The organism is Aquipseudomonas alcaligenes NBRC 14159, from assembly GCF_000467105.1.
Lineage (GTDB): Bacteria > Pseudomonadota > Gammaproteobacteria > Pseudomonadales > Pseudomonadaceae > Aquipseudomonas > Aquipseudomonas alcaligenes.
The window spans coordinates 57,672-170,324 of the sequence record NZ_BATI01000006.1; the positions used below are offsets into that span (position 1 = coordinate 57,672).

Sequence of the window (112,653 nt, forward strand, 5' to 3'; positions counted from 1 at the left end):
GCCGCTGGGGCGGCGCTATCGCCTCAACAGCTACGGCATCTGGGGCTTCGCCCTGCTCGCCAGCCCGACCTTCCGCGAAGCCGCCAACCTCGGCCTGCGCTACCTGGACCTGACGTACGCCTTCCACGACATGCAGCTGGAGGAGACCGGCGAGGAGGTACATCTGCTGCTCGAGGCGCAGAACCTCCCCGAGGACCTGCGCAGCTTCCTCCTGGAACGCGATCTCGCCGGCATGCTGCAGGTGCTGCGCGAGCTGTTCCACCAGGACCTGCCGATCCTGCGGGTGGAACTGAGCCTGGCCGAGCCGGACGACCCGCGTCCCTTCGTCGAGGAGATCGGCCTGATGCCGCTGTTCGCCCAGGCGCGCAGCCGCTTCGTCTTCCCCCGCCAGTTGCTCGACCTGCCGCTGGCCGGCGCCCACCCGCAAGCGGCGCAACTGTGCGAGGAACAGTGTCAGCGCCTGCTGGCCAAGCGCAGCCAGCATGACGGCCTGGCCGGGCGCATCCGCGCCCAGCTGCTGGCGTGCCCAGGGCGCCTGCCCGACATGGAGCAGGTGGCCAGCCGTCTGGGCATGAGTTCACGCACCTTGCGCCGGCGCCTGGACGAGGAAGGCAGTCACTTCCGCCAGTTGCTGGACGAAGTGCGCCAGGCCCTGGCCGAGGAACTGCTGGCCACCGGCGGCCTGACCCTGGAAGAGATTGCCGAGCGCCTCGGCTATGGCGAGGTATCCAACTTCATCCACGCCTTCAAGCGCTGGAAAGGCGTGGCGCCGCGGCGTTTCCAGCGCGGCGCCTGAGCCCTACTGGCCGTTGCCGACGGCGCTGCCGCCGACCGCCCCGGTGGTGTTGTGCAGCAGGCTCTGGGTGGCGACCTGCAGGAAGGCTTCCAGGCGCTTCTGCAGCCCGGGCTGTTCGGCATCGCCCTGCAGCACCTCGACACGACGCTCCTGCAGCTGATAGCGATAGAGTTTGGCCGGCAGGCCCTTGGGCTGCACCAGCACCCGCTCGCCACTGACGATGGCCACCGTCTGGTCGCTACCCGACGGCTTGATCACGCCGATCCCGGCATCACCCTCGGGCAGCGTCAGCAGGTCGCGGCCCCAGCACTGCTGGCGACTGCTGCCCCCCAGGCGACCCATGATGGTGGGCACCACATCGATCTGCGTGCCCACCGTGTCCCGACGCTCGCCGAACTTCTCGCGCACGCCCGGGCCGATCAGCAGCAGCGGCACGTTGAAGCGGAACAGGTCCATCTCGGTGAGCTGCTCCGGGCTGCCGAAGCCGTGGTCGCCGACGATCACGAACAGGGTGTCCTTGTAGTACGGCGACTTTTTCGCTTTCTCGAAGAACTGCCCCAGCGCCCAGTCCGAGTATCGCATGGCGGTCAGGTGCTGGTTGTTGGAGCCGCGGTCGGTCACCGGCGCCACCGGCAGCTGCTCCGGCAGCGCATAGGGAGTGTGGTTGGAGAGGCTCTGCAGCAGCGCGTAGAACGGCTTGCTCGGGTCCTTCTTGGCCAGCTCCACGGCGGCGCGGTCGAACATGTCCTGGTCGGATACACCCCAGGTCGGATCGATGAACACCGGGTCGACGAAATCCTCGCGGCCGATGAAGTTGCGCATGCCCTGGTTGCTGAAGAACCCGGACTGGTTGTCCCACTGGAAATTGCCGTTGTACACGTACAAATCGTCGTAGCCGCGCGCGCTGAGCTGCTGCGGCAGGCCGGAGAACTGGTGGCTGCCCTCGGGCATGCGCATCAGGTACTCGAAACTCGGCAGGTTGGGGAAGCAGGCCATGGTGGCGAACATGCCCTGGTGGGTATGGGTGCCATTGGAGAAGAAACGGGTGAACAGCAGCCCTTCCCGGCTCAGACGGTCGAAGTTGGGGGTGATGTCGGCATCGCTGCCCAGTGCCCCGACCCACCGGCCGGCAAAGCTCTCCATCAGGATCACCACCACATGCTTGACCGGCAGCGTGCCCTCGGCCGGCGGCGTGGTGTCGCGGCGGATCGCCGCGCTGTCGGCGTCGACCAGCACATCGTGCTCGCCGAGCAGCATCTGGCGCACCGTGGCCAGGGCTTCGGCCTCGGGCAGCGTCGCCTTCCAGGCGTTGTCGCGGTGGTCGGAGAAGCTGTTTTCGGCGGCATCCACCAAGGTCAGGATGCCGTTCAGGCCCAGGTGGTTGGCGAAAATCGAATCGGTGGTATAGGCATCGCCCCAGCGCAGCGGCGGGCCCTGCTTGAGGGTGCCGCGGGCGGCGATCACCGCCAGCAGCAGGCACAGGAAGAACACGCCGAAACGCAGGTACCAGGCCAGCGCCGGACGCACCTGGCGCGGCCGGGTGATGTGCTCGATCCAGTGCAGCAGGATGGCCATCGCCACGGTACCCAGGGCCCAGGCCAGCAGGTAGCGCGCCACCGGGAAGCCGTTCCAGAGCATGCTGGAGACCGTGCCCAGGTCTTCTTCCAGATACTGGAATACCAGGCTGTTGAGGCGCTGGTGAAACTCGCGGTAGAAGTCCATCTCGGTGATACCGAGCAGCAGGCTGAGGCTGGCGACGCCGCTCAACCACAGCACATGCGCGCGCCGCGCGGCCATCGCGCGCAGGCTGAGAATCGACAGCAGCAGCGGCGCCACGGCATACACCACCACGCGCAGGTCGAAGCGCGCACCGTTGGCGAAGGCTTCGAGCAGATCGCCGGTGGAGGTCTCGCCGATCAACTCGGCGTTGTGGTGCAGCAACGCCATACGCAGGGCGGCGAACATCAGCATCAGCAGCAAGGCGCTGGCGGCAGTAAAGGCAAGATGGCTACGCAGGTTGGGGCGCAGGGCGTCCATTGAAGGCATGACGAATGGAGTCCGGTCTGTAGGGGCGAAGGATTCTCTGCGGCGACAGGTGAAAATTCCGTCGAAGCGGCAAACAGACCCGCCCGGCGTAAACAGGTTCAGTTGCCACCTCGCGGCGCCAGCGGGCGACTGTTATTCTGCCAGTGACCACTGACTGGTAAGGGGGCTGGGATGCTGGACTATGTCGCACTGGGAATACTGATATTCGCTGCAGTCGTGCTGTTCTACGGGGTGATCGCGATCCACGACATCCCCTACGAGATCGCGGTACACCGCAAGCATCCGCAGCAGGATGCCATTCACGTGGCCGGCTGGATCAGCTTGTTCACCCTGCACGCCATCTGGCCGTTCCTGTGGATCTGGGCGACCCTGTACCGCGAGGATCGCGGCTGGGGCTTCTCCAGTCCGTCGACGGCGTCGGCGGACGACACACGCTTGCAGGCGTTGGAACAGCAGGTCGGTGAGCTACAGGCGCGCCTGGCCAGCCTGGAAACAGCAGCCCCGACAGCGCCCGCAGCGGCGCCTGTCGCCCCCGAATTGCCGCGGCAGGAGGGCTAAGCCATGGATCTGTTGCTCATCCTCACCTACACCGCCATCTGCGTCGCCGTCTTCAAGATCTTCCGTATCCCGCTGAACAAGTGGACGGTGCCTACCGCCGCGCTTGGCGGTGTCGTGCTGATCGGCGCGCTGATCTTCCTGATGAACTACAACCACCCCTACTCCGAGGTGTCGCGCAGCTACTTCGTCAGCACGCCGATAGTGCCGGCGGTCAGCGGCATGGTCATCGAGGTACCGGTCAAGGGCCATCAGATGCTGGACAAGGGTGACATCCTGTTCCGCATGGACCCGACGCCGTTCGAAAGTCGCGTCAAGTCGCTCAAGGCCCAGCTGGTCTCGGCCCGCGCCGACCAGGCACGCGCCATCGAGCTGGCCCGGCGCAACGTGGGCAACCGCCGCGACGTCGACCTCACCACCGCGCGGGTCGAAGACCTGCAGGCGCAGCTGATCGGCGCCCAGTACGAGCTGGACAGCACGGTAGTGCGCGCCCCCTCGCGCGGCTACGTGACCCAGGTGTCGCTGCGTCCCGGCATTCGCGCGGCCAAGATGCCGCTGCGCCCGGCCATGATCTTCATCCCGCAGGAAGACTATGCCTATGTGGCGTGGATGCGGCAGAACAGCCAGCTGCGCCTGAGCATGGGCGACGAGGCGGAGATCGCCTTCGACGGCATCCCCGGCGAAGTGTTCGAGGCCAAGGTGAAGATGGTCCTGCCGGTGATTGCCGAGGGCCAGGTACAGCCGGGCGGCAACCTGATCGGCTTTACCGGCTCGCCGCCGCCCGGACGGGTGCCGGTGGTGCTGGAGGTCACCGACCCCGAGTTCGCGCAGTACCGTGACCTCATGCCCGGCGGTGCCTATGGCCAGGCCGCGCTGTACTCGGAGCACCTGCACCACGTCGCCATCATGCGCAAGATCCTCCTGCGCATGGCGTCCTGGATGAACTACATCTTCCCCTTCCACTGATCGAGGCAGGCGACATGGCCAAGAGCAAAGCCAAGGAACAGAGCGCAGAGCGCCTGGCACGCAAGGACTACGAGCAGGAACTCAAACGCCTGCACGTCGAGCTGGTAAAGCTGCAGCAGTGGGTGGTGGCCAAGGGCCTGAAGGTCTGCGTGGTGTTCGAGGGTCGCGATGGCGCCGGCAAGGGCGGCACCATCAAGGCCCTTACCGAACGGGTCAGCCCACGGGTGTTCCGCGTGGTGGCGCTGCCGGCGCCGACCGAGCGGGAAAAGAGCCAGATGTACGCCCAGCGTTACCTGCAGCACATGCCGGCGGCTGGCGAAGTAGTGATCTTCGATCGCAGCTGGTACAACCGCGCCGGCGTCGAGCGGGTGATGGGCTTCTGCAGCGACGAGCAGGCCCACAAGTTCCTCAGCGTGGTGCCGTTGTTCGAAAAGATGATCGTTGAGTCCGGCATCATCCTCATCAAATACTGGCTGGAAGTCAGCGCCGAGGAGCAGCAGCGGCGCCTGGAAGAGCGCATCCGCGACGGCCGCAAGATCTGGAAGCTGTCGCCGATGGACCTCAAGTCCTTCAGCCGCTGGGACGACTACACCCGCGCCCGCGACGAGATGTTCGCCGCCTCCGACTCCTCCTGGGCGCCCTGGTACATGGCCCGTTCCGAGGACAAACGGCGGGTACGGCTGAACATCATCAGCCACCTGCTGGAGCAGGTCCCCTACGAGGACATCACCCAGGAACAGAAGATCGAACTGCCCAAGCGCGGCAAGATCGGCCGCTACAAGAGCCCGCCCTACCCCTTCCGCATGGTGGACGAGCGTTTCTGAACCGAGCGCAGGAGGCGCGATGAAACTGGTCGACTCGCTGATTGCCTCGCTGTTCGAGCTGCAGATCAACCTGCTGCATGCGCGACTGCGGCTGGAAGCCAACACCGACGACGAGGCCCTGCACGACCTGCGCATCGCCCTGCAACGCCTGCGCAGCCTGCTGGCGCCTTTGCGGCGAGTCGCCGACCTGCCACCGCTGTATACCGCAGCCGCCGCACTTGGCGCCCTGACCGCGCCCGTGCGCGACCTGGAGGTGCTGGCGACGGAACTCGACAACAACGGTTACACCGAGCTTGCCAGCAGACGCCGCGCCCAGCTGGCCGAGCGCTATGCGGCGATTCTTGACAGCCGTGAACTGGAGCGCCTGCAGGCCTTCCTCGACATCTGGCCTGGCGAACTGCGCGATGCGCAGCGTGCAGGCGAGTTGCACCGCCTCGACAGCCTGATCGAACGTCGCCTGCACAAGCAGCTGACGCGGCTGCTGCAAGCACTCGCCACGCCCGGCTACGACCGCCACCGCCTGCGCCTGCTGGTCAAGCGCGTGCGCTATGCCGGCGAAGCCTATCCGCAGCTGATCGGCCTGCCCAGACGCAGCCTCGGCGCACTCAAGACCACCCAGTCGGCGCTGGGCGACTGGCACGACCACTTCCAGTGGTGCCTGCGCGTCGACCAGGAGAGCGATCTGCAGCCACTGCGCACGCTGTGGCAAACGCGGATGGACGACGCCCTGGTGCAGGCGGAAAAACAGCTGCAACGCCTCGCCAGGCATCTGCACAAACAGATCAGGCGGGATAAACATCCGGACGCGCACTAGCTGGCCTATGCTTGGCGAAGCGCGGCAACTGCCGCGCTTTCCACTTCGCCAGGAGGAGCACCATGCGTGTCCGTCCAAACCTCCCACTGTGGCCCCTGCTGATCGCCCTGCTGGCTACCTTCAGCTCTTCCGTCTGGGCTACAGAGCGCGACGTCCAAGGTGGATCGGAACAGGTGTTCCGCGCTGAAGAACTGGACCAGATGCTTGCGCCCCTGGCGCTCTACCCCGACACTCTGCTGGCTCAAGTGCTGATGGCTTCCACCTACCCGGGTGACGTGGCCGACGCGGCATCGTGGTCCATGGAACACCCGGACGCCAGCGGCGACGATGCGGTGCGTCAGGTCTCAGAGCAACCTTGGGACCCCAGCGTGCAGTCGCTGGTAGCGTTCCCTGCCGTGTTGGCCACTCTGGGCCAGGACCCTGCCTGGGTTCAGCGCGTAGGCGACGCCTTCCTGGCCCAGCCGGATGCGGTAATGGACTCGGTGCAGCGCCTGCGCCATCAGGCCAGGGAAGCCGGCAATCTGGAATCCAATGACAAGCAGAAAGTCAGCGAATCACCTGCAGAGACTACTCAGGTCAGTACCTCCAGCGGCCAGCAGACCATCATCATCGAGCCTGCCGACCCTCAGGTGGTCTACGTCCCCAGCTACAACCCGACAGTGGTCTACGGCACCTGGCCGTATCCAAGCTACCCGCCGGTTTATTACCCCCCACCTCCCGGCTACTACTTCGGTGGGGCGCTGATGGCCGGCCTGGGCTTCGCCGCCGGCGTGGCAATCATCGATTCATTGTGGGGAGACTGCGACTGGGGCCACGGCGACATCGACATCGACGTGGACCGCTACAACAACATCAACAGCAACCGACAACTCAACGTCAACCAGAACAACTGGCAGCATAACGCCAGCAACCGCGACGGCGTACCCTATCGTGACCGAGCAAGCCGCGAACAGTATGGCCAGCGCCTGGCCAATGGCGAACAGCGCGAGGCGCTGCGTGGCCGCGACACGGCGCGGGTCGCCGATCGTGAACGCGCGCGCGAGAGCCTGGCGCAACGTGGCTTCGAGAGCCCGGCCAGCAGCAACCGCCAGGCCCGCGAGCGAGCCCAAAGCGCAGACAGTGCAATGCGTGCCCCGTCCCAGGCACGCCAGCAGGCTCAGCCGCGCGATCGGGCTCGCAGCAACCCGCAGGCGCGCCAACAGGCACGCCAGCAGTACTCCTCACGTTCCCAGGCTACGCGCGACAACGCCTTCGCCGGCGCCCGGGCGCCCAGCCAGGAACGCGCCTACCAGCAACGTGGCCAGGTCAGTCGCGCTTCCGCCAGTCGCCCACAGTCAGCACGCGCCAGCGGCCGGTCCGTGAACCGCCCGGCCATGTCCTCTTCCCGTGGTGGCGCCCGCCGGCGCTGACAAGGAGCCCTGCCATGAATGCTGCCCTTCGCACCATGCTGGTCGCCCTGCTGGCCCTATCTACCCAGAACGTGCAGGCGCAGCAGGCCTTCCCCACTCCGGATGAGGCTGCCAAGGCCTTCGTTGCGGCCCTCGGCACCGAGCGGGCCGATGCCGAGCGATTGGCTGCATTACTGGGCCAGGACTGGCGTAGCTACATCCCGCAGCAGGGCGGGGAACGCGAGGATGTCGAGGCCTTCCTCGCCCTGTACCGGGAGAGACATGAGATCCGCCCCGAAGCACGGCACCGCTCGCGCCTGGTGGTGGGTAACATTGGTTGGGAGCTGCCGCTGCCCCTGGTGCGGGGCAGGCATGGCTGGTTCTTCGATACCCGAGCCGGTGGCGAGACCATCCGGCTACGCCGCATCGGCCGCAACGAACTGGCCACCCTGCAGGCCGTGCGCGCCTACCACGACGCCCAGATGGATTACGCCGAAGTCGATCGTGATGGCGATGGCGTGCTGGAGTACGCGCGGAAATTCACCAGCAGCGACGGCCAGCATGACGGCCTCTACTGGGCGGAAGAGGCAGGCGAAGACGAGAGCCCGCTGGGTCCGCTGTTCGGCGATGAGCTGCCGGATGGTGACTGGCACGGTTACCGTTACCGCATCCTCGATGCCCAAGGCCCCTCGGCACCCGGCGGCGCTTACAGCTATGTGCTTGGCGAGAACATGAGCCGGGGTTTCGCCCTGATCGCCTGGCCAGTCGACTACGGCGACACTGGCGTGATGAGTTTCATGATCAGTCACGAGGGCGCGGTGTTCGAGAAGGACCTCGGTCCGGAAGGCGAACGCCAGGCGCTGACCATGACCCGCTTCGATCCGGACAGCAGCTGGCAGGAAGCGACCGAGGAGTAGGCTTCGCCGCCCGAGCAAGGCGGCTTTCCTGCCTTTATGGGCGATGAATCGGCCGGATCACACGCCTGGTCGCCAAATCATCGCCGCCACTCTTTGGGCTGGGTATTCTGCGCATCAGGCCAAATGCCATCACGCATTGAGCTCAAGGCGCAGCGCACTGTCGCCGATATCCTCGGCAACCCATAAGAACGGAGCCCACTCCCATGCAACAAGGGCAGTTAGCCACCCTCATGCCGCAGAGCGAGCAGAGCCATAGCGATCAGTCGCTCGGCCGCATGCTTTCCTTCTTCTGTCTGTGCGGCACGGTCATCGGCCTGTACAGCGGTATCAAATGGGGCCGCCTGGGCAACGATGCGCTGATGCAGGGCTCGTTCCTGCTGATCATCGGCATGCCGTTGGTCATGCTGACCGTGCGCCAGGCCTGGCTGCCGGCGCGTGGCGTGGCCAACCTGGCCATGGCACTGATCAGCAGCTACGCCATGATCCTGATCTACCAGCTGGGTGGCGTGCATTCGGCCCACATCTTCTGGCCCCTGGTGGTGATCGGTTTCGGCTACCTGCTGCTGGGCGGCCGCAGCGCCGCGTTCTGGGCCGTGATCCAGCTGCTCTTCGTGTTCTGGCTGATCCGCCTGGACCGGGCTGGCGCCAGCTTGCCGCAGTTCGAGCTGAGCCCGCGCGACGCCATGCTCAACGAATATTCCGGATACCTGCTGCCGGTGCTGACCATGTGGCTGGCCCAGTGGTACAGCGCACGGGTGCGCCAGCAGGCACTGAGCGATGCCCGGCAACATCTGGACGAGGCCGAGCGTGTCGGCAAGGCGGCCACCGCCGGCAGCCAGCAGCTGGCCGTGCTGCTCGACGAGGTGCGCCACAGTGCCAGCGACCTGCGCCAGCTGTCGCAACAGCTGTACCGCACGCTGGACAGCATGCGCCAGCGCTGCCAGAGCATCGACGGCGATGTCCAGCAGCAGGCCGACGCCATGCATCAGCTCGACCTGGCCGTGCACGAGGTGCTCGACAACCTCTCGCAGAGCACCGCACACATGCGCCAGCTCAGCCAGGACACCCAGCACAGCAGCGGTCAGGTCACCGCCTGCGCTTCGCGCATGCAGCAGGCCCAGGACAGCATGCAGGCGATCCAGGCGAGCAACCAGCGTATTGCCGAATCCATGCAGATGATCAGCGCCATCGCCCAGCAGACCAACCTGCTGGCGCTCAACGCGGCCATCGAGGCGGCACGGGCCGGCGAACATGGGCGCGGCTTCGCCGTGGTCGCCGACGAGGTGCGCAGCCTGTCGCAGCGCAGCAACCAGACCGCCGACACGGTACAGAGCGTGCTGGTGCAGTCCGCGCAGATCGTCGGCACCGGTGTCGAGCAAGTGAGCGATGTCGGCACGGCGCTGGCGGAAAATGCCACCCTGACCGCCAACCTCTCCGGCGCCATCCTCGACCATAGCCAGTCGCTGGACCAGGCCCAGCACCAGCTGACCCGCGTGCGCGACCACAGCACCGCGCAGCGCGAGGCCAGCCAACGCCAGCGCGAAGCCAGCGCCGAGCTGCTCAACGCCCAGGAGTCGCTGGTCGCCCTGGGCGAACGCCTGGAGCAGCTGTCGCAGCAACTGCACCAACGGGTCGAGCAGCGCTGAAGCTCAGGCGCCTGCTGCCGGCACTGATCGCGCTGCTGCTCGCCGGCGCGACCGCCACAGCGCTGCAGATCGCCGCTTATGCGCCGGCGCCTTCGCCGGCACATGTCGACGCGGCCATCGTACTGGGCGCCGCCGTCTGGCAGGAGCAGCCCTCGCCGGTATTCGCGGAGCGCCTGAATCACGCCATCCGGCTGCTGCAGCAACAGCGCGTGGACTACCTGATCCTGACCGGCGGCCGTGGCGAAGGCGACACCCAGGCAGAAGCCGAAGTCGCGCGCCAATACGCTCTGCAGGCGGGCGTACCAGGCGAGCGGATACTCACCGAGTCGGTATCGACCATCACCGCGGAGAATCTGTCCGAAGCCTGCGGACTGATGCGCCAACATGGCCTGCAAAGCGCGTTCATCGTCAGCGATCCGCTGCATATGCAGCGCGCCATGCTGCTGGCACGCGACATCGGCATCCGCGCCCATGCGGCGCCCACGCCGACCAGCCGCTATCGAAGCTGGAAGAGCAAGGGCCCCTCCCTGGCCTACGAAACCTTCTTCTATCTGTCTTACCTGGCGACTCGAAGCCTGGGCCTCAGGCCGCAGTGTGCCGCCGGCTAGCGATTCAGATAACGCCGCCGCAGCTCATCGCCATGCTTCTCGCGCTGCTCGCCCAACGCCCGCCAGAAGCGCTCGGCGACATCGCCGTGGGCGGCATAGAACGGGTGGGAGAACGGCAGGTGCCATTCAGTCTCGAGCAAGGGCGTGGGCAGCAGCACCAGCTGCTCCTGCAGCTGCAACTGATCGAGCAGGTCCAGGGCGATTTCGCGCTCCAGCACATAGCCGTCCAGGCGCCCTGCAGCAACCATCCCGAGCGCCTTGGGCGGCGCCATCGACTCGCTGGCAAGCACGCCGAGTGCCTGCAGGCGCTGACTGACCACGTAGCCCAGCGGCGCACCGACCCCATGTCGTACACCGGAAAAGCGCTGGCCGTCCCAGCTCAGGCGCCCACCGGCGCGCCCGATCACCACGTATTGCACTGGCCACAGGGCACGCGCCGGGTCGACAGCCGTGCCAAGCCGGGGATCGCGCCCCGGAAAACGTCCCCAGGCATCGCGGTCGGGCTGCCAGACGGCGATGAAGATGCCGTCCGTGCTGCCCTGGCGCATTTCGTGGATGCAGCGCTTCCAGGGTTGCTGATGCAGCTGCAGGCGCACCTGCGCCTGCTGCGCGGCGGCCTCCAGCAGCTCGATGATCAGCCCCGCACCGCGCTTGTCCGCCGGCGCGCTGGTGTAGGGGACAAGGGCGGCCGACTCGTAGCAGAGGCGGATCGTCGGCCACTGCGCGGCGAACGCCGGTAGCGCCAGCCACATCCCGCCCAATGCCAGAATCAATGCGCGCAGCCCTGACATGCCCAAGCCTCTGTTCGCCCTTCTGTCACAAGCATGGCGGGCCTTCGCGGTGGCGTCCAGAAAGACGAAAGCCGGCTGATGCCGGCTTTCGGGTGACGCGGGGGCCGCGCTTAGTCGTTGCTCGGCTTGTTCACTGCCTGCAGCACGTACTGCGGCAGGGCAAAAGCGCCCTGGTGAATCTCCGGGTTGTAATAACGGGTGACGATGCCGCTGCCGGCAAAGCGCTGGCGCAAGGTTTCCAGCGCCAGCTTGCGGTACTCGGCATCCGTGCTGCCCCAGGCGAAGGTCATGCTGCCGCCGATGTAGGTCGGCACCGCCGCCATGTAGAAGTGCCAGTCGGCGAACAGCCCGTCCATGCGCCCGGCAGTGGTCTGTACTTCGGCCAGCTGCATGAACGGCGTGCCGTTCTGGGTCACCAGGATGCCGCCGTCGTTCAGGCAGCGCCGGCAGGCCTGGTAGAAGTTCTCGGAGAACAGCACCTCGCCCGGGCCGATCGGGTCGGTGGAGTCGGAGATGATCACGTCGAACTTCTCGGTGGTGGTCGCAACGAAGTTCATGCCGTCATCGATCACCAGGTTCAGCCGCGGGTCATCAAAGGCGCCGCAGCTGTGGTTGGGCAGGAACTCCTTGCACATCTCCACCACGGTGCCGTCGATCTCGACCATGGTGATGCTCTCCACGCTGCGGTGCTTGCGCACCTCGCGCAGCATGCCGCCGTCGCCGCCGCCGATGATCAGCACGCGCTTGGCCGCACCGTGGGCGAGGATCGGCACATGGGTGAGCATCTCGTGGTAGATGAACTCGTCGGCCTCGGTGGTCTGGATCACCCCGTCCAGCGCCATCACCCGGCCCATGCGGGCATTCTCGAAGATCACCAGGTGCTGGTGCTCGGTGCGCACCTCGTGCAGCAGGCGATCCATACGAAAGCGCTGGCCGTAGCCGTCGTAAAGCGTTTCCTGGTAGTCACTCATGGGTAGTCCCCCTCGTCGCTGGTGGATTCGGACGGACCAGCCGCCCATGAAAAGGCGCGCATTGTAAGGACATCTGCCGAGCGGCTCCAGCCGCAGCGACTCAGAACCGGACGTTGCCGCGCGGCCCGGCCAGCGCCCAGATGATCAGCCCCAGCACCGGCAGGAAGACGATCAGCAGCACCCAGAGGATCTTGATCCCGGTCTCCGCACCGCTCTTGATCACGTTGATGATCGCCCAGATGTCCAGGACCAGAATGGCCAGACTAAGCAAACCGCTGAGGGTAGTACCCATGACGACACTCCTGTGTGAATGGACCTCGTCACTTTAGGATACCGATCGCGCCACAGCGTTCCATGCGCCGCCGAAACAGACGTAAAAACGGCAACATGCGACATATTTCTATGTTTTCACGACAGCATGTGACTCCAAGGTCAGGTTCCGCCATCAATTGTTCACAGGCCGCGGCAATACGTGCTTTCGCTGGCCAGATCGCACACTGGGCATCCTTGGAGAACAGACCCATGAACACCTCGCTCCGCGTCAACGAAGCTCTGCTCATCGCCGGCCGCGCCTTCCAGCCATTCCAGTGCGTGGCCTGGCAACCCCAGGACGGCACCGGCGTGATCACCCTGGCGGTGATCGACCGTACCAACCGCCGCCTCGGCCAGGCCCAGCTGGACAGCCGCACCTACGCCGATCCGGCGCAGCTGGCCGACGCCCTGACCCAGTCGCGCGAACAGCTCAGCCGTGACGGCTACGCCCTCGACCCGTGGAGCATGCCCGAGTAACACACACGCAAGTCCCCGGCCTGCCGCCACCCCGCGAAGCCCCCTCTGCCGCCAGGCGAGGGGGCTTCGCATTTTCCGGGCAGCGTCTGTCCATATCTGTGGGGTGATTGTCATTGTCGCCAACAGGCGATCCGCGCAGACTGCCTCCAGCTTCTGGAGGGAATCCCCATGCGCACCATTGCCAGCCTGATCTACCCGGACGTGATGAGCCTCGACGTCACCGGCCCGCTGCAGGTATTCGCCTCGGCCAACGTCGAGCTGCGCCGCCAGGGCCAGGCCGAAGCCTACCGCCTGCGCGTGCTGGGCGAGCAGGCGGGGCCGGTTGCGACCTCGGCCGGCTTCCAGCTAGTAGCCGAGCAGGCCTGGCGCGACTGCGCAGCGGCCGAGCTGGACACCCTGCTGGTGCCCGGCGGCCTGGGCGAGACGGCGCAGTGCGCCAACCAGCCGCTGCTGGCCTGGCTGCGCGCTGCCGAGCCGCAGGTCCGTCGCCTCGGCTCGGTGTGCTCCGGGGCACTGATCCTGGCGGCCGCCGGTCTGCTCGACGGGCGCCGCGCGACCACCCACTGGGCCGACGCGGCGGCACTGCGCCAGCATGCGGCTATCGAGGTCGATGGCGACCGCCTGCATACCTACGACCCCAGCGGCCGCGACGGTGACGCCCATGTGTTCACCTCGGCCGGGGTGACTGCCGGTATCGACCTGGCACTGGCCCTGGTCGAAGCCGATCTCGGCCGTCCGCTGGCCCTGGCAGTGGCCCGGCGCCTGGTGATGTTCCTAAGGCGCCCCGGTGGCCAGGCGCAGTTCAGCGCCCTGCTCGCCCCTGATGCCAGCCGCACGCCGCGCCTGCTCGGCCTGCTCGAGTGGATGGCACAGAACCTCGCCGCCGACCTGTCGCTGGAAGCCCTGGCGCAGCGCGCCCACCTGTCCAGCCGCAGCCTGTCGCGGCTGTTCGTGCAGGAACTGGGCATGGGCCCGGGACGCTATGTCGAACAGCTGCGCCTGGAAGCGGCACGCGGCCTGCTGCAGGACAGCGGCGCCTCGATCGGCACCGTGGCGCGGCTGACCGGCTTCCGCCACCCGGAAAACCTGCGCCGCACCTTTCACAAACACCTGTCGGTAAGTCCCCAGGACTACGCCGAACGCTTCGCCTGACACCCCAGGAGCCCCCCATGCTCGAACTACGCCCCGGCTGCGAATGCTGCGACCATGACCTGCCTGCAGACTCGCTGGACGCCCGCATCTGCTCCTTCGAATGCACCTTCTGCCGCGACTGCGCCGAGCAGCGCCTGCACAACCGCTGCCCGAACTGCGGCGGCGAGCTGGTGCGGCGGCCGATTCGCCCGGCTGACCGGCTGGCCCGCTTTCCCGCCGCCACCGCGCGCACCCACCACCCCGCCGGCTGCCCGGCAACAGAGGAATGATCATGCTCGAACTCCTGCGCAAACTGCGCGGCGACGCCGCCGCCCTGCCACCCCGCGCCAGCGGGCGGCAGATCGCCCTGGCCTGGCTCGGCGGCGCGCTGGCCATCGCCTGCGTTGCCAGCACCGCCGACTGGCTGTCGCTGAGCCTGCTGCTGGGCTCCTTCGGCGCCTCCTGCGTGCTGGTGTTCGGCTTTCCCGACCTGCCCTTCTCGCAACCGCGCAACCTGGTCGGCGGGCACGTCCTCAGCTCCCTGGTCGGCCTGATCCTGTTGCACGGCTGCGGCCCACAATGGTGGGCCCTGGCGCTGGCGGTCGGCACCGCGATTGCGCTGATGATGGCGACGCGCACCGTGCACCCGCCTGCCGGCTCCAATCCGGTGATCATCTTCCTCGCCCAGCCCGGCTGGGACTTCCTGCTGTTCCCCACCCTCACCGGGGCCCTGCTGCTGATGCTGGTGGCGCTGGTCTACAACAACGCCACGCGCGCCGTGCGCTACCCCAGGTACTGGTGATCACCATGCTGCTCCTGCGCAACCCCACCCTGCTGCGTCTGTTCCTCGCCCAGGCCCTGTTCTGGAGCTGCGCGATGATAGGCATCACCCTGACCTCGCTGGTCGGCCTGCAGCTGGCGCCGCTCAACGGCCTGGCCACCCTGCCGCTGGCGTTGCTGGTGCTGGGCTACCTGCTAGCGACCCAGCCACTGTCAGCCTTCATGCAGCGCCGCGGGCGCCGCGCCGGGCTGGTGCTGGGCGCCAGTGCCGGCATCCTCGGCGGCCTGCTCAGTGCGCTTGGCGTGTGGCTGGCGGATTTCTGGCTGTTCTGCCTGGGCGCCCTGCCCATCGGCGTGTACCAGGCCTCCGCCATGTACTACCGCTTCGCCGCCCTGGAGGCCGTGGACGCCGCGCACCAGGGTCGCGCCACCGCCTGGGTCATCGGCGGCGGCCTGTGCGCCGCGCTGCTGGCGCCCAGCCTCACGCTGTGGGCGCGCGATGCGCTAGAGCAGCCCTTCGTCGGCGCCTACCTGCTGGTCGCGCTGCTCGCCGCGCTGGCCATCCCTTTGCTCGCCGGGTTGCGCCAGGGCGCCCTGCCGCCGGCCACGAGCGGCGCGCTGGCGGCCATGCGCATGCTGCTGGCGCGGTCGACAGTGCGTGCGGCCATGGCCATCACGGCGATCGGCCACGGGCTGATGATTCTGGTAATGAACGCCACGCCGCTGGCCATGAGCTTCTGCGGCCTGCCGCTGGCGGCCGGCGCCGAGGTGATCCGCTGGCACATGGTCGGCATGTTCCTGCCGGCCTTCGTCGCCGGCCCGCTGGTCGACCGTCTGGGCTGCCAGCGCGTGGCCCTGCTGGGCATCGGCCTGCTGGCGGCGAGCGTCGCCATCGCCCTGAGCGGCGAGCTACAGCCCCACTTCCTGGCGTCGTCACTGCTGCTGGGGATGGGCTGGAACCTGATGCTGGTAGCCGGCACCACCCTGCTCGGCCAGGGCCACAGCGCGGCGGAGCGCGGCCAGGCGCAGGGCCTGATGGAGCTGGGCAACGGCACGGTGGCGGCGCTCGCCTCGTTTGCCTCCGGCGCGCTGCTCAGCGGCCTGGGCTGGAGCCCGCTGAACCTGGCGGCGCTGGGACTGCTGGCGCTGGCCCTGCTGTTGGTCGTCAGCGGCCCAAGGCAGGCGACGACGGCCTAGCCGCCGTGCACGCTAACCTGATTGCGCCCGCCATGCTTGGACTGGTAAAGGGCGCGATCGGCCCAGTCGATCAGTTGCTGGTGGTCCTGCGTGCGCTGGCCGAGGTCGGCCACGCCGAGGCTGATGGTGAAACGGATCTCCTGCCCCTCGTAGTCCACCACCAGTGCCTCCACCAGCTGGCGCAGGCGCTCGGCGAACAGCCGGGCGCCGATCTTGTCGACATCCGGCAGCAACACCACGAACTCCTCGCCACCATAGCGCCCGGCGATGTCGCTCTCGCGGATCACCTCGCGCACCACCTCGGCCACCAGCTGGATCACCTTGTCACCGGCCGGGTGGCCGTAGGTGTCGTTGATGCGCTTGAAGTGGTCGATGTCGAAGATCACCAGCGAAGCCATGCTGCCGTAACGGCAGTGGCGCGAGTACTCGCGGCGCAGCTCCTCCTCCCAATGGCCGCGATTGTTCAGGCCGGTGAGACGGTCGGTGCGCGACAGGTGCTTGAGCTGCTGGTTGGCCGACTGCAGCTGGTGCTTGTTGACCGCCACGCTGGTGACGTCGTAGATGATCAGGCAGACATGCTCGATGCGGCTGTTGGTGGCCAGCAGCGGCAGGATGGTGGTGTTCTGGTACATGAAGTCTTCCTGCCCGGTAATGGGCTGGTAGTTCTTGAAACGTACCAGGTAGGGGCGCTGCTCCCAGATGGTGAAGGCCGGCGTGCCGAGGGTCGCGACGCTGTCCACCTTGTGGCGGAACCAGTCTTCCTCGACCTCGGGGAACAGCTCGAAGAAGGATTTCTGCAGCACGTCCTCCGGCGGACGCCCGGAGCGGTTCTCCATGAAGCCGTTCCAAACCTCCACACGGAACTGGCGGTCCAGCACCACCACGCCGACGTCGATGCTCTGCACGATCGTCAGCAACCAGTGGAACTCATTGAGGTCGGCGGTTTCGGCCATGGGTCAACCCATCATGTAGGCGAGTTTCTTGGTCAGCAGCGGTACCGAGTCCTCGGTGAACAGCAGCATCAGGTCGAAGTGGATATTGTGCCCCTCGATGCTGTAGCTGAACTCCACCGCCAGGGTCTTGCGCCAGCGCTGCTGGTTGAGCCGGATCAGCTCGTCGATCGACGAGTGCTGGCCGAGGACCTGCGGGTGGCCCTGGGAAAACTTGATGTTGATCTGCTCGGCGATGCCGCTCAGGCAGGCGCCGATCACCACGCTGGACATGTCCAGCAGCATTTCCATGGCGGAGTTCTCGCTGGCACTGCGGCGCAGCAGCTTGGCCATGTCGGTCACTTCCGAGTCATGGAAGATCAGCAGCGCCTCGCCGGCGATGCCGCCGCCGATATAGCCCTGGCAGATGGCGGTGAGGCGATCGTCGCTCTGCGCATCGGCCAGCGCCATGTGCAGCTCGCTCACTTCGAGGATATTGACGTTGGGTACCGGCAGCTCGACGAACACCCCCAGCACCCGCGCCAGCAGCGCGGCGGCGCGCCCCATGGCAACGTTGATGACTTCACGGAAGGCATCGCGGAAATTGACCTTGGGCTCGACCAGCAGCACTGGCGGCGCGCCCGCCTCGCCGCTGTACAGGCCCAGGCGCTGCAGGGTCTCGCGCATCAGCGTGGCATCGGCCGGTTTCTTCAGGAAGGCCAGCGCACCCAGCTCGGTGACGCGCCTGACAGCCTCGTCCTGCACATCGCCGGAGACCACGATGACCTTGCACGCCAGGCCTTCTTCGCGCAGCCCGGCGAGCACGCCGTAGCCGTCCAGCTGTGGCATCGTCAGGTCGAGCAGGAGCAGCTCGATGCCGCCCTGGCGGATGCGCTGCAGCGCCTCCACGCCGTTGGTGGCCTGGCTGACCTCGACCGGCCACTCCGGCGGCAAGGCACGCAACAGCTGCTTGCGCGCCATCGCGGAGTCGTCACAGACCAGCAGGGAAGTGGTTGCCATCGGCAGAAGCCTCGAACACGGGGCAGGTGAAGGGTAGCGGCTCTCTTCTTGTTAGCACTCCCGCCGCGCGGAGTCACGCCGCCGCGGCAAAGGGCGCCACAAGGAAACATGTTTGCCGGCGGTTTGCCATATCACTATGCCATCACCCTCTTCATTTGCGACATCGCGCACGCTTGACCTGAAGCCTTTCCCTCTGCAGGGCCGCCGAAGCGGCTGCAAGCATGACGGCTGCCCGACCGTCCGGGCTTTTGATCGAGGAGCCAGAGATGACCATCATCGTCACCGGCAGGAAGCTGGACCAGAGCGTCGCCGAAGATGCCTTTCGCGATGCCTGCCAGTACCTGCGCCAGTCCCGCTTCGCCGCCTTCCTGCTCAACGAGCTGATGACCGTGCCGCAGCTGCTGCACATCGAGGTCACGGCCAGCCCCCTGAGCCGCAACAAGGATGCCTGGCGCCGGCCGAAGAACAGCGAGCCGCACAGCGCCGGTCGCCTGCTGTGGAACCTTTCCAGCGGCTACTTCGCCGGCGAGCACGGCAACACCCGCCCCGGCCTCGGCGAGCTGGAGCGCCACCAGGCCCGAGCTCATGGCGACCAGCTCAGCCACATCAGCCCGGCCCTGGTGCTGATGCACGAGCTGGGCAAGGCCTACCAGTACCTCATCGAGAAGGCAGGCTTTCAGCGCTATCTGAGCCGCGACATGCGCGCGCAGATCCACAACCTGAACCTCCACGCCATCGACAACGCCGTGGCCCTGCAACTGTGGGACAAGGCCTACCCGGAAAACCACCGCCGCCTCGTGCTGCCCTGAGACAAGGAGTCCACCATGCTTATCCGTACCCTCTGCTGTGCCCTCGCCCTGCACGTCGGCAGCGCCCATGCCCTGCAGACCGATACCCTGCCCGCCACCCGCCTGGCTGAGCTTTCCAGCGAGCTGGCCAGCGCCGCCGGCAGCAGCCAGTGGCAGCAGTTGTGGAAGCGCACCCGCGATGCCGGGCACTTCCAGTCCAGCGGCGAACAGGCACGCTTCATCCTGCCGATGACTGTGATTCCCGAACTGGTGCGCGACACCCTGGCCAAGGCCGATAGCACTACGCCGCAGAAGTCCACCCTGGTGCTGTACCGGCGCGATTTCGCGCCGCGCGTGACCGGGGTCGAGGCCCTGCAGGACGTCACCGCCATCTGCCTGCAGGTGGACTGGCGCAGCGTGCCCGACAACCCGCAGCCGGAGCAGCTGATCGGCGCCAACCTGCTGCTCACCTACCCCTGCCACTGAAGACACGGGGCGCGGTTTCGCCGCGCCCCGCGCTTTGCCTCAAAGCAGCGTGCCCAGCAATGCGGCCTCCTGACGCCTGCGGGTGGCGTAGCGATCACCGAAGTTCTGCAGGTTGGCGCAGGCCGCGGCCCAGTCGTGAGCCACCACCTGCTTCCAGAAGTTCGGCGTGCGCGACGCCAGATCACCGTACTGGAAGGCCACCGATGCGATCACCGTCTGCGCCGCCGTCGGCAAGGCGCCGAAGTCGCCGCCGCTGGCCTTGGTGTAGGCGGCAGCCAGGCGTTCGATGAAGGGCCGCTTGAAGGCTTCGTCGATCGCCTCGGCCTCGGCCGCGCTGACCGTCAGCGGCTGCTGCGCCAGCCTGGCCGCCGCCTGCTGGCCGGTCAGGCCGAGGTAGGGGCTGAGGCGCTGCACCAAGCCAGCGTCCAACCCGAGCGATTGCAGGTCCTGCAGATGACGCTGGCCCAGGTCGAAACCGATGGCGATGGTCACCCCGCTGCGGCTGTTGGCGGCATCCGGCACATAGCCGCGGGTGGCGGGCCCACCCTCCAGGCGAGCGATGAAAGTGAAGTCGATGGTGTAACGGGACATGGCAGTTCTCCTTGAATGAAGGGGCAACCAGTCCAACACCCACGCAGGAGTACACATCAGCTTGAACAATTTCCTGACCAATCAGGGGGGATATTTCCCCATTAACCCGCAGGCCAGAGCGTCCCTAGCATCCTTGCGAGTCCACAAGACCAACAAGGAGCAAGACCATGGACGAGCATGACCTCAAGCAGGTCGATGTCAGACAACTGCCCCACTCGCTGCAAGAACTGATCGAATGCGTCGGTCTGGAAAATGCCTACCGGCTGACCAGCTGCTTCGGCGGACGTCCGAAGTACATTCCCAAGTTCCCTTCCCGATCCTCCCTCACCCTGATCCTTCCCCCGGAAGCCCTCTGCGCCCTGATCGAGCGCTACGCCGGCCTGTCCATCGAGATTCCCAAGGTGGACCACTTCCTGCGCCAGATCCGCAACCAGCAGATCTTCCAGGAAAGCTGTGACGGCCTCTCACGCAGTGCCCTGGCCGACAAGTACGGCCTCAGCCTGCGCCAGATCGGCAACATCCGCCGCCAGGAACACGCAACTCACAGGTAACCAGTTCCCGCTGAATCCAGGGCGCCCGCAGTCATAGCCTGGAATTGCGCAAATTCGCGCAACTTATAAGGAGATTGACACATGTCACAGATAGATACCGGCCTGATCGGCTCCGTTATCAATGCCCTGCCTCTCGACCGGATGATCTCCGGGCCGCTGCAGGCGATGATCGCCGCCCAGGTCCAGGCCAGTAAGGCCTACGCCGACTTCCTGCTGACCGTATGTATCCAGGACGGCAAAGCGGTATCCGTGCAGTTCGACTATGACGAGACGTTGGTCGACGAGAACGGCGTGTACCAGGGCACGGTGACCAAGAAGATGCGCATTCCGCTGCTGGCGGCCATCAGTCACCCGAACATCACCGTCGAAGAAGGCACCATCGACTTCGAGCTGACCATCAACCAGATGGCCGAGGACACCAGCGAAACCGCCGCCGAAGGCAGCTTCGAAGCCAAGCTCGGCTGGGGCCCCTTCAGCCTCACCGTCAAAGGCTCGGTCAGCCACAAGTCGACCCAGACCCGCAAGACCGACACCCGGGCGCGCTATGCGATCCACACCAAGATCGCGCGCCAGGATCCGCCGGAAGCCCTGATGCGGGTCATCGACTTCCTCACCGACGCGGCAACCAAGCCGGTGATGCTGCCCAATGCGCAGGCTGCCAACAAGGATGCCCTGCCCACCGACGCCGTACTGCCCGATCCGTCCAAGCCTCAGGCGGACCCTCAGAAGAAAGGCGGCTAAGCCCCGCAACCGACCCCGCCGCCAGGCGGGGTCACCCTTCCCCCACACGCAAGGAGCCCCATAATGGCGCTGTTTTCCAAGAAGGAACCGATGACTGCCAGCGACCTCAGCCACATCACCCGTGGCTTGCACCAGGCGGCGGCCGCCACCCACCAGGTAATCGCCCAGCAGTACATCAAGCTGTTCGACCAGTTCTTCGACTACGACCCCAACGACCTCGGCACGCCGATGAAGGCCAAGATGGTCGAAGTAGCCCTGGACGAAGGACACACCCTCAATATTCCGCTGATCACCCTGGTAGCGCCGCGCGGACTGGCACTGGCCGCGATGAAGGTCGATCTGTCGGTGAAGATGCAGGGCACCGAGCTGGAGAAGGCGCGCGACAATCTGCAGAACGGCGAACTGGCCAGCGAGCGCTTCTTCGTTACCTTCGGCCAGGACAAGCGCAAGGACCAGCAGCGCGATCCGGACGAAATCGCCATCAGCATGGTGTTCAAGGCCTGCGAGCCGCCGGAAGCGGTCAACCGCCTGCTCGAGGAGTACACCAACCTGATCAGCCCGATCCGCGCCCAGCCGCCTGCCAGCGCCCCGCAGCCCGGCGCGAGCGAAGGCGAGGCGACTTCCGGTTGAGATGTTCGCCCTGCTCGCCGGCCTGCTCTACGGCCTGACGGCAGCAGCCTGGCTGCTGTTCTGGCACCGGGCCATGGCCGCGCCGGTGCTGCTGCGCCGCTATCCGCTGCTACGCGCGCCCTGGTTCGGCGGCACTGTCGTGCAGCTGGCCGCGGCCCTGCTGGCGATTCAGCACGGCGCCGCACCGGGCGGCGAATTCGAAGCGGTACTGTTCGACGTGCTGCACAGCCGTGCCGACCTGGTGCTGTCTGCCTCGGCCAGCATCCTGGTGGTGGCCACGGTGGTCTACGGCGTCAACCAGCAGACGCCACCACGCCCCTTCATGCGCCTGATGTCCTTCGCCCTGGTGGCGCTGCTCGGCTTCATGCTGCCGGTGATCTGGATACCCCCGCAGCATGAGGAATGGATGCAGCTGCTGCGCCACGTACAGACCGCCTCGTTCAACTGGGGCCTGTTTCTGATGTGTGCCGGCCTGCTGATCCTGCTGGAGGACCTGATCCAGCAAAGCGCCGCGGACGACTAGCCGCGGCGCCGCTTGCTCCGTCAGTCAGAGCCCAGAGTCATGTTGCGATCGCCGCTGCTGGCAGTGATGCGCCAGCGCTGACCAAGGGCATAGAACACCCCGAGGCCGCCGAAGAAGGCCATGAACACCCCGCCGGCCAGCAACACCCAGAGCTCCTTGGTCTCGCCGGGATCGGCGGCGGCCTCGTGGATCATCCACAGCCCCATCGCCGACAGGCACAGGCCGACGCCCACGCCCAGCAGAGTGCGCAGGCGGGTGGCGGAATGGCCATGGTGCCTGTGGATCAGCTCCACCAGCTGTTCCAGGTCATGACGACCGACCCCAACCTCGGCGTCATCCTCGATTTCCACGCCGCCGTAGATCAGGTGCAGGCGCACGGCCTGGTCCAGCCAGCCGGAGTCGCTGGTATGCACAATGATGGTCTTGCTCATGCTCAAGCTCCTTGCAGGATTGGAGCACCAGCCTTGCCCGCCTGGGGCACGCGCAGCAGCGGGAGTGATTTCCCCGGCAACGAAAAAGGCGCCCGCAGGCGCCTTTCTTGGTATCCGGGAGCGCTTAGTAGTAAGCGTTCTCGCGGTTGCTGTGGTCGGTCACGTCACGCACGCCCTTGAGCTCGGGGATACGCTCCAGCAGGGTCTTCTCGATACCCTCCTTGAGCGTGTAGTCGGCCTGACCGCAGCCCTGGCAGCCACCGCCAAAACGCAGCACGGCGATGCCTTCCTCGACCACGTCGACCAGGGTCACCTGGCCGCCATGGCTGGCCAGGCCCGGGTTGATCTCGGTCTGCAGGTAGTAGTTGATACGCTCGGTGATCGGGCTATCCTCGTTGACCATCGGCACCTTGGCGTTCGGCGCCTTGATGGTCAGCTGGCCGCCCATGCGGTCGGTGGCATAGTCGACCACGGCATCTTCCAGGAACGGTTCGCTGACGGCGTCGATCCAGGCGGTGAAGTCCTTCAGCGCCAGGGCGGTGTCCTCGGGTTTCTGCTCGCCCGGCTTGCAGTAGGCAATGCAGGTTTCCGCGTAGGGCGTGCCGGGCTGGGTGATGAAGACGCGGATGCCGATGCCGGTGGTGTTCTGCTTCTTCAGCAGATCGGCCAGATAATCGTGGGCGGCTTCGGTAATGGTGATGGCGCTCATGGCAACTCCTCGCAAACGTGGCGCCAGTGTACGCCAATAGCCGCCACCGGATAAAGTCCTAGTGTTTTAGTAGGAATAATTCCCAGCGCCGAGTCCGCTAGAATGGGCGCTCGATCACCCAGAGTTTGCCGCACCATGACCGACTGGATCACCGCCCTGCCCAAGGCCGAGCTGCACCTGCACCTGGAGGGCTCGCTGGAGCCGGAACTGCTGTTCGCGCTAGCCGAGCGCAACCGCATCGCCCTGCCCTGGGCCGATGTGGAAGCCCTGCGCAGCGCCTACGCCTTCAACAACCTGCAGGAATTCCTCGACCTCTACTATCAGGGCGCCAATGTCCTGCGCACCGAGCAGGACTTCTACGACCTGACCTGGGCCTACCTGCTCAAGTGCCAGGAACAGGGCGTCATCCACACCGAGCCGTTCTTCGACCCGCAGACTCACACCGACCGCGGCATTCCCTTCGAGGTGGTGCTGCGCGGCATCCAGCAGGCGCTGGTCGATGGCGAGAAGCAGCTCGGCATCAGTCATGGCCTGATTCTCAGCTTCCTCCGTCACCTGCCCGAGGAAGCAGCCTTCAAGACCCTGGAGCAGGCCATGCCGTTCCGCGACGCCTTCGTCGCCGTCGGCCTGGACAGCTCGGAGATGGGCTTCCCGCCGCGCCTGTTCGAGCGCGTATTCGCCAAGGCCCGCAGCGAAGGCTTGCACGCGGTAGCGCATGCCGGCGAGGAAGGCCCGCCCGAGTACATCTGGGAGGCGCTGGACCTGCTCAAGATCGAGCGCATCGACCACGGCGTGCGCGCCATCGAGGACGAGCGCCTGATGCAGCGCATCATCGACGAGCAGATCCCGCTGACCGTCTGCCCGCTATCCAACATCAAGCTCTGCGTGTTCGACCACATGCGTCAACACAACATCCTGACCATGCTCGAACGTGGCGTGAAAGTGACGGTGAACTCGGACGACCCGGCCTACTTCGGCGGCTATGTCGGCGAGAACTTCGCCGCCCTGGAGCGCGACCTGGGCATGACCCGCGAGCAGGCCGCCCGTCTGGCCAGCAACAGCCTCGAGGCAAGACTGGTAAAGTAGCGCGCTTTTTTTCGCCCACCCAGTCAAGAACCGGAGTTGTAGATGTCCCGTTTCGCCCTCGGCCTGAGCCTGGCCGCCACCCTCGCAAGCGGCCAAGCACTGGCCGCCGACCTGCTGCAATGGCAGGACAACAGCCTGACCTACCTCAACGGCATCGACTTCAAGGTCGACCCGCCCAAGCAGCAGACCGTCACCTTCGAGCACGCCAGCGGCTGGAGCTTCGGCGACCTGTTCGTCTTCGTCGATGGCATCAAGTACAACACCGAGGCCACCAACGGCGCCGGTGACGGCCACACCTTCTACGGTGAGATCAGCCCGCGTCTGTCGCTGGGCAAGATCAGCGGTGCCGACCTGTCGTTCGGCCCGGTCAAGGATGTGCTGCTGGCCGCCACCTACGAGTTCGGCGAGGACGATGTCGACTCCTACCTGCTCGGCCCGGCCGTCGACCTGAACATCCCAGGCTTCGACTACTTCCAGCTCAACACCTACCTGCGCACCACCGACGGCCGCCGCGACGGTGACAACGTCTGGCAGATCACCCCGGTGTGGAGCTACACCATCCCGGTCGGCGACTCGGACCTGGTGATCGACGGCTTCATGGACTGGGTGGTGGACAACGACGACAGCTACCACGCCAACCTGCACTTCAACCCGCAGATCAAGTACGACCTGGCCAAGGCCATGGGCTGGGGCAAGCGCTTCTATGTGGGCGTCGAGTACGACTACTGGAGCGACAAGTACGGCATCGACGACAACGGCTTCGTCGGCTCGGAAATCCTTGGCGGCACCGACCAGAGCGCCATCAGCCTGCTGGCCAAGGCGCATTTCTAAGCGCTACCGCTGCACAAGAAAGCCCGCCATACGGCGGGCTTTTTCATGGGCGCTCGGTACAGGGGGCAACCCGCGAGAGCCGCAGCGCGGGTTGCACCCGCCCTAGGTGGTGCACCTCAGAGGTTCTGGTAGCGGTTCATGTCCAGCACGCCCGCCTCCACCGGTTCGGTCTCCTGGATATAGGCCGACAGGTCATGGAAGTAGTGCCAGAACTGCGGATGGCTGCGGCGGATGCCCCAGCGCGCCACCACCTTGTCGAAGGCAGCCGGGTCGCGGGCCTGCTCCAGCTGCGAGACGAACTCCGGCACCTCGCCAGCCCTGAGGCTGAACATGAAGTTCGGATAGCTGGTCAGCACGCCCGGGTATACCGTCAGGGTGTCCAGCCCGGGCTGATAGCGCAGCGACTCGCCGGCCATGAAGGCCACGTTGCTGTGCGCGCGGTTGCGCAGCAGGCTGTAGACCTCGCGCTGGCCGTCGGCACGCTCGACACGCAGCAGTGTCGCCTCGGGCAACTGGTCGATCACCTTGAGCCCACCGGCCGGGCGCCCGGTCAGGCGGCTCAGCGCCTGCTCGGCATCCTCCAGATCGGCTGGCAAGCCGGTTCTGTGGCACTCGGCGCCGGTGCAGCGGTTGATCGGGTCGGGGCGAGCATTGAGCGTGTCGTAACGCTCCAGCAGCGAGCGGGCGAACGCGCCCTTGGCCCCCAGCTCCGGCAGCTGCATGGCGCTCGGCGTGTCGACATCGGCCTCGGTGTAGTCCAGCCACATCTTCAGCTTGCCGCTGTTCTGGTACCAGTCATCCAGGTAGGCCTGGCGCGACTGCGGCGGCAACAGACGGAGGAAGTTCAGCTCGGCGCCGTTGCGGATCAGGTCGAAGTACAGCCGCGTCTGCGCCTGGTGGGCGACATTGCCGAATACGTCGAAGTTGACCACCAGCTGGTAGTAGGTGCGCTCGAACAGCGGGTAGTCCAACAGCCACAGGGTCTGCGGGATCTCGCCGATCAGGCCCTTGCGCACCATGGCGCTGTCGTGATGGCGGTAGATCGACAGCAGCGCATTGTCGTTGCCGGCCCACAGGTGCGACCAGCTGGGCGGCGTCGCTTCGGCATAGGTGTCGCGGCGCAGCTCCTCATACTGGTTGCGCTTGTCCCGGTAGGCCTTCCACAGCCCCAGCAGGTCGCCGATCTCGTCGAACTGCCCGGGCATGGCCAGCAGCGGCGTAGCCTCGGCGCGGTAGCCGGCATCGGTGATGTAGAGGTCGTGGTGCGGGTCCTGGAACACCGCCCAGAAGTTGTCGCGGATCACGTCGGTGGCGATCTGCCCGCGGCACACCGGCCCGCGGATAAAGGTGCGCACGAAGTACTCAGCGTTATCCAGCATGAACTGGTAGCGCGCCTCGGCAGGAATCGCCTGGAAGGTCTCGAAGGGGTTGGCGCGCCGCTGCGCGCCGTAGCCGGGTACCGCATCCACTGTCCAGTCGCTGGCGTAGAACAGCTCGCGCACCCGCTCCAGCTTCTTCGCGCTGAGCGGATAGGTGATATGGGTCTTGTGCACGATGACGCCCTGGATCGGCCACAGCCGGTAGTACACCTCGGTGCCCGGGTCGTCATTGGGGCGGCGCGTGGCAATCGGGTCGATCGGCTGGCCGCTGGGCGTGCGTGAGCGCACCAGTTGGAAGAAATGCCCCGGCTCGCCACCCTCGAAGTACAGGTGGGCGAGGAACAGGTGCTCGAACAGCCAGCGATTGACCAGGCTCTCGCGCGCGCCGGGAGCATTGAGGAAGCGCTCCCACTCGGCGATCTGCTTCTGCTCCATGACAGAGGCCTGCAGCGTCTGCTGCTCTACCGGGGCACCCTGCTCCACCCAGCGCTGCAGGGTGTTGTATTCGGCGTCACTGAGGCCGGTGACGGCAAAGGGCATGCCGGCGTGGGCGAACTTCTTCGCGTAGGCCTCGAACTCGCCCGGCAGTGGGCACTGGTTGTCGCGGCCGATGGAGATATCCAGGTCCGCCGGCAGCTTGGCATTCGGCACCGGTGGATTATTGCGCCCCAGCTCCAGCATGCGCGCGATCAGCGCCGCCTGGCCGGCCTGCGGATTCAACACCGAATGAAAGCCCTTGGCGCGCCACGCCGCCTCGCCATGCGCGTCGAGGTACAGGCGTGTGGTGGCCTGAGCCTTGGTGCGCACGCCGTCGTATACCGGAAGCCTGCTGGCACCGCGCTGCACGCCTTCACCGCTGCCCAGGTTGAGCTGGCAAGGCGAGTCGTAGCAGGCGTGGCAGGCCACGCATTTGTGGGTAAGGATCGGCTGCACATCACGGTTGTAGGAGACTGGCTCGGCAGCGAACACAGGCGCGCACAGCAGCGCCAGTGGCGCGAGAAAACGACGGAGCATGGGCAAAATCCTTATGCGGCGATCCGGCATTGTACGACCGGCACGACGAAACGGCCCAACATGAGCCATTTTCATGCAGATCGCACCAGCGCCTGAGAGCCATGCAGCTTTGCTATCATCCACGGCCTTTCTACACGCTCACCCCAGGTAGTCCCTATGTCCGACCGCAGCGCCCGCCTCCAGGCCCTTCAGCAAGCCCTGAAAGAACGCATTCTGATCCTCGACGGCGGCATGGGCACCATGATCCAGAGCTACAAGCTGGAAGAGGCCGACTACCGTGGCGCGCGCTTCGCCGACTGGCCGAGCGACGTCAAAGGCAACAACGATCTGCTGCTGCTGAGCAAGCCGCAGGTCATCGCCGAGATCGAGAAGGCCTACCTGGATGCCGGCGCCGACATCCTGGAAACCAACACCTTCAACGCCACCCGCGTGTCCCAGGCCGACTACGGCATGGAGGCGCTGGCCTACGAGATGAACGTCGAGGGCGCCCGCGTCGCCCGCCAGGTGGCCGACGCCAAGACCCTGGAAACCCCGGACCGTCCGCGCTTCGTCGCCGGCGTCCTCGGTCCCACGAGTCGCACCTGCTCGATCTCCCCCGACGTCAACGATCCTGGCTACCGCAACGTCACCTTCGACGAGCTGGTGGAGAACTACACCGAGGCCACCCGTGGCCTGATCGAAGGTGGCGCCGACCTGATCCTGATCGAGACCATCTTCGACACCCTGAACGCCAAGGCGGCCATCTTCGCCGTGCAGCAGGTGTTCGAGGAGGACGGCGTCGAGCTGCCGATCATGATCTCCGGCACCATCACCGACGCCTCCGGCCGTACCCTGTCCGGGCAGACCACCGAGGCCTTCTGGAACTCGGTGGCGCACGCCAAGCCGATCTCCGTGGGCCTCAACTGCGCCCTCGGCGCCAAGGAACTGCGCCCGTACCTGGCCGAACTCGCGGCCAAGGCCGGTACCCATGTGTCCGCCCACCCCAACGCCGGCCTGCCCAACGCCTTCGGCGAATACGACGAAACCCCGGCGCAGATGGCCGAGGTGGTCGAGGAGTTCGCCGCATCGGGCCTGCTCAACATCATCGGCGGCTGCTGCGGCACCACCCCACCGCATATCCAGGCGATCGCCGAGGCCGTGGCCAAGTACCCGCCGCGCGTGATCCCGGACATCCCCAAGGCCTGCCGCCTGTCCGGCCTGGAGCCCTTCACCATCGACCGCAAGTCGCTGTTCGTGAACGTCGGCGAGCGCACCAACATCACCGGTTCTGCCAAGTTCGCCCGGCTGATCCGCGAGGAGAACTACACCGAGGCGCTGGAAGTCGCCCTGCAGCAGGTGGAAGCCGGCGCCCAGGTGATCGACATCAACATGGACGAAGGCATGCTCGACTCGCAGGCCGCCATGGTGAAGTTCCTCAACCTGATCGCCTCCGAGCCGGACATCTCGCGCGTGCCGATCATGATCGACTCCTCCAAGTGGGAGGTGATCGAAGCCGGCCTCAAGTGCATCCAGGGCAAGGGCATCGTCAACTCGATCTCCATGAAGGAAGGCGTCGAGCAGTTCAAGCACCACGCCAAGCTGTGCAAGCGCTACGGCGCCGCGGTCGTGGTGATGGCCTTCGACGAGGTCGGCCAGGCTGACACCGCCGCGCGCAAGAAGGAAATCTGCAAGCGCAGCTACGACATCCTGGTCAACGAAGTCGGCTTCCCGCCGGAAGACATCATCTTCGACCCGAACATCTTCGCCGTGGCCACCGGTATCGAGGAGCACAACAACTACGCGGTGGACTTCATCGAGGCCTGCGCCTACATCCGTGACGAGCTGCCCCATGCGCTCAGCTCCGGCGGCGTATCCAACGTGTCCTTCTCGTTCCGTGGCAACAACCCGGTACGCGAGGCGATCCACTCGGTGTTCCTCTTCCACGCCATCCAGAACGGCCTGTCCATGGGCATCGTCAACGCCGGCCAGCTGGAGATCTACGACGAGATTCCCAAGGAGCTGCGCGACAAGGTCGAGGACGTGGTGCTCAACCGCACGCCGGGCGGCACCGATGCCCTGCTGGCCATCGCCGACAACTACCGTGGCGGCGGCGCAGTGAAGGAAGCCGAGGACGAGGAGTGGCGCTCGCTGCCAGTGGCCAAGCGCCTGGAACACGCGCTGGTCAAGGGCATCACCGCCTTTATCGTCGAGGACACCGAGGAGTGCCGCCAGCAGTGCGCGCGCCCCATCGAGGTGATCGAAGGCCCGCTGATGAGCGGCATGAACGTGGTCGGCGACCTGTTCGGCGCCGGCAAGATGTTCCTGCCTCAGGTGGTCAAATCGGCCCGCGTGATGAAGCAGGCCGTGGCACACCTGATCCCCTTCATCGAAGCGGAGAAAGGCGACAAGCCGGAAGCCAAGGGCAAGATCCTCATGGCAACCGTGAAGGGCGACGTGCACGACATCGGCAAGAACATCGTCGGCGTGGTGCTCGGCTGTAACGGCTACGACATAGTCGACCTCGGCGTGATGGTGCCGGCGGAGAAGATCCTCAAGACCGCCATCGAGGAAAAGTGCGACATCATCGGCCTGTCCGGCCTGATCACCCCGTCGCTGGACGAGATGGTCCACGTCGCCAAGGAGATGCAGCGCCAGGGCTTCAAGCTGCCACTGATGATCGGCGGCGCCACCACCTCCAAGGCCCACACTGCGGTGAAGATCGACCCGCAGTACAGCAATGACGCGGTGGTCTACGTCACCGATGCCTCGCGCGCCGTGGGCGTGGCCACCAGCCTGCTGTCCAAGGAACTCAAGGCCGACTTCGTGCAGAAGACCCGCGACGAATACGTGGTCGTGCGCGAGCGCACCGCCGCCCGCGCCTCGCGTACCGAGCGCCTGTCCTATGCCGAAGCCATCGCCAACAAGCCGGCCTTCGCCTGGAGCGGCTATGTCGCGCCCAAGCCGAGCTTCACTGGCGTCAAGGTGCTGGATGACATCGACCTGCGCGAACTGGCCCAGTACATCGACTGGACGCCGTTCTTCATCTCCTGGGACCTGGCCGGCAAATACCCACGCATCCTCACCGACGAGATCGTCGGCGAGGCCGCCACCAGCCTGTTCAACGACGCCCAGGCGATGCTGGAGAAACTGATCAGCGAGAAGCTGATCAAGGCCCGCGCGGTATTCGGCTTCTGGCCGGCCAACCAGGTGCGCCACGACGACATCGAAGTCTACGGCGGCGAGGGCCAGACCCTGGCCACCCTGCACCACCTGCGCCAGCAGGGCATCAAGGCCGACAGCAAGCCTAACCTGTCGCTGGCCGACTTCGTCGCGCCGAAGGAAAGCGGTGTGACCGACTACATGGGCGGCTTTATCACCACCGCCGGCATCGGCGCCGAGGAAGTGGCCAAGGCCTACGAGGCCAAGGGCGACGACTACAGCTCGATCATGGTCAAGGCCCTGGCCGACCGCCTGGCCGAGGCCTGCGCCGAGTGGCTGCACGAGCGCGTGCGCAAGGACTACTGGGGCTACGCCAAGGACGAAACCCTGGACAACGAGGCGCTGATCCGCGAGCAGTACGTCGGCATCCGCCCGGCTCCCGGCTACCCGGCCTGCCCGGACCACACCGAGAAGGGCACCCTGTTCCAGCTGCTCGACCCCGAGGCGGACTACAACAAAGCCGGCAAGAGCGGCGTGTTCCTCACCGAGCACTACGCCATGTTCCCGGCCGCCGCTGTGTCCGGCTGGTACTTCGCCCACCCCGAGGCGCAGTACTTCGCCGTCGGCAAGGTCGACCAGGACCAGGTGCAGTGCTACAGCAAGCGCAAGGGCCAGGAACTGGCCGTGACCGAACGCTGGCTGGCGCCGAATCTGGGTTACGACAGCTGATCCACAAAGAGGCCCGCAAATGCGGGCCTCTTTACTAGAACAGGCAAAAGCGAACACACACCTATGGCTCAAAACCCCTTCTACGTGTACGCACTTAAAGACCCAAGACAGAAACCAGCAAAGCCTTTTTATATTGGAAAAGGTACGGGCAACCGTGCATGGGAACACCAAGCAAAGATTGATGAGTCGGAAAAAGGGTTACTCATTAAAGAGATACTCGAAGCTAGTCACTCTGTTATCCACACCATCATTGCGGACAACCTGACTGAGCAACAGGCCCTCAAGATCGAAGCCGAGTTAATAGCCGCATTCGGCATTCGCTCTCGTGGCGGCATGTTGACTAACCGTATCCAGCCGAATACAGAAAATATCGAACGAAACCTCCGGATCAACGTTCCGGACGGCTGCTATGAAAAAGCACAAATGGCGCTGGAATTGATGAAGTCTGCAGTCATGGAGCTAGCCAAGGCCAACCCCAACGGAATCAGTAACTCGGACGCCGCCAAGTATTTAGGCCTTCAATCCGACTATGGCGGTGGCTCTAAGGACTATCTCAGTTACAGCTTGATCGGCCTACTGATGAAAGAAAGTAGGCTCGTCCGTACAGCAAATCGTAAACACATCGCTGTCGGTGAATAGCCCCCAGAGTAAAAACGTCTAATGACTCCCCTCGAAATCATCGCATCCGCCCTCGGCATCACCTCCGTCTGGCTGACCGTGCGGCAGAACCCGCTGTGCTGGCCCATTGGCCTGCTGATGGTGCTGCTCTACGCCTGGTTCTTCTTCGATGCCCGCCTCTATTCGGCGGTGCTGCTGCACGGTGTATTCGCGGCCATGCAGCTGTACGGCTGGTGGCAGTGGCGCCAGGGCGTGGATGACAGCGGCCGGCGGCCGGTCAGCACGGCCAGCCGCAACGAGGTACTGATCGGCCTGGGCGTCGCCCTGCTGCTCGGCCTGGCGCTGGGCCTGGCCATGGCGCGGCTGACCGAAGCCGTCTATCCCTGGCCGGACGCCCTGCTCACCGCCTTCAGCCTGCTGGCCCAGCTGTGGATGGCGCTCAAGCGCTGGCAGTGCTGGCTGCTGTGGATAGTGGTCGATGTGCTCTATGTCGGCTTCTTCACCCTCCAGGAGTACTGGCTGACCGCCGGATTATACGGTGTGTTCACGACCCTGGCCGTGCTCGGCCTGCGCGAATGGCGCGCCTCGCGGACAGCGCCCGCATGAAGGTGGTGGTACTGACCGGCCCGGAGTCGAGCGGCAAGACCTTTCTTGCCGAGCGCCTGCAGCAGCGCTTCGGCGGACTGGTGGTGGGCGAATACGTGCGCCACTTTATCGACCGGGAGCAAAGGGAAACCTGCCTGGCCGATATTCCCGCCATCGCCCGCGGCCAGCTCGAATGGGAAGACGCCGCTCGCGCACAGGCGCCCGGACTGCTGATCCTCGACACCCACCTGCTCAGCAATATCCTCTGGAGCCAGACGCTGTTCGGCGACTGCCCGGACTGGCTGGAGCCGACACTGCTGGAACGCCACTACGACCTGCACCTGCTGCTGTCGCCAGAAGGCGTCGCATGGCAGGGTGACGGCCAGCGTTGCCAGCCCGACCTGGCCGAGCGCCTGCGCTTTCATCAGGATTGCGCCGACTGGCTGCAGCGCCATGCCCGCCCCTGGGTGGGGATAGACGGCGACTGGGCGCAGCGTGAAATCCATGTCATCGAGCAGGTACGCCGGTTGCTCGGCTGAGCCGCCTGCTGCCGGTCGAGAAGGCGCCTTGCTGCCCTCTCCCGTAAACGGGAGAGGGAGCCAACTGCCCTGGCGCTGCGCTAGCCTACCCAGGCTCGCCACTGGTGGATAATCCGCCCCAATCCCCATGCCCCGCAGGAAGCCCATGTCACCCATCACCTACATCCGCCGCCATCCCTCCGCCGGCCTGCTGTTCGTCCAGTTGCTCGGCGTGCTGCTCTACCCCTGGATGGAAGCCACGCAGATCGGCCGTGCGCTGTTCGGCGCCTTCGGCCTGCTGGTACTGGGCCTGGCCCTGCATGTGGTCAAGCGCAGCCCGGCGCAGACCTGGGTCGCGGGACTGCTCGCCCTGCTGGTGGTGAGCCTGACCCTGCTCGACATGCTGGTCACCAGCCGCCCGCTGGAAGCCCTGATCGCGCTGCTGGAAGCCGCTTTCTACTTCTACGCGACAGCCAGCCTGATCGCCTACATGAGCGCCGATGAACACGCCAGCACCGACGAGCTCTACGCCGTCGGCGCCACCTTCACCGTGCTGGCCTGGGCCTTCGCTCATCTGTTCGTATTCTGCCAGCTGCTGGTACCGGGCAGCTTTGCCGCCGCCATCGAGCCCGAGGCGGCGCGCAGCTGGATGGAGCTGCTGTTCCTCAGCTTCACCACCCTGTCCGGCGTCGGCCTAGGTGACATCATCCCGCTGACGCCGGTGGCCCGCTCGCTGGTGATGATCGAGGAATTCGCCGGGGTGATGTACCTGGCCCTGGTGGTATCGCGGCTGATCGCCATGAGCGTGGCCAGACGCTGAGCGTCTCGTCCCACAAAAAAGCCCGCATCCGCGGGCTTTTCATGCAGGCGCAGCAGGTTACTGCTTGACCTCGAAATCGCGTCCCCACAGGCGGATCGACGTCACGGTCGCGCTCGTCCCCTCGAAGATGAACTTCTGCCGCACACCGGTCTTGGCCGGAACAGTCACATCGTCGGGGTTGAGCAGGCCCGGCAGCGGCGCGCTGGAATAGCCCTCCTGGTCGATGGCCAGCAGTGCACCGGTCTGGCGCAGGTTGATCAGGCGCAGCGGCTTGTCGGTGGTGTTCTTGAACCCGAGCAAGGCGCTGAGGTTGCCATCGTCGACCGTCTCGACCTTGAGCAGCTCGACGCTGACCTGGCCATCGAGCTGTTCCAGATTGGACACCACGATGGAACCATCGGCGCCCTGGGCCTCCACCCGGCCCTCGGTGACACCGTCGGACACGCCGCCCAGCAGGTTCTTGCCGGCGGTAATCGCGGTAGAGACGGCCGCCTTGGCCGAGTCCTTGATGGTGCTTGGCTCGCTGGCGGCGGCTTCGTCGGCCAGGGCGGCCGGCGCGCTCAGTGCGAGGGCCAGGGTAATGGCCAGCGGGGAAATCCTGTTCATGGTCGTACTCCTTGTATGGCGACGGCGAAAGAGCAGCAAAGATAACCGCCCTCCCGGAAAAAGCGAGCCGGCGACCGCGGAACTGCTGGCTGGCTAACGCTTTGCCCGCGTCGGCGCAGGGCATGAAGCGCTGAAAATACCGATACAGACAGTCAGCAAAATGCATAGAGCATTGAGGCATAATGCCAGCACCCCGAATTCCTGTCTGATGGATCAGCCTTGTTTCCTCTTCTCATCCTCGTCGCCCTGCTGCCCAGCCTGCTCCTGCTGGCGTTGCTGCAGCGCCACCGGCGCCTGCTGAAACAGCAGCGGGCACTGCTCGCACAGCTGGAATTTGGCGCTCTGGAAGTGTCGGCCAATGGCCGGGTGCGCTGGCACAACGAACCTGCGCCCGCCCTGCTCGGCCATGCTGCAGACGCACTGCGCGGCGCACGTCTGGCCGACCTGCTGCCCGCCGCAGCCCTGGATGCGCTGACCGAACCGCGTCGCCTGCAGGTGCGCGGCGCCGACGGCCAGGTGCGCCCGCTGCAGATCGGGCGCATCGATGGCACGCGCAGCCTGCTGCTGATCCGCCCGGTGCTGGCCGAGGCCGAACGCTACCAGCGCAGCCAGTACTTCGCGCGCATCGGTACCTGGGACTGGGACATCGACACCAACCGCCTGTACTGGTCCGATGCGATCTACGGCATGTTCGGCTACCGCGTCGGCGAGGTAACGCCCAGCTACGAGCTGTTCTGCCAGAGCGTGCACCCGGATGACCGCGAGCAGGTGCGCAGCGGCGAACTGCGCTGCATCGAGACGGGCGAGAACCACGACGAGGAATACCGGGTGATCTGGCCGGATGGCAGCGTGCACTGGCTGCGCGAGACCGGCAACATCGTCAAGGACGACCACGGCATCGCGGTGAAGATGATGGGCGTGGTCCGCGACATCACCGAGGAGAAGGCCTGGGCCAGCCAGATGCACCGCCTGGCCCATCACGATGCGCTGACCGGCCTGCCCAATCGCCTGGTTTTCGAGGAGCAGCTGGATCGCGCGCTGGAGCGGGCTCGGCGCGCAGGCACGCGCATCGCTCTGGTATTCATCGACCTCAATGGCTTCAAGGCGATCAACGACCGGCTCGGCCATGCCGCCGGCGATCAGGTGCTGCAGCACATGGCCAGGCGCCTGCGCGAGGCCCTGCGCGGCTCGGACAGCGTGGCGCGTCTGGGCGGTGATGAATTCGTCGCGATTCTCGAGAGCCTGTCACTCGAACGCTCGCCGCACGACGAGGCGCGCGCGGTCGCCGGCAAGCTGCTGGCCGCGCTAACACCACCGGTACGGCTGGAGCAAGGCCCGCAACAGGTCGGGGCCAGCCTGGGCATCGCCATGTTCCCCGATCATGCGCAGAGCAAGGACCGCCTGATCCATCTCGCCGACCTGGCGATGTATGAAGCCAAACGCAGCGGCGACAACCAGTATCGCCTGGCCCAGGCGGCCAGCCCGGGCTGAACAGGCAGACGCGCGATCAGATACCGACGCGCTTGCTGCGTACGAACTTGATCGTGTACTCCATCTGCGGCTTGCGCGTCAGGCTGGCGGCACGGCGGGTCACGGTATCCAGGGTGATGTTCCAGAAACCGTCGCTGGGCACCTTGATCCGCGCCGGGAACTTGTCGAAGGCGCCGCCGTGGTAGGTATGCCGACCGCCGTTCTTGAAGCTGCGGAAGTTGGCATCGCTCATCAGGCGGATATTGCACGGCTGCGAGCAGTGGATGACGACCGTATCGCCCTCTTCCAGGTGTTCGCGCTGGTGAATGAACTTCATCGGGGCCTCCGCAAAAAGCGCGCACGATAGCACGTTGCCCGTCACCCGGTCGCCGCGGACCGATGAAGCCGCCGCCAGGCCAAAGGCGGCATGCCGTAAGCTTCGCGGAAAGCCTTGCTGAAGGCCGCCTGGTCGGCGTAACCAAGCACGTCAGCGAGCAGGGTCAGCGGCATGCTGGAAGCCTGCACGTGCCAGCCGGCCAGGTCCATCTTTACCCGATGCACCAGCGGCTTGAAACTGAGCCCCTCGGCCGCCAGCCGACGCTGCAGCGTGCGCGGATGCAGCCCGAGCAGCTCGGCGATGTGCCCCAGCGAATGCTGGCGCATGCCCAGCGTCTGCATGATCAGGCTGCGCACCTGCAGCTCCAGGCTGTCCTGCAGCCCGTCCAGTCGCTCGCGCAGGTAGCCGGCGTCCTCGCCGCCGAGGGCGCACACCGGGCGCCGCAGGATCGCCGCGTCATACACCAGGCCATCGAACTCCTGATCGAAGCGCACCTCGCAGCCCAGGTGCTGGCGGTAGCGCGCCGGCGGCGCCACCGGACTGTGGCTGAACTCCACGCGCAGCGGGCGCAGGTCGGCGCCGCCCATGGCACGCACCAGCCGCGCGCAGGCGGCAATGGCCATCTCGCGGTATTGCTGGGCACCCTCCACGGCAAAGAAGTGCTCGATACGCCTTACCTGCACGCGCCCGTCCAACGGCAGCAGGCGCCAGTGCTCGGCCTTGTTGTGCAGGGCCAGGTAACGCTGGGCGGCGAGAAAGGCTGCCTGCAGATCCGGCTCGCCCGCCAGCAGGCGGCCGAGCAGGCCGAGCATTTCCACGCCCTGGTGGCGCGCCACGCGCAGGCCCAGGTCCGGGCAGTGCAGGCGCACGGCGGCCTCGTGCAGCAGGCGGGTCAGCTGCTCGATGCCAATCAGGCAGTCGCCATCGTCCAGCTCGGCGCGGCTGAGGCCGACGTCGGCGAGCAGCGCATCCAGATCACCGCCCAGGCTCGCCACCTCGGCCGGCAGGCCGGTGAGCGCCGCGCTGCGCACTTCGTAGCGAATGGTCATGTTCAGCCTCCGCCGTTTCCCGTCGACAATGCCGCGACTGTCGTGTCATGACAAGTCAGGCGTCGCCTCGCCGCCTACTCTCGACACACAACAAGAACAATCCGAGGTGATTCATGGCTCAGTACGACCTGATCCTGCAGGGCGGCCGCTATTTCGACGGCAGTTGCACGCCCTCCGCCATCCGCAGCCTGGCCATCAAGGACGGGCGCATTGCCCTGGTCAGCGCCGAGCCGCTCGACCCGGCCCTGGCCGGGCAAGTGATCGAGGTGCAGGGCAAGTGGATCACCCCGGGCTTTCTCGACACCCACACCCACTACGACGCCGAGCTGATCGTCGCGCCCAGCCTCAGCGAGTCGGTGCGCCATGGCGTGACCACGGTACTGGTCGGCAGCTGCTCGCTGAGCATGGTGTGCAGCGCGGCCGAGGATGCTTCCGACATCTTCACCCGGGTGGAAACGGTGCCGCGCGAGAAGGTGTTGCCGATCCTGCGTCAGCACAAGAGCTGGAGCAGCCCCGCGCAATGGCGCGCATTCATCGACCGCCATCCGCTGGGCCCCAACCTGATCAGCTTCCTCGGCCACAGCGACCTGCGCGTGGCGGTAATGGGCCTGCACCGCGCCACCGACCGCCAGGTAAGGCCGAGCGAAGACGAGCTGCAGCGCATGGAAGCGCTGCTGGAGGAGGCGCTGGACTGCGGTTTCCTCGGCCTGTCCACCATGTGCCTGAAGTGGGACAAGATCGACGGCGACCGCGAATGGTCGAAGAGCCTGCCCAGCACCTACGCGCGCTGGCGCGAGGTGCGCCGCCTCAACCGCCTGCTGCGTCGGCGCGGGCGCGTACACCAAGGCGCGCCGAACGCGGCCAATCCGCTGCAGATCACCCAGTACATCGGCGAAGCCATCGGCCTGCTGCGCAAGCCGCTGAAGACCACCCTGATCTCCCTGCTCGACCTCAAGGGCAACCGCAGTCTGGCCTTGCTGGCGCGCTTCTCCGCCTGGCTGACCAACCGCCTGGGCGGCGACTTCCGCTGGCAGTTGCTGCCCACGCCCTTTGCCATCTACGCCGACGGCATGGACATCGTGCTGTTCGAGGAATTCGGCGCCGGCGAAATGGCCCTCGACGTCAAGGACCAGCTCGAGCGCAACCAGCTGCTGCAGGACGAGCAGTACCGCCGTACCTTCCGCCGCTTCTACGCCGACAAGCTGTCGCCACGGGTGTGGCAACGCGACTTCGGCGACGCGGTGATCCTCGGCTGCCCGGACGCCTCGCTGGTCGGCCGCAACTTCGCCGAGGTGGCCCGCGAGCGCGGCCTGCACGTGGTCGACCTGTTCCTCGACATGGTGGTGCAGTACGGCCGCCAGCTGCGCTGGTTCACCGTGATCGGCAACCACCGCCAGGACAAGCTGCGCGAGATGGTGCGTAGCCCGAACACCCTGATCACCTTCTCCGATGCCGGCGCGCATATCCGCAACATGGCCTTCTACAACCTGCCGCTGCGCTTCCTCAAGCTGGTGCAGGACAGCCACGACGAGGGCCGCCCGGTGATGAGCCTGGAGCAGGCCGTGCATCGCCTGACCGGCGAGCAGGCCGACTGGCTGGGCATCGAGGCTGGCTATATCCGCGTCGGAGACCGCGCCGACCTGGTGGTGCTCGACCCTGCCGGCCTGCACCAGAACCTGGAACAGGAACACTGGGACGAAATGCAGGGCTTCGGCATCCCGCGCATGGTCTGCCGCAACCCCGGCTGCGTCAGCCATGTGCTGATCAACGGCAAGCTGGCGGTGGATGACGAGCAGATCACGCCGGAGCTGGGACGGCAGAGCGGCTTCGGCCAGTTTCTCGCGGCCCGCTGAGACGGCTGGGCGGGGCTGTCGGAGGGCTGCTACGCTGCTGGCAACCCCGCCGCCCAGAAGGACCGCCCATGCGCCGCCTGCCCGCCCTGTTCGCCGCCCTGTTCCTGCTTGCCGGCTGTGCCGGCCCCGGCTATTTCGAGGCCATACCGCCCAGCAGCGCGGATCAGGCGGTGCTCTATCTGTACCGCCCGCAAGCCGACAACCCCGGACGCCAGCCGCTGCGCCTGTCCTACCCGGATGTACTGGTCGACGAGCAAAGCGTCGGCACCCTGCCCTTCAACAGCTACCGCCGCATCGAGCTGCCAGCGGGGCGCCACGCCATCCGCATCACCGGCCTGACCCGCCAGGCCAAGTGGGAACCGCGCGACATCAAGCAGAATTTCAGCCTGGCACCGGGCGAGATCAAGTACATGAAGCTCGATGTGCGCTTCAATCTCAGCGAGATGACCCTCGGCAGCCTCGGACCCAGCTACCTGATCCATTTGCGCCCGATGCGCGCCGATGACGCGGTCTACGAGATTCGCGAAACGCAGCCACTGAATCCCTGAAGCAAGGAGCTACCGCATGAACCTGACCCGCGCTTTCACCCTGTCCCTGGCCGCCAGCCTGCTGGTCGGCTGCCAGAGCCATGACGACGAACTGGCCAGCGACTATGACCGCACCGCCGCTTATGTCGAGGGCGTACCGGGCGGCGCGGTGCTGGAAACCGAGACGCTGCTGGCCACTGTCAGCGCCATCGACAGCGCCAAACGCACCTTTACCCTGCGCGACGACCTGGGCAACCAGCGCACGCTGGTCGCCCCCGCACAGATGCACAACTTCGACCAGTTGAAAGTGGGCGACCGGGTCAAGGCCGTAGCCTCCCAGGAACGCATCGTCTACCTGCGCCAGCCAGGCGAGGTGGCCAACGATGGCGCCGCCGGTGTGCTGGCCACCGCGCCGCAGGGAGACAAGCCGGGCCTGCTGGCCGCCGACACCGTGGAGATCACCGCGCTGGTCAAGGGCATGGACACCACCCTGCGCACCGCCACTCTGCTGCTGCCCAACGGCAGCGAACGGGTCATCAAGGTCCGCCCGGACGTGGACATGAAGACCGAATATCTCGGCCGCCAGGTGGTGCTGCGCGTCACCACCGCCGTGGCCGTCAGCGTGCAGCCGCAGTAAGCCGTGCCACCGGAGACGATCAACCTGCTGCAGGCCGTGCCCGACAGGGCGGCGGCGGAACAGTTCGTGCCGCTGCTGCAGCGTGACGGCCTGTTGCTGGAGCAGATCGTCTCGCACGGCCAGGCCAGCCCGGAGGGTTTCTGGTATGACCAGCCACAGCCCGAATGGGTGGCCCTGCTGCGCGGCAGCGCGCGGCTCGAATTCGACGATGGCGAGCGGCCGCTGCTGGCCGGCGACGCTCTGCTGATTCCCGCGCACTGCCGGCACCGGGTCGCCGAATGCTCGCTGGACGCCATCTGGCTGGCCCTGCACTTCGAGGCCTGACGGCCAGCCCTACGCCTCGCTGACGGCCGGTGGTAGCATGCGCGCCCCATGCGTATCTCCGACATTCACCAGCGCCTCGCCGACCTCGGCGCCCTGCCCGCCCACCGCGGCCGGGTGGTGCGCGCCTGGCTGCAGGGCAAGCCGCTGGATGCCGGCACCCGCCGCCAGCACACCGAGCACTTCCTGCCACTGTCCGTGCGCCATGGCCTGCCGCAACTGGCCGAAGAACTCGAAGGTCTGGCCCGGGTGCGCTCCAGCCACCCCGCTGGCGATGGCTCGGCGCGCCTGCTGGTGGACCTGGCCGACGGCCAGATGGTCGAGAGCGTGCTGCTGCCGCGCGACGGCGTCTGCGTCTCCACCCAGGTTGGCTGCGCGGTCGGCTGCCGCTTCTGCATGACCGGCAAGAGCGGCCTGCTGCGCCAGGTTTCGAGCGCCGAGATCGTCGCCCAGGTGGTGCTGGCGCGGCGCCAACGGCCGGTGAAGAAAGTGGTGTTCATGGGCATGGGCGAGCCGGCGCACAACCTCGACAACGTGCTGGAAGCCATCGACGTGCTGGGCACCGACGGCGGCATCGGCCACAAGAACCTGGTGTTCTCCACCGTGGGTGACCCGCGGGTGTTCGAGCGCCTGCCACAGCAACGGGTCAAGCCAGCCCTGGCGCTGTCGCTGCATACCACCAAGGCCGAACTGCGCGAGCACCTGCTGCCCAAGGCGCCGAAGATCGCCCCGGCCGAGCTGATGGAGCTGGGCGAGACCTACGCCCGTGAAGTCGGCTACCCAATCCAGTACCAGTGGACCCTGCTCAAGGGTATCAACGACGGCCAGGACGAGCTGGACGAGATACTTCGCCTGTTCAAGGGCAAGTACGCGGTGCTCAACCTGATCCCCTTCAACAGCCTGGAAGGCGACGACTACCAGCGCCCGGACGGCGAGCGCATCGTGCAGATCGTGCGCTACCTGCACAGCCGCGGCGTGCTGACCAAGGTGCGCAACAGCGCCGGCCAGGATGTCGAGGGCGGCTGCGGCCAGCTGCGCGCGCGCGCCGTGGACATCGTCAACACCAGCCGGCTGCAGCGCTGATGCTGCGCCTGCTCGCGCTCGCCGCCGCCGTCGGGCTGCTCTCGCCCTGGCTGGTGACGCTGCTGGCGGACCACTCGCAACACCTGGCCTGGCTGCTGGACCTGGCCAGCCACTGGCAATGGCTGCACCTGGCCCTGCTGCTGGGCTGCCTGGTGCTGCTGGCACGGCGCCGGCCGCGCTGGCTGCTGCTGGCGCCGCTGCTCGCGCTGCCCTGGTTCAGCGTGGCGCCGATGCTGCCTGCGCAAACCGGCGAGGTGCGCCTGGAACTGCGCCTGGTCAGTGCCAATCTGCAGCAGAGCGACGATGCCGCCGCCCTGCGTGCCTGGCTCGACGCCCAGCCCGCCGACCTGGTGCTGCTGCAGGAAGTCACTCCGAGCCTGGCCCGGCAACTGGCCGGCTGGCAGGACTACCCACACCGCGTGCTCGCCCCGGAGGCTTCGCCGTTCGGCTTGGCCCTGCTGTCACGCCTGCCGCTGGAGGGTGGCCGGGTGCTGCGCGACAGCGACGACATTCCGCGCATCGAGGCGACCCTGCGCCATGCCAGCCAGGCCATCAGCCTGAGCCTGGTGCACCCGATGCCGCCGCTGTCGCCCTACTGGCACCACAAGCGCAACCTCGGCCTGCAGGTCGCCCTGCAGCGCAACGCCGCGCGTGGGCTGCCCGGCCTGCTGGCCGGCGACCTTAACGCCAGCCCCTGGTCGCAGGCCACCCGCGAGCTGCATGCACTGGGCTGGTACCGCGCCAATGATCTGCAGGCCACCTGGCCGGCGCTGGGCCTGGGCTGGCTGGGCATCGCCATCGACCAGGTACTGGTCCATGGCCCCTGGCGCGTGGTCGAGCAAGGTCTGGGGCCGGACCTCGGCGCCGATCACCTGCCGCGCCGCCTGCACCTGCAACTGCTGGAACCACACTGACATGCACAGCCTGGAACAACTGCGCCGCGGCGAGCTGGCCGGCATCCGTCGTCTGGACCTGGCCGCCGACCTCAGCGAGTTTCCCGAGGAGATCTTCGACCTGGCCGACAGCCTGGAGGTACTCAACCTCAGCGGCAACCGTCTGCGCGCCCTGCCCCACAACCTGTCGCGGCTGCACAAGCTAAAAGTGCTGTTCTGCTCGGACAACCCCTTCGAGAACCTGCCGGAAGTGCTCGGCGACTGCGCCCAGCTGGAAATGGTCGGCTTCAAGTCCAACCGCCTGCGCGAGGTGCCAGCCGCCGCGCTGCCAGAGAAGCTGCGCTGGCTGATCCTCACCGATAACCAGATCGAAGCACTGCCGGACGCCCTGGGCGAACGCCCGCGCCTGCAGAAGCTGATGCTGGCCGGCAACCGCCTCAGCCAGCTGCCGCCAAGCCTGGCCGCCCTGCACCAGCTGGAGCTGCTGCGCATCGCCGCCAACCGCCTGGAGACCCTGCCCGACTGGCTGCTGCAGTTGCCGCGCCTGGCCTGGCTGGCCTTCGCCGGCAACCCGGGCAGCGACCGTGCCGAAGCCGCCGCGCTGGCCGGCCACCCGCAGGCGCCGATTGCGCGCGAGCAGCTGGTACTGGGCGAGCTGCTCGGCCAGGGCGCCAGCGGCCTGATCCACCGCGCGCGCTGGGGCGAGCACGAGGTAGCGGTGAAGCTGTTCAAGGGGCAGATAACCAGCGACGGCCTGCCGCATAGCGAGATGGCTGCCTGCCTGTCCGCCGGTCGCCACCCGCAGCTGCTGCCGGTGATCGGCCCGCTACAGGCGCAGCCCGGCGAGCCGGACGGCCTGTTGCTGGAGCTGCTGGAGCCGCGCTTCCGTGTGCTGGCCGGGCCGCCCTCGCTGGCCAGCTGCACCCGCGACTGCTACGCGCCCGAGCAGCGCTTCAGCGCCGAGCAGGTACAAGCCCTGGCCGGCGGCGTGGCCGCCGCGCTGGCGCACCTGCATGGCCGCGGCATCCTGCACGGCGACCTGTACGCCCACAACCTGCTGGTCGACGGCCACGACTGCCGCCTCAGCGACTTCGGCGCGGCGTCCTTCTTCACCCCCGGCGGCCCCCAGGGCGCGGCGCTGCAGCGCCTGGAGAGCCGCGCCTTCGGCATCCTCCTGGAAGAACTGCTGCAACGCTGCGACGCGCCGCCGACAGGCCTGCTGCAGCTGGCCGCCGACTGCCAGCAAGCAGCCACGCACGAGCGCCCGGACTTCGCCGAGATAGCCGCGCGTCTGCAATGAAAAAGCCCCGGACCGGCCGGGGCTTCATCAACGCAGGGGCTGAACTCAGGTACCGCTCTTGACCTTGCTCCAGATGCGCGTGCGCACCCGGTCGACTTTCAGCGGCATGGCCTCCAGCGCGTACAGCTTGGTCATCACCTCCTGCGGCGGATAGACCTTGTTGTCGGCCTTCAGCGCCGGATCGACCAGGGCGTCGGCCTTCGCGTTGCCGTTGGCGTAATGCACGTGGTTGCTGATGCCGGCCATCACTTCGGGCTGCAGCAGATGGTTCATGAAGGCATAGCCGGCCGCCTCGTTCGGCGCGTCGACCGGCATGGTCACCATGTCGAACCACATCGGCGCGCCTTCCTTGGGAATCACGTACTCGATCTTCACCCCGTTGCCCGCCTCGGCGGCGCGGCTGGCGGCCTGCATGATGTCGCCGGAGAAGCCGACGGCCAGGCAGATATCGCCGTTGGCCAGCTCGCCGACGTACTTGGACGAGTGGAAGTAGCGCACGTTCTTGCGCATCTCCAGCAGCAGCGCCTCGGCCTGCTTGTAGTCGTCGAGGTTCTGGCTGTGGTGCGGCAGGCCCAGCTGGTGCAGGGCGATCGGCAGCATCTCCGGACCGTTGTCGAGGATGGCCACGCCGCACTGGGCCAGCTTGGCCATGTTCTCCGGCTTGAAGATCAGGTCCCAGGAGTCCACCGCCACGCCTTCGCCAAGCACCGCCTTGACCTTGTCGACGTTGTAGCCGATGCCGGTGGTGCCCCACAGGTAGGGGAAGCCGTACTGGTTGCCCGGGTCGTTGGTCTCCAGCGCCTTCATCAGCACCGGGTTGAGGTTGCTCCAGCCGGGCAGCTGGCTGCGGTCGAGCTTCTTCAAGGCGCCGCCCTGGATCTGCCGGGCCATGAAGTGGTTGGAGGGGAATACCACGTCGTAGCCGGAACGGCCGGCCATCAGCTTGGCGTCGAGCGTCTCGTTGCTGTCATAGACGTCGTATTGCACGCGCTGGCCGCTGGCCTTCTCGTAGTTCTTCAGGGTGTCCGGGGCGATGTAGTCGGTCCAGTTGTAGACACGCACGCTCTCGGCGGCCTGGCTGGCCGACGCGATCAGCATCAGCGGGAGGAGTTTCTTCAGCATGCTTTACCTCGTTGATTGTTCTTGTAGGCAGATACGAAGGAGTCTTGGCTCAATAGATCAGTACGAAGGTCTTCCTGACGGTTTCTTGTATGTCCCAGATGCCGGTGGTGTTGGCCGGCATCATCAGCGCATCGCCAGCGCGGATCTCGATCGGCTCGCCGCCGTCCGGGGTGAAGGTGCAGCGCCCGGCAATGAAGTGACAGAACTCCTGCTGCACGATCTGCCGGCGCCAGCGCCCGGGGCTGCACTCCCACACGCCGGCCTCGACGCCATCGGCGCGCTCGACGCTGTGGGTGCGGGTCAGCGCATGCGGTTCGCCCAGTGGCACGGCCACCGGGTTGACCTCGTCCAGGGCCAGCTCGGCGGTGTTCTTGAAGTGGTCGATGCTCATCGGATTCTCCGCAGTCATTTCATGAAACCTTCCATAAAGCCGGCCACGCCCTGGGCCAGGCGGCGGCGCCAGGGCGCGCTGTGCGGATCGGCCAGCACCCGGTCCTCGTGCACGAAGCTCTGGATGATGGCGTTGTAGCCGAGCCAGCGGCACGGCTCCGGCTCCCAGCCCGGCAGGCGCTCCAGGCGCGAATCGCGGTACACCCAGGGCTGTTGGGTCAGTTCGTTGTCCTGGCCGAGGATCAGCGCCGCCAGGGTGCGCCCGCCCAGGTTGCTGGCGCCGACACCCTCGCCGCCGTAACCGCCGGACAGGGCGATGCGGTTGCGCGTGTCGCGCAGCATGTGCGGCTGGAAGCGCCGCGCCATGCCCAGGTTGCCGCCCCAGGCGTGGGTCAGGCGCACGTCGCGCAGCTGCGGGAACAGCTCGCCAAACAGGTAGCGGCGCAGTTCGCGCTCGTCCTCGGTAAGGTTGAAGTCGGTGCGTAGGCGCCCGCCAAAGCGATAGCCGCCGCGTGCGCCGAACACCAGGCGGTCGTCGGCGCTGCGCTGGCCGTAGGTGACCTGGCGGCTGGCCTCGCTGAAGGCCTGGCCGCGTTCCAGGCCGATCTTGGCCCAGACCTCGGCCGGCAGCGGCTCGGTGGCGACGATCAGGCTCTGCACCGGCAACTGATGGCGGCCCAGCGGCGGCAACTCGGCGGCATAGCCCTCGACGGCCGGCACCACCCAGTCGGCGCTGACGCTGCCGCCCTCGGTGCGAACCCGCCCCGGCTGCCAGTCGATCACCCGGCTCTGCTCGTAGAGTTCGACACCCATGGCCTCGACGCAGCGCGCCAGGCCGCGCACCAGGCGGGCCGGCTGGATCGTGGCGCAGTGCGGGCTGAAGAGCGCGCCATAGGGGTTGGCCACGCGCAGCTGCTCGGCCAGCTCGGCCGGTTCGAGCCAGCGGTAGTCGTTCTCGCCCAGGCCGAGGCCGCGCAGGTGCTGCCAATACGCCTGCAGGCCACTCAGCTGTTCGGGGTAGCGCGCCGCGCAGTACAACACGCCGCCCTTGCGCAGGTCACAGGCGATGCCTTCGCGCTCGGTGACGCGAGCCACCTCGTCAGGAATGCCATGCAGCAGGTCGAAGCTCGCGCGCCGTGCCTCGGCCGGCAGCCCAGCGAGCAGGCGGTCCTCGCCGAGGATATTGCCCATCAGCCAGCCGCCGTTGCGCCCGGAGGCGCCAAAACCGGCAGTCTCGGCCTCGAGTACGACGATGCGCAGCTGCGGCGCCTGGCGCTTGAGGTAATAGGCGGTCCACAGCCCGGTATAGCCGGCGCCGATGATGGCCACGTCGGCGTGCCGCTCGGCCTGCAGGCGCGGCCGCGGCGCCAGGGGCTCGTCGAGCTGGTCCATCCACAGGCTGATGTTGCGCCAGGGGTTCATCGGTGTCTCCGTCATCGTGTGCTGAGCGGAGACTAGTGAGGATGATCAGGCGCTGTCTTGCGTGCGGGCCCGCGCGGAAATTTGTTTGAGGTAGGCCTTGGGCGTCATGCCCAGGCGCTCGCGGAAGCACTTGTAGAACGCCGACAGCGAGTTGAAACCGGCGGCGAAGGCCAGTTCGTCGATCCGCCCCGCGTCGCTGGTGGCCTGCAGCCCGTCCAGCAGGTGCTGCAGGCGGGCCTGGTTGACGTAGCGGTAGAAGCTCTGCCCCAGCACCTGGTTGAGCAGGTGGGAAATCTGGTTGCGGCTGTAGCCGGTGGCCGCGGCCACCTGTTGCAGGTCCAGGTCCGGGTCGAGGAATGGCCGCTGGCGCTGGAAGTACTCCTGCAGGTCCTCGGCCAGTTGCCCGAGCTGGCGGGCCGACAGGCCCAGGCGGCTGATCGCCGGCCGTGCCGCGGATTCGCCCTCGCCGGGCCGCGCTTCGCGCACCAGCGTGGCGTATTCGTGGATGCGCCAGATCAGGCCGTCACGCACGGTGATCGCCTCGCCGGTGCGGAACGACACCAGCCCGCCGCTGCCATGGATGCAGGTGCGGTACTGGATGAAGGCGGTGTGGCCGTCAATGCGGATGCGGTCGACGTGCTCCAGCAGCTCGCCAGGGCGCCGCGGCAGGTTGTCCTCGACGTAGCGGCGCAGTTCGCCCAGGCGCATGCAGCGTTGCTGGAAGAAGTCGTGGTACTCGATATCCGGGTGGTAGAGCGCCAGCACCGCCTCCAGGTCGCGGTGCTTCCCGCTCAGGTGGTAGCGCATGATGGTGGCGCGGGTGCGTTCGGTTTGCGCGGCGTCGTCGGGAAAATCGCTGTCGTGCATGGCGGTTCGGCGGATTCGATGTCCGCGCAGCTTGCCCTATTCCTCAGCCGGCGAACAGGCGAATGCCGCGCGGCTGGGCCAAGGCCGCCGAGGGGCTCATGCCGACGATGCTGCGGAAGGTGTGGCTGAAATGCGCCGAATCGGTAAAGCCGGCGTTCACCGCGGCATCGGTGAGGTTCATCCCGCGCGCCACGCCGACACAGGTGACGAACAGGCGGTGCCACTGCCGGTAGCGGCGGATGGGGATGCCGATCTTCTGGCGGAACAGCTGGGTCAGGCGCGGTACCGAGAGACCGACCTGGTCGGCGAGGAACTCGATGGACTGGTTGCACGACACGTCGGCCTTGATCAGCTCCACGGCGCGCACGATGCGCGCATCGCAGACGAAACCGGGCGGCGGCCGGCCATGCGGGTTGATCAGGCGCTCCAGCCAGTCCCAGATCGCCTCGGGCTCGGCGCTGCTGCGGTGCAGCGCATCGAAACGGCTGATCCACAGGGCCTGCTCGTCCAGCCCGTGGAGCAATCCGGCCTCGCGTACGGCCATGCGCGGCGCCAGCAGGGCGAAGTCCTCGCCAAATACGTCCAGGTAGCAGAGCGCGACACGTGAACCGCGGCTGTCCACCAGCAGCTCCAAGCCGGGCGGCAGCAGCACGCTGCGGCAGCGCAGCGCCGCACCCTGGCTATGGATCAGCAGCTCGTCATCCAGGCCGACCAGCAGCATGGCCGCTGCCTGCGACAGCTGCAGGGGCTCCGCGAAGGCACTGAGGTAGAAGGTGCGCTTGTCCCACAGATAAAGCAGGACCGGGGCATCGCTCGGTTGCATGGACGTTCTTCGCCCTTGTCATTGTTGTGGCCCGATGGGTACCACAGGCGAAGGACGCATGAAAGACCGGCAACGCGTTTTATTGCGACGATGAGCCGCGCTCGGCAAAGCGCTGCCATCAGGTTCAGGTATCCAGATGCCCGTCCAGCAGGGCCTGGAGGCGGCGCTGCATCAGGGCGGGACTGTCGCCCAGGTAGGCCACCGAGGCGATCTTGACCAGGCCGCCGCCCTGCCCCGCCACGGCCAGCGGACAGCTGACCTTCATCTGCAGGCGACGCACCACCTCGGTCGGTAGCGGCGCATGGCCGAACAGCACCAGCACCGCCGGTTGCCGCGCATCGCAGATCAGCGGCAACTCGTCGAGCGGCTGCCCGACGGCCAGCACCTCCACCCGCGCGGCGCCGCCGGCCAGCACCAGCCCCGCGCACAACAGTTCGAGCTCGGCGCAGTTGCCGCTGCCATCGGCGAGCATGACCACCGGGCCGTTGCCACGGTTCATCTGCAGGCGCAGCAGCGCCCGCGAACGCAGGAAGGCATCGAGCATCAGCCACTGGCTACGCGCGCCATACTCGGTGCGCGGCAACAGTGCGCGCCACAGCGGCAGGAGTACATCCTCGAACAACACGGCGAGCGGATAGAGCGTGGACAGCTGCCCGTACAGGCGCTCCAGCTCGGCACTGTCGAAGTTGGCCAGCGCCTCGCGCAACAGATCACGCCACTGCGCCAGGTGATCATCGGCCACTACCGGCACCACTTCGTCGGTCTCGTGCTGGGTCAGCAACTCACCGATGCGGCCCACCGCGATACCGCGGCTGGTCCACAGCATGATGCGCTGGATGGCCTGCACGTCCTGTGGCGAATAGAGGCGGTGCCCGCCCTCGGTGCGCACCGGGCGAATCAGGCCGTGGCGGCGTTCCCAGGCACGCAGCGTCACCGGGTTGACACCGGTCTGGCGTACCACCTCGCGCATGGGTAGCAGGTCACCGCGGGGCGAAGAGTCAAGTAACTCGGTCATGATGCTCGGGCAGCAGTGCAAACGAACCGGGATTGTAAACCAGACGGCGCCACAGTACCCGGCCTTGGCAGTGGCATGTGTGAAGACTAACCTAGGCGGGCCCGAAAAAACGAACGAGAGAACCGTGCAATGATCAGTGCCAAGCTCCTGCAGCTGGTAGTAGAAGCATCCAGTGACGGCATCGTGGTGGCCGAGCAGGAAGGCGATGACAACATCCTCATCTACGCCAACCCCGCCTTCCAGCGCCTGAGCGGCTATTCCGACGAGGAGATCCTGTACCAGGACTGCCGCTTCCTGCAGGCCGGCGACCGCGACCAGCCCGGGCTGCATGCCATTCGCCAGGCCATTCACGAGGGGCGCGCCTGCCGCCAGATCCTGCGCAACTACCGCAAGGACGGCAGTCTGTTCTGGAACGAGCTGTCGATCACCCCCGTGTTCAACGAGGCAGATCAGCTAACTTACTTCATCGGCATCCAGCGCGATGTGACCACCGAAGTGGAAGCCGTTGAGCGTGTGCGCCAGCTGGAGGCGGAAGTCGCCGAGCTCAAGCGCCAGCTGGCCGAACGCTGAGTCGCGGCCCCTGCCGGCGCCACCACGCGCCGGCCATCAGGACTCGCGCCGGAAGAACAGGGTCACCTGGCCCAGCTCCACGCCGAACTTGCTCATGAAGGAGCGGTTGATCAGCGTGTCCTCATCCATCAGGTACATCCAGTCGTCAAACTCCACCTCGTAGGTGGTGTCATCGACCGGGAGCAGCAAGCGGTACTGCCAGCGCAAGGCATTGCCGGCCAGTTCGCCCCTCGCCTCGCCGATCACGTCCCCTGCCGTGCCGCGCCAGCGGCCCGGGCCATCGGGGGTCAGCGTCCACACGCGGCGCTGGCGTTCACCATCGCTATAGACGAAGCGCTCGTCGAGAATCAGCTTGTCGCCTTCACGGCGACTGTCGATCTGCACATGGAAGCGCTTGATCACCTTGCCCGAGCGATCCTGGAACATGCCCCAGGCTTGCACCGGCCGGGAGAAATAGCTTTCCAGGTTGAGCACCGGCTGCTCCGCGGCATAGTCATCCACGGACACGCTGCCGCAGCTGACCAGCAGAAAGCAGCAGGCCAGCAGCCATATCTTCTTCATGTTAGAAACACCTCAGGCGTCGGATGCATTGAGCCCCAGCAGGGCTTCACGAAGCTCGGGGCTGCGTGTGCCCGCCCCCAGCCAGATGGAAAAGAACGCGCGGGCGAAGGCGGGATCGGCGATCTCCCTCTGCAGGCGGCCATCGACGTAGAACCGACAGCCCTTGCCGGGCAGATAAACGCCGGTGATGCGCTGGCCCGACTGCACATCGACGAAGGACTGGCGCATCTCTTCAGCCCAGCGCGCCAGGGTGCGCTCATCCACTGTGCTGCCCTGCCGGCGGATCTCGTCGACACTGGTATCGACCAGGGCATCACGGGTGATATTGCGCTTGTAGGTGAGCTCCAGCGCGAACGGCTGTTCAAAGACCTGTTCGGTCTGTTCACCGAACAGCCGTGCGGAGTAGACGGAGAAGCCGAACCAGGTGAACTCACCCGCGCCCAGCAGGCGCGCCTGGGGCACATCGGTCCGCCAGTCGGCCGCGGCGGGCCCGCCAGCGCAGAGCAACAGCAGACAGATCAGGCCTCGCTTCCAGGCATGCATTCGACTCTCTCCCAGGCCGAGGCGAACCTCGGCCGCTTGGAATAAAAAATCCGGCAACCGAAACAGGGGGGAAGTTGCCGGAGTGCGCAGGCGAACAGTGCTCAATCAGGCAGCAAATTCCTCTTCGCTGAATGCCATCAGGGTAGTCTTTCCGGCCAGTACCTCGGCCAGCAGGCTGTCGGTTTCAGTCAGCACCCGTGCCATGTAGAAGTCGGCCGACTTCAGCTTGGCGCCGTAGAACACGGTTTCGCTGCTACCGCCCTGCAGGGCCGCCTGGGCGGTCTGGGCCATGCGCGACCACAGCCAGGCCAGGGTGGTCAGGGCAAACAGGCGCAGGTAGGGAACCGAAGCGGCACCAGCCTGCTCGGGGTCCTTCATGCCTTCGCTGGCGATCCACAGCGTCGCCTGCTGCAGCTGCTTGAGCGCCTTGCCGACGGCGGCAGCGTGCGGTGCCTCGGGGTTGGCCTTGAGCCAGCCTTCGACCAGGGCGAAGAAGCCACGCACGGCACGACCGCCGCCCAGCGCCAGCTTGCGCCCGACCAGGTCCAGCGCCTGGATGCCGTTGGTGCCTTCATAGATGCGGGTGATGCGGCAGTCCCGCACCAGTTGCTCGATGCCCCAGTCCTCGGTGAAGCCGGAACCACCCAGCACCTGCAGGCCCTCGTTGGCACAGGCGAAGCCCTCGTCGGTGAGGAAGGCCTTGACCACCGGAGTCAGCAGCTGCACCAGGTCGTCGGCCTGCTGGCGCACTTCGGCGTCCTCGTGATCGTGGGCGACATCCAGGTGCAGGCCGGTGAAGTAGGCCAGCGCACGGCAGCCCTCGATCATCACTTTCTGGCGCAGCAGCATGCGGCGCACGTCCGGGTGTACCAGAATCGGGTCGGCCGGCTTGTCGGCGGCCTTCGGGCCCGACAGCGAACGGCTCTGCAGGCGCTCCTTGGCAAAGCCCAGGCTGATCTGATACGCGCTCTCGGCGATCCCCAGGCCCTGCATGCCGACCATCAGGCGCGCCGAGTTCATCATGGTGAACATGCACTTGAGGCCCTTGTTCGGCTCGCCGATCAGCCAGCCTTTGGCACCCTCGAAGTTCATCACGCAGGTGGCCGAGCCCTTGATGCCCATCTTGTGCTCCAGGCCGCCGCAGAACGCCGGGTTGCGCGAGCCGTCCTCGAGGAACTTGGGCACCAGGAACAGGGAAATACCCTTCACGCTGTCCGGCGCATCCGGCAGCTTGGCCAGTACCAGATGGATGATGTTGTCGACCAGGTCCTGCTCGCCGCCGGTGATCCAGATCTTGGTGCCGCTGATGGCATAGCTGCCGTCGGCCTGCGGTATGGCGCGGGTGCGGATCAGACCGAGGTCGGTACCGCACTGCGGCTCGGTCAGGCACATGGTGCCGGTCCACTCGCCACTGATCAGTTGGGGCAGGTACTGCTCCTGCTGCTCGCGGGTGCCGTGCTGGGTCAGCGCATTGATCGCACCATGGGTCAGCCCCGGGTACATGCCCAGCGACAGGTTGGCCGAGCAGACCATCTCCTCGACCATCATGTTCAGTACGTGCGGCAGGCCCTGGCCGCCGAACTCCGGGGTACAGGCCAGCGCGGTCCAGCCACCCTCGGCGAACTGCTTGTAGGCGGCCTTGAAGCCGTCCGGCGTCTTCACCGTCTTGCTCACCGGGTCGTACTGGCAGCCCTGCTTGTCGCCGGAGCCATTGACCGGAGCCAGCACGTTCTCGGCGAGCTTGGCCGCCTCCTCGAGAATGGCGCCACCCAGATCGGCACCGAACTCGCGCTGCGTCGGCAACGCCTGCAGGGCGCCGTAGGCATCGAGAACCTCGTCGAAAACGAACCGCATGTCACGCAAGGGGGCATGGTACTCAGGCATTTATCGCTCCAAATCTATACATCAGTTATCCGTGTATAGCTTTTTGTATAGTTTTTACGGGCCGATGGCAAGCACTGATCGTGACGACATCCGTTTCCTTTCGTTTCAGCCATCGCGGAGCAGGATCATCAGTTCTTACAAGCCGAGCCCGGCTTGCCGGTGGTTTGATGGCCGCCACCTCCGCTGCTGTGTGCGGAGCTACAACAACAAAAAACGAACACACAGGTACACCTCATGAAAAAGCTGCTCGTCCCGGCACTGGCCGCCCTCGGTCTGTGCGCGTCCCTCCCTGCCCTGGCCAACACCCAGGCGCAGACCAAGAACCCCATCGTCCTCGTCCCCGGCATCTTCGCCTTCGACTCCATCGCCAGCATCGATTACTGGTACCAGATCCCCAGCGCCCTGCAGAGCCAGGGGGCCAAGGTCCATGTACCGAAGATCAACGCCTTCGACAGCTCGGCCAAGCGTGGCGAGTCGCTGATCGCGCAGCTGGAGCAGATCCGCGCCGCGTCCGGCGGCACGGTGAAGAAATTCAACCTGATCGGGCATAGCCAGGGTGGCCTCACCGCCCGCTATGTGATGAACACCCGTCCCGACCTGGTGGCGTCAGTGACCACCCTCAACTCGCCGCACAAGGGCTCGCCGCTGGCCGACCTGGTGACCGGCATCGCCCCGCCCGGCAGCCTGCAGGGCGTCGCCTTCGACGTGTTCGCCAACGCCGTGGGCAACCTGGTCAACCTGCTGTCGAACAACAAGAAGAGCGCCTCGGACGTGCGCGCCATGCTGGCCGAGTTCAACAAAACGGGCGCTGCGGCCAACAACCAGCGCTTCCCCACCGGCGTGCCGAGCACGTCCTGCGGCGAGGGCCCGGAAACCGCCACCATCAACGGCAACAGCGTGCGCATGTACTCCATGAGCGGGACCGCGCCGCTGACCAACGTGCTGGACATCTCCGACCCGCTGTTCGGCGTCACCTACCTGGCCTTCGGCTTCAGTGAGGCCAATGACGGCGTCACCGGCCGCTGCTCCAGCCATTTCGGCAAGGTGCTCAAGGACAACTACTTCATGAACCACCTGGACATCACCAACCAGGTTCTCGGACTGGTGTCGCTGTTCGAAACCAACCCGAAGACCCTGTATCAGAACCAGGCCAACCGCCTGAAGAACCTCGGTCTGTAATACCGGCGGACATGGCGCCGAGGGCGCCATGTCCGCCGCGAGGAGACTTCGATGTCCAGCCGCATCATTCTGTCTGCCCTGGCCCTCGGCGCCGTCGTCGTGGGCGGCACCCTGCTGCTCTACCGCCCCGCGCCCCTGCCCGCCACGGCAGCTCCCGTCAGCGCGGCAGCGGTCCCCGATGACAGCCGCAGCCGCGAGGCCCGTAACCTCAACCACAACCTGCGTGAGACGCCGGCCACCCGCCTGGCCGACCCCGGCCCGCTGCCGCCCTCGCTGGCAGGCGCGCACCACGGCGTACAACTGCGCATGGACGCCCAGGGCAATCTGCTGCTGCAGGCGGACCTGCTGCACCTGTTCGACTTTTACCTGGCCGGTCGCGAAGAAGAAGGTCTGGACAAGGTACTGATTCGCATCCATCGCGACCTCGCCACCCAGCTCCGCGAGCCCGCGCTGGACAAGGCACGCGACCTGCTGCGCCGCTATGTGGACTACCGCATTGCCCTGCAGGACCTGCCCGAAGCCGACGCCAGCCTGGATCCCGGCGCCCTGCGCCAGCGCCTCGATGCGCTCAACATGCTGCGTCAGCAGTTCTTCAGTGCCGATGAATATGCCCTGTTCTTCGCCCGCGAGAACGCCGAGGACGAGTACATGGTGCAGCGCCTGGCGCTGACCCGGCAGGCCGGCCTGAGCGAGGAGCAACGTACCCAGGCGCTGGCCGAACTGGAGCTGCAACTGCCGGAGGAGGTGCGCATGGCCCGCGCCGAGAGCATGCGCCATGGCGAGCTGTACGCCGCCACCCAGACGCTGCAGGAACAAGGCGCCAGCGCCGAGGAGATTCGCCAGCTGCGCGAGCAGGCGCTGGGCAGTGCCGCGGCCGATGCGCTGGCCGATCTGGATCGCCAGCAGGCTGCCTGGCAGCAGCGCCTGAGCGACTATGCCGCCGAGCGCAATCGCCTGCGCCAGTCCGGGCTCAACGACAGCCAGTTGCAGGCCGCCATCGCAGAGCTGCAGGCCAGCCGATTCGACGAGCGGGAACGCTTGCGCGTACAGGCGCTGGACCCAGAACTCTGAACCTCGCGGCGCTGAGCTAAGCTGAGCCCAGGAGGTGCCCAATGGACAGGCAGAACGACGATAACGACAAGCCACTAAGCTTTCGCGAGATGCTGCAAAGCGTACTGGCCGCCGCGTTTGGCGTGCAGAGCGGGAAGAACCGCGCGCGTGACTTCAGCCGCGGCAAGCCCAGCCACTTCATTGCCCTGGGGCTGATGTTCACCGCGCTGTTCGTGGTGGTGCTGTTCGCCCTGGTGCAGCTGGTGCTCTATCTGGCAGGCGTCTAGCGCAGCAGTTCGTCGATGGAGCAGGCGTACTGCCGCAGCGCCGGATTGCGCGTGGCGCTGAAGCGGCGGAAATCCAGGCCCTTGTCAGGCCGTTCCAGCCTGGACATCAGGTGCTTCGCCTCGCGCGCATCCACCAGTCGCAACAGGCGAGCCATCTGCGCCTTGCCACCGCGCTCGGCGAAGTCCATTCCGGCAGCATGGTCATGCAACATCACCATGGCACAGCCGCCCAGAATGAAGTGTCCGGTGGCCAGCACGCCGATTCTGCCCTCCGCCCGTGCCTGCAGAACCCGCTGCGAATTGTTCAGCGCCGTGTAGCGCAAATGCCGCCCCTGCTCCTCGGCCGCCTGCATTACGCCAAAAGCCATTTCATCGTTGGCGGACCAGACCAGGTTGACCTGCGGATAACGGGGCAACAACAGTTTGGCCTGCTCATACGCGCGCTGCTGACGCCACTCGCCATAAAGCAACTGGCGCAGGCGAACCTGCGGATGCTCCCTGAGTGCCCGCTGCAGCCCCTCCTCGCGCAGTGTCGCGGAGGGGGTGTTCTTCACTCCGGAGAAGGCCACCAGCTCGGCGTCATCTCCCGCCGTGCGCAACAGCGCCTTGGCCATCAGGTAACCGGCTTCCTCGTCGTTGGTGACCAGGCTGCCGATCCAGTTGGGGTACTTGTCCCGGGGACCGCCGGCCAACTGTTGCTGTTCGTCGGTCAGGCTGCTGTGCACCGCGAACAGGCGAATGCCGCTGTCGGCGAACATGCGCAGGATTTCCGGCCCCAGGTACTGCTCATTGACGAAAATCAGATAGTCCGGTTTGTGCGGACTGGCGAGCACCTGGCGCGCGTTGCGCAGGATGACCTCGTTATCACGCTCGCCGTAGAGCACCTCGAGCTGCATATCCAGATCGCCGGCGGCGTCCTGCATGAAATGGCTGTAGTCCAGCCAGAACCGCTCGTGGGAGAAGCCGGGATTGAGGAAAACCACGGACGCGGCCTGAGCGGTAGCGCAGACAAGACTCAGGCAGCAGAGGAAAAGGACACGCAACGCCAAGAGGATGAACCCGGATTCAGCAGAAAGTGGCGCATTATACCGGGCAGGCAATGGCAATATGCCAGCGCTCGTCGGCCATTTGCGCAACGGGGCCGGCAAGACGGAACCTGCCGGCCCCGCTCGCTCGTCCGCTACTGCTGGCTCACCCAGAACACCGCCGTGCTGACCGCGATGAATACCAGCATGAATATGGCCCAGGCATCGACAAGGCTGTCTTTGTCCTGCGCTGTGGAATGGTCGCTCATGGTTGTCCCCTTTGTTGTGGTTATGGGTTCCACCTGAGTTAAGACCAGGCCCCGCACAGTCTCAAGGCCGGTCGCTTATCGACTTTGGCTATGTACTTATATGAAAACTTCACTTTTTCGCATATTTGCGAGCTGGTATCTTTCGCCGGCCCTGATAGAGAGCGCGTCTACCGTGCGCGCAAGAAAGCCATCGCTGCCTGATGAAGCAGTAGCCTGAACCACAGGACCCCTATGTACGTATACGACGAGTACGATCAGCGGATCGTCGAGGACCGCGTCAAGCAGTTCCGCGACCAGACCCGCCGCTACCTGGCCGGCGAACTCTCCGGCGAGGAGTTCCGCCCCCTGCGCCTGCAGAACGGCCTCTACATCCAGCGCTACGCGCCGATGCTGCGCGTCGCCGTGCCGTACGGCCTGCTGTCGTCCAAGCAGGTGCGCATGATGTCCAAGATCGCTCGCGACTACGACAAGGGCTACGCCCACATCAGCACCCGGCAGAACGTGCAGTTCAACTGGCCGGAACTGGAAGATGTGCCGGAGATCCTCGCCGAGCTGGCCACCGTGCAGATGCACGCGATCCAGACCAGCGGCAACTGCATCCGCAACACCACCACCGACCAGTTCGCCGGCGTGGCCAAGGACGAGATCGTCGATCCGCGCCCCTGGTGCGAGATCATCCGCCAGTGGTCGACCTTCCACCCCGAATTCACCCACCTGCCGCGCAAGTTCAAGATCGCCGTCAACGGCGCCGTGAGCGATCGTGCCGCCATCGAGGTGCACGATATCGGCCTGGAAGCGGTGCAGAACGAAGCCGGTGAGCTGGGCTTCCGCGTCTCGGTCGGCGGCGGCCTGGGCCGTACCCCTATCGTCGGCAGCTTCATCAAGGAATTCCTGCCCTGGCAGCACCTGCTCGGCTATCTCGACGCCATCCTGCGCGTGTACAACCGCTACGGCCGTCGTGATAACAAGTACAAGGCGCGTATCAAGATCCTGGTCAAGGCACTGACGCCGGAAGTCTTCGCCGAGAAAGTCGAGGCCGAGTTCGCCCACCTCAAGGATGGTCCGACCACCCTGACCGAAGCCGAAGTGGCGCGCGTTTCCGCCCACTTCGTCGACCCGGCGTATCGCCAGCTGGCCGACCAGGATGCCGAACTGGCAGCCCTCGACGCCCAGCATCCGGGCTTCGCCCGCTGGCGCCAGCGCAACACCTTCGCCCACAAGCAGCCGGGCTACGTCGCCGTGACCCTGTCGCTGAAACCGACCGGCGTCGCGCCGGGCGATGTCACCGACAAGCAGCTGGACGCCATCGCCGACCTGGCCGATCGCTACAGCTTCGGCGAGGTGCGCAACAGCCACAACCAGAACATCATCCTTGCCGACGTCGAGCAGCAGCAGCTGTTCACCCTGTGGGGCGAGCTGCGCGAGCTGGGCTTCGCCACACCGAACGTGGGCCTGCTGACCGACATCATCTGCTGCCCGGGCGGCGACTTCTGCTCCCTGGCCAACGCCAAGTCGATCCCGGTCGCCGAGGCCATCCAGCGTCGTTTCGACGACCTCGACTACCTGTTCGACATCGGCGACCTCGACCTCAACATCTCCGGCTGCATGAACGCCTGCGGCCACCACCACGTCGGCCACATCGGCATTCTCGGCGTGGACAAGAAGGGCCAGGAGTTCTACCAGGTGTCCCTCGGCGGCAGCGCCGGCCGTGAGGCCAGCCTGGCACAGATCCTCGGCCCGTCCTTCGCCCAGGATGAAATGGCCGACGTGATCGACAAGCTGATCAAGGTCTATGTCGAACATCGCACCGAAGAAGAGTCCTTCCTCGATACCTTCCGCCGTGTCGGAATCGACCCGTTCAAGGAGCGCGTCTATGCAGCGAATCATTAAGAACGGCCAGATCCTGGACGAAACCTGGCACCTGCTGCCGGCCGATGCCAGCCTCGACAGCGTCAGCAACAGCGACGACCTGATCGTGCCGCTGGCCCTGTGGCGCGAGCATGCCCACGCCCTCAAGGCCCGTGACGGTGGCCTGGGCGTATGGCTGGAAGCCGGCGAGGAAATCGAGGAGATCGTCGCCGACCTGGACCACTTCCAGGTCATCGCCCTCAACTTCCCCGCCTTTACCGACGGCCGCCACTGCTCCAGCGCCTATCTGCTGCGCAACCGCTACGGCTACAAGGGTGAGCTGCGTGCCATCGGCGACGTGCTGCGCGACCAGCTGTTCTCCTACCAGCGCGTGGGCTTCGACGCCTTCGCCCTGCGCGCGGACAAGGACCCGGTCGATGCGCTGAAAGCCTTCGAGGAGTTCTCCGAGGTGTACCAGGCCTCCACCGACCAGCCGCTGCCGCTGTTCCGCCGCCGCGCCTGACCCGGCCCCAGGAAAAAGCCCCGCACTGCGGGGCTTTTTCATTTCAGGCCGTCGCCCGGATGCAATCCGGGAGCGGCGTCGCCAGCTACTGTGGCGCTCGCACCGAATCCCAGGCCACCTGGGCCAGCAGCTCGCGACACTCGGCCAGCGACGTCTGGGTCCGCCCGGCCAGCCAGTGGCGCGCGAAGTCATGGGTCGGACCGATGACCACCGAGGTGAAACAGTCCACCGGCATGGCCTTGAACAGCCCCTGCGCGCGATACACGGCGAGCGCATCGAGGATGCGCCGGAAATTCACCCGGTTGACCTCGCGCAGCTCCGCGCCCATCTCGCTGGCCTCTACCCGGCCACGGCTGTGCAGGATGAAGCGCGCCCAGTCCGGGTTTGCCACCACCCAGTCGACATAGCTGGTGACCAGCAACTTGACGCAGGCCTCGGCGCTGTCGGCCTGGGCGAAGCCCTCGGCGAGCAGCGCCGCGTACTCGGCCGTACCGGCCAGGTAGAGGGCGCCGATGATGCGTTCCTTGTTGCCGAAATGGTGATAGAGGCTGCCGATGCTGGCGCCAGAGCGGTCGCGAATCATCTCGATGGTGGTGGCATCCACGCCGAAATCGGTGAAACAGGCCAGGGCGGCCTGGAGTATCTCGTCCTTGCGGGAACGGCGGGCCATCTGGCCTCCTCAACAAACTAGAATATTTTTCTAGAATTAAATTCTGGTATTCGTATACTGCCTGGGCGCGCGCTTCTCTTCAAATGCCAGCCATTGTGCAGGAGCACCCCATGAGTCAGATGATGCAGATGTACCAGCAGGTCGGCCCGGCCCAGTTCAGCACCCTGATCGGCCAGGTCGCGCCCTACTTCGCCAGCATTGCCCCGCAGTTCGTCGAGCTGCGCCCGGGCTATGCGGAAGTGACCTTCCCCAAACGCCGCGAAGTGCTCAACCACATCGGCACCGTACATGCCATCGCCCTGTGCAACGCTGCCGAGCTGGCGGCCGGCACCATGACCGACGCCTCCATCCCGGCAGGCTGCCGCTGGATTCCGCGCGGCATGACCGTGGAATACCTGGCCAAGGCCCAGGGTGACGTACGCGCGGTGGCTGACGGTAGCGCCATCGACTGGAACCAGGAAGGCGACATCAAGGTACCGGTGGTGGCCTACGTCGACGATAAGCCGGTGTTTCGTGCCGACATCACCATGTACGTCAGCCGGAGCTCATCATGACCAGCCCACTCCATCGCCAGCTGGACAACGGCAACGGACACCGCCTCTCCAGCCACTGGTTCCACCCCGCCGGCGAGGCGCGCGGCGTTGTCCTGATCGTGCCGGCCATGGGCGTGGAGCAGCGTTTCTACGCCGCCTTCGCGCAGTGGCTGGCCGAGCGCGGTTTTGTCACGGTGACCTTCGACTATGTCGGCATGGGCCTGTCTCGCCAGGGCTCGCTGCGTGATCTGCAGGTGGACGTGATCGGCTGGGGCCGACACGACTGCAGCGCCATGCTCGATGCCGCCGCGGCGGCAGCGGGTTCCCTTCCGGTGTTCTGGATCGGCCACAGCCTCGGCGGGCAGATTCTGCCCTTCGTGCGCGGCAGCGAGCGCATCCAGCGCGCCTTCACCATCGCCACCGGCAGCGGCTACTGGCGGGAAAACACCCGCAGCCTGCGCAACCGCGCCTGGCTGCTGTGGTACCTCATCGCCCCGCTGGTCACGCCGCTTGCCGGCTACTTCCCCGGCCAGCGCCTGGGCATGGTCGGCGACCTGCCGCGCGGGGTGATCGAACAGTGGCGGCGCTGGTGCCTGCATCCGGAGTACGCGGTGGGCGCCGAAGGCGAAGCGGTTCGCGAGGCCTATTCGGCAGTGCGCACGCCGATCACGGCGATCTCCTTCACCGATGACGAGATGATGTCCGGGCGCAATACCGAATCACTGCACGGCTTCTATCGCGCCGCGCCACAAACGGCCAAGCGCATCGCGCCAACGCAGATCGGGGTGGAGCGAATCGGCCACTTCGGCTTCTTCCGTCGCCAGTTCGCCGAATCGCTGTGGGCACCCTACCTGCTGCCGGACCTGAGCTGACCGGCCCGCTCAGGCTCAGTCGAGCCTAACCAGCACCCGACCGACCAGCTTGCCGGCGAGGATCTGCTCGATGGCCTGGGGCAACTGCTCCAGGCCGACTTCCTCAGCCAGGCTCTCCAGGTTGGTCAGCTTCCACTGCAGGGACAGCTTGTCCCACATGGACGCCTTGACCACCAGCGGCAGCTCCACCGAGTCCACCCCCAGCAGGTTGACCCCGCGCAGGATGAAGGGCGCGACATTGCCCTTGAAGCCCATGCCGGCGGTCAGGCCGCAGCAGGCCACGCTGGCGCCGTAACGCAGCGACTTGACCACGTTGAACAGGATCTCGCCGCCGACGGTATCCACCGCACCGGCCCAGCGCTCCTTGAGCATGGCTTTGTCGCTGCCTTCCTGCAGTTCCTCGCGCGGCACGATCTGCTGGGCGCCGAGCTGGCGCAGGAACTCGCCCTGCCCGGCCTTGCCGGTGGACGCCGCGACGTTATAGCCAAGCCGCGCCAGCAGTGCGACCGCAACCGAACCAACGCCACCGGTGGCGCCGGTGACCAGCACCGGGCCGGCGGCCGGGGTCAACCCGGCCTGTTCCAGCTTGTCCACGCACAGCGCCGCGGTCAGGCCGGCAGTGCCGAGCAGCATGGCCTCGCGCAGGCTCAGGCCCTTGGGCCGCTTGATCACCCAGGCCGCCGGTACGCGAATGTACTGGCCGAAACCGCCGGCGGTGTTCATGCCCAGGTCGTAACCGGTGACGATCACCTCGTCGCCCGCCGCGAACTCGCTGGCCGAGGACTCGGCCACCACACCGGCGGCGTCGATGCCCGGCGTATGCGGGTAGGCCTTGGTCACCCCGCGGTTGCCACTGGCGGACAGCGCATCCTTGTAGTTGAGCGAGGAGTACTGCACGCGAATCAGCACCTCGCCGGCCGGCAGGTCGGCGACGCTACGCTCGACGACCTTGGGCACGAAGACACCGTTTTCCTCACTGACCAGCAGAGCCTTGAAGGCAGTCATGTCTTACTCCTACCAGAAACGTTGTTGATTGAGGCGGCTCCACCAGTTCAGCAGCAGACGATCCAGCGTGACGCTGGCCGCCAGGCCGAAACGCTCCGGCAGGCTCTTCTTCTCGGCGAAATGCAGGTGGAACAGCTCGGCCTCGCGAGCACGCTCGGCCAGGTATTCGTCGCTGGTCTTGAGTTCGTCGACCAGATGCTTGTTCAGCGCGGAGACGCCCAGCCAGACTTCGCCGGTGGCGATCTCGTCGATATTCAGCTGCGGCCGGTAGCGGGCCACAAAGTTCTTGAACAGCTCGTGGGTGGTGTCCAGGTCTTCCTGGAACTTCTCCCGGCCCTTCTCGGTGTTCTCACCCAGCACGGTAAGGGTGCGCTTGTACTCGCCAGCAGTGAGCATCTCCACGTCGATGTCATGCTTCTTCAGCAGGCGATGAATGTTCGGCAGCTGGGCCACCACGCCGATGGAGCCGAGGATGGCGAAGGGCGCGCTGAGGATCTTGTCGCCGATGCAGGCCATCATGTAGCCGCCGCTGGCGGCGACCTTGTCCACGCACACGGTCAGCGGCACGCCGGCCTGGCGGATGCGCGCCAGCTGCGAGGCGGCCAGGCCATAGCCATGCACCATGCCGCCGCCACTCTCCAGGCGCAGCACCACTTCATCCTGCGGGCTGGCCAGCGACAGCAACGCAGTCACCTCATGGCGCAGGTTGTCGGTCGCCGAGGCCTTGATGTCGCCGTCGAAATCGAGCACGAACACCCGCGGCTTGCTCTGGCCATCCTTCTTCGCCTGCTTGGCCTGTTTGGCTTCGGCCTTGCGCTGCGCCTTGAGCTGCGTCTTGTCGAGCAGCTCATGCTCCAGGCGCTCGCGCAGCGCCTTGTAGAAATCGTTGAGCTTGCTCACCTGCAGCTGACCGCTGCCCTTGCCGCGCCCCTTGCCACGCAGGGCGGCAATGGTCAGCAGCACCACGATGATGGCGACCAGCACGGTCAGCGTGCGCAACAGGAAGTCCGCATACCCCAACAGAAACTCCACAGATTACCCCTCGTCTATATCCCTTCACGAGGCCCAGGCAAGGCCACGACTCCGCTCAAGCATACCGGCGCCAGAGCGTGCCGGCCAACCACGACAGACCATGTGTCGGCATCCCTGGGCGATTCAAACAAGCGTATGTTTTTTCGTTGACAGGCGCCCGGCTCTGCCCATAACCTCGCGAGACTTCAACCCGGCAGGATCGACTGCGGACGTGGGCAGCATCTACCTGATTCGACATGGCCAGGCCTCCTTCGGCGCCGACGACTACGACGTGCTGTCGCCGCTCGGTGTGCGCCAGGCCGAAGTGCTGGGCGATCACCTGGCGCAGCTCGGCATCGCTCTGGATCGCTGCCTGAGCGGCAGCCTGCGGCGTCAGCAGCATACCGCCACCTCGGCCCTGCAACGCTGCGCGGCTGCCGGCATGAGCGCGCCGGAACTGGAAATCGATCCGGCCTTCAACGAATTCGACGCCGAGGCGGTGATCCGCGGCTTGTTGCCGGCCATGCTGCCGGACGAGCCAGGCGCACTGGAAATCCTGCGCAACCCGAAGGATAACCGTGCCGCCTTCCAGCACCTGTTCGCCCGCATCATCCGCCGCTGGGTCAGCGGCCAGTATGACCAGCCCGGCCACGAGACCTGGCAGGCTTTCGTCGATACCGTCGGCGGCGGTCTGCAACGCCTGCTGGCAAGCGCCGAGCGCGGCCAGAACATCGCCGTGTTCACCTCCGGCGGCACCATCACCGCCCTGCTCCACCTGTTGACCGGCGTACCGGCCGAGCGAGCCTTCGAGCTCAACTGGCAGATCGTCAATACTTCGCTCTCGCGCCTGACCTTCCGTGGCGACGAGGCAACCCTGGCTTCCTTCAACAGCCGTGTGCATCTGGAGCTGTTGAAGACCCCGGAACTCATCACCTATCGCTGAGTACCGGCCCACAGCGGCCCGCAAGGCCGCCAGCAACCCTTGATAACAAAGGATAGAAAACATGAGCTCCGTTGCCGACACCATCAACAGCATGAAGTCCAAGTTCAACGCCAGCGCCGCTGCCGGCCTGGACCTGGTGTTCCAGTTCAACATCGAAGACGGTGAAAACTACGCGCTGATCGTCAAGGACGGCACCTGCGACGTACAACAGGGCGACAACGCCAACGCCAACGTCACCCTGATCATGGACAGCGCCACCCTGGCCGGTATCGCTTCCGGCGAAACCGACGGCATGCAGGCCTTCATGGGCGGCAAGCTGCGCGCCGAAGGCGACATGATGCTGGCCATGAAACTGGCCGAGCTGTTCCCGGTATAAGCCCTCGGGTTTACCGCGAAGCACGAAAAAACCGGAGTCTGCGGACTCCGGTTTTTTTTCGCCCGGCACAAGCAATCAGAGCCCTTGATCAGGCGCCAACAGCCACATCTATAAAGCTGTGCTTCACTCGATAGCGCTATTAGATTAGCCAATGATTAGTGGCCCCCATCATCAGCAGAAGGGATAAGCATGACGCTGACAGACCAGTCCACCGGCATCCGCGAAGGCGAAGAACTCGATGCCGCGCAGATCGACCCGTACCTGAAGGCGCACATCCCCGGCCTCACCGGCACGCCGCGCATCAGCCAGTTCCCCGGCGGGGCCTCCAACCTGACCTACCTGCTGGAATACCCCGAGCAGGAGTTCGTCCTGCGCCGCCCGCCGTTCGGCCACAAGGCCAAGTCGGCCCACGACATGGGCCGCGAGTACCGCATCCTCAACCAGCTCAACGCCGGCTTCCCCTACTGCCCGAAGGCCTACGTGCACTGCACCGACGAGTCGGTGATCGGCGCCGAGTTCTACGTGATGCAGCGGGTCAAGGGCATCATCCTGCGCAGCGACATGCCGACCGAGCTGAACGTCAGCGCCGAGCAGACCAACGCCCTGTGCAAGAGCTTCATCGACAAGCTGGTCGACCTGCACAACGTCGACTATCAGGCCTGCGGCCTGGCCGACCTGGGCAAGCCGGAAGGCTACGTGAAGCGCCAGATCGAAGGCTGGAGCGACCGCTACGAGAAGGCCCTGACCCCCGACGCCCCGGTCTGGGAGCAGGTCAAGGCCTGGCTGCGCGAGAAGATGCCGGCCGACCACCACAAGCCGGGCATCGTGCACAACGACTACCGCTTCGACAACGTGATCCTCGACCCGGCCAATCCGATGCAGATCATCGGCGTGCTGGACTGGGAGCTGACCACCATCGGCGACCCGCTGATGGACCTGGGCAACACCCTCGCCTACTGGATCGAGGCGAACGATCCGCCGCCCGTACAGCTGATGCGCCGCCAGCCGAGCAACGCGCCGGGCATGCTGACCCGCCAGCAGTTCGTCGACTACTACGCAGAACGCGCCGGCATCCAGATCGACAACTTCGACTTCTACTACGTGTACGGCCTGTTCCGCCTGGCCGGCATCGTGCAGCAGATCTACTACCGCTTCTTCCATGGCCAGACCAAGGACAAGCGCTTCGCCCAGTTCATCATGATGAACAAGCTGCTGGAACAGATGGCCCTGCAGGTCATCAGCAAATCCACCCTCTAACCCGGCTCAGACAAGGGAACCACAATGTCCAAGACCCACCTGTTCGACCTCGACGGCAAGATCGCTTTCGTCTCCGGCGCCAGCCGCGGCATCGGTGAAGCCATCGCCAAGCTGCTGGCCCAGCAGGGCGCCCACGTGATCGTCTCGAGCCGCAAGATCGACGACTGCCAGAAGGTCGCCGACGCCATCGTCGCCGACGGCGGCAAGGCCACTGCAATCGCCTGCCACATCGGCGAGATGGAGCAGATCCAGAGCGTCTTCGCCTTTATCCGCGAGCAGTTCGGCCGCCTCGATATCCTGGTCAACAACGCCGCCACCAACCCGCAGTTCTGCAACGTGCTGGACACCGACCTGGGCGCCTTCCAGAAGACCGTCGACGTCAACATCCGCGGCTACTACTTCATGTCCATCGAAGGCGGCAAGCTGATGAAGGCCAACGGTGGCGGCTCGATCATCAACGTCGCCTCGATCAACGGCGTCTCGCCGGGCGAGTTCCAGGGCATCTACTCGGTGACCAAGGCCGCGGTGATCAGCATGACCAAGGTTTTCGCCAAGGAGTGCGCGCAGTTCGGCATCCGCTGCAACGCCCTGCTGCCGGGCCTGACCGACACCAAGTTCGCCTCGGCCCTGACCAAGAACGATGCCATCCTCAACATGGCGCTGCAGCGCATCCCGCTCAAGCGCGTGGCCGCCCCCAGCGAGATGGCCGGTGCCGTGCTGTACCTGGCCAGCGAAGCCTCCAGCTACACCACCGGCGTGGCGTTGAACGTGGACGGCGGCTTCCTCTCCTGAGGCCGTGATCGTCACATCGGGCCGGGCTCTTCGCCCGGCCTTTTGTTTTGCGCCTCGAACGCCCGCTGCGCATCGCGCAGGGTGGTGAAGTGCAGCACCTGCGGCATCTCCGCGATGCCGCGCGCCTCGCGCCAGCGCTGCCATTCGGCACGCCGCCCGGCCATCACCGGGGTCACCCCGCGCGCCAGCAGCTCCTCCACCAGGTCACGCAGGGTGAGCAGGCCGCTGGCATCAATGCTGGTCACCGGCAGCATGTCGAGCACGAACCAGCGCAACTCGGGGCCGGCCTGGTCCAGCACGCGCCGCACTTCGCGGCGGAAGAACTGGGCATTGAAGAACACCAGCGGCGCGTTGAAGCGGAACAGCAGCATGCCTGGCTGGCGCGCCCCTGTGGCATGCCGCTGCAGCGCGTGGAAACCGCGCATGCCCTCTACCCGCCCCAGCTCCTCCACCAGCGGTCGCGACATCGAGTGAACAAAGCGCAGCAGCGCCAGCACCACCACCAGCAGAATGGCCTGGATCGCTCCGACCGCCACCACGCCCACCGTCGCCAGCAGGCACAGCGCCAGCTCGACCCGCGAGATGCGGTACAGCTGGGCGAGGAACTGCAGATTGACCAGCGACAGCGCACCGAACAGCAGCACCACGCCGAGCGCCGCCACCGGCACATAGGCCAGCGGCGCGGTGAAGAACAGTAGCACCAGCGCAATGGCCAGCGCCGCGATCACGCTGGTCATCTGGGTACGACCGCCACTGCTGTCGGCCACCGCCGTGCGCGAATCGGCACCGCTGATGGCAAAACCCTGGGAAAAGGAGGACGCCATGTTGGCCAGGCCGAGGGCGATGAACTCGCGATCGGTATCGATGCTGTAGCGGTTCTTCTCGGCGAAGCTCTGCGCCGTCAGCATCATGCTGGAGAAGCTCACCAGGGCCAGACCGGCGGCGTCGGCCAGCAGCGTCGGCAGCATCGCAAGAGGAAACTGCGGGATATGCAACTCGGGCAGGCCGGCGGGAATCAGCCCGATGGTGGCCACGCCGCGCGCGCCCAGGCCGAGTAGCGAGGTCGCCACAGCGGCCACGACCATGGCAATCAGTGCCGCCGGCAGCTTGGCCAGATAGCGCCTGGACAACAGCATCGCCAGCACGGTAGCGGCGCTCAGCGCCAGGGTCGGCCAGTGCCAGTCGCCGTAACGGGCGAAGAACTCGACTAGGCGCGGCACTATGCCGCCGGCTTCCTGGGTAAAGCCGGCGATCTTGCCGAGCTGACCGAGCAGGATGCTCAGCGCCACACCGTTGAGGAAACCGACCAGGATCGGCCGCGACAGGAACTCCGCCAATGCGCCAAGGCGCAGCAGCCCGGCGCCGATGCAGAACACACCGGTAAGCAGGGTCAGGGTCAGTGACAGCGCCAGGTAGAGACCATCATCCCCCGCTGCCAGCGGCACCACGGCGGCGGCCAGCAGGGCGCAGGTGGCTGCGTCCGGTCCCACCACCAGTTGCCGCGAGGTACCGAACAGGGCGTAGACCAGCATCGGCAGAATGCAGGCGTACAGTCCGGTGACCGGGTGGAAGCCGGCCAGCTCGGCATAGGCTACCGCCACCGGCAAGGCAACGGCGGCAACCGACAGACCGGCACGCAGATCGTCTTTCCAGTAGGCCGACCGGTAGTCCAGCAAGCTGGCCAGTCCCGGCGCGATGGCCGCCACGCGGCGCCAGCGATCCTGTTCGAACATGCGGCGCCCCCATCGACTTTCCCCCGCCGGGAAGCCTAGTCGGCAGACGCGCGCCTCACCAGTCCTTGAGCGCCTGCTGCGCGACCTGATTCATCGGCTGCGCCATCAGCCCGGTCGGGCCCAGGCTGACGCTGAAAACCGCGCCATCGGCAATCGGCAGGTAGGTGACGCGTGCGGCCTGCGGCTCGAACAGGAACAGATCGCGCTGGCCCAGGCGCAGCCAGCGCCACAGATCGATGCCATAGGGACTCTCGGCCAGCGCCACCCGAGCAAAGCGAGCGCTCTGCTGCTGCTCGATGGCGAGGAAACGCCCGGACAGCTTCTCCAGGCGGTAGCCGGGCTGCAGGCCGATCAGCGCCGCCAGGCCCTTCCAGCCCAGCAGGCGGGCATCCAGCTGCCACAGATCGCCCTCCAGGGTCACCTCGCGCTCCTCGCCGCCCTCCAGCAGGTTGACCCGATAGCGCTGCGGACCATCGGCGCTGAAGCTCAGCGTCACCAGCGGCTTGTCCTGTACCTGCGGGTCGTAGCTGCGCAGGTCGTAGGCAATCACCCCGATCAGCAGCGCGAGCGCCAGGAAGGCCAGGCCGGCGGTACCGCGCAGCCAGGCGAGAAACCAGTTGGGAGCGAACAGGATGCGGGCGGCGATGAACAGCGCCAGCAGGGCCAGCAAGCCGGTGAACCAGGCCAGGCCGTCATACTGCATGCAAGCGATTCCTTATACGATTTTTTGCCGGCATTATGCGGAGCTACTGCGCGGCGAGCCAGCAACAGCCCCGCACAATTGAATCCACTTCGAGTTTTTTATGCCCTTTCCCTTCGAGCTGGGTGTCGAACCGACCACCCTGCTGATTCTCGCCCTGGTCGCCTTCACCGCCGGATTCATCGACGCCATCGCTGGTGGCGGCGGTCTGCTGACCATCCCGGCCCTGCTCACTGCCGGCCTGCCACCGCATCTGGTGCTGGGCACCAACAAGCTGTGCGCGACCTTCGGCTCGGCCACCGCCAGCTACACCTTCTACCGGCGCCAGCTGTTCCATCCGCGACAATGGCGCAATGCACTGATCGCCACGGCCATCGGTGCCGCCATCGGCGCGATCATCGCGCATTGGCTGCCAGCCGCCTGGCTCAACCAGATGCTGCCGGCCGTGGTATTCGGCTGCGGCCTGTACCTGCTGTTCGGCAAGACGCCGGAGACCCACGGCCAGCAGGACGCGCCGGTGGCGCAGGGGCGCCAGTGGCCGCAGGGCCTGGGCCTGGGCTTCTATGACGGCGTGGCCGGCCCCGGCACCGGCGCTTTCTGGACGGTCAGCACCCTGCTGCTCTACCCCATGGACCTGGTACGTGCCAGCGGCGTGGCGCGCAGCATGAACTTCGTCAGCAACGCCATGGCGCTGACAGTCTTCATCATCGCCGGCCAGGTGGCCTGGCTGCTCGGCATCGCCATGGGCCTGGCGCTGATGGCCGGGGCTTTCTTCGGGGCGCGCACGGCGATCCGCGGCGGTTCGAAATTCATCCGCCCGGTGTTCATCCTGGTGGTGCTGGCACTGACGGCACGCCTGGCCTGGCAGCACTGGTTCTGAAAGGGGGCTTCGCCATGCGACTGGGCAACAGCACTCCGATACTGCGCATCTTCGACGAGGCCAAGGCCCGCGAATTCTATGTGGGCTACCTGGGTTTCCGGATCGACTGGGAACACCGCTTCGCCCCCGGCATGCCGCTGTACCTGCAGGTCTCGCGCGACGGTTGCGTGCTGCACCTGTCCGAGCACCATGGCGACGCCTGTCCGGGCGCGGCCCTGCGCATCGCGACGGAGGACCTCGACGATCTGCATCGGGAACTGCAACAGAAGCGCTATGGCTATGCGCATGCGACCATCGAGGCGATGCCCTGGGGCAGTCGCGACATGAGCCTGCGTGATCCCTTCGGCAACCGCCTGACCTTCACCGACAGCGTCGGCGGCTGACGCTCAACGCGGCAACTGCGGCTCCGGATGGCCCAGGCGGCGCGCCACATAGAGGTCGATCAGGTAGCGGGCGATGGAGCGCTGCATCGGCAGCGGCGGCAGCTGGTCGATGGCGAACCAGCGCGCATCCTCGATCTCCTCGGGCTGCGGCACGATCTCGCCGCCGACATACTCGGCGTGGAAGCCGAGCATCAGCGAATGCGGGAACGGCCAGCCCTGGCTGCCCAGGTACTGCAGGTTGCCGACCTGGATGCCGACCTCCTCATGCACCTCGCGCACCACGCACTCCTCGGCCGACTCGCCAGGCTCGACGAAACCGGCCAGGGTGCTGTAGACGCCCGGCACGAAGCGCGGCGAGCGCGCCAGCAGCAACTCGTCGCCCCGGGTGACCAGCACAATCATGCTTGGCGAGATGCGCGCATAGCTGTCCAGACCGCACTCGGGGCAGCGCAGGCAACGCTCGCCCGGCACCTGGCGGTTACGGCTCCCACAGCGCCCGCAGAAGCGATGATTGAGGTCCCAGTGCGCCACCTGCTCGGCAAACGACAGCATGCGGAACGTCGGGTAGTCGGCCTGCAGCATGAACTGGCGCAAGCCCTGCCAGAAGCAGCCGGGCATCTCGGCGGAGTGCTCGACCTGCAACAGCCACACCGGCTGATCGTCGAAATGCCCCAGGCCATGCTCGGCGATCAGCGGCAATTCCTGGCGCTTGAGCCAGTCGCGGGGGAAAAGAACGCCGTTGGTGTCGGCGAGAAAGCCCTGCGGGCTGCGTACCAGTGCCCAGCCACCAGCCTGGGCATTGTCCAGCGGCGGCGTGGTCTGCCAGCCGGAAGCCATCAGGCAGCTACCGACAGGCCCAGTGCGCGCACGCTTTCCTCGGCCAGATCAAGCACGCTCGGCGTGGTCTCGGGACGCAGCACCGCGCCACCTTCTAGGTAGTACTCCAGGCTGCTGAGCGCGTCGGCCAGGGTTTCCAGCATCTGCTCGGAGGGCATCTGCCGGGCGTCGAGCATCTGCGTCTGGATGTAGTCGGCGCACAGGCCGATCAGCTTGGCCGCGCGCTCCTGGCCAAGGAACCAGAGACCGCCACGCACGGCCTGCAGGCTGATCGGCACATTGGCCAGGTGGATGCGATCGCCACCGGCTTCGATGTAGGAAGTGATGGCGCGCTTGGCCAGAGCCAGCCCCCCCTGAGCCTCGTCGACCACCACGATGCGCGCCTCGACCAGCTGGTGCGCGGCGAAGGCCTCGCCTTCGTCGCCGGGCTGCGCCTGCTGTGGCCTGGCGTTGCGCTGTTCGCCACGCTCCGGACTGGCGACCATGCTCTCGACATACAGCACCGCCTCGGCCAGCTTGTGCAGGTCGGGGTTGGCGGGAAGGCTCTCCTCACTCCAGCTGCCCACCACCGGCAGCTGCACCTGCAGCGCGTTGGCGGCGGAACTCAGCCCGACCATGTTGAGGGTCTTGGACAGCTTGCCGAGCAGCGCATGCAGGTTGCCGAAGCTGTCCGGCTGGGCGGTGCCACGCTCGATCAGGTCGAGCAGATCCTTGACGCTGGCCAACTCCTCGCGGATGGCGGTAGACAGCGAGCGCATCACGCCCTGGCCGGGGCCGGACAGACGCTGGTATTCCTCGTCGAGCAGATGGTCGGTGAACGGTAGCGGCGTGAGGCCGAACACCTCGCGCACGGCGCTCGACTGCGGGCCGCGGCAATCGGCCAGGGCCACCAGGTAGAGCAGTTCCTTGAGCAGGCTGCGCGGCGCCTCGTAGCTGCCGTTGGCCACCAGGGCCTGCTTGATCTCGCGATCCAGGCGGGAGAACAGCTGCTTGCGCGCCTTGCGCGGCAGCAGTTGGCCCTCCAGCTGCGACTCCACCGCCGCCGCGCCGATCCAGCACAGGCGCCCGGCCGGCTTGTCGGAGAACAGGCCGTCCAGGCGCACGAGCGCCCGCAGCATCAGCTTGAGCCCGGCCTGCAGGTTGTCCTCGCGGATGAAGCCCAGCAGGCCGACCTGGAACATGTGGCGCAGGCGTCGGGCATCCTCGGCGCTCAGTGGCGTGCCGGACACAGCAGTCTGGCGTGGCTGATCGAGGCGGACGCTGAAGAAGAAGCTTTCCGGCAGCGGCGGCTGGGCACCGGCCTGGCGCAATTCGTTGATGGCCGGCAGCAGCAGCTCCGGCATTTCCTGGCGATGGGCGTCGACGTTTTCCAGGTAGCGGCGCAGCACGTACAGCGCGCTGCTCAGCGCCGCCAGCTGACCATCGCGCTCCTCGCCGGCACCGGCGGGAATGTCGGTGGCCTGTTGCAGCACTTCCTGGGCCAGCAGCTCGGCGCCGGCCAGTTCAATCAGGTTCAGGGTGCCACGCACCTGTTGCAGGTTTTCCACGGCCTGCTGCAACAGGCTGCCATTGTTCCGTTCGGCAATGAACTGCTCGAGACTCTGTTCAGTCTCTTCGATGGTGGTGAACAGTTCGTCACGCACCAAGCTCAGGGATGTCGCTCCAGTGACCATGGGTCTGCTGAACCTCTTTAGGCTGGGTCAGTCGGCGAATTCCGGCTTCTGCTTGCTCATGTGCGCGGCCATGGCCACGCGCAGGTCGGCAGACTGCAGCATGGCACCGTTCCAGTTGGCGACGTACTCGAGGCCGTCATCCACGCGGTGGTCGCGCATGTAGCGAATCATGTGTTTGGTGCCGCGAATGGCGATCGGCGACTTGGTGGCGATCTCGCCGGCGATCTCGAACACGCCGGCCAGCAGTTCTTCCTGGCTGGCATAGGTGCGGTTGACCAGGTTGATGCGTTGCGCCTCGGTACCGTCGATGGTGCGGCCGGTAAAGGCCAGCTCACGCATCATGCCGTCGCCGATGATGCGCGGCAGGCGCTGCAGGGTGCCGACATCGGCCGCCATGCCCATGTCGATTTCCTTGATGGAGAACTGCGCATCGACGGTGGAGTAGCGCATGTCGCAGGCCGAGATCAGGTCGATCGCGCCGCCCAGGCAGTAGCCCTGGATCGCCGCGAGTACCGGCTTGCGGCAGTTGTCGACGGCATTGAAGGAGGCCTGCAGCTGGAGGATCTTGCGGCGCAGAGCCTCGGCGTTGCGGCCCACGTCCTTGCCCAGCTGGCTGCCCGCCTGGGCCAGCAGCATCAGGTCGATACCCGAGGAAAAATGCTTGCCGGCGCCGGAAAGGACCACCACGCGCACCTCATCGGTGTCGTCGATCCAGCGGAAGACGTCGACTATCTCGGTCCAGAAATCCGCGTTCATCGCGTTCACTTTTTCCGGGCGATTGATCTGCACATGGGCGATCTTGTCGACCAGCTCGACGCGGAAAGCTTTGTATTCGGACACGCAGATCATCCTCGAAGGCAGGGCGCACCAGGGTGCGCGCGGATATGTTGTTTTGGAATCAATCAGCCCACTATAACAAGCACGAAACAAAAGTCGATGCCGGTCACTGTGATGCAGAGCACGCTGGCAAAGCTAAGAAGAATTCTGACTATATTCGTTAAACTCTTGATCTTTCTGGAACTAGGCCAGCAATAGTGGCCATGGAATTGGGGATATTCGGCAATGCAGCGCTCACTGACCCACGCCCTGGTCGACAACTTCCTGGGTAACTCCCCCTACTGGTACAAGCTGACGATCATCTTCTTCCTGATCGCCAACCCCATGGTGCTGTGGAGCCTGGGCCCGGCGGTAGCCGGCTGGCTGCTGGTCGGCGAGTTCATCTTCACCCTGGCCATGGCGCTGAAGTGCTACCCGCTGCAGCCGGGCGGCCTGCTGGTGCTGCAGGCGATTCTGCTGCAACTGACCACGCCGCAAGCTTTGTACAAGGAACTGGCGCATAACTTCCCGGTGATCCTGCTGCTGATGTTCATGGTCGCCGGCATCTATTTCATGAAGGGCCTGCTGCTGTTCCTGTTCTCCCGGCTCTTGCTGGGCGTGCGCTCCAAGCCACTGCTGGCCCTGCTGTTCTGCCTGTTCTCGGCCTTCCTCTCGGCCTTCCTCGATGCCCTGACGGTGACGGCGGTGATCATCAGCGTCGGTGTCGGTTTCTTCTCCGTTTACCACCGGGTCGCCTCCGGCAAGAACCCGCGTGAAGAGGTCGGGGTGAACAGCGACCAGGAGGTGGTGGAGCTGCACCGCGAGGACCTGGAGCAGTTCCGCTCCTTCCTGCGCAGCCTGCTGATGCACGGCGCCGTCGGTACTGCCCTGGGTGGCGTGTGCACCCTGGTGGGCGAGCCGCAGAATCTGCTGATCGGACACGAGGTGGGCTGGAACTTCGGCCAGTTCTTCCTCGAGGTGGCGCCGGTGTCGCTACCGGTACTGGCCGCCGGCCTGAGCACCTGCGTGCTGCTGGAGAAGCTGCGCTGGTTCGGCTACGGCGCCCTCCTGCCGGCTGCCGTGCGTCAGGTGCTGGCCGAGCACGCCCGTGAGGACGATGCCCATCGCACCCAGGCCCAGCGTGCGGCGCTGCTGGTGCAGGGCCTGGCCGCACTGGTGCTGATCCTCGGCCTGGCCTTCCACGTCGCCGAAGTGGGGCTGATCGGCCTGCTGGTCATCGTGCTGATCACCGCGTTTTCCGGCATCACCGACGAACACCAGATTGGCCGCGCCTTCCAGGATGCCCTGCCGTTCACCGCGCTGCTGGTGGTGTTCTTCGCCGTAGTCGCGGTGATCCACGATCAGCAGCTGTTCAGCCCGATCATCCAGTGGGTCCTGGCGCTGCCAGCGGAGCAGCAGCCCGGCATGCTGTTCATCGCCAACGGCCTGCTCTCCACCATCAGCGACAACGTGTTCGTCGCCACCATCTACATCACCGAGGTCAAGCAGGCCTTCCTCGCCGGCCAGATGAGCCGTGAGCATTTCGACGTGCTGGCGGTGGCCATCAACACCGGCACCAACCTGCCCAGCGTGGCTACGCCCAACGGCCAGGCGGCCTTCCTGTTCCTGCTCACCTCGGCCATCGCGCCGCTGATTCGGCTTTCCTACGGGCGCATGGTGTGGATGGCGCTGCCCTACACGGTGGTCATGGGCGGCCTGGGCTGGTGGGCGGTCAGTTACTGGCTTTAACGGACTGCAACCGGTTGCGCCACTGCCGCCAGGTGTAGAACGGGATGCCCACCATCATCACCAGGAAGCCCCAGAACACCGCCTGCTCACCCGTGCCGTAGAGCGCCCAGACCGAGTAGATGAAGGCGCAGCTGCCCACCAGCAGCTGCCGCCCGCGCTCCCGTGCACTGAAACCATCGGGCTTGGTCGCCAGCAGGTGCAGCAGCGCCGCGGCGCACAGCACATAGGGCACCACCCCGGCCATGGTGCCGAGTAGGATGATCACGTTGAACACCTCGACCAGCTCGCCCTGGCCGTTCACCAGCACCAGCAGGGTCACCAGCAGCCCCGAGATCAGCATGCCGTGGGCCGGCACGCCGCGCCGGCTGGTCCTCGCCAGTATCGCCGGGAACAGACCGTCGCGCGCCGGCGCCATGGGGATCTGCCCCTGCAGCAGGACCCAGCCATTGAGCGCGCCCAGGCAGGCGATCACCGCTCCACCCGCGATGAAGTAGTAGCCCCAGTCGCCGAACATGACCCGCGCCGCATCGGCGAAAGGCGCGCTGGAGTGGGCCAGCACATCAGGCGGCAGGATGCCCTGTACCGCCGTGTTGGAGAGGATGTACACCGCCGCTGCCACCAGTGTGCCGAACAAAGTGGCGCGCGGGATGGTGCGGCGCGGGTCGCGTACGTGCTCGGCCGGCACCGTGGCCGACTCCAGGCCGATGAAAGACCACAGGGTCAGCGCCGCCGTGGTGGCGATGGCCTGCACATAACCGCCGCCTGGCAGCGCGGCCGGCTCGGGAATGCGCAGGTAGCTCGGGTTGAAATAGAACCAGCCGAGCAAACCGACCAGCAACAGCGGCACCAGCTTGAGCAGGGTGAGGATGTTCTGCGCCACCGCGAAGGAGCGGATGCCGCGCAGGTTGATCAGGGTGCACAGCCAGATCGCGCCGATCGCCGTACTGACCATCAGCAGCGGGTCGCGCAGTACCGGCAGGAATACCTGCAGGTAGCCGACCAGGGTCACCGAGATCGCCGCATTGCCGATCCAGGCGGCCATCCAGTAAATCCAGGCGCACAGGTAACCGGCAAAACTGCCGAAGGCATCGCGGGTATAGGCGTAGGGGCCGCCGGCGGCCGGGTCGAAACGCGCCAGGCGCGAGAAGGTCAGCGCCAGCAATATGGCCCCGGCACTCGACACCAGCCAGCCGATCAGGCTCAGGCCGCCATAGGGTGTCAGGCTGGCCGGCAGCAGGAACACTCCCGAGCCGACCATGTTGCCGATCACCAGGGCGCTGCAGGTCCAGAACCCCATCTCGCCCTTGCCGCTCTTGTCCTGAGCCATGTTCCCCCCGGATTGCACAGGCCCGGCCACCTAGCCGGCGTTATTCCTTGATGCAATCCACGGTATAGCACGCCCCGTCGCGCTGAAGGCCGTGCACATCGGCATCGAAGCCGGGGAACTGGCTGTCGAAGGTACGCGCGAACTGCAGGTAGTCGATGATCGAGCGGGTCTCGGCGGTGAAGCGCTCGCCCGGCATGATCAGCGGGATACCCGGCGGGTAGGGCACCAGCATCACCGCCGCCAGGCGCCCTTCCAGCTGCTCGATGGGCACCGCCTCGACCTCGCCGCGCACCAGTTTGTCGTAAGCGTCGGCCGGCTTGATCGCCACCTGCGGCAGCACCGTGTACATGCGCTTGAGCGCCTTGGCCGTGGCATTTTCGCGGTAGCAGCCGTGCAGCTCGTCGCACAGATCGCGCAGACCCATGCCGGCGTAGCGTGCCCCGCCCTCGCGGGCGATCGACGGCAGCGCGTCGAGCAGCGGCACGTTGGCGTCGTACAGGCGCTTGAACTCCAGCAGTTCGGTGAGCAGGGTGCTCCACTTGCCCTTGGTGATGCCCATGGAGAACAGCACCAGGAAGGAGTACAGACCGGTCTTCTCCACCACCAGGCCACGCTCCCAGAGGAACTTGCTGACCACCGCCGCGGGAATGCCGGCCTCGGTCAGCCTGCCGTCGGCGGACAGACCCGGCATCACCAGGGTGACCTTGATCGGGTCGAGCAGCACATAGTCCTCGGCGATTTCGCCGAAGCCGTGCCAGTCGGCGTTGGGCTGCAGCAGCCAGTCGCCGGTGTGCACGCCCTCGCCGCCGGCCTGCTCCGGCTGCCAGATGCTGAACCACCAGTCATCGGCCGCCAGGTTCTGCCGCAGGTTGGCCAGGGCGCGACGGAAGCTCAGCGCCTCGTCGAAGGTCTCCTGGATCAGCGAGCGCCCGGCCGGGCCTTCCATCATCGCCGAGGCCACGTCCAGCGAGGCGATGATGCCGTACTGCGGCGAAGTGGAGATGTGCATCATGAAGGCTTCGTTGAAGCGGTCACGGTCCAGCTGGCGCGCGCCACCGTCCTGCACGTGGATCATCGAGGCCTGGCTGAAGGCCGCCAGCAGCTTGTGCGTGGAGTGGGTGGAAAACACCAGCGGCGAATGCGCCTCGCAGCGGGTGCCCATGCCGTAGCGCCCGGCGTAGAACTCGTGGAAGGCGGCGTAGGCATACCAGGCCTCGTCGAAGTGCAGCACTTCCACCGAGTCGCCCAGGGCCTGCTTGACCATCTCGGCGTTGTAGCAGAGGCCGTCGTAGGTGGAGTTGGTCACCACCGCAAGTTTGACCTTGGGCGCACGGCCCCTGGCCAGCGGGCTGGCGTCGATCTTGGCCTGGATCGACTCCTTGCTGAATTCGGAAAGCGGAATCGGCCCGATGATGCCCAGCTCGTTGCGCTCCGGGCACAGGTACAGCGGGATGGCGCCGGTCATGATGATCGAGTGGAGGATCGACTTGTGGCAGTTGCGGTCCACCAACACCAGGTCATCGCGGCCGACCATGGAGTGCCAGACGATCTTGTTCGCCGTCGAAGTGCCGTTGATCACGAAGAAGGTGTGGTCAGCGCCGAAGTTGCGCGCGGCGCGCGCCTCGGCCTCGGCCAGCGGGCCTGTATGGTCGAGCAGCGAGCCCAGCTCGGGCACCGACACCGAGAGGTCGGAACGCAGCGTGTTCTCGCCGAAGAACTGGTGGAAGGCCTGCCCCACCGGGCTCTTGCGGTAGGCCACGCCGCCGCCATGGCCGGGCGTGTGCCAGGAGTAGTTGGACTGCGCGGTGTGCTGCACCAGCGCCTTGAAGAACGGTGGCAGCAGGCCGTCGAGGTAGTTGTGCGCCGCGCGCGCCACCTGGCGGGCGAGGAAGGACACGGTGTCTTCGTACAGGTAAAGGATACCGCGCAGGTGGTTGAGATCGGCCATGGCGTCGGCCGGGGCGTTCTCGATGGTGACCTGCTCGCCGAGGGCGAAGATCGGCAGCTGCGGCGCACGCACGCGGGCGATGCGGATCAGCTCGACCATGTCCTGCAGTAGGCGCTGGTTCTCCCCCGCTCCCTCGGCGGCTACCAGGATGCAGGCCAAGCCGTGGTGGGTGGAGGCGACGATGCGCCCCTCGGCGGAGCTGGCGGTGGAGAGGATGGTGAAGCCATCCTTGCCCAGTTCCTCGGCGATGGCGCGGACGCGCTCGCCGGCGACGGTGTCGGCCTTGATGTCGCGGTGAACGATGAGGATGGGGAAGTTCAGGTCTTTATACATTGTGCCTTCCTGAGGGGTTGGTGCTCTGGGGCACCTATCCCCTCAGGTTAGAAGTTCGCCGATGGCGGCGGAACCCCCTGTGCGGAAGTCTGTAAGAAAAGGTCGCATTGGCCGTACGACCGCGCCCCTCAGCTCGCCGGCTCTTCCGCCGGCGCCTCCATCTTGGCCCACAGCGACGGGCCGCCAGCGGATTTCTCGATGATGGCCAGGCGCGCGGCATGCGCAGCCAGTTCTTCCTCGCTGGCGCGCAGCACGCGGATCGGCGCGCGGTTCGGGTCGAGGCGGCGAATCGGACTGGGCAGCACGCGGCCTGAGCCGTCGCCGCCGTCACCGGCCAGCGACAGATGGGTCTGGCCACCGGTCATGGTCAGGTAGACGTCGGCGAGGATCTCGGCGTCGAGCAATGCGCCGTGCAGGTCGCGACCGGAGTTGTCGACGCCGTAGCGCTTGCACAGGGCGTCCAGGTTGTTGCGCTGGCCCGGATGGCGCTCGCGCGCCATCAGTAGGGTGTCGAGGATCGAGCAGTAGTCGCTGACGTCGCTGCGCTCGCTCTGCCCGAGCAGGGCGAACTCGTTGTTGATGAAGCCGACGTCGAACGCCGCGTTGTGGATGATCAGCTGGGCGCCTTCGATAAAGGCAAAGAACTCGTCGGCCACGTCCTTGAAACGCGGCTTGTCGGCGACGAACTCGTTGGTGATGCCGTGGACGGCGATCGCGCCCTCGTCGATCTCGCGATCGGGGTTGAGGTAGACGTGGAAGTGGCGCCCGGTCAGCCGGCGGCCTTCCAGTTCGACACAGCCGATCTCGATGATGCGGTGACCATCGGTCACCGGCATGCCGGTGGTTTCGGTATCCAGTACGACGCTACGCACGCTTCATTCCCCTTGCTTCTTCGACGCCACGGTTGGCCAGCTGGTCGGCCTTCTCGTTGCCTGGGTGGCCGGTATGGCCGCGCACCCACTGCCATTCGACCTGATGACGGTTGACCTGCTCGTCCAGCGCCTGCCACAGGTCGGCGTTCTTCACCGGCTCCTTGCTGGCGGTCTTCCAGCCGCGCTTCTTCCAGTTCGGCAGCCATTCCTGGATGCCCTTCATTACATACTGCGAGTCGGTGGTCAGGCGCACCTGGCAGGAACGGGTCAGCGCCATCAGCGCGCAGATCGCCGCCATCAGCTCCATGCGGTTGTTGGTGGTGTTGGGCTCGCCGCCCCACAACTCCTTCTCCGCGCCCTTGTAGACCATCAGCGCGCCCCAGCCACCGGGGCCGGGATTGCCCTTGCAGGCGCCGTCGGTATAGATCTCGACCTTGTCTTCGCTCATCGAATGCTCTAGTTCTCGGAATCGCGCCGGCTGACCTTGGCCACCGGCAACGGCAACAGCTTGCCCATGCTGGCGCGTGGCACCGGTCGCAGCGGACGCAGCCCGACCACCAGCTTGCGCGCCACCAGCAGGTAGAACCCCGCTCCGGGTGCATGCAGGCTCGCGCCCCAGCGCTCCAGCCCGGCCAGCCGCGCCTGCCAGGCCGGCGCAGAAAGCGGCGGACGATAGCACCCGAAGCGGCGTTTCTCCAGCGCGAAGCCAAGCAGGCTGAGCCAGTCCGCCAGGCGGTTGGGCGAGATGCAGCGCGCCTGGCGGAGGCCGTCACGGGCGAAGTAATGGCGCAGGCCCCAGGTGCTCCAGGGGTTGACTCCGCTGATCAGTAGATAGCCGCCCGGGCGTACGCTGCGCGCCGCCTCGCGCAGCAGGCCGTGGGGCGACAGGCAGAAATCCAGGCCGTGCTGCAGCACCACCACATCGGCAGCATGCTCGCCCAGCGGCCAGGCCTGCTCCTCGCAGGCGATGTGCACACCGGCCAGCGGCGCCCCCAGGCGCACGTTGCAGCGGATCTGCGGCGCCTTCGGTGGTTCGGCCTGGACCGGCCCGTAGTGCACCAGATAGCCACCGAAGTAGCGTGCCAGCTCCTCATCCAGTGCCTGACGCTCGGCCGTCAGCAGCAGCTCGCCGAGCGGCGAAGCCAGCCACTCGCGGGCAGCACAGGTCAGCTCCAGCCACTCGGCATCGGCCTGGGCGAAAGGTTGTTCGCTCATTGCCACCTCCATCAACACGGGACGCGTTAGCGCTTAAGATGCGTCATTAATCTCCTATTGGCGACCCGCAAAATGTTTCAGATCGACGCCCTTCCCGCCTTCAGCGACAACTACATCTGGCTGCTGCAGGACCACTCCACGCGCCGCTGCGCCGTGGTCGATCCGGGCGATGCCGCGCCGGTACTAGCCTGGCTGCAGGCGCACGGCGACTGGCAGCTCAGCGACATCCTCATCACCCACCACCACCCGGACCACGTCGGCGGCGTGGCCACGCTGAAAGCGGCGACCGGCGCCCGCGTCTGCGGCCCCGCGCGGGAGAACATCCCGGCCCGCGCCCTGGCCCTGGACGACGGCGCGGACATCGAGGTGTTGGGGCGCCGCTTCCTTATATATGCGCTGCCCGGCCACACCCTCGGCCATATCGCCTACTACCAGGCCGAGGAGGGCTGGCTGTTCTGTGGCGACACCCTGTTCGCCGCCGGTTGTGGGCGCCTGTTCGAGGGCACGCCGGAGCAGATGCACCACTCGTTGCTGCGCCTGGCGGCGCTGCCGGATGCCACGGCCGTTTACTGCACCCACGAATACACCCTGAGCAATCTGCACTTCGCCCGCGCCGTGGAGCCACACAATCCGGCGGTCGCCGCACGCTTCGCGGAAGTCAGCGCCTGGCGTGCCGCCGGGCATATCAGCCTGCCCTCGACCATCGGTCTGGAGAAGGCCAGCAACCCCTTCCTGCGCTGCCACGAAACATCCGTTAAACAAATGGTCGACGAATGGAGCGGCACTGCCACACACACCGCCGGGCAGGTGTTCGCCGGCCTCAGGCGGTGGAAAGACCAGTTCCGCGCTGGTTAAAAACCGACCGGTCGCATTGGTGAAAACTTGACCACCCCAGGGGGCATTCCTAGAATCCCCCCACTTTTTAGCGCCGGCAGACACTAGCGACCGATGTTTTTATTACCTTTCGGAACTCTCGATACGGCGTCTCTGGCGCGCGGCGGCAAGGCTCTGGCCCTGCTGTGCTGCATCGGACTGGCCGGCTGCCAGAGCATGGGGCCGGGCGATGACGACGGTCGCGATACCGACCGCGCCGTGAGCCTGCAGCAGGAGCCCGAGTGGCTCAACGAGAACACCGAGCCAGAGCCACCCAAGGACATCTGGGAACGCATGCGCGACGGCTTCAAGCTGCAGGACGAGATCGGCGTCAACCCGCGCATCGAGAACCAGCGCCTGTGGTTCGTCAGCAATCCGTCCTTCCTGGAAAACGCCAGCGAGCGCGGCAGCCTGTACATCCACTACGTGGTCGAGCGTCTGGAAGAGCGTGACATGCCGATGGAACTGGCCCTGTTGCCGGTGATCGAGAGCGCCTACAACCCCTATGCCTATTCACGTAGCCATGCGGTCGGTATCTGGCAGTTCATCCCCTCCACCGGTCGCCACTTCAACCTGCGTCAGACCAGCTGGTACGACGGTCGCCGCGACATCACCGCCTCCACCAACGCCGCGCTGAACTACCTGAGCCGCCTGCACGACATGTTCAACGGCGACTGGCTGCTCGCCCTGGCCGCCTACAACGCCGGCGAAGGCACGGTCAGCCGCGCCATCGAGCGCAACCAGAAGCTCGGCCTGCCGACCGACTACTGGAACCTGCCGCTGCCGCAGGAAACCCAAAACTACGTGCCCAAGCTGCTGGCCCTGTCGCAGATCGTGCTGTCGCCCGAGGCCTACGGCGTGCGCCTCAACCCGATCGCCAACGAGCCCTACTTCGAGCAGGTGGCCAGCAAGCCGGGCCTCGATCTGGCGCGCGTGGCCGCCATGGTCGACATGGAAGAGGACGAGCTGGAGAGCCTCAACCCGGCCTTCAAGAAAGGCATCACCATCGATGGCCCGCAACACCTGCTGGTGCCCATCGAGAAGGCCGAGCAGTTCAACGCCAACCTGGCGATGATGAAACCGCAGGAGCTGGTACGCTGGCAGGAGTATCGGGTGCGCTCTGGCGACAACCTGCACAGCATCGCCAACCGCTACCACCTGACGGTCAACACTCTGAAGGACGTCAACAAGCTGCGCAGCAACCACCTGCGCGTCGGCCAGGTGCTGAACATCCCGGCACAGGGTGGCCGCGAGCCGGCGCAGGGCCTGCATCAGGTGGCCAAGGCGCCGGCCAGCCATCCGCAGCGTTACAAGGTCAAGAGCGGTGACAACCTGTGGCAGATCGCCAACGCTCACGGCGTATCGCTCAAGGACCTGCAGCGCTGGAACGGCCTGAATGCCCGCAGCAAGCTGAGCCTGGGCCAGGTGCTGGAAATTCGTGGCGGCAGTGGCGGCACCGGCAACGCGGTGGCGACCAGCAAAAAGAGCGACACACGGCAGAACGTCACCTACTATCGGGTCAAGAGCGGCGACTCCATGTACCTGATCGCCCAGCGCTTCAAGGTCGACGTCAAGCACCTGCAGCGCTGGAACCCGCGCAGCGACAGCCGCGCGCTGAAGCCGGGGCAGACCCTGACCCTGTATCTCGACTGACAGACGTCTTGCTCCATGAAAAAGGCCGCCTCAGGGCGGCCTTTTCGTCAGCGCTTGCCCAGCGCCTCCAGGCAGCGCCCGGTCAGCTGGGTGAAACGCTGGAAGGCGACGAACTGCTCATGCTTGAGCGCCCGCCCGGATAATCGGCTATCGGCATAGAGCACGCCGATTTCGCGGGTTCCCGCCAGCAGCGGGGCGATGAAGAACATGCCCTGGCCGAGCAACTGGCGCATCGGCAGGGTCACCAGCTCGGCCAAGTTGTAGCTGGCCGGCACCCCCATCCAGATCGCCTCGCGATTGCGCAGCGCATAACTGAAGATGTGCGGCTGCTCGGCCTGCTTGGCCGGCAACTGGAATTCCGCCAGCCATCTTTCGGTCCCCTCGCCCACTGCCCGCTTGGCGCGGAAACAGGTCTGCCCATCGGCCAGCACCGCGAGCATCACCCGCTCCAGGCCGGCGCCCTGGTGCAGGCCCCGGAGCAGCGTATCGAGGACCAGACCGACATCGCCGCGCTGGTTGACCATCATGCCCAGGTCCTGCAGTGCCTGTTGCAGCACCAGCAGGTCCGGCTGCAGCAGGCGCGCCTTGCGCTCCTGCTGTTGCAGCTTGATCTGCTCCGGGTCGGTATTGGGGATCAGCCGGCACAGCTGGCTGGCACCGAAGGTGGCGGCCACCTCGACCGTTTCCTCGGCGCTTTCCAGCACCTGCTTGAGGGCGTCTTCGGCGCTGACGCCGGTGAAGTCGGCCAGCTGCTGCACCAGCTTGTCCATCTCCGGCGAGTCCCAGCCCTCGAGGGCCGCCTCGCTGATCTTCACGCCCAGCGTCACCGCACGCACGGCCGGGTCATGCTGGTTGCCGCTGCCATGGGCGAAACTGGCCAGCTCGCCAAGGTTCCAGCTCTTCACCAGGCCCTGGGTCAGTTGGCGGAAACTGGTTCCCAGTACCTCGCGCACCGCCTCGTCCACATCGACATTGGGCTGCGCCAGGGCGTCGGCCAGCTCATCGGCCTGCTCGCCGCCACAGGCCCAGAAGGCCAGTTCGCCGACCTTGTGCAGCAGGGCGGCGATGAACACTTCCTCCTGGTGCTTGGTCAGCACGTAGCCGGCGATGTTGCGGGCCTGCACGGCGGCATGGAAGGAACGCGCCAGCAACATCTGCAGCTGCTCGCGCGGCACCCGTGTGAGCAGGCTGTCGATCAGGCTGACCGACATGCCGATCAGCCGCACATTGTCGAAGCCGATCAGCACGATGGCCCGCGAGATGGTGCGGATGCTTTCCTGGGAAGGGTTGTAGTAGACGCTGTTGCCGACCCGCAGCACCTTGGCGGTGAGCGACGCGTCGCGCAGCAACAGGTCCGCCAGCTGCTGCACCGAGGCCTTTTCGGCCTGGGACAGGCGATGCAGGTCCTGCACCACGGACGCTAATGCAGGCAATTCAGCCTGATTCAATCGATCAATCCATGACTGCAAACCGATACTGCGTTCCGCCAAGGCAGGGACCTCATTTCAATTTGTTTCAGTGTAATCAAATTGATGACACCTGCCTGCAAAAAGGCACTCTTTTTCCTGCGGATACAAGCTGTTACTGTACCGGCAAACGAACAGACACCGGGCGCACGACCGCTGCCTTGCAGCGCTGACGCCCGAGCACCATGGACCGGACCCCGCACCCGATGCGCCTCCTGCTATCGCTGATCCTCGGCCTGGTCATGAGCTCTCCCGCCTTCGCGACGCTTAGCGAAAGCCACGGCTACGCCCAGTTCGGCCTGCTCAAATACCCGGCCAACTTCACCCACTTCGACTGGGTCAACCCCGGCGCGCCCAAGGGCGGCACCCTGCGGGTGATGGCCTACGGTACGTTCGACACCCTCAACCCCTACAGCTTCAAGGGCAGCAGCCCGTCGGCCGCACCCAACTTCCTGCAGTACGGGGTCAGCGAATTCAACGAGCCGCTGATGGTGGGTACCGGCGCCTACGATCCTTCCGGGGACGAGCCGGCGTCGAGCTACGGCCTGATCGCCAAAAGCGTGGAGTACAACGAGGACCGCAGCTGGGTGGTGTTCAACCTGCGCGAAGAGGCGCGCTTCCACGACGGCAAGCCGATTACCGCCTATGACGTGGCCTTCTCCTACCGCACCCTGGTCCGCGACGGCCACCCGCAGTACCGCACCAACCTGCAGGAAGTCAAAAGGGTCGACATCCTCAACCGCCATCGCATCCGCTTCGTCTTCAAACGCGCCGGCAATCCGCTGCTGATCCTGCGCCTGGGCGAGTTGCCGGTGCTGGCCCAGCACTACTGGAAGAATCGCGACTTTCGCGCCACCAGCTTCGAGGTGCCGCTGGGCAGCGGTCCCTACCGCATCAGCCAGGTGGAGCCGGGCCGGCGCCTGGTGTTCGAGCGGGTCAAGGACTGGTGGGGCGAGAAACTGCCGGTCAATCGCGGCAAGTACAACTTCGACCGGGTCGAAGTGGAGTTCTATCGCGACAGCAACGTCGCCTTCGAAGCCTTCAAGGCCGGCGAGTTCGACTTCTACATCGAACACCAGGCGAAGAACTGGGCCAACGGCTACCGCTTCCCGGCCATCGCCCGCGGCGAAGTGATCCGCGCCGAGATCCCGCACCAGATCCCCACCCAGACCCAGGCGCTGTTCATGAACACGCGCCGCGACACCTTCGCCGAGCGCAAGGTGCGCGAGGCGCTGGGGCTGATGTTCGACTTCGAGTGGACCAACCGCACCCTGTTCAACAGCGCCTACACGCGCAGCAGCAGCTACTACCCCAACAGCGAATTCGCCGCCAGCGGCAAGCCGGAAGGCCAGGAATGGCTGCTGCTGTCGCCCTACCGCAAGCAGCTGCGCGCCAAGCTGTTCACCGAGCCCTTCGCCCTGCCCGCCACCGATGGCCGCGGCATCCCGCGCGAGACGCTGCGCAAGGCCCTGGGCCTGCTCGCCGAGGCCGGCTGGAAACCTTCCGGTCAGCATCTGGTCAATGCCCGCGGCGAGCGCTTGCGTTTCGAGATCCTGCTGGTCAACCCGAATCTGGAACGCATCCTCCAGCCCTATACCGAAAACCTGTCCAGCATCGGCATCCAGGCCACGCTGCGCACCGTGGACCGTGCCCAGTACAAGCAGCGCCTCGACCATTTCGATTACGACATGATCCTCATGACCCTGCCGCAGAGCCTCAGCCCGGGCCTGGAACAGCAGCTGTACTTCCACTCCAGCCAGGCCGGGGTGAAAGGCAGCAAAAACTACGCGGGCGTGCGCCACCCGGTGGTCGACAGCCTGCTGGAAAAGCTGCTCGCCGCGCAGACCCGCGAACAGCAGGTCGCCGCCGCCCGCGCGCTGGATCGGGTGCTGCTGTGGCAGCACTACAGCATTCCCAACTGGTACGTCAGCCATCACCGCCTGGCCTACCGCAACCGTTTCGCCTTCGTCACCACCCCGCCCTACACCCTGGGCTTGCGGGCCTGGTGGCTGAAGCCCACGGAGACCGCTCGATGACCCCGAACCTGCGCACCCTGGGCGCCGCCCTGCTGCTACTGGCTGGCGCGGCCCAGGCCGAACCGCGGCACGCCATCACCCTGTACGACGAGCCGCCCAAGTACCCGGCGAACTTCCAGCACTTCGACTACGTCAACCCGGACGCGCCCAAGGGCGGCACCCTGCGCCAGCAGAGCGTCGGCGGCTTCGACAGCTTCAACCCCTTCATCCCCAAGGGCAACGCGGTGGGCGTGGGGCTGATCTACGACAGCCTGACCTATCACTCGCCGGACGAGCCGTTCACCGAGTACGGCCTGCTGGCCGAGCGGATCGACAAGGCGCCGGACAACAGCTACGTGCGTTTCATCCTCAATCCCAAGGCACGCTTCCACGACGGTACGCCGGTGACCGCCGAGGACGTGATCTTCACCTTCAACATCCTGCTGGAAAAAGGCGATCCCATGTACCGCCACTACTACGCCGACGTGGCGCAGGTGGTGGCCGAGGACAAGCTCAGGGTGCGTTTCGACTTCAAGCACCAGGACAACCGCGAACTGCCGCTGATCCTCGGGCAGATCCAGGTACTGCCCAAGCACTGGTGGGCCACCCGCGACTTCAGCAAGGGCGATCTGGAACCACCACTGGGCAGCGGCCCCTACCGGATCGGCAAGGTTGCCCCGGGCAGCGCGGTGACCTTCGAACGGGTCAAGGACTGGTGGGCCAAGGATCTGCCTGTGAGCCGCGGCCTGTACAACTTCGACCGCATCCAGGTCGACTTCTACCGCGACAGCCAGGTGGCCCTGGAAGCCTTCAAGGCCGGCCAGTTCGACGTCAACCTGGAATACTCGGCCAAGGACTGGAACACCGGTTATGACAGCCCGGCCCTGCGCGCCGGCAAGTTCGTCCAGCTGGCCATTCCCAACCACAACCCGGCCGGCATGCAGGGCTACGTGTTCAACCTGCGCCGCCCGATCTTCCAGGACCGTCGGGTGCGCGAGGCCATCGCCCAGCTATTCGACTTCGAATGGGCCAACAAGCAGCTGTTCTACGGCGCCTATAAGCGCACTCACAGCTACTTCGAGAACTCCGAGATGGCCGCCAGCGGCCTGCCTTCGGAGGCCGAGCTGAAACTGCTGGAGCCTTTGCGCGACAAGCTGCCGCCGGAAGTCTTCAGCCAGGAGTTCAAGCCACCGGTCAGCGATGGCAGCGGCATCATTCGCGAACAGAGCCGGCGCGCCTACCAGTTGCTGACCGAGGCCGGCTACCGCATCGACAACGACAAGATGATCGGCCCGGACGGCAAGCAGCTGGCCTTCGAGTTCCTCAACTTCCAGCCCAACCTGGAGCGGGTGGTGTTGCCGTTCAAGCGCAACCTGGCCGAGCTGGGCATCGACCTGCAGATCCGCCGGGTCGACGTCTCGCAGTACATCAATCGCCTGCGTTCGCGCGATTTCGACATGACCTCGGCGATCTGGCCGCAATCCAGCTCGCCAGGCAACGAACAGCGCGAATTCTGGCACTCCAGCAGTGCCGACAACCCCGGCAGCCGCAACCTGATGGGGCTGCGCGATCCGGCCATCGACCAACTGGTGGAGGGCCTGATCCGCTCAGGCTCGCGTGAAGAGCTGATCACCCACGCGCGCGCCCTCGACCGCGCCCTGCTCTGGGGCCACTACGTGGTACCCAACTACTACGTGGATACCTGGCGCGTGGCCTACTGGAAGCGCTTCGGTCGCCCGCCAGTGACGCCCCTGTATGACTACGGCCTGATGACCTGGTGGGAAGAAACGCCGTTGAATCCGCCAAAGAACGCGCCCGCCCCCGAAGCCAAGCAGGAAGCCCAGTAATGCTGGCCTATATCGTTCGCCGCCTGCTGCTGATCGTCCCCACCCTGCTGGGCATCCTGCTGATCAACTTCATCATCGTCCAGGCCGCGCCCGGCGGCCCGGTGGAGCAGATGATCGCCAAACTGGAAGGCTTCGATGCCGCCTCCGGTGGTGCCACCGCGCGGGTCTCCGGCGGTGGCGGCGAAGTCTCGGTGGCCGGCTCCAATTACCGCGGCGCCCAGGGCCTGGACCCGGAACTGGTGGCCGAGATCGAGAAGATGTACGGCTTCGACAAGTCGGCACCGGAACGCTTCTGGCTGATGATCAAGAGCTACGCCCAGCTCGATTTCGGCCAGAGCTTCTTCCGCGACGCCAGCGTGGTCGACCTGATCCTGGAGAAGATGCCGGTGTCCATCTCCCTGGGCCTGTGGAGCACGCTGATCACCTACCTGATCTCCATCCCCCTGGGGATCGCCAAGGCCACCCGCCATGGCAGCGCCTTCGATGTCTGGACCAGCTCGGCGATCATCGTCGGCTACGCCATCCCGGCCTTCCTCTTCGCCATTCTGCTGATCGTGCTGTTCGCCGGCGGCAGCTACTGGGACTGGTTCCCCTTGCGCGGGCTGACCTCGAGCAACTTCGACGAACTCAGCCTGGGCGGCAAGATCCTCGACTACTTCTGGCACCTGGCCCTGCCGGTCACGGCGCTGGTGATCGGCAACTTCGCCACCCTGACCCTGCTGACCAAGAACAGCTTCCTCGACGAGATCGGCAAGCAGTACGTGGTCACCGCCCGAGCCAAGGGCCTGACCGACAACCGCGTGCTCTACGGCCACGTGTTCCGTAACGCCATGCTGATCGTGGTGGCGGGTTTCCCTTCCGCCTTCCTTGGCATCTTCTTCGCCGGTTCCATGCTGATCGAGGTGATCTTCTCGCTCGACGGCCTTGGCCTGCTGGGCTTCGAGTCGATCGTCAACCGCGACTACCCGGTGGTGTTCGGCACCCTGTTCATCTTTTCCCTGTTCGGCCTGGTGGCCAAGCTGCTGAGCGACCTGATGTATACCCTGATCGATCCGCGTATCGACTTCGACAGCCGGGAGAACTGATCAATGAAGCTCTCCCCGCTCAATCAACGCCGCTTCGCCCTGTTCAAGGCCCACCGCCGCGGCTGGTGGTCGCTGTGGCTGTTTCTCGCCCTGTTCGTGCTGAGCCTGGGCGCCGAACTGATCGCCAACGACAAGCCGCTGGTGGTGCGCTACGACGGCGAATTCTACTTCCCGGTGGCCAAGCGCTACCCGGAAACCGCTTTCGGCGGCGAGTTCCCGCTGCAGGCCAACTACAAGAGCCCCTATATCCAGGAACTGATCGCGGCGAAGGACGGCTGGATGCTCTGGCCGCCGATCCCCTTCAGCTACTCCAGCATCAACTACGAGCTGCAGGTACCGGCTCCCGCACCACCCTCGGCGCAGAACTGGCTGGGCACTGACGACCAGGGCCGTGACGTGCTGGCGCGGGTGATCTACGGCTTCCGCATCTCGGTACTGTTCGCCCTGGCCCTGACCCTGTTCAGCTCGCTGATCGGCGTGCTGGCCGGCGCCCTGCAGGGTTACTACGGCGGCTGGGTCGACCTGGCCGGGCAGCGCTTCCTGGAAGTCTGGTCCGGCCTGCCGGTGCTCTATCTGCTGATCATCCTGGCCAGTTTCGTCCAGCCGAACTTCTGGTGGCTGCTCGGCATCATGCTGCTGTTCTCCTGGATGAGCCTGGTCGACGTGGTGCGCGCGGAGTTCCTCCGCGGCCGCAACCTGGAGTACGTGCGCGCGGCCCGTGCCCTGGGCATGGGCAACGGCGGCATCATGTTCCACCACATCCTGCCCAACGCCATGGTCTCGACCATGACCTTCATGCCCTTCATCCTGACGGGGGCGATAGGCACCCTGACCTCGCTGGATTTCCTCGGCTTCGGCCTGCCGGCCGGCGAGCCCTCGCTGGGCGAGCTGGTGGCCCAGGGCAAGGCCAACCTGCAGGCCCCCTGGCTCGGTATCAGCGCCTTCGCCGTGCTGGCGTTGATGCTCAGCCTGCTGGTGTTCATCGGCGAAGCCGCCCGCGATGCCTTCGACCCGAGGAAATGACATGAGCGAACACAACCCCCTGCTCGAAGTGCGCGACCTGGCCGTCGAGTTCGTCATGGGTAGCCAGGCCCAGCGGGTCATCGAGGGCGTCAGCTTCGACATCCACCGCGGCGAGACCGTCGCCCTGGTCGGCGAGAGCGGCTCGGGCAAGTCGGTCACCGCCCACTCCATCCTGCGCCTGCTGCCCTACCCGCTCGCCCGTCATCCGGCTGGCAGCATCCACTATGGCGACCAGAACCTGCTGCAACTGTCGCAGGACAAGCTGCGTGGCATCCGTGGCAACCGCATCGCCATGGTGTTCCAGGAGCCGATGACCTCGCTCAACCCGTTGCACAGCATCGGCAAGCAGATCGGCGAGGTGCTGGCCTGGCACAAGGGCCTGAGCGGCGAGGCGGCCACGGCGAGGATCATCGAGTTGCTGGAGCTGGTCGGCATTCCCGACCCGGCCAAGCGCCTCAGGTCGTATCCGCATGAGCTGTCCGGCGGCCAGCGCCAGCGCGTGATGATCGCCATGGCCCTGGCCAACGAACCCGAACTGTTGATCGCCGACGAGCCGACCACGGCGCTGGACGTCACCGTGCAGCTGAAGATCCTCGACCTGCTCAAGGAACTGCAGGCGCGCCTGGGCATGGCCATGCTGCTGATCACCCACGATCTCAACCTGGTTAGACGAATCGCCCATCGCGTATGTGTCATGCAGCGCGGTCGCATCGTCGAACAGGCGTCGTGTGAAGAATTGTTCCGCGCTCCGCAGCATCCCTATACCCAGGAACTGCTCGGCGCCGAGCCCAGCGGCGCACCGGCGGCCAACCCCGCCGGCGCACCGCTGCTGGAAGTGGACGACCTGCGCGTGTGGTTCCCGATCAAGAAGGGAGTGCTGCGGCGTACGGTCGATCACGTGAAGGCGGTGGACGGTATCGATTTCAGCCTGCCCCAGGGCCAGACCCTGGGCATCGTCGGCGAAAGCGGTTCCGGCAAGTCCACCCTCGGCATGGCGATCCTGCGGCTGCTGGCCAGCCGCGGCGCCATCCGCTTCCAGGGCCAGGCGCTGGACGGGTTGTCGCAAGAAGCCGTAAGGCCGTTGCGGCGGCAGATGCAGGTGGTGTTTCAGGACCCCTTCGGCAGTCTCAGCCCACGCATGTGCGTGAGCCAGATCGTCGGCGAAGGCCTGCGCATCCACGGCATGGGCAGCGAGGAGGAGCAGGAACAGGCCGTCATCGACGCGCTCAAGGAGGTAGGGCTGGACCCGGAAACCCGGTTCCGCTATCCCCATGAGTTTTCCGGCGGGCAACGGCAGCGGATTGCCATTGCCCGGGCACTGGTGCTGAAACCGGCGCTGATCCTGCTCGACGAGCCCACTTCGGCGCTCGACCGCACGGTACAGCGCCAAGTGGTGGAACTCCTGCGCTCGTTGCAGGCCAAGTACAACCTGACGTACCTGTTCATCAGCCACGATCTGGCGGTGGTCAGGGCCCTGAGCCACCAGCTGATGGTGGTCAAGCAGGGCAAGGTGGTTGAACAGGGGCCGGCCGAGCAGGTGTTCGCCGCGCCGCAGCACCCTTATACCCGGCAGTTGCTGGAAGCCGCATTCATGGCTCCGGCAACCACCGACTAACTGAAAGAGGAATGACGCACATGGGTTTTCTCGCCGGTAAGCGCGTACTGATCGTTGGCGTGGCCAGCAAACTGTCGATCGCCTCGGGCATCGCCGCCGCCATGCACCGCGAGGGCGCCGAGCTCGCCTTCACCTACCAGAACGACAAGCTCAAGGGTCGCGTCGAGGAATTCGCAGCCGGCTGGGGCTCCAGCCCCGAGCTGTGCTTCCCCTGCGACGTGGCCAACGACGAGGAGATCGCCAAGGTCTTCGAAGCGCTGAGCCAGAAGTGGGACGGCCTGGACTGCATCGTCCACTCCGTCGGTTTCGCCCCGGGCGACCAGCTGGACGGCGACTTCACCGAAGTCACCACCCGCGAAGGCTTCAAGATCGCCCACGACATCAGCGCCTACAGCCTGGTCGCCCTGGCCAAGGCCGGTCGCCCGCTGATGCAGGGTCGCCACGGCAGCATCCTCACCCTCTCCTACCTGGGCGCCGAGCGCACCATGCCCAACTACAACGTGATGGGCATGGCCAAGGCCAGCCTGGAGGCCGGCGTGCGCTACCTGGCCGGCAGCCTCGGCCCGGAAGGCACCCGTGTCAACGCCATCTCCGCCGGCCCGATTCGTACCCTGGCCGCCTCCGGCATCAAGAGCTTCCGCAAGATGCTCGCCGCCAACGAGAAGCAGACCCCGCTGCGCCGCAACGTGACCATCGAGGAAGTCGGCAACGCCGGCGCCTTCCTCTGTTCCGACCTGGCCTCGGGCATCAGCGGCGAGATCCTCTACGTCGACGGCGGCTTCAACACCACCGCCATGGGCGCCATCGAGGACTGATCCTCCTGCGTCTGAACAAGCCCGGCTTATTGCCGGGCTTTTTATTGGATGCAAACAAAAAGGCCGCTGATCACTCAGCGGCCTTTGGCGTCAGAGCAGACTCGGCACTCAGAAGCGCTCGATGTCGGCGCTCTCTTTGAGCTGCTCGCGGTACGCGGCAAAGTCCTGCTGACCGGCACGCGAAGCGAGGAAGCGGCGATAGCTGGTCTTCTCCTCGGCGCTCAGCTCGGCCTTGGCCTGGCCGACACCGTCCAGGCGCAGCACCACGTAATCACCGTTGTTCAGCGTCAAGCCGGCGAAGCTGGATTTGCCATCTTCCGGCTTGGCCATGCGGAACAGCGCCTGCAGCACCTCGGGCTCGACACCCTCCTGGCTACGGGTAGCGGCTTCCACGACCTTCCAGTCCTTGCCACTGGCACCGCCATCACGCAGCTGTGCCAGCAGGGCCTCGCCCTCGGCCTTGGCCGCTTCACTGGCCTTCTTGCGCGACAGGGTGTCACGAATACCGGCAGACACTTCCTCCAGCGGCAGCAGGGTCGGCTTCTTGTGCTCCTTTACCCGCAGCACCAGCGTGGTGTCCGGATCCAGCTCGATGGCACCGCTATTGGCGCCGTCTTCCAGCACTTCAGGACTGAACGCCGCCTGCACGACCTGGCGGTTGGCAGCCACACCCTCGCCACCCTCACGACCGAAGGCGCCGCTGGTCTGTACCTGCAGCCCCAGCTCCTGGGCCGGCTGAGCCAGATCGGAAGCTTCGAAGCTGGCCTCTTCCAGCTCCTTGGCCGCCTCGACGAAGCGCTGTTCGACCTGCTGCGCCTTGACCTCACGCTCCAGCTTGGCCTTGAGGCTGTCGAAGCTGGGAACCTCGGGCGCCTGCACGTCCAGCAGCTTGATCAGATGCCAGCCGAAGGAGCTGCGCACGGGGGCGGAGACTTCATCCTTCTTCAGCGCATACAGCGACTTCTCGAACTCGGGGTCATACACGCCCGGGCCGGCAAAGCCCAGATCACCACCGTTACTGGCCGAACCCGGGTCCTGCGAGACTTCCTCGGCCAGCTTGGCGAAATCTTCGCCCTGCTTCAGACGCTCGGCGACTTCCGCGAGCTTGGCCTTGGCCTGCTCATCGCTGAGCTTGTCGTTCACTTCCAGCAGGATATGCGCGGCGCGGCGCTGCTCGGCCAGGTTGGCGATTTCCTTCTGATACAGCGCCTGCAGCTCCTCGTCGCTGGCCTCGGCCTGGGCAAAGAAGCTCTCCTTGCGCAGCTCGACGTACTCGACCACCACCTGCTCCGGACTCATGTACTGGTCCTTGTGCTCGTCGTAGTAGGCCTTCAGCTCGTCATCGCTGATGTCGATCGACTTGGTATCGATGTGGATGGTCTGGCTGGCGAAGTCACGAGTCTGCTTGTCCAGACGCACGAAGTTTTCCAGCTCCGCATCAGTGACGAAGTTGCTGGCAGCCAGGCTGGCCTGCAGCTGGCTGACCAGAACGTCCTGCTTGAGGCGCTCGCGGAACTCCATGCGGCCCATGCCCTGCTGCTGCAGGATCTGATCGAAACGTGCCGCATTGAACTTGCCGTCGACCTGGAAGGCCGGGGTCTGCAGGATCAGCTGGTCCAGCGAGGCGTCGGAGAAGCCCATGCCGGCTTCCTTGGCGCCCTGCAGCAGCAACGTGCGGTCGACCAGCGAATCGAGAGAGGCCTGGCGCAACAGCTTGTCGTCCAGCAGAGAGGCGTCGAAATCCTTGCCGAACTGCTGAATCAGCTGACGGCGCTGCATATCCACGGCAGCGTTGAGGCTGCTCTGCGTAATCTTCTCACCGTTGACGTCAGCCGCATTCTGGCTGTTGCTGGTGGACTGGATGATGGCATCGAAGCCGGTAAGGGCCATCAGCACGACGATCACGCCAATAATGGTTTTGGCGATCCAGCCCTGGGAGTTGTCCCTGATGTTCTGCAGCATGCTTCCCCCGAAACGCCTGCACTGAACAAACAGCCATGCAGCGTGGGTATTGAGGTCCGGATAAAAGAAAGGCGCATCCGAGGATGCGCCTTCTCATAACTGTTGGAGCGCTTTCGCTGCTCCTGCCGAATCGGGTGACCCCGGCTCGGCGAGGGCCAAGCCCGAGAGACGCTTAGTTGACGGCGTCTTTCAGAGCCTTGCCAGCTTTGAAGCCAGGGATCTTGGCAGCAGCGATCTTGATCGGCTTGCCAGTCTGCGGGTTGCGGCCGGTACGAGCGGCGCGCTCTTTGACAGCGAAAGTACCGAAGCCAACCAGCACCACGGAGTCACCAGCCTTCAGAGCGCCAGTGACGGATTCGATCACTGCGTCCAGCGCGCGGCCGGCAACAGCTTTCGGGATATCAGCGGATGCGGCGATGGCATCAATCAGTTCCGACTTGTTCACTCTTAAGTCCCCTTATTTCTGTTGAGTTGTTTCTTAGTTGTTTGGTGTAAGCAAAGCGGGTGCTGAAGGGCCTGCCGACACATAGGAGCCGCTTTATAACAAGGGCTCGAAAATAGTGTCAAGGAAGCCTTCGGCCTAATGCGTGCTGATTCGCTCCTTGGAGTCAGTCTCGCGTGAATCGTCCTTTGCAACCATCTCGGGAGCCGCATCGGGCAAGGGCTCCGGGGCGTATTGCAGCGCAATTTGCAGGACCTCGTCAATCCATTTAACCGGCTTAATGGTCAAGTCCTGCTTAATATTCTCCGGAATTTCCTTGAGGTCGCGAACATTCTCTTCCGGGATGATCACGGTCTTGATTCCACCGCGGTGAGCCGCCAGCAGCTTCTCCTTGAGCCCGCCGATGGCCAGCACCTGACCGCGCAAGGTGATCTCGCCGGTCATGGCCACATCGGCACGTACCGGGATCTGCGTCAGGGCCGATACCAGAGCCGTGCACAGGCCGATGCCCGCGCTCGGACCATCCTTCGGCGTGGCGCCCTCCGGCATGTGGATGTGCACGTCGCGCTTCTCGTGGAAGTCCGGCGCAATGCCAAGGCTCTTGGCGCGGCTGCGCACCACGGTGAGCGCGGCCGTCATGGACTCAGCCATCACGTCGCCGAGCGAGCCGGTCTTGATCAGCTGGCCCTTGCCCGGCACCACGGCAGTCTCGATGGTCAGCAGCTCGCCGCCAACCTGGGTCCAGGCCAGGCCGGTGACCTGACCGATCTGGTCCTGCTGCTCGGCCAGGCCAAAGCGATAGCGGCGCACGCCCAGGTAATGCTCCAGCGACTCGGCAGTGACCAGCACCTTGATGCGCTTGTCCTTGGCATGCTCCTTGACCACCTTGCGGCAGACCTTCGACACCTGCCGTTCCAGGCTGCGCACGCCGGCCTCGCGGGTGTAATAGCGGATGATGTCGCGGATCGCCGCCTCGTCGAACTCCAGCTCGCCCTTTTTCAGACCGTTGGCCTGCACCTGCTTGGGCGTGAGGTATTTAATGGCGATGTTGACCTTCTCGTCCTCGGTGTAACCGGGCAGACGGATGACCTCCATGCGGTCCAGCAGCGGACCGGGAATGTTCATCGAGTTGGCGGTGCAGATGAACATCACGTCCGAGAGGTCGTAATCGACTTCCAGGTAGTGGTCGTTGAAGTTGTGGTTCTGCTCCGGGTCCAGCACCTCGAGCAGCGCCGAGGCGGGATCGCCACGCATGTCGCTGCCCATCTTGTCGATCTCGTCGAGCAGGAACAGCGGGTTGCGCACGCCGACCTTGGTCAGCTTCTGGATCAGCCGACCGGGCATCGAGCCAATATAGGTGCGGCGGTGACCGCGGATCTCGGCCTCGTCACGCACGCCACCCAAGGCCATGCGCACAAACTTGCGATTGGTCGCGCGGGCGATGGACTCGGCCAGCGAGGTCTTGCCCACGCCGGGCGGACCGACCAGGCAGAGCACCGGGCCCTTGAGCTTCTTCACCCGCTTCTGCACGGCGAGGTACTCGAGGATGCGCTCCTTCACCTCTTCCAGGCCGAAGTGGTCGGCCTCGAGGATATCCTCGGCCTTGGCCAGGTCCAGGCGCACCTTGCTTTCGGCCTTCCACGGCACGTTGGTCAGCCAGTCGATATAGGAGCGCACCACGGTGGCCTCGGCCGACATCGGCGACATCTGCTTGAGCTTGTTCAGCTCGGCATTGGCCTTGGCGTGGGCTTCCTTGGTCAGGCCGGCGTTCTCGATGCGCTTCTTCAGCTCGTCGATCTCGTTGTGGCCCTCGTCGATGTCGCCCAGCTCCTTCTGAATGGCCTTCATCTGCTCATTCAGGTAGTACTCGCGCTGGCTGCGCTCCATCTGCTTCTTGACCCGACCACGGATGCGCTTCTCGACCTGCAGCAGGTCAATCTCGGCGTCCAGCAGGGCCAGCACATGCTCGACGCGCTCGGCCAAGCTGGTGATCTCGAGGATTTCCTGCTTCTGCTCGATCTTCAGCACCATGTGCGCGGCCATGGTGTCGACCAGGCGCGCCGGCTCGTCGATGCTGTTCAGCGAGGACAGCACCTCGGCCGGCACCTTCTTGCCCAGCTGCACGTACTGCTCGAACTGGCTGAGCAGGCTGCGGGTGAAGACCTCGGACTCGCGCTCGGCGACTTCGCTCTCGTCGAGCAGCTGCACCTCGGCGCGGCAGTGACCGTCGACCTCGATGAACTTCTCGATGGCACCGCGCTGCTCGCCCTCGACCAGCACCTTCACCGTGCCATCGGGCAGTTTCAGCAGCTGCAGCACCGTGGCCACGGTACCCATGCGGTACAGCGCATCCTCGCCCGGATCATCGTCTGCCGGGTTGCGCTGCGCCAACAGAAGAATCTGCTTGTCGCCAGCCATGGCGGCTTCCAGAGCCTCGATGGACTTCTCGCGACCGACGAACAGCGGGATGACCATGTGTGGATAGACCACGACATCACGCAGCGGCAGGAGAGGCAATTCGATGGTTGTCTTCATGATTTCAGCTCTACGGCGGCCATTCGGCCGTAAACGGACGGGGTACCCTTGGCCCTAAGATGGGGCCACCCCCGGGAAAAAACAAGCGAGAAAGGCGCAAAAGCAAAGGGCCCCGCAGGGCCCTTTGTTTCAGCGTTAGACGTCAGACGTCTGGCGCAGCTTTGGCTTGCGGCTCGCTGTTCTCGTAGATCAGCAGCGGCTTGGAAGAGCCCTCGATCACGCTCTCGTCGATCACAACCTTGCTGACATCGGACTGCGAGGGGATCTCGTACATGGTATCGAGCAGCACGCCCTCGAGGATCGAACGCAGGCCACGGGCGCCGGTCTTGCGCTCCAGAGCCTTGTGCGCGACGGCCTTGAGTGCATCGGCACGGAATTCCAGGTCCACCCCTTCCATCTCGAACAGCTTGGCGTACTGCTTGGTCAAGGCGTTCTTCGGTTCGGTGAGGATCTGCATCAGCGCCGCCTCGTCCAATTCGTCGAGGGTGGCAATGACCGGCAGACGACCGACGAACTCCGGAATAAGACCAAATTTCACCAGATCGTCCGGCTCTACCTCACGCAGTGCCTCGCCGACCTTCTTGCCCAGGTCCGGGCTGCGCACCTCGGCATTGAAGCCGATGCCGCCTTTGGTGGAGCGAGCCTGAATGACTTTCTCCAGGCCGGCGAAAGCGCCACCGCAGATGAACAGGATATTGCGCGTGTCGACCTGCAGGAACTCCTGTTGCGGGTGCTTGCGCCCACCCTGCGGCGGAACCGAGGCGACAGTACCCTCGATCAGCTTGAGCAGCGCCTGCTGCACGCCCTCGCCCGACACGTCGCGGGTGATGGACGGGTTGTCCGACTTGCGCGAGATCTTGTCGATCTCGTCGATGTAGACGATACCCATCTGGGCCTTCTCGACATCGTAGTCGCACTTCTGCAGCAGCTTCTGAATGATGTTCTCGACGTCCTCCCCCACGTAACCGGCCTCGGTCAGAGTGGTGGCGTCGGCGATGGTGAACGGCACATTGAGCAGGCGGGCCAGGGTCTCGGCCAGCAGGGTCTTGCCGGAACCGGTCGGACCGATCAGCAGGATGTTGCTCTTGCCCAGCTCGACGTCATCTTTCTTGTCGCGCTGGTTCAGACGCTTGTAGTGGTTGTACACGGCGACGGAGAGCACCTTCTTGGCACGCTCCTGACCGATCACATACTGATCCAGAATGCCGCTGATTTCCTTGGGCGCAGGCAACTTGTGGGCGCTGCTTTCGGCCTGGGCTTCCTGCACCTCCTCGCGGATGATGTCATTGCACAGGTCGACGCACTCGTCGCAGATAAAGACCGAGGGACCGGCGATCAGCTTGCGCACTTCGTGCTGGCTTTTGCCGCAGAAGGAGCAGTAGAGCAGCTTGCCGTTGTCCTCGCCGTTGCGGGTGTCAGTCATTAGATCGATCCAATACGGTAGGCATGAAACACAAAATGAAGGCAATTGCGGGCATTTTCAACCCTGCGGGACGGCCGGGCGAGCCCGGCCGCTGCGCTGAAGCGGGGATCAGACAGGGCGTTTTTCCAGAACCTTGTCGATAAGGCGGTAGTTGACCGCCTCTTCAGCACTCATGAAGTTGTCACGGTCGGTGTCCTTGGCAATGACATCGATCGGCTGCTGGCAATGATCGGCCAGGATCTTGTTCAGGCGCTCGCGAATGGTGAGGATCTCGCGGGCGTGAATCTCGATATCCGAGGCCTGACCCTGGAAGCCGCCCAGCGGCTGGTGAATCATCATGCGCGAATGCGGCAGGCAGTAGCGCTTGCCGGCGGCACCGCCAGCCAGCAGCAACGCCCCCATGCTGCAGGCCTGGCCGATGCAGATGGTGGACACGTCGGGCTTGATGAACTGCATGGTGTCGTAGATCGACATGCCGGCAGTCACCGAACCGCCCGGGGAGTTGATGTACAGGTGGATGTCCTTGTCCGGGTTCTCGGCCTCGAGGAACAGCAGCTGAGCGACCACCAGGTTGGCCATGTAGTCCTCGACCGGGCCGACCAGGAAGATCACCCGCTCCTTCAACAGGCGCGAATAGATGTCGTAGGCACGCTCGCCACGAGCGGACTGCTCGATGACCATCGGCACGAGGCCGCCGGCGGCTTGGATGTCTGGCATGGTGTTCATGAAAGAGTTATGCGACATGTCTAGCGATCTCTCCCTAATAGTCATGTCTCTAAAGACGCATAAGCCAGCACGAAGGCTGGCTTATGGTTGTGCTCGAACGAGGCGAAGGATCAGGCTGCTTGCGGAGCTTCCGCCGGCTTGACCGCTTCTTCGTAGGAGACCGCTTTATCGGTCACTTTGGCCTTCTGCAGAACAGTATCTACAACTTGTTCTTCCAGTACAACCGAACGCACTTCGTTCAGCTGCTGGTCGTTCTTGTAGTACCAGGCCACGACCTGCTGCGGCTCCTGGTAGGCGGAGGCCATTTCCTCGATCAGCTCGCGAACGCGAGCTTCGTCGGCCTTCAGCTCACCCTGCTTGACCACTTCGGCAACGATCAGGCCCAGTACCACGCGGCGCTTGGCCTGCTCTTCGAACAGCTCGGCCGGCAGCTGGTCCGGCTTGATGTTACCGCCGAACTGCTGGACAGCCTGCACGCGCAGACGGTTCACTTCGTTACCGATCAGGGCCTTCGGCACTTCAACCGGGTTGGCGGCCAGCAGACCTTCCATGACCTGGTTCTTCACCTTGGACTTGATGGCCTGGCGCAGCTCGCGTTCCATGTTCTTGCGCACTTCGGTACGGAAGCCTTCCAGACCGCCTTCCTTGATGCCGAACAGGGCGAAGAAGTCGTCGTTCAGCTCCGGCAGCTGCGGGGCGGAAACGCTGTTGACGGTCACGGTGAACTCGGCGGTCTTACCGGCCAGGTCCAGGTTCTGGTAATCAGCCGGGAAAGTCGGGTTGATCACGCGCTCTTCGCCCGCCTTGACGCCAACCAGAGCCTCTTCGAAGCCCGGGATCATGCGACCGGAACCCAGCACCAGCGGGGTGCCCTTGGCGCTGCCGCCGGCGAACGCTTCGCCGTCGATCTTGCCGACGAAATCGATGTTCAGCTGGTCGCCATTTTCGGCGGCGCGCTCGACAGCCTCGAAGCGAGTGTTCTGCTTGCGCAGGATTTCCAGCATGTTGTCGAGGTCGGCGTCGGTGACGTCAGCCTGCAGGCGTTCGATGGCGATGCCGTCGAAGCCGGCCAGCTTGATTTCCGGGAACACTTCGAAGGTAGCAACGTACTCGAGGTCCTTGCCCTTCTCGAACACTTTCGGCTCGACAGCCGGAGCGCCGGCCGGGTTCAGCTTCTGCTCGACGATGGCTTCGTAGAAGGTGGCCTGGATCAGGTCGCCCAGAGCTTCCTGACGAGCAGCCTCTTCATAACGCTGACGGATGACATTCATCGGCACCTTGCCCGGGCGGAAGCCAGGCACCTTGGCGCGGCGGGCAGTCTGCTGCAGACGCTTGGTCACTTCGGTCTCGATGCGCTCGGCCGGCACGCCGATGGTCATGCGGCGCTCGAGAGCGGAGGTGCTTTCAACAGAAACTTGCATGGATATTCCTCGTTGCACAGACATAGGCCGGCGTTCCGACCCAGAATCGAAAGGCAGGCATTCTATTAGCTCGAATAGCAGAAGTCACCTGCGCAAAATGCGTGAGCGCAGCGAACTCTATAAGGAGGGATTACAAGGGAGATGGTGCGGACGGAGAGACTCGAACTCTCACACCTTGCGGCGCCAGAACCTAAATCTGGTGTGTCTACCAATTTCACCACGTCCGCGTGGTAATGCTTGAAACGAAAACGCCAGGCTTGGGGCCTGGCGTTTTCTCGAATATGGGGTGGACGATGGGAATCGAACCCACGACACCAGGAGCCACAATCCTGTGCTCTACCAACTGAGCTACGCCCACCATATTGCGTTGCTTGTGCCTGATTCGCCAAATGGCGCACCCGGCAGGACTCGAACCTGCGACCATCCGCTTAGAAGGCGGATGCTCTATCCAGCTGAGCTACGGGCGCTTAATCATCTGCGGAACAGACTTCTAAGCTACAGCTCCAACCGCTTCCGGTCGTTGCCATCTTACCCAGCGGCTGGCTGTGCTCGACAAGCGGGGCGAATCTTATAGAGGCGTTCTGCAAGCGTCAACACGAAAATGAAAAAAATCCTGCTGGGAAAAGGAGTTACGGGAGCAGACGATGCATGCGCCTTTGCCCGACGGGGCTGCCGTGCGAGAATGCGCGATCTTTTTTCCACCCCTCCTCATGGTTAAGCACGCGTCATGACTGCAAAACTGATCGACGGCAAGTCCATCGCCGCCAACCTCCGCCAGGATATCGCCAAACGTGTCGCCGAGCGCCGCCAGCAGGGCCTGCGCGCTCCTGGCCTGGCCGTGATCCTGGTCGGCAGCGACCCGGCCTCCCAGGTCTACGTCTCGCACAAGCGCAAGGACTGCGAGGAGGTTGGCTTCGTTTCCGTGGCCCATGACCTGCCCGCCACTACTACCCAAGGCGAGCTGCTCGGGCTGATCGACCAGCTCAACCGCGACAACGCCATCGACGGCATCCTGGTGCAACTGCCCCTGCCCGCCCACCTGGACGCCTCGCAACTGCTCGAGCGCATCAACCCGGACAAGGACGTCGACGGCTTCCACCCATTCAACGTCGGCCGCCTGTCCCAGCGCATGCCGCTGCTGCGCCCCTGCACGCCGAAAGGCATCATGACCTTGCTGGAAAGCACCGGCGTCGACCTGCATGGCCAGCACGCCGTGGTCGTCGGCGCCTCCAACATCGTCGGCCGTCCCATGGCCCTCGAGCTGCTGCTGGCCGGCTGCACCGTGACCGTCACCCACCGTTTCACCAAGGATCTGCCGGGCCACCTGGCCCAGGCCGACATCGTGGTGGTGGCCGCCGGCAAGCCGGGCCTGGTCAAGGGCGAGTGGATCAAACCAGGCGCCATCGTCATCGACGTCGGCATCAACCGCCAGGCCGACGGCAAGCTGGTCGGCGACGTGGAGTTCGACGTCGCCGTCGAGCGCGCCGGCTGGATCACCCCGGTGCCGGGCGGTGTCGGCCCGATGACCCGCGCCTGCCTGCTGGAGAACACCCTGTACGCCGCAGAACACCTGCACGCGTAAGTCGCTTCGGCAATAAAAAACGGCGCCCACAGGCGCCGTTTTCGTTTCCAGCACTGAACTTACTGGGCCTGCTGCCAGGACTTCACCAGCTCGTCGTAGCTGACGGTCTCGCCCTTCGGCTTCTCGTTGGCCAGCTTCGGCTTGGGCGCGCCCGGCTGGTCCAGCCAGTACTGCGGGTCCTTCTCCTCGTTGAGTTTCGGGCCGCACTCACCCTGCACGCCAGAGCGCTCGATGCGCGCCATCATGCTGTCCTGGGCCGCTGCCAGGCCGTCCAGAGCCTCCTGCGGGGTCTTGTCGCCACTGGCCGCCTCGGCGATGAACTGCCACCACAGCTGCGCCAGGCGTGGGTAGTCCGGCACGTTGGTGCCGGTAGGGGTCCACTGCACCCGCGCCGGGCTGCGGTAGAACTCCACCAGACCGCCGAGCTTGGGCGCCGCGTCGGTCATCGCCTGGGAGTTGATGTCCGACTCGCGGATCGGCGTCAGGCCGACCAGGGTCTTCTTCAGCGAAACGGTCTTGGAGGTGACGAACTGGGCGTACAGCCAGGCCGCCAGGCGCTGCTTCTCCGGGGTGGACTTGAGGAAGGTCCAGGAACCGGCGTCCTGGTAGCCGAGCTTCATGCCCTCCTCCCAGTACGGGCCCTTGGGCGACGGAGCCATGCGCCATTTCGGCGTGCCATCCTCGTTGACCACGGCCAGGCCCGGCTTGGTCATGTCAGCGGTGAAGGCGGTGTACCAGAAGATCTGCTGGGCGATGTTGCCCTGCGCCGGTACCGGGCCGGCCTCGGAAAAGGTCATGCCCTGGGCTTCCGGCGGCGCGTACTGGCGCATCCAGTCGACGTACTTGGTGGTGGCATAGACCGCCGCCGGGCCATTGGTGTCGCCGCCGCGGGCGACGCTGGAGCCCACCGGGCGGCAGCCTTCGACGCGGATGCCCCACTCGTCTACCGGCACACCGTTGGGCAGACCCTTGTCGCCGCCACCAGCCATGGAGAACCAGGCGTCGGTGAAGCGCCAACCCAGCGACGGGTCCTTCTTGCCGTAGTCCATGTGGCCGTAGACGCGCTTGCCGTCGATTTCCTTGACATGCTCGGTGAAGAACTGGGCGATGTCCTCGTAGGCCGACCAGTTGACCGGCACGCCGAGCTCGTAGCCGTAGATTTCCTTGAACTTGGCCTTCAGCTCCGGCTTCTCGAACCAGTCGGCGCGGAACCAGTAGAGGTTGGCGAACTGCTGGTCGGGCAGCTGGTAGAGCTTCTTGTCCGGGCCGGTGGTGAAGGAGATGCCGATGAAATCGTTGAGGTCCAGGGTCGGCGAAGTGAAGTCCTTGCCTTCGTTGGCCATCATGTCGCTGATCGCCACCGCCTTGCCGTAGCGGAAGTGGGTGCCGATCAGATCCGAGTCGTTGACCCAGCCGTCGTAGATGTTCTTGCCGGACTGCATCTGGGTCTGCAGCTTCTCGACCACGTCGCCTTCCTGCATCAGGTCGTGGGTGAGCTTGATCCCGGTGATCTCGCTGAAGGCCTTGGCCAGCACCTTGGCTTCATACTCGTGGGTGGCGATGGTCTCCGAGGCGACATTGATCTCCATGCCACGGAACGGCTCGGCCGCCTTGATGAACCACTTGAGCTCGGCGAGCTGCTGCTCCTTGGTCAGGGTGGACGGCGCGAACTCGCTGTCGATCCACTTCTTCGCCGCCTCTTCATAGGCATCCGCCCAGGCCGCACCGCTCAATCCGGACAACGTCAGCAGGGCTGCCAGCGCCATGCTATGTCGGGTCTTGTAATTGTTGTCGAACATAGACTCCTCCTTGCTTGAATAGAAAACCGACCGGAACGACAGGCCGCCGGTCAGCCCCAACGCATCACCACCAGTAACCACACAACGGACAGCGCCGAGGCTATCCAGGTGCTCCAGTCGGTCGCGCCCACTACCAGCAGATGCAGGTAGGCGCTGCCGAGCAAGCCGATGAACAACCGGTCGCCACGGGTAGTGGCGATCGGCAGAAAGCCCCTGCGCTCGATGCAGGGCGAGCGGATTTCCCATATCGTCATGCCCACCAGCAGCAGCGCGATGCCGCCGAAGAAGGCCGCCGTGACCGGGGTCCAGGCCATCCATTCCATAGTCGTTGCTCCTCAGACCCGGCCCAGGGCAAAGCCCTTGGCCACGTGGTTACGGACGAACCAGATCACCAGCATGCCCGGCAGGATGGTCAGCACCCCCGCTGCCGCCAGCACGCCCCAGTCGATGCCGGAGGCCGACACGGTACGGGTCATCACCGCCACGATGGGCTTGGCGTTCACTGAAGTCAGAGTGCGCGCCAGCAGCAGCTCGACCCAGGAGAACATGAAGCAGAAGAACGCCGTGACGCCGATGCCAGGGCCGATCAGCGGGATGAAGATCTTCACGAAGAACTTGGGGAAGCTGTAGCCGTCGATGTAGGCCGTCTCGTCGATCTCCTTCGGCACCCCGGACATGAAGCCCTCGAGAATCCACACCGCCAGCGGCACGTTGAACAGGCAGTGGGCCAGGGCCACGGCGATGTGCGTGTCGAACAGGCCGATCGACGAGTACAGCTGGAAGAACGGCAGGAGGAACACCGCCGGCGGCGCCATGCGGTTGGTCAGCAGCCAGAAGAACAGGTGCTTGTCGCCAAGGAAGCGGTAGCGCGAGAACGCATAGGCCGCCGGCAGCGCCACCAGCAGCGAAATAATGGTGTTCAGGCACACGTAGTACAGCGAGTTGAGGTAGCCGTTGTACCAGCTCGGATCGGTGAAGATCACCTGGTAGTTGGCCAGAGTGAAGTCCTGCGGCCACAGGGTCAGGCCGCCGAGGATCTCGGTATTGCTCTTGAACGACATGTTCAGCAGCCAGTAGATGGGCACCAGCAGGAAAAGGATGTAGAGCAGCAGCGCCAGGGCTTTGCGAATGGTCATGGCAGGCTCCTCAGCTCTTCTGGTCGTTGTGCGTCATGGCCGTGTAGAACGCCCAGGAAACCAGCAGGATGATCAGGAAGTACACCAGCGAGAACGCCGCCGCCGGCCCCAGGTCGAACTGCCCCACCGCCATCTTGGTCAGCGTCTGACTGAGGAAGGTGGTGGCGTTGCCCGGCCTGCCGCCGGTGAGCACGAAGGGCTCGGTGTAGATCATGAAGCTGTCCATGAAGCGCAGCATCACGGCGATCAGCAGCACGCTCTTCATCTTCGGCAGCTGGATGTGGCGGAACACCGCCCAGGCCGAGGCGCGGTCGATGCGCGCGGCCTGGTAGTACACGTCGGGGATGGCGCGCAGGCCCGAATAGCACAGCAGCGCCACCAGCGAGGTCCAGTGCCAGACGTCCATCACCAGCACCGTGACCCAGGCGTCCATGGTGTTGGCCGCGTAGTTGTAGCTGATGCCCAGCTTGCTCAGGGTCCAACCGAGCAGGCCGATGTCGGCGCGGCCGAAGATCTGCCAGATGGTGCCGATCACGTTCCACGGGATCAGCAGCGGAATGGCCATGATGATCAGGCAGGCCGAGGCCCAGCGACCCTTGGTCGGCATGCACAGGGCAATGGCGATGCCCAGCGGGATCTCGATCAGCAGCACGCAGGCGGAGAAGATGAACTGGCGCAGCAGCGAGTCGTGCAGGCGCTCGTCCTGCAGCACCTGCTGGTACCACTCGACGCCGACGAAGGTGCGCGTGCTGGCGTCGAAGATGTCCTGCACCGAGTAGTTGACCACCGTCATCATCGGCAGGATGGCGCTGAACGCCACCAGCAGGAACACCGGCAGCACCAGCCACCAGGCCTTGTTGTCGATCACCTTGTTCATGCCCGCACCTCCACCAGCACGTCATCGGCATAGACCATCAGCCACTGGGACGGGAAGCCGATATAGGCCACCTTGTGCGGCACCGGCAGGTCCTCCTGCAGGCGCGCCTTGAGCGTCACGCCGTCCAGTTCGAGGGTGAGGATCTTGTAAGTGCCCAGGTCCTCGACATGGCGCACCTCGCCGCGCAGGGCGTCGACGAAGGGCTCGTCGCTGACATGCACGAACTCCGGGCGAATGCCCAGCTTGAGCTTCTGCCCGCCCAGCTCGGTCAGGCGCTGGCACAACGCCGGCGCCAGCGGTACGCGGGTCTGGCCGAAGCACACGCCGCCGGCATAGGGCGTGACCTCGACCAGGTTCATCCCGGGGCTGCCGATAAAGAAGCCGACAAAGGTGTGTTTCGGCCGCTCGAACAACTCACGCGGGGTGCCGAACTGGACGATCTGGCCGCCGTACATCACCGCGATCTTGTCAGCGAAGGTCGAGGCCTCCAGCTGGTCGTGGGTGACGTAGACCATGGTGATGTTGAACTGCTCGTGGATCTGCTTGAGCTTGCGCCGCAGCTTCCACTTCAGGTGCGGATCGATCACCGTCAGCGGCTCGTCGAAGAGGATCGCCGACACGTCGTCGCGCACCAGGCCGCGGCCCATGGAGACCTTCTGCTTCTCGTCGGCGGTCAGGTTGCGCGCCTTCCTGTGCAGCAGCGGGTGCAGGTCCAGCACTTCGGCGATCTCGTGCACCTTGCTGGTCACGCGCGACTCGGCCAGACCCTGGTTGCGCAGCGGGAAGGCCAGGTTGTCGAACACCGTCATGGTGTCGTACACCACCGGAAACTGGAAAACCTGGGCGATGTTGCGCTCCTGCGGCGGCAGGTCGTTGACCTCGCGCATGTCGAACAGCACCTGGCCCTCGGACGGGCTAAGCAGCCCGGAGATGATGTTGAGCAGGGTCGACTTGCCGCAGCCGGACGGGCCGAGCAGCGCGTAGGCGCCGCCCTGCTCCCAGACATGGGTCATCTCGCGGATGGCATAGTCGTCCGGCCCACTCGGTTGCGCGCTGTAGCTGTGCGCCAGGTTCTGCAAGCGTATCTCGGCCATGCTGCGCTCCTCAGGACCGGCGGATCGGCGCCAGGACCAGCTGGTCCCGGGTATCGAATACGAACAGCTTGTGGGTCGGGATGTAGATGCGGATCGGCGCATCCACGTCGTACTCGTGCACGCCCTGCAGGTGCAGGACCAGGGCGAAGTGCTCGCTGCGCACGTGCAGGAAGGTCTCCGAGCCGCTGATCTCGGCCAGCTCGACGATCACCGCCAGCTCCAGGTCGTCGTCGTTGGACGGCACCAGACCGATATGCCCGGGGCGCACGCCGAAGCGGTAGTCGCCCTGCTCCAGACCACGCAACTCGGCGGTCAGCGGGAAGTGCACGAAGTCCTCGAAGCTCACCTCGCTGTCGCTGATGCGCCCGCGCATCAGGTTGATCGGCGGCTCGGAGAACAGCTCGGCGGCCAGCACCTGTTGCGGCCGGTGGTAGACCTCGGTGGTCCTGCCGCTCTGGATCACCCGGCCTTCATGCAGGATGGTGGTGGTGCCGCCCAGGGCCAGGGCCTCGTTGGGCTCGGTGGTGGCATAGATGGCGATGCTGCGGCGGGCGCGGAACAGCTCGCGCATCTCCTGGCGCAGCTCTTCGCGCAGCTTGTAGTCGAGGTTCACCAGCGGCTCGTCGAACAGCACCAGGTCGGCATCCTTGACCAGCGCGCGGGCTATGGCCGTGCGCTGCTGCTGGCCGCCGGACAGTTCCAGCGGGTAGCGCTTGAGGAACTTGTCGATGCGCAGCATCTGCGCGGTTTCCTGAACCTTGCGCTCGATCTCCGCCTTGGCCACGCCGGCCTGGCGCAGCGGCGAGGCGATGTTCTCGAACACCGTCAGGTTCGGGTAGTTGATGAACTGCTGGTAGACCATCGACACGTTGCGCTGGCGCACCGGCACGCCGGTGACATCGGCGCCGTGCATCAGGATGCGACCGCTGCTGGGCTTGTCCAGCCCCGCCATCAGCCGCATCAGCGAGGTCTTGCCGGCGAGCGTGCGACCCACCAGCACATTGAAGGAGCCTGGTTCGAAGCTCAGGCAGGCGTCGTCGATATAGACCTGCTGGTCGACCACGCGACAGACATGTTCCAGCGTTAACGACATGGCGTGTCCTTATGATTATTGCGCCCGTCGCCGCGAAGAGCCCTCGCGGCCGACACAGCCATAAGGCGACATTCGTGCCAGCGTCGCCGCACGCCAGGAGATACATCGTAAACAACTGATAAATAAGAATTTATTAATAGGCACGGGCGGGCAGTACGCCGACGCACTGAACAGCCTTGAACAGTAAAAGCTGAACAACTGAACAATTTGCCCTTTGACTTTGAACAGCAATGAACAACACTGGGCGGACGCTGTTTCCCCTGCCCACCCGCGGCCAGGGACCGGGAGGGCAAGGCACTCTCCCCGGCCCACCTATTGCAGTAACGGTGAGGCCAGCACGGAAGCTGTACCCATAAGAAAGACAAGAACCAGGCGACCCTCATGACTGCCACTGCCCCGGCGCCGAACCACGACGCCATCGTTCGCGATTCCTGGAGCCGCTGCCGCGACTTCGGCCTCACCCACCAGAGCCAGCCGGCCTTCGGACAGGCCGCGCCCGGCGAGGTTTCCGCCCTGCTGGAGAGCCAGCATTTCCTGGTGCAGACCACCCATCAGGAGGTGCTGCCTTACTACGAAAACATCCTGGCCAACTCCAACTGCCTGATCATGCTGGCCGACAACCAGGGCCAGCTGCTGCAGTCCTGGGGCGACCGCCGCTTCGTCGAGCCGAGCCAGGCCGCCGGCTTCACTCCCGGCGCCTGGTGGCAGGAGCGCTACAGCGGCACCAACGCCATCGGCACGGCGCTGGCCTGCGGCCAGGCGGTGCATATCCAGCGCGACGAGCACTTCCTCAAGGCCAACCGTTTCATGACCGGTTCTGCCTCGCCGATCTTCGATGCCAGCAGGCAGTTGATCGGCGTGCTCGACGTTTCCAGCGATAGCTACCTACCGCCGGCCCACACCCTGGGCATGGTCAAGATGATGAGCCAGTCGGTGGAGAACCGGCTGATCCTCAACCTGTTCAAGGACGACTACTTCCAGCTCAGCTTCAACACCAGCCTGGACAACCTGGACAGCCAGTGGGCCGGCCTGCTGGTGTTCGACGAGGCCGGGCAAATCGTCTCGGCCAACCGCCGCGCCGACAGCCTGCTCGGCGTCGGCCTGTCGCGGGTGAATATCGAGAGCCTGTTCGACGTGCCGCTGCAGCAGCTGCTCAACCAGCCGGAGAGCCTGCCCTTCGCCCTGCGCGCCGCCGGCCGCTACCGTTTCCACGGCCAGCTCAAGCGCCCGCGCAAGCCGCGCATCCAGCCACGCGACTTCCGCCCGCAAGCGGCCCCGGCGCCGCGCCAGGAAGGCTTCACCCTGGCCAATATCAACCTCGGTGATCCACGGGTAGACAAGGCCGTACGCCAGGCCGAGCGCCTGGTGGAGAAGGATATCCCGATCCTGATCCAGGGCGAGACCGGCGCCGGCAAGGAGGTATTCGTCAAGGCCCTGCACAACGCCAGCTCGCGCGCCGGCCAGCCGCTGATCGCGGTGAACTGCGCGGCGATTCCCGCCGAACTGGTGGAGTCGGAATTGTTCGGCTACGAGAAAGGCGCTTTCACCGGCGCCAGCCAGAAAGGCAGCATCGGCCTGATTCGCAAGGCGCATAAAGGCACCCTGTTCCTCGACGAGGTCGGCGACATGCCGCTGGCCGTGCAGGCCCGCCTGCTGCGCGTGCTGCAGGAGCGCAGCGTGCAGCCGCTGGGCGGCGGCGAGCCCTACCCGGTGGACATCCGCCTGGTCTCGGCGACCAACCGCCCGCTGCGCCAGGACGTGGACGCCGGGCTGTTCCGCGCCGACCTCTACTACCGCATCAGCGGCCTCAACCTGGAGCTGCCGCCACTGCGCGAGCGCAGCGACAAGGCCGCACTGTTCCAGCGCGTGTGGGAACACCACCGCGAACCCAGCCAGTGGGCCGGGCTCAGCCGCGAGGTGCAGGAGCTGTTCCAGCGCCACCCCTGGCCCGGCAACCTGCGCCAGTTGAGCAGCGTGATGCAGATCGCCCTGGCCATGGCCGAGGACCAGCCGATCCGCGCCGAACACCTGCCGGACGACTTCTTCGTCGACCTGCAGAACGCGAGCGACAACCTACTCGCCTGCGAGCCCGCCATCGAGGCCGGCGACCTGGCCAGCCAGTACCAGGCCTGCGGCGGCAACATCTCACACCTGGCGCGCAGCCTGGGCCTGAGCCGCAACACCCTGTACAAGCGCCTGCGCGAACAGGGGTTGAAGGTCTGAGTCAGACCGGTAGCGACTGCCGTGTGACGAAGGAATTCAGCTCGGCCGCCGGCAGCGGCCGGGCAAACAGATAGCCCTGCCCCTGATCGCATCCCAGCTCGACCAGCAACTGCCGGGTCGCTTCGTCCTCGATGCCTTCGGCGACCGTATGCAGGCCCAAGCTGCGGGCCATCTGCACGATGGCGGTAACGATCGCCTGGTTCTGCGGATTGTCGCCAAGCCCGCGCACGAAG

General features: G+C 65.5%; 110 protein-coding genes and 3 tRNA genes (2 of these 113 running past the window's edge). 60 read left to right on the forward strand and 53 right to left on the reverse strand.

Going from position 1 to position 112,653, the window contains the following annotated elements; genetic code table 11:
* Positions 1-796, forward strand: the 3' portion of a protein-coding gene (locus PA6_RS03480; RefSeq protein WP_021699495.1) for an AraC family transcriptional regulator. The gene continues 209 nt to the left of window position 1, outside the view; 796 of the gene's 1,005 nt are visible here — the last part of the coding sequence; the start codon falls outside the window, past its left edge; the stop codon is at positions 794-796.
* 3 nt (positions 797-799) lie between these two features.
* Here PA6_RS03480 and PA6_RS03485 read toward each other — a convergent pair whose 3' ends face one another.
* Positions 800-2,842, reverse strand: a complete 2,043-nt coding sequence (locus PA6_RS03485; RefSeq protein WP_043216231.1) for an LTA synthase family protein — start codon at positions 2,840-2,842, stop codon at positions 800-802.
* 171 nt (positions 2,843-3,013) lie between these two features.
* On the opposite strand from PA6_RS03485, the gene PA6_RS03490 reads away from it, so the two are divergent.
* The 8 genes from PA6_RS03490 to PA6_RS03525 all read left to right on the forward strand — a co-directional run bounded on the left by PA6_RS03490 (position 3,014) and on the right by PA6_RS03525 (position 10,560).
* Entirely contained in the window at positions 3,014-3,400 is a 387-nt protein-coding gene (locus PA6_RS03490) for a DUF3302 domain-containing protein (RefSeq protein ID WP_021699497.1), read from the forward strand.
* 3 nt (positions 3,401-3,403) lie between these two features.
* On the forward strand, positions 3,404-4,363 hold the full coding sequence (locus tag PA6_RS03495; protein ID WP_021699498.1) for an HlyD family secretion protein: 960 nt from the start codon (positions 3,404-3,406) through the stop codon (positions 4,361-4,363).
* A gap of 14 nt (positions 4,364-4,377) precedes the next feature.
* The gene (gene ppk2 / locus PA6_RS03500) at positions 4,378-5,187 is read left to right on the forward strand and encodes a polyphosphate kinase 2 (RefSeq protein ID WP_021699499.1); all 810 of its coding nucleotides are present in this window, start codon (positions 4,378-4,380) and stop codon (positions 5,185-5,187) included.
* A gap of 19 nt (positions 5,188-5,206) precedes the next feature.
* Positions 5,207-6,001, forward strand: coding sequence for a CHAD domain-containing protein (locus PA6_RS03505; RefSeq protein WP_021699500.1), 795 nt, complete (start codon positions 5,207-5,209; stop codon positions 5,999-6,001).
* A 62-nt stretch (positions 6,002-6,063) separates the two neighbouring features.
* On the forward strand, positions 6,064-7,410 hold the full coding sequence (locus tag PA6_RS03510; protein ID WP_021699501.1) for a DUF3300 domain-containing protein: 1,347 nt from the start codon (positions 6,064-6,066) through the stop codon (positions 7,408-7,410).
* A gap of 14 nt (positions 7,411-7,424) precedes the next feature.
* Positions 7,425-8,306, forward strand: a complete 882-nt coding sequence (locus tag PA6_RS03515) for a DUF2950 domain-containing protein (RefSeq protein WP_021699502.1) — start codon at positions 7,425-7,427, stop codon at positions 8,304-8,306.
* Between the two features lie 203 nt (positions 8,307-8,509).
* On the forward strand, positions 8,510-9,952 hold the full coding sequence (locus PA6_RS24735; protein WP_021699503.1) for a methyl-accepting chemotaxis protein: 1,443 nt from the start codon (positions 8,510-8,512) through the stop codon (positions 9,950-9,952).
* A gap of 116 nt (positions 9,953-10,068) precedes the next feature.
* Entirely contained in the window at positions 10,069-10,560 is a 492-nt protein-coding gene (locus PA6_RS03525) for a YdcF family protein (RefSeq protein WP_255209909.1), read from the forward strand.
* Here the strand turns inward: PA6_RS03525 and PA6_RS22395 are convergent.
* The 3 genes from PA6_RS22395 to PA6_RS03540 form a co-directional block, all read right to left on the reverse strand.
* The gene (locus PA6_RS22395) at positions 10,557-11,351 is read right to left on the reverse strand and encodes a substrate-binding periplasmic protein (protein WP_021699505.1); all 795 of its coding nucleotides are present in this window, start codon (positions 11,349-11,351) and stop codon (positions 10,557-10,559) included. The two genes, PA6_RS03525 and PA6_RS22395, sit on opposite strands and share 4 nt — an antisense overlap.
* 110 nt (positions 11,352-11,461) lie before the next feature.
* On the reverse strand, positions 11,462-12,322 hold the full coding sequence (speE, locus tag PA6_RS03535; protein ID WP_021699506.1) for a polyamine aminopropyltransferase: 861 nt from the start codon (positions 12,320-12,322) through the stop codon (positions 11,462-11,464).
* 100 nt (positions 12,323-12,422) lie between these two features.
* On the reverse strand, positions 12,423-12,614 hold the full coding sequence (locus PA6_RS03540; protein WP_021699507.1) for a PLDc N-terminal domain-containing protein: 192 nt from the start codon (positions 12,612-12,614) through the stop codon (positions 12,423-12,425).
* 230 nt (positions 12,615-12,844) lie between these two features.
* On the opposite strand from PA6_RS03540, the gene PA6_RS03545 reads away from it, so the two are divergent.
* The 5 genes from PA6_RS03545 (at position 12,845) to PA6_RS03565 (ending at position 16,219) form a co-directional block, all read left to right on the forward strand.
* A complete protein-coding gene (locus tag PA6_RS03545; protein WP_021699508.1) occupies positions 12,845-13,111 on the forward strand; it encodes a hypothetical protein in 267 nt (88 codons plus the stop codon).
* A gap of 168 nt (positions 13,112-13,279) precedes the next feature.
* Entirely contained in the window at positions 13,280-14,263 is a 984-nt protein-coding gene (locus PA6_RS03550) for a GlxA family transcriptional regulator (RefSeq protein ID WP_021699509.1), read from the forward strand.
* 17 nt (positions 14,264-14,280) lie between these two features.
* Complete coding sequence (locus PA6_RS03555; protein ID WP_021699510.1) at positions 14,281-14,532, forward strand: DUF1272 domain-containing protein; 252 nt, start codon at positions 14,281-14,283, stop codon at positions 14,530-14,532.
* Positions 14,533-14,534: 2 nt separating this feature from the next.
* A complete protein-coding gene (locus PA6_RS03560; RefSeq protein WP_021699511.1) occupies positions 14,535-15,044 on the forward strand; it encodes an HPP family protein in 510 nt (169 codons plus the stop codon).
* An 8-nt stretch (positions 15,045-15,052) separates the two neighbouring features.
* A complete protein-coding gene (locus PA6_RS03565) occupies positions 15,053-16,219 on the forward strand; it encodes an MFS transporter (protein WP_255209910.1) in 1,167 nt (388 codons plus the stop codon).
* Here the strand turns inward: PA6_RS03565 and PA6_RS03570 are convergent.
* Together PA6_RS03570 and PA6_RS03575 are read right to left on the reverse strand one after the other, a co-directional pair.
* Entirely contained in the window at positions 16,216-17,172 is a 957-nt protein-coding gene (locus PA6_RS03570; RefSeq protein WP_021699513.1) for a sensor domain-containing diguanylate cyclase, read from the reverse strand. The genes PA6_RS03565 and PA6_RS03570 overlap by 4 nt on opposite strands.
* 3 nt (positions 17,173-17,175) lie before the next feature.
* Positions 17,176-18,168 carry a response regulator gene (locus PA6_RS03575; RefSeq protein ID WP_021699514.1) on the reverse strand — a complete coding sequence of 331 codons (993 nt, stop codon included), beginning with the start codon at positions 18,166-18,168 and terminating at the stop codon, positions 17,176-17,178.
* Positions 18,169-18,434: 266 nt separating this feature from the next.
* On the opposite strand from PA6_RS03575, the gene PA6_RS03580 reads away from it, so the two are divergent.
* Positions 18,435-18,977, forward strand: a complete 543-nt coding sequence (locus PA6_RS03580) for a hypothetical protein (RefSeq protein ID WP_021699515.1) — start codon at positions 18,435-18,437, stop codon at positions 18,975-18,977.
* A 15-nt stretch (positions 18,978-18,992) separates the two neighbouring features.
* The gene (locus tag PA6_RS03585; protein ID WP_021699516.1) at positions 18,993-19,442 is read left to right on the forward strand and encodes a hypothetical protein; all 450 of its coding nucleotides are present in this window, start codon (positions 18,993-18,995) and stop codon (positions 19,440-19,442) included.
* Between the two features lie 39 nt (positions 19,443-19,481).
* Here the strand turns inward: PA6_RS03585 and PA6_RS03590 are convergent, their stop codons facing one another.
* A complete protein-coding gene (locus PA6_RS03590) occupies positions 19,482-20,033 on the reverse strand; it encodes a pesticin C-terminus-like muramidase (RefSeq protein ID WP_021699517.1) in 552 nt (183 codons plus the stop codon).
* Positions 20,034-20,200: 167 nt separating this feature from the next.
* On the opposite strand from PA6_RS03590, the gene PA6_RS03595 reads away from it, so the two are divergent.
* From PA6_RS03595 to PA6_RS22400, 4 genes are all read left to right on the forward strand, one after another.
* On the forward strand, positions 20,201-20,584 hold the full coding sequence (locus tag PA6_RS03595) for a Mor transcription activator family protein (protein WP_021699518.1): 384 nt from the start codon (positions 20,201-20,203) through the stop codon (positions 20,582-20,584).
* Positions 20,585-20,665: 81 nt separating this feature from the next.
* A complete protein-coding gene (locus PA6_RS03600) occupies positions 20,666-21,325 on the forward strand; it encodes a DUF2589 domain-containing protein (protein ID WP_021699519.1) in 660 nt (219 codons plus the stop codon).
* 63 nt (positions 21,326-21,388) lie between these two features.
* The gene (locus PA6_RS03605) at positions 21,389-21,955 is read left to right on the forward strand and encodes a DUF2589 domain-containing protein (RefSeq protein WP_021699520.1); all 567 of its coding nucleotides are present in this window, start codon (positions 21,389-21,391) and stop codon (positions 21,953-21,955) included.
* A 1-nt stretch (position 21,956) separates the two neighbouring features.
* Positions 21,957-22,478, forward strand: a complete 522-nt coding sequence (locus PA6_RS22400) for a hypothetical protein (protein WP_021699521.1) — start codon at positions 21,957-21,959, stop codon at positions 22,476-22,478.
* 20 nt (positions 22,479-22,498) lie between these two features.
* Here the strand turns inward: PA6_RS22400 and PA6_RS03615 are convergent, their stop codons facing one another.
* Both PA6_RS03615 and nfuA read right to left on the reverse strand, forming a co-directional pair.
* Positions 22,499-22,909 carry a hypothetical protein gene (locus PA6_RS03615; RefSeq protein ID WP_021699522.1) on the reverse strand — a complete coding sequence of 137 codons (411 nt, stop codon included), beginning with the start codon at positions 22,907-22,909 and terminating at the stop codon, positions 22,499-22,501.
* A gap of 124 nt (positions 22,910-23,033) precedes the next feature.
* On the reverse strand, positions 23,034-23,618 hold the full coding sequence (gene nfuA / locus PA6_RS03620; RefSeq protein ID WP_021699523.1) for a Fe-S biogenesis protein NfuA: 585 nt from the start codon (positions 23,616-23,618) through the stop codon (positions 23,034-23,036).
* Between the two features lie 135 nt (positions 23,619-23,753).
* Here nfuA and PA6_RS03625 point away from each other — a divergent pair, with 135 nt between their 5' ends.
* On the forward strand, positions 23,754-24,704 hold the full coding sequence (locus PA6_RS03625) for an adenosine deaminase (RefSeq protein WP_021699524.1): 951 nt from the start codon (positions 23,754-23,756) through the stop codon (positions 24,702-24,704).
* A 42-nt stretch (positions 24,705-24,746) separates the two neighbouring features.
* On the forward strand, positions 24,747-25,535 hold the full coding sequence (locus PA6_RS03630) for an outer membrane protein OmpK (protein ID WP_021699525.1): 789 nt from the start codon (positions 24,747-24,749) through the stop codon (positions 25,533-25,535).
* 116 nt (positions 25,536-25,651) lie between these two features.
* Here the strand turns inward: PA6_RS03630 and PA6_RS03635 are convergent, their stop codons facing one another.
* Entirely contained in the window at positions 25,652-27,928 is a 2,277-nt protein-coding gene (locus PA6_RS03635) for a fatty acid cis/trans isomerase (protein WP_021699526.1), read from the reverse strand.
* Between the two features lie 156 nt (positions 27,929-28,084).
* Here PA6_RS03635 and metH point away from each other — a divergent pair, with 156 nt between their 5' ends.
* The 5 genes from metH to PA6_RS03660 all read left to right on the forward strand — a co-directional run bounded on the left by metH (position 28,085) and on the right by PA6_RS03660 (position 34,336).
* Entirely contained in the window at positions 28,085-31,795 is a 3,711-nt protein-coding gene (gene metH / locus PA6_RS03640; protein WP_021699527.1) for a methionine synthase, read from the forward strand.
* Positions 31,796-31,858: 63 nt separating this feature from the next.
* Positions 31,859-32,434 carry a GIY-YIG nuclease family protein gene (locus tag PA6_RS03645; protein ID WP_021699528.1) on the forward strand — a complete coding sequence of 192 codons (576 nt, stop codon included), beginning with the start codon at positions 31,859-31,861 and terminating at the stop codon, positions 32,432-32,434.
* A 21-nt stretch (positions 32,435-32,455) separates the two neighbouring features.
* Positions 32,456-33,019, forward strand: coding sequence for a nicotinamide riboside transporter PnuC (gene pnuC / locus PA6_RS03650; protein WP_021699529.1), 564 nt, complete (start codon positions 32,456-32,458; stop codon positions 33,017-33,019).
* Positions 33,016-33,537 (forward strand): AAA family ATPase, encoded by a 522-nt coding sequence (locus tag PA6_RS03655; RefSeq protein ID WP_021699530.1) that lies wholly within the window; start codon positions 33,016-33,018, stop codon positions 33,535-33,537. The genes pnuC and PA6_RS03655 overlap by 4 nt, the downstream gene beginning before the upstream one ends.
* 145 nt (positions 33,538-33,682) lie before the next feature.
* Complete coding sequence (locus PA6_RS03660; RefSeq protein ID WP_021699531.1) at positions 33,683-34,336, forward strand: potassium channel family protein; 654 nt, start codon at positions 33,683-33,685, stop codon at positions 34,334-34,336.
* Between the two features lie 57 nt (positions 34,337-34,393).
* Here the strand turns inward: PA6_RS03660 and PA6_RS03665 are convergent, their stop codons facing one another.
* Positions 34,394-34,942, reverse strand: coding sequence for a hypothetical protein (locus PA6_RS03665; protein ID WP_021699532.1), 549 nt, complete (start codon positions 34,940-34,942; stop codon positions 34,394-34,396).
* Between the two features lie 219 nt (positions 34,943-35,161).
* Between PA6_RS03665 and PA6_RS03670 the strand changes: the two genes are divergently transcribed.
* The gene (locus PA6_RS03670; RefSeq protein ID WP_021699533.1) at positions 35,162-36,433 is read left to right on the forward strand and encodes a diguanylate cyclase domain-containing protein; all 1,272 of its coding nucleotides are present in this window, start codon (positions 35,162-35,164) and stop codon (positions 36,431-36,433) included.
* A 16-nt stretch (positions 36,434-36,449) separates the two neighbouring features.
* Here the strand turns inward: PA6_RS03670 and PA6_RS03675 are convergent, their stop codons facing one another.
* Both PA6_RS03675 and PA6_RS03680 read right to left on the reverse strand, forming a co-directional pair.
* Entirely contained in the window at positions 36,450-36,749 is a 300-nt protein-coding gene (locus PA6_RS03675) for a DUF1883 domain-containing protein (RefSeq protein ID WP_021699534.1), read from the reverse strand.
* A 41-nt stretch (positions 36,750-36,790) separates the two neighbouring features.
* Entirely contained in the window at positions 36,791-37,798 is a 1,008-nt protein-coding gene (locus tag PA6_RS03680; protein ID WP_021699535.1) for an AraC family transcriptional regulator, read from the reverse strand.
* A 113-nt stretch (positions 37,799-37,911) separates the two neighbouring features.
* On the opposite strand from PA6_RS03680, the gene PA6_RS03685 reads away from it, so the two are divergent.
* The 7 genes from PA6_RS03685 to PA6_RS03715 all read left to right on the forward strand — a co-directional run bounded on the left by PA6_RS03685 (position 37,912) and on the right by PA6_RS03715 (position 44,412).
* The gene (locus tag PA6_RS03685) at positions 37,912-39,651 is read left to right on the forward strand and encodes an N-acyl-D-amino-acid deacylase family protein (RefSeq protein WP_021699536.1); all 1,740 of its coding nucleotides are present in this window, start codon (positions 37,912-37,914) and stop codon (positions 39,649-39,651) included.
* A gap of 68 nt (positions 39,652-39,719) precedes the next feature.
* Positions 39,720-40,199, forward strand: coding sequence for a DUF2846 domain-containing protein (locus tag PA6_RS03690; RefSeq protein ID WP_021699537.1), 480 nt, complete (start codon positions 39,720-39,722; stop codon positions 40,197-40,199).
* A 16-nt stretch (positions 40,200-40,215) separates the two neighbouring features.
* On the forward strand, positions 40,216-40,815 hold the full coding sequence (locus PA6_RS03695) for a hypothetical protein (RefSeq protein ID WP_021699538.1): 600 nt from the start codon (positions 40,216-40,218) through the stop codon (positions 40,813-40,815).
* A gap of 3 nt (positions 40,816-40,818) precedes the next feature.
* Entirely contained in the window at positions 40,819-41,139 is a 321-nt protein-coding gene (locus PA6_RS03700) for a cupin domain-containing protein (protein WP_021699539.1), read from the forward strand.
* A 48-nt stretch (positions 41,140-41,187) separates the two neighbouring features.
* Positions 41,188-42,219: an RNA methyltransferase gene (locus PA6_RS03705; protein WP_021699540.1), complete on the forward strand. Its 1,032-nt coding sequence runs from the start codon at positions 41,188-41,190 to the stop codon at positions 42,217-42,219.
* Entirely contained in the window at positions 42,219-43,133 is a 915-nt protein-coding gene (locus PA6_RS22405) for an endonuclease/exonuclease/phosphatase family protein (RefSeq protein ID WP_021699541.1), read from the forward strand. The genes PA6_RS03705 and PA6_RS22405 overlap by 1 nt, the downstream gene beginning before the upstream one ends.
* Position 43,134: 1 nt before the next feature.
* Positions 43,135-44,412 (forward strand): leucine-rich repeat-containing protein kinase family protein, encoded by a 1,278-nt coding sequence (locus tag PA6_RS03715; RefSeq protein WP_021699542.1) that lies wholly within the window; start codon positions 43,135-43,137, stop codon positions 44,410-44,412.
* Between the two features lie 45 nt (positions 44,413-44,457).
* Here PA6_RS03715 and PA6_RS03720 read toward each other — a convergent pair whose 3' ends face one another.
* From PA6_RS03720 to PA6_RS03745, 6 genes are all read right to left on the reverse strand, one after another.
* Positions 44,458-45,534 (reverse strand): polyamine ABC transporter substrate-binding protein, encoded by a 1,077-nt coding sequence (locus PA6_RS03720; RefSeq protein WP_021699543.1) that lies wholly within the window; start codon positions 45,532-45,534, stop codon positions 44,458-44,460.
* 49 nt (positions 45,535-45,583) lie between these two features.
* Positions 45,584-45,925: a cupin domain-containing protein gene (locus tag PA6_RS03725; protein ID WP_043216237.1), complete on the reverse strand. Its 342-nt coding sequence runs from the start codon at positions 45,923-45,925 to the stop codon at positions 45,584-45,586.
* A gap of 14 nt (positions 45,926-45,939) precedes the next feature.
* Complete coding sequence (locus tag PA6_RS03730; protein WP_021699545.1) at positions 45,940-47,346, reverse strand: NAD(P)/FAD-dependent oxidoreductase; 1,407 nt, start codon at positions 47,344-47,346, stop codon at positions 45,940-45,942.
* Between the two features lie 45 nt (positions 47,347-47,391).
* Positions 47,392-48,213: an AraC family transcriptional regulator gene (locus PA6_RS03735; protein ID WP_021699546.1), complete on the reverse strand. Its 822-nt coding sequence runs from the start codon at positions 48,211-48,213 to the stop codon at positions 47,392-47,394.
* A gap of 43 nt (positions 48,214-48,256) precedes the next feature.
* Positions 48,257-49,036 (reverse strand): helix-turn-helix domain-containing protein, encoded by a 780-nt coding sequence (locus PA6_RS03740; protein WP_021699547.1) that lies wholly within the window; start codon positions 49,034-49,036, stop codon positions 48,257-48,259.
* Positions 49,037-49,160: 124 nt separating this feature from the next.
* On the reverse strand, positions 49,161-50,051 hold the full coding sequence (locus PA6_RS03745) for a MerR family transcriptional regulator (RefSeq protein WP_043216238.1): 891 nt from the start codon (positions 50,049-50,051) through the stop codon (positions 49,161-49,163).
* A gap of 129 nt (positions 50,052-50,180) precedes the next feature.
* On the opposite strand from PA6_RS03745, the gene PA6_RS03750 reads away from it, so the two are divergent.
* Positions 50,181-50,621, forward strand: a complete 441-nt coding sequence (locus PA6_RS03750; RefSeq protein ID WP_021699549.1) for a PAS sensor domain-containing protein — start codon at positions 50,181-50,183, stop codon at positions 50,619-50,621.
* 36 nt (positions 50,622-50,657) lie between these two features.
* Here PA6_RS03750 and PA6_RS03755 read toward each other — a convergent pair whose 3' ends face one another.
* From PA6_RS03755 to PA6_RS03765, 3 genes are all read right to left on the reverse strand, one after another.
* A complete protein-coding gene (locus PA6_RS03755) occupies positions 50,658-51,182 on the reverse strand; it encodes a DUF3833 domain-containing protein (RefSeq protein ID WP_021699550.1) in 525 nt (174 codons plus the stop codon).
* 12 nt (positions 51,183-51,194) lie between these two features.
* Complete coding sequence (locus PA6_RS03760; RefSeq protein ID WP_021699551.1) at positions 51,195-51,725, reverse strand: chalcone isomerase family protein; 531 nt, start codon at positions 51,723-51,725, stop codon at positions 51,195-51,197.
* Between the two features lie 105 nt (positions 51,726-51,830).
* Positions 51,831-53,609 carry an acyl-CoA dehydrogenase C-terminal domain-containing protein gene (locus PA6_RS03765; RefSeq protein ID WP_021699552.1) on the reverse strand — a complete coding sequence of 593 codons (1,779 nt, stop codon included), beginning with the start codon at positions 53,607-53,609 and terminating at the stop codon, positions 51,831-51,833.
* A 234-nt stretch (positions 53,610-53,843) separates the two neighbouring features.
* Here PA6_RS03765 and PA6_RS03770 point away from each other — a divergent pair, with 234 nt between their 5' ends.
* Genes PA6_RS03770 through PA6_RS03780 form a run of 3 tightly spaced genes read left to right on the forward strand, consistent with a single transcriptional unit; the run spans position 53,844 to position 56,125 of the window.
* Entirely contained in the window at positions 53,844-54,788 is a 945-nt protein-coding gene (locus tag PA6_RS03770; protein ID WP_021699553.1) for a lipase family alpha/beta hydrolase, read from the forward strand.
* 51 nt (positions 54,789-54,839) lie between these two features.
* Positions 54,840-55,859: a lipase secretion chaperone gene (locus PA6_RS03775; protein ID WP_021699554.1), complete on the forward strand. Its 1,020-nt coding sequence runs from the start codon at positions 54,840-54,842 to the stop codon at positions 55,857-55,859.
* Positions 55,860-55,900: 41 nt separating this feature from the next.
* Positions 55,901-56,125 (forward strand): DUF2970 domain-containing protein, encoded by a 225-nt coding sequence (locus tag PA6_RS03780; protein WP_021699555.1) that lies wholly within the window; start codon positions 55,901-55,903, stop codon positions 56,123-56,125.
* Here PA6_RS03780 and PA6_RS03785 read toward each other — a convergent pair.
* Positions 56,122-57,168 (reverse strand): ABC transporter substrate-binding protein, encoded by a 1,047-nt coding sequence (locus PA6_RS03785; RefSeq protein ID WP_043216240.1) that lies wholly within the window; start codon positions 57,166-57,168, stop codon positions 56,122-56,124. The two genes, PA6_RS03780 and PA6_RS03785, sit on opposite strands and share 4 nt — an antisense overlap.
* 482 nt (positions 57,169-57,650) lie before the next feature.
* Here PA6_RS03785 and PA6_RS03790 point away from each other — a divergent pair, with 482 nt between their 5' ends.
* Positions 57,651-59,309: a nitrite/sulfite reductase gene (locus tag PA6_RS03790; protein ID WP_021699557.1), complete on the forward strand. Its 1,659-nt coding sequence runs from the start codon at positions 57,651-57,653 to the stop codon at positions 59,307-59,309.
* Positions 59,293-59,790 carry a DUF934 domain-containing protein gene (locus PA6_RS03795; RefSeq protein ID WP_021699558.1) on the forward strand — a complete coding sequence of 166 codons (498 nt, stop codon included), beginning with the start codon at positions 59,293-59,295 and terminating at the stop codon, positions 59,788-59,790. Before PA6_RS03790 ends, PA6_RS03795 begins: the two co-directional genes overlap by 17 nt.
* An 85-nt stretch (positions 59,791-59,875) precedes the next feature.
* Here the strand turns inward: PA6_RS03795 and PA6_RS03800 are convergent, their stop codons facing one another.
* Positions 59,876-60,460, reverse strand: a complete 585-nt coding sequence (locus tag PA6_RS03800; protein ID WP_021699559.1) for a TetR/AcrR family transcriptional regulator — start codon at positions 60,458-60,460, stop codon at positions 59,876-59,878.
* A gap of 110 nt (positions 60,461-60,570) precedes the next feature.
* Between PA6_RS03800 and PA6_RS03805 the strand changes: the two genes are divergently transcribed.
* On the forward strand, positions 60,571-61,014 hold the full coding sequence (locus PA6_RS03805; RefSeq protein ID WP_021699560.1) for a hotdog fold domain-containing protein: 444 nt from the start codon (positions 60,571-60,573) through the stop codon (positions 61,012-61,014).
* Positions 61,011-61,865, forward strand: a complete 855-nt coding sequence (locus PA6_RS03810) for an alpha/beta hydrolase family protein (RefSeq protein WP_021699561.1) — start codon at positions 61,011-61,013, stop codon at positions 61,863-61,865. The genes PA6_RS03805 and PA6_RS03810 overlap by 4 nt, the downstream gene beginning before the upstream one ends.
* A 15-nt stretch (positions 61,866-61,880) precedes the next feature.
* Here the strand turns inward: PA6_RS03810 and PA6_RS03815 are convergent, their stop codons facing one another.
* Both PA6_RS03815 and sohB read right to left on the reverse strand, forming a co-directional pair.
* Positions 61,881-62,870, reverse strand: a complete 990-nt coding sequence (locus PA6_RS03815; RefSeq protein WP_021699562.1) for an oxidoreductase — start codon at positions 62,868-62,870, stop codon at positions 61,881-61,883.
* Between the two features lie 9 nt (positions 62,871-62,879).
* Entirely contained in the window at positions 62,880-63,902 is a 1,023-nt protein-coding gene (sohB, locus tag PA6_RS03820) for a protease SohB (protein WP_021699563.1), read from the reverse strand.
* Positions 63,903-64,113: 211 nt separating this feature from the next.
* Here sohB and PA6_RS03825 point away from each other — a divergent pair, with 211 nt between their 5' ends.
* The 4 genes from PA6_RS03825 (at position 64,114) to PA6_RS03840 (ending at position 67,249) form a co-directional block, all read left to right on the forward strand.
* A complete protein-coding gene (locus PA6_RS03825) occupies positions 64,114-64,824 on the forward strand; it encodes a histidine phosphatase family protein (protein ID WP_021699564.1) in 711 nt (236 codons plus the stop codon).
* Positions 64,825-64,885: 61 nt separating this feature from the next.
* Positions 64,886-65,200, forward strand: a complete 315-nt coding sequence (locus PA6_RS03830; protein WP_021699565.1) for an SCP2 sterol-binding domain-containing protein — start codon at positions 64,886-64,888, stop codon at positions 65,198-65,200.
* A gap of 189 nt (positions 65,201-65,389) precedes the next feature.
* Positions 65,390-66,457, forward strand: a complete 1,068-nt coding sequence (locus PA6_RS03835) for a phosphotransferase family protein (protein ID WP_021699566.1) — start codon at positions 65,390-65,392, stop codon at positions 66,455-66,457.
* A 24-nt stretch (positions 66,458-66,481) separates the two neighbouring features.
* Entirely contained in the window at positions 66,482-67,249 is a 768-nt protein-coding gene (locus PA6_RS03840) for an SDR family oxidoreductase (RefSeq protein ID WP_021699567.1), read from the forward strand.
* Between the two features lie 11 nt (positions 67,250-67,260).
* Here PA6_RS03840 and PA6_RS03845 read toward each other — a convergent pair whose 3' ends face one another.
* Together PA6_RS03845 and PA6_RS03850 are read right to left on the reverse strand one after the other, a co-directional pair.
* A complete protein-coding gene (locus PA6_RS03845; protein ID WP_021699568.1) occupies positions 67,261-68,982 on the reverse strand; it encodes a SulP family inorganic anion transporter in 1,722 nt (573 codons plus the stop codon).
* Between the two features lie 55 nt (positions 68,983-69,037).
* Complete coding sequence (locus PA6_RS03850) at positions 69,038-69,685, reverse strand: hypothetical protein (RefSeq protein ID WP_021699569.1); 648 nt, start codon at positions 69,683-69,685, stop codon at positions 69,038-69,040.
* A 100-nt stretch (positions 69,686-69,785) separates the two neighbouring features.
* Between PA6_RS03850 and PA6_RS03855 the strand changes: the two genes are divergently transcribed.
* Both PA6_RS03855 and PA6_RS03860 read left to right on the forward strand, forming a co-directional pair.
* Positions 69,786-70,562, forward strand: a complete 777-nt coding sequence (locus PA6_RS03855; RefSeq protein WP_021699570.1) for a TSUP family transporter — start codon at positions 69,786-69,788, stop codon at positions 70,560-70,562.
* A 14-nt stretch (positions 70,563-70,576) separates the two neighbouring features.
* Complete coding sequence (locus tag PA6_RS03860) at positions 70,577-70,945, forward strand: glyoxalase superfamily protein (protein ID WP_021699571.1); 369 nt, start codon at positions 70,577-70,579, stop codon at positions 70,943-70,945.
* Positions 70,946-70,948: 3 nt separating this feature from the next.
* Here PA6_RS03860 and nudC read toward each other — a convergent pair whose 3' ends face one another.
* The 3 genes from nudC to PA6_RS03875 are packed head-to-tail and all read right to left on the reverse strand — an operon-like array spanning position 70,949 to position 74,295.
* Complete coding sequence (gene nudC, locus PA6_RS03865) at positions 70,949-71,782, reverse strand: NAD(+) diphosphatase (RefSeq protein WP_021699572.1); 834 nt, start codon at positions 71,780-71,782, stop codon at positions 70,949-70,951.
* Positions 71,782-73,455 (reverse strand): hypothetical protein, encoded by a 1,674-nt coding sequence (locus tag PA6_RS03870; RefSeq protein WP_021699573.1) that lies wholly within the window; start codon positions 73,453-73,455, stop codon positions 71,782-71,784. The genes nudC and PA6_RS03870 overlap by 1 nt, the downstream gene beginning before the upstream one ends.
* 27 nt (positions 73,456-73,482) lie before the next feature.
* Positions 73,483-74,295 (reverse strand): crotonase/enoyl-CoA hydratase family protein, encoded by an 813-nt coding sequence (locus PA6_RS03875; RefSeq protein WP_021699574.1) that lies wholly within the window; start codon positions 74,293-74,295, stop codon positions 73,483-73,485.
* Between the two features lie 222 nt (positions 74,296-74,517).
* Between PA6_RS03875 and nhaB the strand changes: the two genes are divergently transcribed.
* A complete protein-coding gene (gene nhaB, locus PA6_RS03880) occupies positions 74,518-76,020 on the forward strand; it encodes a sodium/proton antiporter NhaB (protein WP_021699575.1) in 1,503 nt (500 codons plus the stop codon).
* Here the strand turns inward: nhaB and PA6_RS03885 are convergent.
* The 5 genes from PA6_RS03885 to PA6_RS03905 form a co-directional block, all read right to left on the reverse strand.
* Positions 76,004-77,347, reverse strand: coding sequence for an amino acid permease (locus tag PA6_RS03885; protein WP_043216242.1), 1,344 nt, complete (start codon positions 77,345-77,347; stop codon positions 76,004-76,006). The two genes, nhaB and PA6_RS03885, sit on opposite strands and share 17 nt — an antisense overlap.
* A gap of 40 nt (positions 77,348-77,387) precedes the next feature.
* Entirely contained in the window at positions 77,388-79,628 is a 2,241-nt protein-coding gene (locus PA6_RS03890; RefSeq protein WP_021699577.1) for an Orn/Lys/Arg family decarboxylase, read from the reverse strand.
* A gap of 128 nt (positions 79,629-79,756) precedes the next feature.
* Positions 79,757-80,500, reverse strand: coding sequence for a DNA polymerase III subunit epsilon (gene dnaQ, locus PA6_RS03895; protein ID WP_021699578.1), 744 nt, complete (start codon positions 80,498-80,500; stop codon positions 79,757-79,759).
* Positions 80,493-80,948, reverse strand: a complete 456-nt coding sequence (gene rnhA / locus PA6_RS03900; protein WP_021699579.1) for a ribonuclease HI — start codon at positions 80,946-80,948, stop codon at positions 80,493-80,495. Before rnhA ends, dnaQ begins: the two co-directional genes overlap by 8 nt.
* A gap of 8 nt (positions 80,949-80,956) precedes the next feature.
* Complete coding sequence (locus PA6_RS03905; protein ID WP_021699580.1) at positions 80,957-81,715, reverse strand: class I SAM-dependent methyltransferase; 759 nt, start codon at positions 81,713-81,715, stop codon at positions 80,957-80,959.
* A gap of 72 nt (positions 81,716-81,787) precedes the next feature.
* On the opposite strand from PA6_RS03905, the gene gloB reads away from it, so the two are divergent.
* Together gloB and PA6_RS03915 are read left to right on the forward strand one after the other, a co-directional pair.
* Positions 81,788-82,570 (forward strand): hydroxyacylglutathione hydrolase, encoded by a 783-nt coding sequence (gene gloB / locus PA6_RS03910; protein ID WP_021699581.1) that lies wholly within the window; start codon positions 81,788-81,790, stop codon positions 82,568-82,570.
* 93 nt (positions 82,571-82,663) lie between these two features.
* Positions 82,664-84,241 (forward strand): lytic transglycosylase domain-containing protein, encoded by a 1,578-nt coding sequence (locus PA6_RS03915; protein ID WP_021699582.1) that lies wholly within the window; start codon positions 82,664-82,666, stop codon positions 84,239-84,241.
* Positions 84,242-84,288: 47 nt separating this feature from the next.
* Here the strand turns inward: PA6_RS03915 and PA6_RS03920 are convergent, their stop codons facing one another.
* Positions 84,289-85,710, reverse strand: coding sequence for an HDOD domain-containing protein (locus tag PA6_RS03920; protein WP_043216269.1), 1,422 nt, complete (start codon positions 85,708-85,710; stop codon positions 84,289-84,291).
* Positions 85,711-85,913: 203 nt separating this feature from the next.
* On the opposite strand from PA6_RS03920, the gene PA6_RS03925 reads away from it, so the two are divergent.
* The 6 genes from PA6_RS03925 to fabI are packed head-to-tail and all read left to right on the forward strand — an operon-like array spanning position 85,914 to position 94,107.
* Complete coding sequence (locus PA6_RS03925; RefSeq protein WP_043216243.1) at positions 85,914-87,743, forward strand: extracellular solute-binding protein; 1,830 nt, start codon at positions 85,914-85,916, stop codon at positions 87,741-87,743.
* Positions 87,740-89,569 carry an extracellular solute-binding protein gene (locus PA6_RS03930; protein WP_021699585.1) on the forward strand — a complete coding sequence of 610 codons (1,830 nt, stop codon included), beginning with the start codon at positions 87,740-87,742 and terminating at the stop codon, positions 89,567-89,569. The genes PA6_RS03925 and PA6_RS03930 overlap by 4 nt, the downstream gene beginning before the upstream one ends.
* Entirely contained in the window at positions 89,569-90,654 is a 1,086-nt protein-coding gene (locus PA6_RS03935; RefSeq protein WP_021699586.1) for a microcin C ABC transporter permease YejB, read from the forward strand. Before PA6_RS03930 ends, PA6_RS03935 begins: the two co-directional genes overlap by 1 nt.
* 3 nt (positions 90,655-90,657) lie before the next feature.
* A complete protein-coding gene (locus PA6_RS03940) occupies positions 90,658-91,677 on the forward strand; it encodes an ABC transporter permease (protein ID WP_021699587.1) in 1,020 nt (339 codons plus the stop codon).
* A 1-nt stretch (position 91,678) separates the two neighbouring features.
* Positions 91,679-93,292, forward strand: coding sequence for an ABC transporter ATP-binding protein (locus tag PA6_RS03945; protein WP_021699588.1), 1,614 nt, complete (start codon positions 91,679-91,681; stop codon positions 93,290-93,292).
* 20 nt (positions 93,293-93,312) lie between these two features.
* On the forward strand, positions 93,313-94,107 hold the full coding sequence (fabI, locus tag PA6_RS03950; protein ID WP_021699589.1) for an enoyl-ACP reductase FabI: 795 nt from the start codon (positions 93,313-93,315) through the stop codon (positions 94,105-94,107).
* A gap of 108 nt (positions 94,108-94,215) precedes the next feature.
* On the opposite strand, the gene PA6_RS03955 is transcribed toward fabI, so the two are convergent.
* The 9 genes from PA6_RS03955 to PA6_RS03995 form a co-directional block, all read right to left on the reverse strand.
* Entirely contained in the window at positions 94,216-96,069 is a 1,854-nt protein-coding gene (locus PA6_RS03955) for a SurA N-terminal domain-containing protein (RefSeq protein WP_021699590.1), read from the reverse strand.
* Positions 96,070-96,241: 172 nt separating this feature from the next.
* Positions 96,242-96,514: a nucleoid-associated protein HU-beta gene (hupB, locus tag PA6_RS03960; RefSeq protein WP_003087931.1), complete on the reverse strand. Its 273-nt coding sequence runs from the start codon at positions 96,512-96,514 to the stop codon at positions 96,242-96,244.
* 135 nt (positions 96,515-96,649) lie between these two features.
* The gene (gene lon, locus PA6_RS03965) at positions 96,650-99,046 is read right to left on the reverse strand and encodes an endopeptidase La (RefSeq protein ID WP_021699591.1); all 2,397 of its coding nucleotides are present in this window, start codon (positions 99,044-99,046) and stop codon (positions 96,650-96,652) included.
* 142 nt (positions 99,047-99,188) lie between these two features.
* Positions 99,189-100,469, reverse strand: coding sequence for an ATP-dependent Clp protease ATP-binding subunit ClpX (gene clpX / locus PA6_RS03970; protein ID WP_021699592.1), 1,281 nt, complete (start codon positions 100,467-100,469; stop codon positions 99,189-99,191).
* Between the two features lie 108 nt (positions 100,470-100,577).
* Entirely contained in the window at positions 100,578-101,213 is a 636-nt protein-coding gene (gene clpP / locus PA6_RS03975; protein ID WP_021699593.1) for an ATP-dependent Clp endopeptidase proteolytic subunit ClpP, read from the reverse strand.
* A gap of 92 nt (positions 101,214-101,305) precedes the next feature.
* Entirely contained in the window at positions 101,306-102,616 is a 1,311-nt protein-coding gene (gene tig / locus PA6_RS03980; RefSeq protein ID WP_021699594.1) for a trigger factor, read from the reverse strand.
* Positions 102,617-102,758: 142 nt separating this feature from the next.
* Positions 102,759-102,843: transfer RNA gene (locus PA6_RS03985), tRNA-Leu, on the reverse strand.
* 55 nt (positions 102,844-102,898) lie between these two features.
* A tRNA-His gene (locus PA6_RS03990) sits at positions 102,899-102,974 on the reverse strand.
* Between the two features lie 32 nt (positions 102,975-103,006).
* Positions 103,007-103,083, reverse strand: a tRNA-Arg gene (locus PA6_RS03995).
* 260 nt (positions 103,084-103,343) lie between these two features.
* Here PA6_RS03995 and folD point away from each other — a divergent pair.
* Positions 103,344-104,198 carry a bifunctional methylenetetrahydrofolate dehydrogenase/methenyltetrahydrofolate cyclohydrolase FolD gene (gene folD, locus PA6_RS04000; RefSeq protein ID WP_021699595.1) on the forward strand — a complete coding sequence of 285 codons (855 nt, stop codon included), beginning with the start codon at positions 103,344-103,346 and terminating at the stop codon, positions 104,196-104,198.
* A 59-nt stretch (positions 104,199-104,257) separates the two neighbouring features.
* Here the strand turns inward: folD and PA6_RS04005 are convergent, their stop codons facing one another.
* The 6 genes from PA6_RS04005 to PA6_RS04030 are packed head-to-tail and all read right to left on the reverse strand — an operon-like array spanning position 104,258 to position 110,197.
* Complete coding sequence (locus PA6_RS04005) at positions 104,258-105,997, reverse strand: ABC transporter substrate-binding protein (RefSeq protein WP_021699596.1); 1,740 nt, start codon at positions 105,995-105,997, stop codon at positions 104,258-104,260.
* Between the two features lie 50 nt (positions 105,998-106,047).
* Positions 106,048-106,320: a DUF2160 domain-containing protein gene (locus PA6_RS04010; protein WP_021699597.1), complete on the reverse strand. Its 273-nt coding sequence runs from the start codon at positions 106,318-106,320 to the stop codon at positions 106,048-106,050.
* Positions 106,321-106,332: 12 nt separating this feature from the next.
* Complete coding sequence (locus PA6_RS04015; RefSeq protein ID WP_021699598.1) at positions 106,333-107,133, reverse strand: carbohydrate ABC transporter permease; 801 nt, start codon at positions 107,131-107,133, stop codon at positions 106,333-106,335.
* A gap of 10 nt (positions 107,134-107,143) precedes the next feature.
* Positions 107,144-108,010 carry a carbohydrate ABC transporter permease gene (locus tag PA6_RS04020; protein ID WP_021699599.1) on the reverse strand — a complete coding sequence of 289 codons (867 nt, stop codon included), beginning with the start codon at positions 108,008-108,010 and terminating at the stop codon, positions 107,144-107,146.
* The gene (locus PA6_RS04025; RefSeq protein WP_021699600.1) at positions 108,007-109,104 is read right to left on the reverse strand and encodes an ABC transporter ATP-binding protein; all 1,098 of its coding nucleotides are present in this window, start codon (positions 109,102-109,104) and stop codon (positions 108,007-108,009) included. The genes PA6_RS04020 and PA6_RS04025 overlap by 4 nt, the downstream gene beginning before the upstream one ends.
* Positions 109,105-109,114: 10 nt before the next feature.
* Positions 109,115-110,197 (reverse strand): ABC transporter ATP-binding protein, encoded by a 1,083-nt coding sequence (locus PA6_RS04030; RefSeq protein ID WP_021699601.1) that lies wholly within the window; start codon positions 110,195-110,197, stop codon positions 109,115-109,117.
* A gap of 381 nt (positions 110,198-110,578) precedes the next feature.
* On the opposite strand from PA6_RS04030, the gene PA6_RS04035 reads away from it, so the two are divergent.
* A complete protein-coding gene (locus PA6_RS04035; RefSeq protein WP_021699602.1) occupies positions 110,579-112,420 on the forward strand; it encodes a sigma-54-dependent Fis family transcriptional regulator in 1,842 nt (613 codons plus the stop codon).
* A 1-nt stretch (position 112,421) separates the two neighbouring features.
* Here PA6_RS04035 and PA6_RS04040 read toward each other — a convergent pair whose 3' ends face one another.
* Positions 112,422-112,653, reverse strand: the end of a protein-coding gene (locus PA6_RS04040) for a putative bifunctional diguanylate cyclase/phosphodiesterase (protein WP_021699603.1). Its footprint extends 1,646 nt past the window's final position; only the last 232 of its 1,878 coding nucleotides appear in the window; its start codon lies off the right edge, out of view; it ends in the stop codon at positions 112,422-112,424.

Coding starts and splice junctions, on each gene's coding strand:
- PA6_RS03680 (WP_021699535.1), bottom strand. CDS start 37,798: ATGACCATTCGCTACGAAGTGCGCAGCGCGGCGCTCACCGGCCTGCCG.
- PA6_RS03940 (WP_021699587.1), top strand. CDS start 90,658: ATGAAGCTCTCCCCGCTCAATCAACGCCGCTTCGCCCTGTTCAAGGCC.
- ppk2 (WP_021699499.1), top strand. CDS start 4,378: ATGGCCAAGAGCAAAGCCAAGGAACAGAGCGCAGAGCGCCTGGCACGC.
- PA6_RS03945 (WP_021699588.1), top strand. CDS start 91,679: ATGAGCGAACACAACCCCCTGCTCGAAGTGCGCGACCTGGCCGTCGAG.
- PA6_RS03830 (WP_021699565.1), top strand. CDS start 64,886: ATGAGCTCCGTTGCCGACACCATCAACAGCATGAAGTCCAAGTTCAAC.
- PA6_RS04025 (WP_021699600.1), bottom strand. CDS start 109,104: ATGGCCGAGATACGCTTGCAGAACCTGGCGCACAGCTACAGCGCGCAA.
- PA6_RS03855 (WP_021699570.1), top strand. CDS start 69,786: ATGCCCTTTCCCTTCGAGCTGGGTGTCGAACCGACCACCCTGCTGATT.
- PA6_RS03550 (WP_021699509.1), top strand. CDS start 13,280: ATGCGCACCATTGCCAGCCTGATCTACCCGGACGTGATGAGCCTCGAC.
- tig (WP_021699594.1), bottom strand. CDS start 102,616: ATGCAAGTTTCTGTTGAAAGCACCTCCGCTCTCGAGCGCCGCATGACC.
- PA6_RS03845 (WP_021699568.1), bottom strand. CDS start 68,982: ATGTTCGAACAGGATCGCTGGCGCCGCGTGGCGGCCATCGCGCCGGGA.
- lon (WP_021699591.1), bottom strand. CDS start 99,046: ATGAAGACAACCATCGAATTGCCTCTCCTGCCGCTGCGTGATGTCGTG.
- clpX (WP_021699592.1), bottom strand. CDS start 100,469: ATGACTGACACCCGCAACGGCGAGGACAACGGCAAGCTGCTCTACTGC.
- PA6_RS03890 (WP_021699577.1), bottom strand. CDS start 79,628: ATGTATAAAGACCTGAACTTCCCCATCCTCATCGTTCACCGCGACATC.
- nhaB (WP_021699575.1), top strand. CDS start 74,518: ATGCAGCGCTCACTGACCCACGCCCTGGTCGACAACTTCCTGGGTAAC.
- PA6_RS24735 (WP_021699503.1), top strand. CDS start 8,510: ATGCAACAAGGGCAGTTAGCCACCCTCATGCCGCAGAGCGAGCAGAGC.
- PA6_RS03780 (WP_021699555.1), top strand. CDS start 55,901: ATGGACAGGCAGAACGACGATAACGACAAGCCACTAAGCTTTCGCGAG.
- PA6_RS03930 (WP_021699585.1), top strand. CDS start 87,740: ATGACCCCGAACCTGCGCACCCTGGGCGCCGCCCTGCTGCTACTGGCT.
- PA6_RS03735 (WP_021699546.1), bottom strand. CDS start 48,213: ATGCACGACAGCGATTTTCCCGACGACGCCGCGCAAACCGAACGCACC.
- PA6_RS03790 (WP_021699557.1), top strand. CDS start 57,651: ATGTACGTATACGACGAGTACGATCAGCGGATCGTCGAGGACCGCGTC.
- PA6_RS03860 (WP_021699571.1), top strand. CDS start 70,577: ATGCGACTGGGCAACAGCACTCCGATACTGCGCATCTTCGACGAGGCC.
- PA6_RS03795 (WP_021699558.1), top strand. CDS start 59,293: ATGCAGCGAATCATTAAGAACGGCCAGATCCTGGACGAAACCTGGCAC.
- PA6_RS03655 (WP_021699530.1), top strand. CDS start 33,016: ATGAAGGTGGTGGTACTGACCGGCCCGGAGTCGAGCGGCAAGACCTTT.
- PA6_RS03765 (WP_021699552.1), bottom strand. CDS start 53,609: ATGCCTGAGTACCATGCCCCCTTGCGTGACATGCGGTTCGTTTTCGAC.
- PA6_RS03695 (WP_021699538.1), top strand. CDS start 40,216: ATGAACCTGACCCGCGCTTTCACCCTGTCCCTGGCCGCCAGCCTGCTG.
- PA6_RS03725 (WP_043216237.1), bottom strand. CDS start 45,925: ATGAGCATCGACCACTTCAAGAACACCGCCGAGCTGGCCCTGGACGAG.
- PA6_RS03600 (WP_021699519.1), top strand. CDS start 20,666: ATGTCACAGATAGATACCGGCCTGATCGGCTCCGTTATCAATGCCCTG.
- PA6_RS03570 (WP_021699513.1), bottom strand. CDS start 17,172: ATGGCCGAAACCGCCGACCTCAATGAGTTCCACTGGTTGCTGACGATC.
- PA6_RS03505 (WP_021699500.1), top strand. CDS start 5,207: ATGAAACTGGTCGACTCGCTGATTGCCTCGCTGTTCGAGCTGCAGATC.
- PA6_RS03740 (WP_021699547.1), bottom strand. CDS start 49,036: ATGCAACCGAGCGATGCCCCGGTCCTGCTTTATCTGTGGGACAAGCGC.
- PA6_RS03760 (WP_021699551.1), bottom strand. CDS start 51,725: ATGCATGCCTGGAAGCGAGGCCTGATCTGTCTGCTGTTGCTCTGCGCT.
- PA6_RS03775 (WP_021699554.1), top strand. CDS start 54,840: ATGTCCAGCCGCATCATTCTGTCTGCCCTGGCCCTCGGCGCCGTCGTC.
- PA6_RS03510 (WP_021699501.1), top strand. CDS start 6,064: ATGCGTGTCCGTCCAAACCTCCCACTGTGGCCCCTGCTGATCGCCCTG.
- PA6_RS03915 (WP_021699582.1), top strand. CDS start 82,664: ATGTTTTTATTACCTTTCGGAACTCTCGATACGGCGTCTCTGGCGCGC.
- PA6_RS04030 (WP_021699601.1), bottom strand. CDS start 110,197: ATGTCGTTAACGCTGGAACATGTCTGTCGCGTGGTCGACCAGCAGGTC.
- PA6_RS03810 (WP_021699561.1), top strand. CDS start 61,011: ATGACCAGCCCACTCCATCGCCAGCTGGACAACGGCAACGGACACCGC.
- PA6_RS03665 (WP_021699532.1), bottom strand. CDS start 34,942: ATGAACAGGATTTCCCCGCTGGCCATTACCCTGGCCCTCGCACTGAGC.
- PA6_RS03705 (WP_021699540.1), top strand. CDS start 41,188: ATGCGTATCTCCGACATTCACCAGCGCCTCGCCGACCTCGGCGCCCTG.
- rnhA (WP_021699579.1), bottom strand. CDS start 80,948: ATGAGCGAAGACAAGGTCGAGATCTATACCGACGGCGCCTGCAAGGGC.
- speE (WP_021699506.1), bottom strand. CDS start 12,322: ATGAGTGACTACCAGGAAACGCTTTACGACGGCTACGGCCAGCGCTTT.
- fabI (WP_021699589.1), top strand. CDS start 93,313: ATGGGTTTTCTCGCCGGTAAGCGCGTACTGATCGTTGGCGTGGCCAGC.
- PA6_RS03605 (WP_021699520.1), top strand. CDS start 21,389: ATGGCGCTGTTTTCCAAGAAGGAACCGATGACTGCCAGCGACCTCAGC.
- gloB (WP_021699581.1), top strand. CDS start 81,788: ATGTTTCAGATCGACGCCCTTCCCGCCTTCAGCGACAACTACATCTGG.
- PA6_RS03645 (WP_021699528.1), top strand. CDS start 31,859: ATGGCTCAAAACCCCTTCTACGTGTACGCACTTAAAGACCCAAGACAG.
- PA6_RS03625 (WP_021699524.1), top strand. CDS start 23,754: ATGACCGACTGGATCACCGCCCTGCCCAAGGCCGAGCTGCACCTGCAC.
- PA6_RS03935 (WP_021699586.1), top strand. CDS start 89,569: ATGCTGGCCTATATCGTTCGCCGCCTGCTGCTGATCGTCCCCACCCTG.
- PA6_RS03630 (WP_021699525.1), top strand. CDS start 24,747: ATGTCCCGTTTCGCCCTCGGCCTGAGCCTGGCCGCCACCCTCGCAAGC.
- PA6_RS03805 (WP_021699560.1), top strand. CDS start 60,571: ATGAGTCAGATGATGCAGATGTACCAGCAGGTCGGCCCGGCCCAGTTC.
- PA6_RS03560 (WP_021699511.1), top strand. CDS start 14,535: ATGCTCGAACTCCTGCGCAAACTGCGCGGCGACGCCGCCGCCCTGCCA.
- PA6_RS22405 (WP_021699541.1), top strand. CDS start 42,219: ATGCTGCGCCTGCTCGCGCTCGCCGCCGCCGTCGGGCTGCTCTCGCCC.
- PA6_RS03905 (WP_021699580.1), bottom strand. CDS start 81,715: ATGAGCGAACAACCTTTCGCCCAGGCCGATGCCGAGTGGCTGGAGCTG.
- PA6_RS03800 (WP_021699559.1), bottom strand. CDS start 60,460: ATGGCCCGCCGTTCCCGCAAGGACGAGATACTCCAGGCCGCCCTGGCC.
- PA6_RS03770 (WP_021699553.1), top strand. CDS start 53,844: ATGAAAAAGCTGCTCGTCCCGGCACTGGCCGCCCTCGGTCTGTGCGCG.
- PA6_RS03835 (WP_021699566.1), top strand. CDS start 65,390: ATGACGCTGACAGACCAGTCCACCGGCATCCGCGAAGGCGAAGAACTC.
- folD (WP_021699595.1), top strand. CDS start 103,344: ATGACTGCAAAACTGATCGACGGCAAGTCCATCGCCGCCAACCTCCGC.
- PA6_RS03755 (WP_021699550.1), bottom strand. CDS start 51,182: ATGAAGAAGATATGGCTGCTGGCCTGCTGCTTTCTGCTGGTCAGCTGC.
- PA6_RS03675 (WP_021699534.1), bottom strand. CDS start 36,749: ATGAAGTTCATTCACCAGCGCGAACACCTGGAAGAGGGCGATACGGTC.
- PA6_RS03590 (WP_021699517.1), bottom strand. CDS start 20,033: ATGTCCCGTTACACCATCGACTTCACTTTCATCGCTCGCCTGGAGGGT.
- PA6_RS03685 (WP_021699536.1), top strand. CDS start 37,912: ATGGCTCAGTACGACCTGATCCTGCAGGGCGGCCGCTATTTCGACGGC.
- PA6_RS04010 (WP_021699597.1), bottom strand. CDS start 106,320: ATGGAATGGATGGCCTGGACCCCGGTCACGGCGGCCTTCTTCGGCGGC.
- PA6_RS03925 (WP_043216243.1), top strand. CDS start 85,914: ATGCGCCTCCTGCTATCGCTGATCCTCGGCCTGGTCATGAGCTCTCCC.
- PA6_RS03660 (WP_021699531.1), top strand. CDS start 33,683: ATGTCACCCATCACCTACATCCGCCGCCATCCCTCCGCCGGCCTGCTG.
- PA6_RS22395 (WP_021699505.1), bottom strand. CDS start 11,351: ATGTCAGGGCTGCGCGCATTGATTCTGGCATTGGGCGGGATGTGGCTG.
- PA6_RS03545 (WP_021699508.1), top strand. CDS start 12,845: ATGAACACCTCGCTCCGCGTCAACGAAGCTCTGCTCATCGCCGGCCGC.
- PA6_RS03715 (WP_021699542.1), top strand. CDS start 43,135: ATGCACAGCCTGGAACAACTGCGCCGCGGCGAGCTGGCCGGCATCCGT.
- PA6_RS03485 (WP_043216231.1), bottom strand. CDS start 2,842: ATGCCTTCAATGGACGCCCTGCGCCCCAACCTGCGTAGCCATCTTGCC.
- nudC (WP_021699572.1), bottom strand. CDS start 71,782: ATGGCTTCCGGCTGGCAGACCACGCCGCCGCTGGACAATGCCCAGGCT.
- PA6_RS03490 (WP_021699497.1), top strand. CDS start 3,014: ATGCTGGACTATGTCGCACTGGGAATACTGATATTCGCTGCAGTCGTG.
- PA6_RS03870 (WP_021699573.1), bottom strand. CDS start 73,455: ATGGTCACTGGAGCGACATCCCTGAGCTTGGTGCGTGACGAACTGTTC.
- PA6_RS04020 (WP_021699599.1), bottom strand. CDS start 108,010: ATGAACAAGGTGATCGACAACAAGGCCTGGTGGCTGGTGCTGCCGGTG.
- PA6_RS03540 (WP_021699507.1), bottom strand. CDS start 12,614: ATGGGTACTACCCTCAGCGGTTTGCTTAGTCTGGCCATTCTGGTCCTG.
- PA6_RS03555 (WP_021699510.1), top strand. CDS start 14,281: ATGCTCGAACTACGCCCCGGCTGCGAATGCTGCGACCATGACCTGCCT.
- PA6_RS03635 (WP_021699526.1), bottom strand. CDS start 27,928: ATGCTCCGTCGTTTTCTCGCGCCACTGGCGCTGCTGTGCGCGCCTGTG.
- PA6_RS03615 (WP_021699522.1), bottom strand. CDS start 22,909: ATGAGCAAGACCATCATTGTGCATACCAGCGACTCCGGCTGGCTGGAC.
- PA6_RS03815 (WP_021699562.1), bottom strand. CDS start 62,870: ATGACTGCCTTCAAGGCTCTGCTGGTCAGTGAGGAAAACGGTGTCTTC.
- clpP (WP_021699593.1), bottom strand. CDS start 101,213: ATGTCGCATAACTCTTTCATGAACACCATGCCAGACATCCAAGCCGCC.
- PA6_RS03515 (WP_021699502.1), top strand. CDS start 7,425: ATGAATGCTGCCCTTCGCACCATGCTGGTCGCCCTGCTGGCCCTATCT.
- PA6_RS03595 (WP_021699518.1), top strand. CDS start 20,201: ATGGACGAGCATGACCTCAAGCAGGTCGATGTCAGACAACTGCCCCAC.
- nfuA (WP_021699523.1), bottom strand. CDS start 23,618: ATGAGCGCCATCACCATTACCGAAGCCGCCCACGATTATCTGGCCGAT.
- PA6_RS03585 (WP_021699516.1), top strand. CDS start 18,993: ATGCTTATCCGTACCCTCTGCTGTGCCCTCGCCCTGCACGTCGGCAGC.
- PA6_RS03720 (WP_021699543.1), bottom strand. CDS start 45,534: ATGCTGAAGAAACTCCTCCCGCTGATGCTGATCGCGTCGGCCAGCCAG.
- PA6_RS04005 (WP_021699596.1), bottom strand. CDS start 105,997: ATGTTCGACAACAATTACAAGACCCGACATAGCATGGCGCTGGCAGCC.
- PA6_RS03580 (WP_021699515.1), top strand. CDS start 18,435: ATGACCATCATCGTCACCGGCAGGAAGCTGGACCAGAGCGTCGCCGAA.
- PA6_RS03745 (WP_043216238.1), bottom strand. CDS start 50,051: ATGACCGAGTTACTTGACTCTTCGCCCCGCGGTGACCTGCTACCCATG.
- PA6_RS03690 (WP_021699537.1), top strand. CDS start 39,720: ATGCGCCGCCTGCCCGCCCTGTTCGCCGCCCTGTTCCTGCTTGCCGGC.
- PA6_RS03495 (WP_021699498.1), top strand. CDS start 3,404: ATGGATCTGTTGCTCATCCTCACCTACACCGCCATCTGCGTCGCCGTC.
- metH (WP_021699527.1), top strand. CDS start 28,085: ATGTCCGACCGCAGCGCCCGCCTCCAGGCCCTTCAGCAAGCCCTGAAA.
- pnuC (WP_021699529.1), top strand. CDS start 32,456: ATGACTCCCCTCGAAATCATCGCATCCGCCCTCGGCATCACCTCCGTC.
- PA6_RS03575 (WP_021699514.1), bottom strand. CDS start 18,168: ATGGCAACCACTTCCCTGCTGGTCTGTGACGACTCCGCGATGGCGCGC.
- PA6_RS04015 (WP_021699598.1), bottom strand. CDS start 107,133: ATGACCATTCGCAAAGCCCTGGCGCTGCTGCTCTACATCCTTTTCCTG.
- PA6_RS04035 (WP_021699602.1), top strand. CDS start 110,579: ATGACTGCCACTGCCCCGGCGCCGAACCACGACGCCATCGTTCGCGAT.
- PA6_RS03730 (WP_021699545.1), bottom strand. CDS start 47,346: ATGAACCCCTGGCGCAACATCAGCCTGTGGATGGACCAGCTCGACGAG.
- PA6_RS22400 (WP_021699521.1), top strand. CDS start 21,957: ATGTTCGCCCTGCTCGCCGGCCTGCTCTACGGCCTGACGGCAGCAGCC.
- PA6_RS03885 (WP_043216242.1), bottom strand. CDS start 77,347: ATGGCTCAGGACAAGAGCGGCAAGGGCGAGATGGGGTTCTGGACCTGC.
- PA6_RS03840 (WP_021699567.1), top strand. CDS start 66,482: ATGTCCAAGACCCACCTGTTCGACCTCGACGGCAAGATCGCTTTCGTC.
- PA6_RS03955 (WP_021699590.1), bottom strand. CDS start 96,069: ATGCTGCAGAACATCAGGGACAACTCCCAGGGCTGGATCGCCAAAACC.
- PA6_RS03850 (WP_021699569.1), bottom strand. CDS start 69,685: ATGCAGTATGACGGCCTGGCCTGGTTCACCGGCTTGCTGGCCCTGCTG.
- PA6_RS03750 (WP_021699549.1), top strand. CDS start 50,181: ATGATCAGTGCCAAGCTCCTGCAGCTGGTAGTAGAAGCATCCAGTGAC.